Source organism: Pseudobacillus badius (assembly GCF_002189605.1).
In the GTDB taxonomy this organism is placed as follows: domain Bacteria; phylum Bacillota; class Bacilli; order Bacillales; family Domibacillaceae; genus Pseudobacillus; species Pseudobacillus badius.
This window is the reverse complement of record NZ_MWMM01000001.1, coordinates 1-115,343: the sequence shown is the minus strand read 5'-3', so window position 1 is coordinate 115,343 and position 115,343 is coordinate 1. Positions and strand designations below refer to the sequence as shown.

Genomic DNA, 115,343 nt, shown 5'->3' with positions numbered 1-115,343 from the left:
CCCTTAAAACCTAGACCATTATCTAAACTGCCTCGGGAGTGTCAAGCGCTGTCCGACTATTTTTCTAACTATCTCCTATTCTGTTTTCTATAGGGAGAAACAGAAGGGCTATGAGAATTCCCCCTCTTTAGTTTGTAATTTTCAATCTTATTCAATCCGCATCACAAAATCTAATGATGCTTCTTTGTGGCCTCCTTTATCTACAAGCCGCGTAAGAAGAGACGAACGAACACCGTTTGCTACATCTGTATCCAGCCATTCATCCCCTTCAAAGAATACCTGCGTAATAAGAGGTTCATGGCCTTCCTTCTCAAATTTCATATGCAAATGCGCCGGACGGTAAGGATGATAGCCAGCTGCCTTCACAAATTCCCCCGTCGGCCCATTTGTCGGAATTTGATATGGAACCGGCACAATCGAATGGACCTCGAAACGTCCATTTTCATCTGTATAGAAATGCCCTCTTAAATTATAGTCAGGTGCGTCCGAATCAAAATTAGAATAAAACCCATCCGCATCATCCTGCCACCACTCCACTCTTGTCTGCGGAAGCGGCTGGCCGTTTACCGAGCTGACAGTTCCGCGAAATACCAGTTTCTCTCCTTTCTCGTCCGGTCTCTGCGGGAGGACAAATGGCTGCTCTTTTAACAGCGGGGTTCCCTCTGCAAAATAAGGGCCTAGAAGAGAAGGCTCTGTTCCCGGAAGACCTTTGTATTTTGCTTCTAAAACATACGTTTCTATGAATACGTCCAAAAACAGGGGAACTTCTCCGCTTGTGCCTAAACGATTGGCCCACTTTACGAAATTGGTGTATTCTTCATGATTGATTTGCTGCTCGTCTAAAAAATTTTTCATGTGCTTAACAAAACTTGCATATATTTCTGTTACTCGTTTATTTTTCATGATAGATTCGATCATAAGAATTGCCCCTTTTCAAATTAATTTTTTGCTTGTAAATAATGTAAGGTCCCTTTATGCTACTTTGAATTTAAACACTTGCAAATAACTCTCTTCCGAGTAACTCATTTGCCAGATGCTCCTTCTGCTGGTGTAGTAAGTTTCTAATTCTAGTAGAAGAGACTGTTTGCCCGTTTGCACACTTAACTAGAGGGTGAATAAACGTATGAAAGCGAGCAGCAAGATCTTCCGTTGTTCCCCGTTTCCCCTTTCCAAATTGAAAATTAGGTCCCACCCATATTTCTTTTGGAGATAAAGCTTCCAATTCCTTTAGAAAGTCTCCTGCACTCTTTGCCAAATAATCCTTATCAAATCTCGCCACAATAACATAATCGATACCCAGCTTCTTTAAAAAATGCACTTTTTCCTCTACGCTCGTTAAAACCATTTGATTTTGAAAAAAGGCTCTCGGCGGAGGATCAAAAGTGTAAACTACTGAAGAAATGTTACATTGGCGTGCACGACGTACCGCTTTCTTAATGAGTGACTGGTGTCCAATATGAATGCCATCAAATGCGCCAATCGTTACGATAGACTGTTTCAAATGTAAACTGTTGTTTTTGATTACTTCCATAGAAGCCCCTCCATGTCTTCACTCTCCTGACCACATACCCATTTCTCCTCCAATAGAGCAAGTGCATTTTATATTAAACAAGCCTCTTGTGAGATTATTTAATGCAAGCTTCCATCTCATTTGTTTTGACTTGTCATTTTGAAAAATAGCTGACATCATCGGGATTAATCCATGTCTTATTCTTCCAGCCATCTAAGTCGTAATCATTCATGCATTCCTCAACAAACTTTTCCATCATCTCTGCCTCTCCATTGCCATTAGCAACGACAAGGTTCTCAAGACGAATATTTTCGTGATTGCCGGAATAGTTTCTTTCATATAACTCATGTCGGCCTCCATACTCTGTTCCTACTACGTCCCAGAGCAATTTAATTAACTTGATTTTATTTACCGCATCAACATCGTTTGAACCTCTATACAGCTTATCGATAATTGGACGGAGTTCCGGGTTCTTGAAATCTCGTATGCTTGAAGGTTGAACAATTAAGCTTCCTGCCACCACATTTTCAATAACTTCTTTAATTTTCGGCCACCCTTCCGACATGAAGACACGATAAGCAAGACCATAGTTTAAGTTAGGCAAAACTGTGCCGTTCTTCCCCTCATTCGGGTTCATTGCCATCGCATCGCTTAGTGCCCAGAACATATTCTTCCAAGCTATGACTTCTCCAACATTGGCTTGTACGCCACGAAATTGATCGGTTCCATTTACCTTGACTGCCTTAATCAATAAGCCGGCGATAAAGTCTAACTTTACTGCCAGCCTTGTGAGGCCATGGAACGTAAACCGATGCAAAAAACCGCTCTCTGCAAAGAAGTTATTAATCTTTTCTACATCTTTATAAATTAAAATGTTTTCCCACGGTATTAAGGCATTCTCAAATACAAGAACGGCATCATTTTCATCAAAACGGCTGCTGAGTGGGTAATCAAACGGACTCCCCATAACTGCAGCATTCATTTCATAGGAAGTCCGGCATATCAATTTGACACCCGGCGTATCCATTGACGCAACAAAGCACAGAGCCATATTTTCATCCTTAATCGGCGCTGCTCCATAATGAGCGACAAAGTTATAATTTGTTAGAGCAGATCCAGTAGCAACCATTTTTGCACCGCTCACAATGACGCCTTCTTCCGTTTCTCCTACGGCTTTAATGAAAATATCTTTTACTGCTTCTAATGGCTTATTGCGATCCACGGGCGGATTAATAATTGCATGGTTGAAAAACAAATTCTTCTCTTGCGCTTCTTTGTACCACCTTCTCGCATTATCAGCATAAGGAGCGTAATAATCAGGATCAGCACCAAGAGTTGCTAAGAAAGAAGCTTTGTAGTCTGGAGACCTCCCCATTTGCCCATAGGATAACTTTGCCCATTCAGCAATCGCATTTCGTGAGGCTAGCAGATCTTCTGCTGTTTTATCAAACTGGAAAAATTTTTGCGTATATCCGCCATTGCCGGTATCTGTTTCTACCGTTAAAACGTTTTTTGTTTTTTCATCATGCAAAGCATCATAAAGACGTGCGATTGAACGGGCTGAATTGCGGAAAGCAGGATGAGTCGTTACATCTGTTACCTTCTCACCATGGATCCACACCTCGCGTCCATCTCTTAAACTTTCCAAGTACTCTGCTCCTGTTAAAGGTCTATTGCCTGTAGCCGTTGATTGTGCGTTCATTTCTATTCCTCCTTATTTTCCCCTCCATTTTTAAAGCGCTTTCATGTTGTAACTAAATTATGCAGATTATTTTGAATAATTTGAACTGCAAAAATATAGGGTGTATTGGTGTCTTTATTTCAGTTTTTGTGGTTTGAATTTCAAAGAGATGTTTAAGACATAAATTATTTATGTTAACTCTTGTCTATCCAAGACAAAAAGATCGCCTATTCAATCCCGAAGAACGAATAGGCGATCTTTTTATATTTTTAATACAGTAAAAGCATCATCTCCTTCTATCACCCGTAAAGCAAAATAAATCTGTACAGCTAATTGACAGTTGAAACGTCCGATTCCTGTCTTTAAGTTAGATCGACAAAGCGACTCGATCTTTTCCATCCGATAACGCAATCCCGCAATGGATAAATGTAAATCGTCAGCTGTTTGCTGAAGGTTGCCGTTATGTTCCAAATAAGATTTTAACGTAATAACTAAATTTCCCTGACTTAGTTCATCATGCTCAATTAAATCTCCAATTGTCCTTCTACAAAACTCAATCAACTCCTGCTGATTACTGCCTTTTAAGAACATAATAACCGGTTCCAATTCTTCAAAGCAGGAAATCCTGCTGTCTGTCGGATAAGCGATCTCCAAAAAGTCACATATCTGGCAAGCATCTTCATAACTTTTTGATAGGTTTTTTAAATGATCGACTTTGCGCCCAGTTCCTATATACATCTTTATATACTTAAATTCTTTTTGAATGGCAGACTGCAACTTTGCTGAAAACCTTTCTATTTTTGAATAGTCTTCTTCTAACAACACAAAGGTAATATATTGATCTTTCAAAAACACCTCCATCTCTGGATACAGCAAGCAAATATAATGGAGGATCCCTTTCCGTTTTGAATCAGTGTCAACTTTCACTGTAAGAATGCGGCTTGAGTGGTGGGGGTTAAGGTTAAAAATATGTGTATACCTTTGAAGAGTGTGTTCGTCATAGTTATTGTTTAAAATTTCTTCAAAAAAATCTTCTTTTTTTCTCCAGAGAGCTTTCGTTAATTTATGCTGATGAAACATTTGTATTGAGAAAACTGTAAGTGCCCGTTCGGTTATCATTCGCTCCTTTTGCGAAAGTTCTTCATTGCCAATAACAACTAAGCGGCCGAGATTTTCATTATGAGCGCGGATAGAGAATGTATCAATCTGCTTTAGCTTCTTCTTACGCCCTCCCTTATCCTTTATCCAGTTTTGATAAGCCTCTTCATCCTCTGAACACACAAAAGCGCATTCCAACTTTTCAAAATAATAATCGATCACAATGCTTTTTTGCAGCGTGTCGGCAAGAAAGTGAATGGTATCTTTGATACTCTTATCTGCCAGCAGCATGTCCGTTAATTGCTTTTGAACTTGCTCTGAATGGATAATATTTTCATTTAACTGTTGAACTTCTTTATAAGCGCGATCTAGCTCTGATAATAGCGATTCCGCTTTATAATACCGCAAATCTTGCTGATGGCGCTTATCCTGTTCATCAACTGTTTTCGCCACAAAACGGCAGTGCGAATCCCCCTTTCCTTGGCATTGCTCTTCAATAACCAATACCTCTCTTCCGAAAGTTTTCGTTAAATAACCACTTGCATAACCAATAAGCGTCCAGCAAATCGGATCCTCACTATAGCCATAATGATTAACATGTTCCACGGCTTCAAAGGAGTTTTTCCAAAACCCTGTAAAACAAAGACCTTCCTCGTTCAGTTCAATTACGTCCTGTTCGACTGTAACTATTCCTTCTAATGTGTGTAAATAAGGACCTGCCAATATAAGCTCCTGCTTTGAATCCCAATTAAACATTTTTTCAATTGTTTCTCCATCTCTATATCCCCAAGCCCATCCATATCTCATTAAAAATCCCTTTGCCCGCTCCATCCCTAAGGTATTGACTAAATCCCTGCGCAGAATCCCCAATGCTTCCACAGGCACTAGAGCCATTCTTCTATCACTAAATTTAATCTCTCCAGTACGGGGATTTACATCAATTAAATTGTCAAAAAGCAACTGATAAGATTTCATTTCTCCCCACCCTTAGATCAAAAATGTTTACGCTTACAATAATCTATATTTAAAATATTAGCAATATTCAATCCTTTTACAAACCATAAAAAAGTGCAGGCTAAAGCTGTTTTTATATACTTTTTTACGGTTGTATAAAAAGCCTTCATGAGAATAACCGCTTCTATATGTTTTTATAAAGGTTAACCTTTAGTTTTATTGATATACTTTAGGGAGGTTGATCTTTTTACAGTTTTCTCTTTTTGTTAAGTAACAATAAAGTTGTTAAAAAACATCAGTCATGCTATTTAACAATTGGGCCAGATTGTGGAGGAAAATTGCTTCAAACGGGGTGTTGATAAAAATTACAATGCTATCCATCTTTAAATATCAAAAATCTCGCCAATTCATAATCGATTGACGAGATTTTATATTTTTCTTAAAATCCCATTGCGTAGAACACCTTTGTCATATTCATTTATCCTGGCAATGATATTAAGGTATAATCACATCTGTTTCAATCAATCGAGGATGAATACTTTTCGCTTTTTCATATGTTTCAGCAGAGTTAACTGAGTATACATGCAGTTTTAAGCCTGCTTTTTTAATTTCTTTGGCAGTTTCTTTATCTACATTGTTAATTGATGTTGAGTAAATGGCGTTATCATACTGTTTTAATTCTTCAATATCAGCATCTACATTCTTCAATGCATTTCCAAGGAATGTCACAGTTGCTTCTGGGTACCATTCGTTAAATTGATTTCGAATATCATCATTACTTAGTACAAAGAATGAATGATTCAATACTTTGGCTTCCTCAGCTTCTTCCATAATGCTGTCTACGAATTCCTTATCACCCCAGTCGCCTTTTGAACCATCAAAATTAATACCAATATTGTATTTATGAGCTTCCTCTAACACTTCCTCAAGTGTTGGTACTTTATAATCTGTTACATTTCCTTCTTTATCTTCAATATCAAAACTTTGAATTTCTTCTAATGTTAAATCTTTTACCTCTCCAGAGCCTGTCGTAGTGCGGTCAACTGTTTTATCATGCATTAATATGTATTGGCCGTCCTTGGTTTTTTGGACATCAATTTCAACAAAGCCATACCCTAATAGTCCAGCCTGAGTTATCGCTTCTAATGTGTTCTCAGGAGCCGCCACTTGTGCACCACGATGAGCACTTAACTCCGTTTTGCTGCTTTGTAACCAGTTATCATTCGGGGCTGCACTTGCAGCACCTCCAAACAAAGATGTTGCCAACATAAACGGCACAGTCAACGACAAGATTCTTTTCTTTTTCACTGTTCTCCACTTCCCATTCTTTAATATTTGGTGCGCTTTCACAATACATAAACAGTGTAAATAGCACATTAATTTTTTATTACGTTTAAGATAATTTTGTGTTTTCTGTCGTTCACTTAAAAAACACTTGTTGATTATGTGTTTCAATCTGCCATTGACCTGTATAGTGAAAAGACTCTCTATTCACGAGTACATAAGCGATTTATCGGGTTATTGTTAAACGGCAATTGTAAACCTTCCCCTATTAAAATATTTGTTACAAGCAGCCTGACCAGCAAATACCAGCGAATTGTGAAGCAGCACATGTGAAGAAGTTCTGAAGCGAATATTATCTGTATGTTGCGCGACAACTGAGTAACGTTCCATAAGTCGATATCGAAAATTCTTTAAACCAATGATGCTTAAGTGAATTAAATGAGAGAAATCATCGTTTATCTGCATGTTCAATTTGTTCTAAAATTTCTCTGTATACTTTTGCATAAGGCTTTTTATATTGTTCAGGATTTTGCATTTCTACATCAATAATTTAATTCAGATTTGATATTCATTTAAATATTTAGGATCACATTCCGTAACCGAATAATAAAGAATCACCTATTACAAACAATAACCGATTAAGTTTAGAATTTTAAAATTTCCCGACTAGTTTATACTGTTTTAAATAGCAAAAAGCCATCTGTTCATTCCAAAGAGCAGATGGCTTTTTGCTTTACATATTCTTTATTAAAGGTGAAATTCAGTTTAGGGACTTAGCCCATTGTATAGATTTAAAAAGGTACACTATTCAATTAACGGATAATAGAAACATCATCCCTGTGCAGCATTTTTTCTAAAATCAACCCACTGCACACCTTCACGGTTTTCCATACGGATTCCTCTCCATCCCTGTGCAAGCAATTTCTGCTGTCCGGCTGTGTCATCCATACGGAGAGTTGTAAATTCCCAGTTTTCTTTGCTGTTATCCTTGTCTAGTTCCTTGACGAAGATATAGCGCAGACGATTGCCGTATTTTTCTTTCAGTGCAGCAATCTCCATTCCTTGGGCAAATTTATCCTTCAAGCTCGGAATGTTAAAGGGGGCTACTGTACAACAAACATACTTGTATTGTTTGTCAAGAAGCTCTAATTCTTTCATGATCCATTGGGCAAGCGTCTTTTGCAGGCCATTTCCGCGATAATCCGGATGTACATTTGAAATTTCCTGATAGATTACATTCAATAATTCCTCTTCTGTTAAACCGATATCGCGGCCTAAATGGCCATCCTCGTCGACGGGAGGCTCCATGAGCGCCCGGAAAGCGATCAGCTGATCGTCTGCAAATGCGCCGATTACCAATCCTTTGCCTTCTAGAATGTATTGAAATTGTTCACGGGAAAGCGGCTCTAATACTGCCTTGTTTTCCAATGTTTCTGTCACGAACTGCTGCAATGCCAAAATATCGTCCAGCTGAGCAAGGGACAACGGCACAATACGGACGGATTGACCGCTGCTATTTAATGTTCCTTCATAAATTACTTTCATCACAGTTCCTCCTTTATTATCGGATAGTTGCTTCAAAAACCGTTAAATCAGCCAACGTATGTTCATCCACATCCACACCAAGTCCCGGCTTGTCAGTTAAGCGGATAAACGGTACATCATACGCCAAATTCCCAACATCTTTTGAGAACTTTAACGGCCCTGTTAATTCTACGCTGGTAATGACTTTTTTCGCGAAAGCGACATGAAAGCCGGCAGCAGAGCCGATGGATGACTCGACCATGGAACCAACCTGGCATTCAAGTCCGGCCATTTCTGCTTGATGAGCAAGCTTTACAGCAGGGTAAATGCCTCCGCATTTCATCAATTTGATATTCACTTTATCAGCAGCCTTTTTCTCGATTACTTCACGCATTTCGCGAGGACCTTTTAGTCCTTCATCCACCATTAAAGGGATGTCTGTCTTGGACCGGATAAAGGCCATCCCATTCATATCATCCGCTAATACAGGCTGCTCCAGCCAGTCGAGGTTTGCTTCCTGAAGAGCGCGAATGGCCGTTAACGTTGTAGCGCTGTTTACCCAGCCTTGATTCACATCTACGCGAATAGCAATCTCCTCTCCTACTCGCGCTCTGACCGCTTTAATGCGCTCAACATCTCTTTTTACATCCTTGCCCACCTTCATTTTAAATGATTGATATCCCTGTTCGACCATAGCAGCCGCCTCTTCAGCCATATGCTCCGGCTCTCCAATGCTTAACACGTGCGTGATCGGAAACTCGTTGTGATAGCGCCCTCCGATTAACTGATAAACCGGCTGTCCCAGCTTTTTACCTAAAATATCGAAGCAAGCAATGTCAATGGCGGCCTTAGCAGCTGGCGCTCCATAAACAGTTTTGTTCATGATATCATGCAGCTTCTCCAACTCGAGCGGGTTTTTGCCAATAACAGCAGGAGCCAATGTATTTTTTAATGTATAAAACGCTCCTTCCCAAGTTTCGCCTGTTACATGTTCATCGGCGACGCTTTCTCCGTAGCCCGTAATTCCCTCGTCCGTTTCAACCTTTACAATGATGGAAGGCATGTAGTCGTATGTGTGATAACTGACGATAAATGGCGTGTGTAAAGGGAAATGAGCTGCGTATAAGTGAATAGCTGTAATTTTCATAAAATGTTCTTCCTTTCAGTTTACAATAGATTTTTATATTTGGTATAGTTATCGTTAAATAGACGCTAAATAACTAAAGTTTTACATTTCATATAGGAGCTGGAATGATGACAATAAAAATTGCAGTAGTTGGTTCAGCGGATTTTATCCGCACTATTTTATCAGTTGTTCCTCAGATCGGCGAGCTGGAAATCGAGCCGTATATCTATGAACGGCCGGAGGAAGCTGCCGAGCTTATCAAGTACTTGAAGCCTTGCGATGCTGTATTTTTTTCCGGGGCCCTGCCCTACTATTTTTCCAAAGATCTACACGAATCACTGCCTATCCCTTCCCATTATCTGGAGCAGGATGAAACAGCCGTTGCTACATCGCTTCTTGCTGTCATTTCTCAAAAAAACATTTCATTAGAACGGATCTCCATTGATTTAACCGAATATGTCTTTATTAAGAATGTTCTTGCGGATATTGGCGTGAAGCGTGAACCTATTCATGTCATTGATTATGCAGATAGGCTGCCCAATAAATTTGATATAAACGATATTGTTCATTTTCATTACTCCCGCTTTCAGTCCGGAAAAATCGACCTGGCACTTACAAGCATCCATGCTGTATACAACCGGCTCCGTGAGCTCGGCGTTCCAGCCCAGCGGATGGTTGATCCAATCAAATCATTGGTGCGAGGCCTGCAGGATACGAAAGCGCAGGCAGAGCTTGTAAAAAGCCACTCAGCGACTATTGCGGCCGGCTATATTTCCTTAAAGAAGCCGGAAGAAGCACAAACACTGCATTTGGAGGCTTTTGCCCGGGAGATGAATGCGTCTATTCAACAATCGGCAGAGGCTGCTTTTTCATTGTACAGCACCCGCGGCGATATTGAAATCGTGATGAATAGCGATGCGTTTCACGAATTTCTGCTCAAATGGCAAGAACCGGTCGCCGTGGGCTTTGGGTATGGATTTACCGCGGCCGAAGCCAGCCAAAATGCCAAAATTGCGCGCAGCTTTGCCCTCCAGCATGATCATGAAAGCTGCGGGTATATTTTAACAGAAGAGAAGGAATTGCTCGGACCGTTTCCGAAAGAAAAGAAAACGCAGCGATTAAAAAACGATCACCCTGAGCTGCTTCGGATAGCAAAAGAAACCAAAATGAGCCCGGCAAACTTATCAAAGATCATCCAATTTAGCAAATCACGGCAATCGGTGCAATTTACAGCTGCTGATCTTTCAGCCTACCTCCAGGTTACCCGCCGTTCAACCGAACGGATCTTAAAAAAACTTGTCGATCACGGATTTGCAAAAGTCGTTGGCGAAGAAATGACTTATCAGCAAGGCCGGCCCCGCTCCATTTATGAATTAAATATGCCGATTTACTAATGAAGGAAAAGAAAAGTTCATTTCTATGAGCTTTTCTTTTCCTTTGCTTTTTATTGGTTAACTGTAGCTTCCTCTTGCTGTTCTAACGCCAACTTCTCCTCTGAAGTCAGCTTTGTGATGGAAAAACCTGTTAAAGCGTAAATGATGGAAAGGATCGGAACAACAAAGTTCAGCACCGCATAAGGAGCATATTCAAATGTATGGACTCCCAATGTTCCTAGTATAAACACTCCGCACGTATTCCACGGAATAAATACAGAGGTTAATGTTCCTCCATCTTCAAGAGCTCGGGAAAGGTTTTTCGAATGCAGCCCTTGTTCCTGATAGGCTTTTGCATACATTCTTGAAGGAATAACAATAGAAATATATTGTTCCGAGCAAGTTGCGTTTGTCGCAAAACAAGAAACAACCGTTGATACTACAAGGGTTTTTGCTGTTTTGGCCAGCTTTAGAATTTGTTTGACAATAGCTTCAAGCATGCCTGTGTTCTCTAAAACCCCGCCGAACGTCATGGCCACAATCGTCATCGAGACAGTATACATCATCGACTCCAAGCCGCCGCGGTTAAACAGGTTATCTACCATCTCGTTCCCGGAATCAATGACGAAGCCGCTTTGCAGCGCTTGTACTGCTTCCGCAAAAGAGCCGCCTTGAATAAATACTTGAGAAGCAAAACCAAGGGCAATCCCGATAATAAGCGCAGGAATGGCAGGCACCTTTTTAGCTACTAATACGATAACAAGAAGCGGAATCAACAGTAAAAAAGGCGAAATAACGAAATTATCCTGCAGCGCTCCCATCGTTTGTTCAATATCTGCTGTATCCAGCCCATTTTTTCCGAAATCTTTGCCTAAAAAGGCGTAGACGCCCAAAGCAATGAGCAGCCCGGGAACAGTCGTGTAAAACATATGGCGGATATGCACAAATAAATCTGTATTCGTTAAACCGGCCGCCAGGTTTGTCGTGTCTGAAAGCGGTGACATTTTATCGCCGAAATAGGCTCCTGAAATAACAGCTCCCGCAATCATTGGCGCGGGAATTCCCATGCTGAGGCCGATTCCCATGCCGGCAACACCAATCGTTCCCATTGTCGACCACGAGCTTCCGATCGCCAGGGAGACAATCGCACAAATTAAAGTAATAGATACTAAGAATAATGAAGGCGTAATAATTTTTAAGCCATAATAAATCATTGTGGCGACGATGCCTCCGCCAATCCAGGCGCCAATTGTTAAGCCGACCAGTATAATAATTACAACAGCCGGCAGCGCCAGGCGGATTCCTTTGTACATTGCGTCTTCAATTTCTGACCATTTAAATCCTGAACGCCAGGCCACAAGCGCTGCTGTTGTTGTGCCGACAATCAGCGGAATGTGCGGTCCTTGTTCCAAACCTACTACAGTTATACCCATGACAATGATCATTACAACCAGCGGGATAATAGCTACCCAAAAAGACATCTCTTTTTTCATTTTCTTCCCTCTATTCGTCATTTTTTGGAAAAATTTCAATTGTCGCATAATAGACGCTAATAGGGTAATAATAACTTCTCGATGGCTGTACGTCAATTTGAATTTTTATTTTTTTGTAAAAACTTTTTCTTATTTAACTCTTTTTAATGTTTCTGCTAAAATTCGCGCGCCCACCGGCAAGACCGTTCGATCAAATGTCATCTGCGGATGATGCAGGCCGGGAACTAAGCCAACGCCCGCTCCAATCATTGTTGCCTTCACCTCAGGATGCTTGGTTGTATAAAAATGAAAATCATCGCTTCCCGAAATAACAATCGGTGAAGCAGCCGCCTGGTCTCCTGCCACATGCCGGATCGCTTCTTCTGCAACAGCCGCAGCTTCAAGCGACACTTCGGCTCCTGGCGTATAATCGTACCATTCAAATTCAATGTCAATGTCATAAAGGTTTTTTAATCCTTCTATGCCTTCTGTGATGCGATCTTTAAGAACTTGCAAGACTGAATTTTTCTGCGCGCGCACATCCATGGCAAACTCAACGCTTCCTGGAATAATATTAGCATTCTCCCCGCCAGCCATAATTTTTGTTAATTTCGCCGAATAGCTTTCAAATGGCGACAAGTAAATGGATTTAATAAATTGATGAAGGGCTACCACAACATCAATGGCATTTTTTCCTTGATGAGGCCTTGCCCCGTGAGCATCAACCCCAAGGATTTTTCCCTCCAGAAAAATGCCGGCTCCATGATAAATCGCCGGTGAAAATTGGCCAAGCGGAAGCTCTTCGAGTGGACGCACGTGGACACCAAACAGGTGGGTGACTCCCTCCATTGCTCCCCGTTCAATCATCGCTACTGAGCCATTTCCTTTTTCTTCAGCAGGCTGGAAAATAAAGCGCACCTTTTTGTTTAATGGTTCATTTCGCAAATGGAGCAAAGCGCCGAGGACCATCGCCATATGGGCATCATGCCCGCATGAATGATTGGCCCGGAACACACCATCTACCTCTTGCCACAATGCATCCATATCCGCACGAACCGCTACTGCTGTCTCCCCTTCTCCAATTTCGGCAATAACGCCTGTTACATCTGGAAAACGGCGGTACGGCACATCCAGCTCGTCCAAAATCTCCGCTATTTTTTCGGTCGTTCCCTTCTCTTGCCAGCTCACTTCAGGGTGCTCATGGAAATAGTTAAACCATTCCATCATTTTGTCTTCAATGTTCATGCTTCTCTCTCCTTTTTCTATCCATCGCTTCGAAATAGTTCAGTGAGCAGCTATGCTAGCATTCCTGATATTTGCTTTCACCTTCCTATTTATCTAAATATTATCATTTTTTTAATTAGGTATCTGTACTTGCTTTTAAATTTTTTTGTCATGCGGCCGATGAACGGTTACTAGCTGACAAACTACCTATGACCCGTCATCGTCTTTAAATAAGCCAGCCGCCGCGTTTATACACGAACGCGACGGCGGCTGATCTGTTGATTAATTATCCACGATATTAATATTGTAGTGCTCCAGCCAGCCATTTATTTGAACAAGATGCGCGATAAGCTGAGGGCCTGTCATAAGCTGGCCAAACCAAGGTGCCTTAAAGGAGGAGCCGTTAGAATCAATAATATCTGCGACTTTTGTTTTTGACAGTATTTCAAGAATAGGAGAGCAGGGTTTATTAATGATGTCCGTCAACTGTTTCGTGACGCGTGCGGTGTATTCTGGGTGATAGGTTTTCGGATAAGGGCTTTTTTTCCGGTAAAGTACATCATGGGGCAAAACACCTTCTAAAGCGAGGCGCAACACCCCTTTCTCCCTTCCGTTCAGCATTTTCATGTCCCACGGGATATTCCAGGCGTACTCTACAAGCCGGTGATCAGCGAATGGAACGCGAACCTCTAAGCTTGCCCCCATACTCATGCGGTCTTTGCGCTCAAGGAGTGTCGTCATAAACCATGTCATGTTCAAATAAAACATTTCCCGGCGGCGGGCCTCCAACGGACTTTCCCCATCTAATCGGGGCGTTTCCTGAACAGTCTCTTCGTACCGGTCTCTTACATATCGCTTAAGATCGAGCCGTTTCTGCCAATGCGGAAGCAGCAGCCGCTGCCTTTCTTCCTGGGATTTCATCCATGGAAAGCTGTCATCATTCAACAGCTCCTCTCTATAAAACCACGGATAGCCTCCAAAGATTTCGTCGGCGCATTCGCCAGATAGAGCAACGGTAAAGTTCGGTTTGATCTGTTCACAAAACCATAACAAAGAAGAATCCACATCCGCCATTCCCGGCAAATCTCTTACCTTCACAGCATCCGTTAAATAATCAGCCAGCTGATCATTTTGAATAACAGCAGCATGGTGAACTGTTCCTAAATGCTGCTGAATTTTTTCAATCCACGGTCTATCTTCATCCGGCTGAAATGTGCTTGATTGGAAGTACTGTCGGTTATGAATGTAATCAATAGAATACGTATGAAGCGGACCATGGCCTTCTTCTCTAAAAAAGTCGGCGGCAAACTGGCTGATCGCGCTTGAATCCACTCCTCCTGATAAAAACGTACAAACCGGCACATCAGCTGTCAGTTGCCGCCGGACCGCATCCTCCATAAGAAACCTGACTTGTTCTGCCGTTTCCTTTAATGATTGGTTATGTTCTTTGCTAACGACATTCCAATATCTCCAAATCTTCAGCCCGTTTCGGCAGTAGCTGAGTGCATGGGCGGGCCTCAATTCTTTTATGCCGCGGAAAATTCCGTGACCCGGCGTGTGGGATGGGCCTAACCCAAACACCTCCTGAAGCCCTTCTCTTCCTATCTCACTTTTGACAGCCGGATGGGACAGGATCGCTTTCAATTCTGAGCCGAATACCAGCGAGCCGCCCCCTTCCTTATAAAAGAGCGGCTTTACGCCTACACGATCCCTTGCCATAAAAAGCCGCTCCTTGTTCTCATCCCAGACAGCAAATGCAAAAATGCCATTTAAATGATCAACGCATTTTTCGCCCCATTCTATATAAGCTGTCAGCAATACTTCCGTGTCAGAATGAGAACGAAAAGCATGCCCTGCCTTTACTAATTCTTGGCGAAGCTCTTCAGTATTGTACAGCTCTCCGTTATAGACGATGGTGTAATGGTGTTTGTTGACTGTCTTTTTCATCGGCTGGATTCCGCCAGCAGGATCGACTACAATGAGCCGAGTGTGTCCAAATGACACATGCCGGCTGCTCCAAATATTCGAAGCATCCGGACCGCGCTTCGCCAGCGTCTGTGTCATTTTTTCCACGATGAACGCCTGAGTTGTCAAATCCTGATGCCAATTAACCCACCCTGTTATTCCACACACTCGCTATCACTCTTTCCTGTTAGATTTTCGGGGCCGCTCCGGCCTTTTTATGCATCAGCAGAACAACAATGTCCTTTAATATTGTGTGATATACTGCTCGCGCTCCCATGGGTGAACTTGCGTGCGGAATAAATCCCATTCAATCACCTTGGCTTCAATAAAATGTTCGCATAAGTGCGGACCTAGAGCCTGAGTCATTACCTCGTCTTTCTGGAAATTCTTGATCGCCTGAGCAAGAGTCGGCGGCAAATCCACAATGTTGCTTTCTTCCCGCTCTTTTTTAGACATCGCATAAATATTTTGATCCACCGCAGCAGGCGGCGTTAATTGATTTTTGATGCCATCTAGTCCGGCTGCCAGCTGCACAGCCATGGCTAAATAGGGATTGGCCGAAGGATCAACACTGCGCACCTCCACACGTGTGCTAAGCCCCCGTGAAGCCGGAATGCGGATCAGCGGGCTCCTGTTCCTGGCAGACCAGGCTACATAACAAGGAGCTTCATATCCTGGAACTAATCTTTTATAAGAATTGACTGTCGGATTGGTGATCGCCGTGAAATTAGGAGCATGCTTCAAAATGCCGGCGACAAACTGTCGAGCTGTATCACTTAGTTCAAGGTCACCCTCTTTGTCATAAAAAACATTTTCGCCGTCTCTGAACAAAGATAAGTTGCAATGCATGCCGGAGCCGTTTACTCCGTACAGAGGCTTCGGCATAAATGTCGCATGCAAGCCATGCTTGCGGGCAATCGTCTTTACGACTAATTTAAACGTCTGAATGTCATCACACGCCTTCACAGCATCTGTATATTTAAAATCAATCTCATGCTGGCCGGGTGCTACTTCATGGTGGGAAGCTTCAATTTCAAATCCCATCTCTTCTAATTCCAGCACAATATCGCGCCGGCAGTTCTCCCCCAAATCTGTAGGAGCAAGATCAAAATAACCGCCGCTGTCATTTAATTCGAGAGTTACTCCTCCTTTCTCATCTAGTTTGAATAAAAAGAATTCAGGCTCAGGCCCGACATTAAAATCAGTAAACCCCATCGCCTTCATTTCATTTAATATCCGCTTTAAATTGCTGCGGGGATCTCCCTCAAAAGGTGTTCCATCCGGATGATAAATATCACAGATCAATCTGGCAACTTTCCCTTTTTCAGCTGTCCAAGGAAATATAACAAACGTATCCAGGTCAGGATATAAATACATATCCGACTCTTCAATGCGGACAAAGCCTTCAATGGAAGAGCCATCAAACATCATTTTGTTGCTTAATGCTTTCTCCAATTGAGAAGAAGGAATTTCTACATTTTTGATCGTTCCTAAAATATCCGTGAATTGCAGCCGGATGAATGTCACATTCTCTTCTTGAACTAATTTAGAAATCTCTTCTCGGCTAAATTTCACCATATCCTTCTCCCCTTATATTCATTTTTCATCTATAAAAGTACTGTCTCTCCCATGAAACAATCAGGATTCTCACGCTGAAAACATCTCCGCTTCTTTACTATTATTATTTAACATGCGATGATATTTTGTTCGTTTTCAGTCTTCTGCAGAAAAAATCCATCCCAACACCCCATGCTCAGTTATGAACAAGCTTTCTGAAAAAACTGATGCAAAAGGCAAACCACCATTCCCGTGGTGTTTGCCGATATTTATTATATGTACGCGAAATAAATCCGAATAATATATTGTTCAGATTTATTTCATCTATTTTTGATATCGCTTTAGAAGCTACAATAAAAAATAACCTATTTTTATAAACAGAAAGATTGATTTTCTGATAATCTAGCTTAAAAAAGGGAATAAGAGTAAAAAACAAGAAGGAGTGAACGATGATGAGGAAAAATAAAATCATTCAAAAAGCCAAGAAAACAGTCAACCACGCAGCTGATTATGTAAAAGAAAAAGCGAAGGAACTAGCCAATCCGCCTTCCACTTCGGTTCCTAAGCTGGAAAGGTACATTGAAGGCCATCCTGAAACGAATGTGATTGAACAAACTTGGCTTGGGATCAAATTTCAGTTTTACTATTTAGAAGAAGTTGAAGCTTCCTATTATATGGAAAGAAAAGGCCCCTATCTTTTACAGCTGGATGTCTATGATAATGAGGGAAAAGAACTTATCGCTTACCGTTCTTATAAAGACCGGCGCAAGCTGCGTGACACCATGCCCTCCCTTTCGCAAATCCTCCGCTCTAAGCACAGCAAAAAAGCCGGCTCATTTGCATAATGAGCCGGCCTTTTTACCGTTACAAGAAAACAGGTTTTGCTGTTTTGCCAGTGATTTATGCGGATGCCGGTGAATAAACTGCTTCCTTCTTGCAGCAGTAGCCTTTCACTTTGAATCCGTATTTCTTCAATTGCCGGATGCTTAAATTACGAAGCACTTTGTCTGAGACAATCACAATCACTTCTTTGTCGGCAATTTCGTTATGCTGTCTTGCTAAGTACGGCAATGGAATGTGAATCGCCGACGAAACCGGATTGCGGTTTGCTTCGTGAAAATCACGGACATCCACCAATTGAACATCTTCGTTTTGATTGCATTGAATTTCTTCTGCTCCGACAACCGGAACATAACGTTTATAAAGTACAGGCAGCATCAGCAATAGAATTATGCCCACTAGAAACACGATCAGTCCCTCCAACTCAAATCACGCGTATATTTTAACACATAAAGAAATGAAGGAGCATCAATAATACCCCTGTATGTATAGTAAACCAAACGAAACCGCGAGTCAAGATTTTCCGCTTGATCCTGCGGCAAGACTATAGAATGGTTATAAAATAAAATCCCAGCATAAAAATCAGTATACTGACCGCAATAGTGACAACGGCCATTACAACTGATGACGAACGAAAGGACGCTTCGTTAATCTCCTTTCGTTTAATGAAATAACTAAACGATCCCATCATCAAAATAGCCAGACCGGTTGCTAAGGAAAAAATCATCATCAGCAGCGAAATTTCATCGGTAAGCTTGCTCACCTTTGATCCGTAATTAAAATGCAGCGTGACTGCCAGAAAACCAATTCCCACAACAGCAAGACCCGTGCGCAGCCAGGCAAGAAAAGTACGTTCATTCGCTAAATGCTGCTGAATGTATTTTGACTCATCAGCCTTTTGTCCTTTCATGATCGCCTCTCTCCGTTCTTGCGTGTAATTTTAATATCCTCCCCCCTCATTTTACATATCAAGAAACAGTATGCAACTTCTCTGCCTGCTCTTCTGACAAATTCGCACAAAAAAAGCTTTTCGAACGCGGGCTGCCGCCCATTCGTCGAAAAGCTTTCTTATAGTGATTACACGGGAATCCCTGTTTCCTCTTTAACATAGGCAGCTATCACATCGACAGACAGTTGCAGATTATTCGTTAACAAACTGTTTTTTATATACGACAGCTTATTGCCTTCAACAGCATAGGACTGAATGTTTAAAATACTGTCAATATAAAGAATCCCTTTATGGGTAATCATCGGTATTGTAATTTTATCGCCGCCATTTTCTACTGGAGCTGATGGAATAGCATCCATTCCATTAAGCATTCCTTCCCTTGTCAGCTGTTCCATAATCGATGGATAGGAGGGCATCCCCTCAGTCATCATTCGATGCAACTCAGCAATATCGTTTGGATCGTTCCCCAGATAATATTGAACATAATAAGCAAGGGTGACTTGTTCTCTTTCGGTTAATGTTTCCATTTTCCATTTCCTCCTTTGTTCTTGTTGTTATATTTCGACAGAAAAGAGGAACATTCCTGCAAATCCCAAATAGCTTTTATACAGCCTAAATTCGAATGAAGAAAAGGGAAAAAGCTTTTTCAGTAAACCTTTTTAATGACAGACAACCCGCTTCAGACAAGGATTTGCCTCGGTTTTCTTATCCGCCTGTCGTTTGCTGCTCCTTCGGAATCGCCAGTTTTTCCCCTGCCGCTTGCTTATGCAATTGTGTCGAAAAAATGAAACTTAGCAACAATAACACACTGCAAAGCACCAAGGAAGAACGAATCCCGCCAGCATGGTCAACAAGCCACCCGCCAAGCCCAGGGCCAAGCAGCTGCCCGGCAGCGAAGTATACAGTTACATAGCCTAGGGCCACAGGAGCATACGACGGATGAATTTGCTCTGTCGATAGTGCCTGAATAAGCAGCAGCATTCCAACAACCGTGATCCCCCACAAAAGCTGGCTGGCCATAAATCCTGCATATACTGGAAAAACAACCGGGAGAGCCATGGCAGACGCTCCGATAAAGAGAGCAGTAAGCAGCGACTTCTTCCGGCCGACCCGATCTGAAATCGTCCCCCATAGCGGACCGCTGAAAATGGACAGTAAACCGCCAGCCGCCATAATTTGTCCGGCTTCATAACGATTAATGTCCGATTCCAGCATAAAGCTGAATAAAAAGCTTTGTGGAATTAAATAAGCAAAGCCAATCAATCCATAAATAAGGGCCACGAGCAGCACCCTTTTATGAACGTACACTTCGCGAAACAGGGATTCTTCTGCTTGTGTATTTTTGCGGGCAGGGATCGGCGGATCGCGCAACACGATTTGAGCAGCAAGGGCAGATAACAAAGAAAGAAGGCCGTATACAGCCCAGAGATAGCGCCAGCCGCTCATCGAAAACCATGCGGTGAAGAACGGAATCATTGCACTGGAAATTAAAGTCCCTAGCCCTAATCCGCTGCCAAGAAAGCCGATCATCATGCCCCGCTGCCGCGGGAACCAGCCGACGACAATATTCACAAGCGGGGTATAAGTAAAAGCCGTCCCAATGCCAAGAATCGCCATTCCGAGCATGCAAGAGAAAAAACTTTGAACGAACGACAGATAAAATAAACCGGCGGCGACGAGCAGCGTTCCAATCACGACTAGACGCTTTGATCCCCACTTTGCAGCCATAATTCCCGCAAAAAGAACAAGTCCCAGATACCCGATTGACGTGATTGTTCCCAGCATTCCTGCCTGTTCATATGTAAGGGTCAACTCCTCCTTCATAAAAGGCATTAAAATTCCGTAAGACATTCGTCCAAATCCTAGTGTGCTGATGGTTACCATGACACACGTTAACGCATATTTCCACATCTGCTGCTCTCGTTCCATCCCCATCCCCCTTTACAGCTGCTCCCCTTTATTTTCTCAGGCATCCCAACAAGCAACACGGCCTGCCTTGCTCATAATAAGAAATAATCTCCCTTTTTAACTTCTATTACAGTACTCTTCATCAGTGTATCATAATAATTTACTGAATTGTCAAATAATTATAGATGATTTTATTAGATCAGAAAAGGCTGCGCCGGAAAATCCAACGCAGCCCTCTCCATTTATTGAAGTGCACGCAAGCAGTCTTTTAATGTTTGCGTAATAAACTGAAAATCTTCTTCGGTAATGCTTAACGGCGGAGCCAGCTGCAATATGTTATTATAACCAGCTACTGTGTCCCCGTTTTTCCCGACAATCAATTTCTTCTTCTTGCATAGCCCAATTACTTTATTGACTAGCTCCACACTTGCCGGTTTCTTTGTTTGCTTATTCTCTACTAATTCTATTCCGATTAAGAGGCCTTTCCCTCTAATATCTCCAATAAACGGCAAATCCTTGACCTCTTCCAATTCTTTAAGCATCCGTTCTCCAAGAACACGGGAACGCTCAATTAATTTTTCATTTTCATAGATTTCCATATTTTTCAGCGCTAGCGCACAAGCAGCCGGATTGCCGCCGAATGTATTGACATGACGAAGGCGGTCATATTGCCCGTCGCCGCAATATGCTTCATAAATCTCTCTTTTGACAGCAGTAGCAGACAGCGGCAAATAGGCACTTGTAATTCCTTTTGCCATTGTAATAATGTCAGGCTTTACATCATAATGCATAAATCCAAATGGCTTTCCTGTCCGCCCGAACCCGCAAATCACTTCATCGCAAATCAGCAGCGCTCCATGCTTTTCACAGATTTCCTTTACTTTTTTCATGTAATTTTGCGGCGGAATAAGACAGCCTCCGCCCGTGATGATCGGTTCCATAATCATGGCGGCTACTGTCTCGCTCAATTCCCATGTCATCACCCGATCCACTTCTTCTGCACTTTCCAGCGTCTGTTCATCCTCTGGACGGCGATAGAGATCCGGCGGATTTACATGGATAAATCCGGGTGCGAGCGGCTCATATTTATATTTTCTTTCTGCCTGCCCGGTCGCTGACAACGCCCCCATTGAGTTGCCATGATACGCACGGTAGCGGGAAATAAACTTATACCGGCTATGGCCTCCTTTTTGCTGGTGATATTGCCGGGCAATCTTAAATGCCGTCTCATTTGCTTCCGAACCGCTGTTCGAGAAAAAGATGACATACTCGCCGCCCAGCCATTCATTCAATTTTTCAGCCAGCTTAATAGCAGGAACATGGCTTTGGGCCAGCGGAAAATAAGGCATTTCCAACAATTGCTCATAAGCAGCTTCTGCCAGCTCTTTTCTTCCATAACCAGTATTCACACACCACAGTCCAGATAAGCCATCCAGGTACTTATTTCCATCTATATCAGTTACCCAGGCGCCTTCTGCTTTTTGGACAATCAGGTTCGCCGGAGCGGGAGCCGATCCTCTCATTGCATGCCAGACAAAACGTTCATCCTTCTTTTGCAAATCCTGTTCCTTGTGTGTTACTTGCATGTTTATTTCCCTCCTTTTTACTATTCTCTTAATAACGGGCAGTCATCATCTTTTTACGCGTATAAAACTCTACTCCGTCTTTGCCGTTCGCATGAAGATCACCATAGAAGGAGTTTTTATAACCGGAAAACGGGAAAAATGCCATCGGAGCCGGCACGCCCAGATTAATGCCCAGCATGCCCGCATCGATTTCTTCGCGGAATTCGCGGATGGCCTTGGCGCTATCTGTATACAGACAAGCCCCATTCGCAAATTCCGATTCATTCGTAATCGCAATTGCTTCCTGGAGGCTGTCAGCACGCACAATGGAAAGTACAGGCGCAAAAATCTCATCCTGCCAGATTTTCATGTTCGTCTTTACATGATCAAAAATTGTCGGGCCGACAAAATACCCTTTCTCTCCTTGGCCTTCTTTTCTGCCATCACGAACGAGTACTGCCCCTTGCTGTTCACCGCTATCAATATAACCGATCGTCCGTTCTTTATGTGCTTCACGGATCACCGGTCCGAGAAATACATCTTTATCCATGCCATTGCCCATTTTGAGGGCATCGGCTTTTTGTTTAAGAAGGCTGACGAGTTTGTCGCCAATATCCCCAACCGCCACCACAACGGAAGCAGCCATGCATCTCTCACCCGCTGAACCGAAAGCAGCGCTCGTAATATTCGTGGCGGCATTTTCTAAATCCGCATCAGGCATAACGATAGAATGATTTTTCGCTCCGGCAAGTGCTTGCACACGCTTGCCGTTCGCTGCCGCTGTCTTATAAACGTATTCAGCTACCGGCTGAGAACCGACGAAGGAAATGGCCTTCACATCGTGATGCTCCAAAATTCCGTTCACCACATCATGCGCACCGTGAACAATATTCAACACTCCATTCGGAAGGCCAGCTTCCATAAATAATTCAGCTAAACGGTTAGCCAGCAAAGGAGTGCGTTCCGACGGTTTTAAAACAAAGGTATTTCCGCAGGCAATAGCGAGAGGAAACATCCAGCACGGCACCATCATCGGAAAGTTAAAAGGTGTAATACCGCCAACGACCCCAATCGGATAGCGATACATGCCTGATTCAATCCCGGCAGCAATATCCGGAAGCTGGCTGCCCATCATAAGGGTCGGAGCACCGGCAGCAAACTCGACACACTCAATGCCTCTCTGCACTTCTCCGTAAGCTTCGTTATAGCTTTTTCCGTTCTCCCGCGTAACGATCTCAGCCAGCTCTTCCCAATGCTTCACTAATAGCTGCTGGTAACGGAACAAGATGCGGGCGCGCTGTGGGACCGCCACCTTTTTCCATGTTTGAAACGCTTCTTTCGCAGCTGTGACCGCCTGTTCCACATCATCCTTAGTGGAAACCTTGAGTCTGGCAATTACTTCCCCAGTGGCCGGGTTAGGAACTTCTTCTATCTTCTGGCTGGATGACTCTGTCCATTGTCCATTAATAAAGTTTTTTACTGTTTTAACGTCTTTTGTCACTACCATCGCAAGCCCTCCTGGAATGTTTTAAACTCTCTTCATAGCCTTATTATAGATGTCACAGATAGCGCTTTCATTAGACAAAAGGTAAATTTATCTGAATATTCGTTCTACACTTTGTCTTGATTTAGGTATTACCGCTGCTGCCTGAAAGATATTCGTGAGCCGAAACGGCAAATTCAATGGCCTGCCGTTTCGGCGGCTCCATAAAATCCTCGCCTAGAAGCTCATATAGCTTTTCCAAACGGTGATAGAGGGTTTGTCTAACAATATACAGCCGTTCTGCTGTTTCTTTTTTCGAACCGTTGCATGCTAAATAGATTTTTAGCGTATTCATTAATTTAGCATGGTGAACCTCATCATATGATAAAACAGGCGCTAAATAATCCGAAACAAATTCATGGAGCATTTCTTGTTCATGAAGGGCATAAATCAGTCTGTATATATGTAAGTCTTCATAAAAATACTCCTGCATTCCCAATGGAATATTTTCCTTAATGGCCGCAGCTATTTTCGCTTTTTCATAACTGGATTGCACTTGTGTTAGTTTATCAACAATCGTTCCTGCACTAATTTTCACAGGTGCTGAGGAGTAATTTTCCATATCCCCTGCTTTTTTCATGGAACGGATTCCTGCGTGTATACGCTGCTTGCAGCTATCTTCTTTTCTTTGATCAAGGAGGATAAACACCATCTCATTTTTGCCGGCCGTTGCTAACAGGAAGAACCCCTGTTCCTGAAAAATAGAGCGCAGCAATACCTTTAAATAGGTGCTATTGGAACTTTCCTCATCGATTCCAGCGGTTTGCAGCAGGAAAACAACGGCGCGTTCCGGCTTTAAGCCCGGCTTAATCTCTTTAAGAAAGCGGGTAATTTGCTCCTCGGTCTGTTTGCCTTCAAGCCACTTTTGAATCCAATCTGCTTCTTTTGCCTTTCTCCGCTCTTCTATCCACAATTCTCGTAAAATCACTTGCGCAAGCGCCGTAGCGGTACGATCGAGAATAAGAGTTTCAAATTCAGTCACCTTTCCTGTTTCAAAGATGATCATCAGCTCTGCGAAGCTTTGGCTCCAAATATGAATAGGCTGCCGTGCTATGCTGCTTTTCTCTGACGTGCCCTTAATGACTCGATCTAAAAGGGCGCGTTCTTCTTTTGCCGGTTTATTTGAAACAATCTCGGGGTGCCCTTCTTTCGGAAGATACACAACGGGCAGTTGAATTTGCTTATGCATCATGTTAAGAATTTTCTCCCTCGGTCCGGCCTCTAGAAGCACTTGATTGATCCTCCGGGAATAGTCCTCTAAATCTGTAATCATTTGATATTGTTTTTTAATAATAAGGGTATGTACACCTTCGGTAATATCAACAAACCGCACTTCTTCGTGAAAAACGATAATTGGAAAATCATGCGTATCGGCAAGTCGAAGAATCTCAGCAGGAATTTCATCCATGTATTTTCCTAATTCAATACAGAGTCCAGCCGCCCGGCAATCAATCAGCTGCTGCACAAGCAGCCGGAGCGTTGCTTTTCCCGACTTCCAGCCCACTCCTGTGGAAAGAATCAATTCATCACCGTTCAGCAGATTGCTTACATCGGAAACTTCTATAACATGCACCCATTTAACCGCCCGGTGCCGGCCATTGTGTCCAGCTACCATCTTGGCCTGCTGAAAGTGATCCAGCTCTAAAATTTCCTGAACGGATAGCTTCATTTCATTCTTCACGTCGCTCCCCACGCCCCTTAAAGAATTGATTCTATTTTTATCCAGTTTAATATCAAAGCTGGCAATATTCAATTATATGAAAAACTTAAACAAACCCGGGAGAAGCCTTCCCGGGTTTCAGGCTATAGACAAGCTGACTCTCGGTGAAATGTACGCTTGCCTGCAGACGTCTTTGCGCCTTCCACTCCAATCAACAGGTGTATAAAGTTAGCGCAGCCGGATAACGAGGGTTAGTTGAAAATAAATAGCCCAAACGCCTGGGAGGAAGAAACTGCTTGCGGAAAGCCGTGCAGCAAAACCAGCCTTCCCCCAGAACCATTTAGCCCCGCCGATTCATTTCTCTTTTATTTACAGCTTGGTGAAAGAGAATCATCGACGGGTAGCCGTCTATCTTTTTCTCGACCGGCTGGAAAACTAACAAAAAATCAACATCCACTCATCTCAAAGCTGCCGGTCACTACCATGTAAATCTTTTTAATAAGCTATTTAACTCTCGAGCCACGTCTGCTAATTTATTTGCATCGCCTTTCACCTTTTCCATGGAATGGTTAGCTTGCTGGGCGGCAGCAGCCGTTTCTTCTATGCCTGCTGCAGATTCTTGAGAAATAGAGGCGATATTCTCAACAACCAGCTGAATAGTGGCAGATTCCCCATTGATCTGTGTGAGGTAGTCTGAAATGGCTGCAATCTGTTGGCCAAGAGCAGAAATCGCTTTTGTAATCTCCTCAAATGTCGCCCCGGTCATTTGAATTTGCTCCGCTTCTGCTTCTACTTTCTTGAAGCTATCTGTTAACGATGCTGTCACTTCTTTAGAACCTTGCTGAATATGGCTGACCGTCTGAGTAATGCCGCCAATAGAGTGAGTCACTTGTTCCGAAAGCTTACGCACTTCCCCTGCGACTACCGCAAATCCTTTTCCATGCTCTCCTGCCCTGGCCGCCTCAATGGCTGCATTCAGTGCTAGAAGGTTTGTTTGTTCAGCAATGTCATGAATCACCTGCACCATTGTCGAAATCTGCTTTGTTTGCTCGTCTAAATCTTTCACTTGATGCACCGATGCTTTGACAACCTCCTGAATTGCATGCATATCACGAACAGAGGTATCCATGAACGTTTTTCCTTTAACGGTTAAATCCAATACCTGCTTTGTGGTTGCTGCCATGTCCGCCCCATTCTGATGTGCATGTTGAATGTTCTTGGAAAATCCGCTCATCTTTTCTGCAAGCTCCGCCGATGAGTGCGCCTGTGTTTCCGCTCCTCCTGACAATTCCTGCATAGTCGCAGCAATCTGTCCACTCCCTTCGCTCATTTCACTGGAAATATATTCAAGGTCACGACTTTGCTCCGTAACAATATCAGCCGTAACTGAAATGCGTTCCACTACCTCTTGAAAATTGGAACGCATAGCTACTATAGCCTTCATTAATAAACCGATCTCGTCCTTTCTCCTGTTACCTTCAACGGCAGCGTTTAACTTACCTTTGGAAAACTCATCCATAAAATTAGCCGCTTTCTGAATAGGTTCAGCAATGGAGCGGCTGAAAAGAAAAGCAGCAGCCACAGCGCATAATAAGGTGAAGCCGCCGATCATTAATGCCAGCGTGATCATTTTCTGCTGCGCTTCAGCAATAACCGATAGATCCTGTACAATTTCGATCATGCCGATCACTTCAGTTTTAGTAGGATCAAACATTGGCAGGTAGGTATGAAGAAAATCGCCCTTTTTTATAGAAACTTCTTTCCCGGAAAGTACCTTGTCCGTAATCGATGTATCTGTTAATTGTTTTCCCGTATTTTCCTGTACAGATGAAAGAACCACTTCACCTGATGGATTATACAGTTGAATATCCCCCCCTTGCGCTGTCTCCTTTAACTGCTGAAGAAAATTGCTGTCAATTCCCATTTGCAATGTTCCAATGACTTCATGATTAAATATAATGGGCGCAAATGCCCGAACAGCCAGTCCGCTGTTCCCAAATTCAAACCCGGATACACTCTCTCCTTTTAAGGCTTTTTGCACAGCGGGAAGTTGGCTTTTATCATCTCCATGCTTTTCAAGGTTGTGCCCCCTTAGAAATACATTCCCCTTTTTGCTGCCGAACTCAAAAACACTCACGCTATGCTCTTTTTGGAGCCGCTCAAAAACAGGCTGGACTTTCGCAGCGAGCATGGCCCGGTTATTTGTTTTGAACGCTCTGGCTAACTCTTCATCTTGTCCATATCTTTTTGTCAAATCTAATAGCTCAGTTGAAGTCCGTTCCAGGCTTTTTACAACTGATTGTTTAGTTGATTGCTCGCTTTGCTGTGTAAACACTGAAAAAGCCCGGTTGGCATGAGACAATAAAACAAAGCTTAACAGCAGCAATGGAATAATAGAAACTGATAATAAAACAACAAACACTTTAGTCCTCAATGATGTCAACTTAAACAAAATGCTTCCTCCTTGCCCTTAAACAGGAACAATTTACTAATCCTTCAAATTGCTCACATTATAACTTATGATCTACTCTTTTTGCATATATAGGTCTTTTTATTTACAAAATCTTAATAAAAGAATGAAAAAAGAAGCCGCTGTTGGCGGCTCCTTGGCAGAGAATCATTCGTTTTTTCTTAAAAAACATTGTATATATTTTCGCACTCTTCACCTGTCGGCTGGTAGAAGCAATGAAGCTTGTAACGGGCTACGAGCGGCTGATCGTACCATGTCGGCGGACAATTTCCTTCCGGCCGAAAATACCATAAAGCATATTTCGACGGCCAAATCCTTTCCCCATTAACAGCCCTTCGAGCCAACCTTCTCTCGCTTTCCCGCGGCCGCTGGTAGAAGTATCCTTTTTGCACGGCCTCAAAGGCATGCGGCTGGTATACCATTTGCGGAATCGTACGCAATCCTTTAAAATCCGAGCAATTAGCCCTGATTCTATTGACGCCCACATTGCCAACCATAAGCATTCCTTGTGTTCCCTCGCCTTCCGCCTCTGCCCGCAGCAGCCTCGCCAGCAAATCAATATCAGACGCTCTATGTTTTACGACTGCCATGCCTTCACCTCCGCAGCATATCTCTTTTATTATATTCTGCACTCCCCAAATGATGAATCGCCCTCTTCAAAATAAGGCTTGGACAAGCCCTTATCCCAGGGAAGGGACGAACCAATTATCATTGAGGCAGCTAGACAAGAGATTTCCCGGGCAAGGTCCGCTGCAGCTGCGGACCTTGCTTTTCACCTCATTTTGTATCAGCTCCTGCACAGCTTTTTTTGCAGCATGCAGTCGGATCATGTGGACAGCTTAGACGCTGCTCCATTGTCCAAACCGGCTCTCAACTCTTTGACAACCTCTTTTCCGAAATGCCCCAGTGAGCCTTCGCTATAGGAGCGCATCACTTCTGGCGAAAGTGCTCTTAAGGCTCTCTCTGCATATTGAGGGTCCAGCCCCTGCTTCGCAAATTCCGTCTCTATTTCCACAGCTGTTTTCACCGCATAGTACGTAGCCAGCTTGTTAACCTTCATAACCGTCTCTTCGCTATCCCGCTTCATTTCTCCAAGGTCAAAAAATAGATTCTCCACTTGATCGGGGAGCAGCGATTCTGTAATAAACAGTCCTTCCCCCCGTTTAAGCAAATCAGCCGCATGTCCCATAAATTTCACTCCCCACACAGATAGCTGCGGAAATTCTTTTTTTATTTCTGTTGTATAAAGAGCTGTAGCCATATTGATGATTGCTGTCCCTGAGAATAAGCCATTCTCAGCGATCAAATCTCGCAAAAAAGGAATAACTTCTTTTGCTGGAAGAGCCAATACCAATAGATCCAAACCTGACATTTCCTTTTTGTTCAGCGTGTATCCGTTCGGGTAGTTTCCCACAAATTGGCGCGCCTTCAGCGTTTCAGGATGATATACGCCTATTTCCCGATTCTTTTCACACCAATGATGCATCATAGCTGTTCCTAACATTCCCATACCCGCCAGACCGATTTTCACCTTTTCCATGATTGCCCCAACCTTTTTCTTTATAATGGATTTCCTTATTATTTTGGCAAAAGCCGTGCTGCTGGTCTACTCTGCAAAAATCACTAGCAGCTACTGGCTTTCCAATCTTTCCAGCGCTTTTTCCTCTGCAGGGATTCTTATAAAAAGCAGCAGAAGAGCATTGGCAACGGAGAAAACCAGAGCCGTTCTCCATGCGCCAAATATAAGCGGAAGAGAGGCGATTTCAATTGCTACCACCACGTAGTTAGGATGGGGAATCCAGCGGTATGGTCCGCGTTTCACTTTAGAGGCTCCCGGCAGCACAAGGATTTTTGTATTCCAAAAGGGCCCCAGAGAAGCGAGAGACCATACACGGAGAAATTGAGCAATTAAAAAGCCGGCAAAAAACCATTGCCATCCCAGAGCCGGGTCCATTCCTATGTAGAATACTTCTGCCAGCAAGGAAACAAAGAATAGTACATGGAGCAAAACAATCCACTTATAGTGTTCCGCCCCAAACTCAATCGCTCCCTGCGCTCTCATCCGTTTTTCATTGGATCGAGCATAAACGACCTCTAGCAGCCGTTGAAGAACAACGAATGTAAATACAAGAAAGAAAAGGCTCACTTGTTGATTTCCCCCCACTCCATCCATACCATTTCCGAGCTGAAGCCCGGGCCCAAAGCTGTCAGCAGCCCCGTTTCTCCCAGGGACGGACCGTTCTCGATTACTTCCTTGAGCACGTATAAAACGGTAGGTGAAGACATATTGCCGCAGGAAGCTAGGACGTTCCGCGAAACAGCTGTTTTGTCATCTGAAAATCCCAGAGACTGTTCATAGGCATCCAGCACCTTTTTTCCCCCTGGATGAGCAACGAAATGATCAATGTCAGCAAGTTCCTTCCCAAGCTTATTCAGAAAAGAGAGTGCGTTAGGCTTTAGCCAGCTCTCTACAATGCTTGGAATATCTCTTGAAAATATAACGTGCAGCCCTTCGTCTTTAATTTCCCATCCCATTACATCCTCTGAATCAGGCATTAGCGTGGATTGGGTGTCTTTCGTAAAAAATCCCTTCCCTGTCACTTCTGCTGCTTCTCCTGTTACCAAGGCACAGGCTACTCCATCAGCAAATAAAGAGGTTCCGATCAGGTTGCTTTTCGACATATCATCGTGCTGAAAGGTGAGGCTGCACAGTTCAATGCAGAGTACAAGCACGTTAGCTTGAGGATAAGCAAGGCAATAGTCATGCGCCCGGCTAATTCCTGACGCGCCGCCCGCGCATCCCAATCCCCAAATCGGAATTCGTTTGGTATGAGCAGGAAAGTTCAATTGATTCATAATCCGGGCATCAATCGTTGGTGTAGCCATGCCTGAACTGGATACAAAGATAAAAGCATCAATGTCTTCTTTATCAACGCCTGCTCCCTGCAAACATTTCTCCACCGCCCGGCTTCCCAGCTGCACCGATTCCGCAATATATTTATTGTTTTTTTCCTCCAATCCCCTTTCTTCTTCAAACCAGGAAAGAGGGGCAGCAAAATAGCGCTTTTCAATTTGGCCGTTGCCAAATACCCGCAGCAGCCGCTCAATATCAGTATAATGCTTTCTAAATAAACTTCTGACTACCTTCACAACTTCTTGCTGATCAAAGCAATACGGCGGATTCTCAGTCACAACATTCCGGATAAACGGCATCTCTCTTCTCATCCCTTCTGACAACCAATGATTTTATCTGTATCTTTCCCTCTTTAATTGCCTCATACACCCTCCGCCCGCTCGTTTTTCATTTGCCGTTTTTCTCTTCTGATCCAAGGGTGTATCCTAACGATTTTTTTACGGTCGTTCAGTTCACCATTAAAGAAGGAGATTTCTCAAAGCTGCCGAATAGTATAGGTATCGTTTTGAAAGCGCTTATTTACATAGGAGGATGAGTACGTATGATAAAGACGGTAAATTTAAACGAAGTGCTCCGCGGGGAAAGTGCTCCGCCCGCGTGTGATACAACACTCGGTATAAAAGCATTGGAGGCTGGAGAAGGGTATGCGAAGGGGCAATGGATCATTGAGGACCGCCTACTGAATGGGAATGGCGTCATTATGGGAGGATTTGTCGCGGCAGCTGCCGATATTATGATGGCCTATGCTATTACTCCCTTATTAACCGAAGATCAAACATTTGCTTCCATTAATCTGCAAACAACCTTTCATCGTCCGACATTTACAGGCGAAGTAGACATAGAGGTAAAGGTGGAGAAGTTTGGCCGGACTGTTTCTTATCTGACGGCTGATTTAATGCAGAACGGCAAATTAACGGCAAGTGTCACCTCTTCTATTATGATCATGGCTAAAAAGTAATCATTTGCCGGCTTTAGTATATGAACCGCTATTCCGGATATAAGCAATAGCCCTTCCCCTCTGCGAGTGGAAAGGGCTATTTGTTTAATAAAAGAACGGATTACATCCGGTCGACATACACCGTTTTTACTTGCGTATAGAATTCGATGGCTGTTTTTCCCTGTTCACGTGAGCCGGTGCTGGATGCTTTACATCCGCCAAATGGGACTTGCGGTTCCGCTCCGGCTGTTTCGGAATTCACATGAACAATCCCCGCTTCAATGTCATCCACAAAACGGTTGGCCAGCGTGAGATTATTCGTACAAATCGCTGCACTTAAGCCATATTCTGTATCATTAGCCATATCAATTGCTTCTTCATAGCTATCGACTTTAAATAGTGCAATCACAGGACCAAAAATTTCCTCTTTGGCAATCCGGGCATCTTGAGGAACATTTTCAAAGATCGTCGGTTTCACATAAAATCCGTTCGCCAGTTCTTCCTCAGCTGGAATCTCACCGCCGCATAGCAGTGCTGCCTCTTCTTTTCCTGCTTCAATCATTGCCAGCACACCATCACGCTGTCCTTTTGAAACAGCCGGTCCCATGAATGTTTCCGCTTGGAGCGGGTCTCCGACTTTTAACTCTTTTGTACGCTCCACCAGCCGATCGCGGAAGGCTTCGTAAATTCCTTCTTCAACGATCACACGGCTCGTTGCTGTACATTTCTGGCCAGTAGATTTAAAAGCGCCGTTAATCGCAATGCTGACTGCCTTTTCAACATCTGCATCAGCAAGAACGATCAGCGGATTTTTTCCGCCCATCTCCAATTGCACTTTCTTTCCGTTCGCTGTTGCTTCTCTTTGGATTTGCAATCCGACTTGGTTAGAGCCGGTAAAGGAAATAGCTTTAATCCCCGGATTTTCCACAAGCTCATTGCCTACTACAGATCCTCTGCCGAATACACAGTTGACAACACCAGCTGGCATACCGGCTTCGTCAAAGGCTTTCATCACATGGTAAACGGATTTCGGCGTAAGATCCGCCGGTTTAATCACCACTGTATTTCCATAGATAAGGGCTGGGGCAAGCTTCCAAACCGGAATGGCAATCGGGAAATTCCACGGAGTAATCAGCCCGACCGGCCCGACCGGTACGCGATTTGTATACAAAAGCGTCTCCGGGTTTGCCGATGGAATCACATCACCGGTTGGCTGGAGCCCTTCCGCTGCATAATATTCCAAAATGCTGATTGCCCGCTGTGTCTCACCGATTGATTCTGCCAGCGTTTTTCCCTCTTCAAGCGCCAGATCCCGTCCTACTTCTTCTATATTTTCTTTTAAGAACGCTGCAGCTTTGCGAAGATAAGATGCACGCTCTTGAAAAGAGCTTTTTTTCCATGACAAAAACGCTTCCTTCGCAGCCGTTACCGCTTCTTGAACATCTGCTTTTGCACTGGAAGGAAACTCCCCAAGGTTCTCTCCGTTATGGGGACTAGTATTCTCTTTATACTCCCCTGTAGTTGGTTCTTTCCACTGTCCATTGATGTAATTTAAGTAACGCATCATTTCTCCTCCTCTAAAACAATAATCACTTATCCTGCTATATAAAACAGCAATTTGGCATATGTTCCTGTTCGTTTGCTATCTATACTTCACTCGCAAATGAGTGGCAGTTTTCCCCTGACTATGCCGAAAAGTGAGCGGAAGTGCGAATTCTTCATTTGGTAAAAGTGTCGTGAATAGTGGAACTTTTTTTAGTTTAGCATATTTTCAGTTAATAGAAACACGAAAATTTGACTTTGCTATAGAAACCTTCTCTTTAATGTAAAAAAAGAAAAATACGGATCTTCCTTCCCTTATATCCAAAAACCCCGGAATCAACTGGCTTCACGTAGTGAATTCCGGGGTTCATCAGATTTTTATAAATCAGCTTTATGCTTATTCTAGTTCAAGCTGCTTCTCCACAGCTGTCAGTGCCTTGTCTAAAATGTTAATCATCTTATGAATTTCCTCTTTCGTAATGACTAAAGGAGGAGCGAAAATAAGAGTATCTGCCCCTTCGTAAATAACCCCACGGTGAATAAGCCCGTTCTTCATGGACTCTTCTACGATTAGCGGGGAAATCGGTTTGTCAAACCTTTGAGCTGTCTGCTTGTTTTTTACTATTTCAATGGCACCCATCAATCCTAGTGCGCGTACTTCTCCTACAATGCTATGTTCTTGTTGCAGCCATTTAAAACCCTTGAGCATTTCCTCGCCCATCACTCTTGAATTCTCCACTAAGCTTTCCCGTTCTATAATATCTATATTCTTAAGAGCCACTGCACACGATACCGGGTGACCGCTATATGTGTAGCCATGCATAAACAGCCCTTCCGTCTTTTCAATTAAGTCCTGATGAATTTTCTCTGATAGGATCACTCCGCCCAATGGAGCGTATCCGCTGGTAATTCCCTTTGCCACACTCATAAGATCTGGAATTACACCAAATTGCTCGATCCCGAAATAGGTACCGGTTCTTCCAAAACCGGTAATCACTTCATCCGCAATAAATAAGATATCGTATTCATCACAAATTTCCCTTACCTCTTTAAAATAATTTTGAGGCGGGAGATGAACCCCTCCTGTTCCCTGTATAGGCTCAGAGATAAATGCAGCAATGGTTTCGGCTCCCTCCGATTCAATAAATGACCGCAAGGCCGCCCCCGTACTTTCCACATAGTAAAAATCAGGGGCTAATGAAGTAGTGAAATCACGGAAAGGCTTAAGTCCCGTTGCGCTTGTAGCTCCCATAGCAACCCCATGATAAGAACGTTTTCGGGAAATAATTTTTTTCTTTTCTGGTTTCCCTTTTATTTTCCAGTAGTGGCGAACCAGTTTAAAAGCCGTATCATTAGACTCTGAACCACCCGAAGTGAAAAAGATTGTGTTTAACCCTTCTGGAGTTAATTCAGCAATCTTTGCTGCCAGCCGAATCGCCGGCTCGTGGCTAAATGTTGCAAAACACGAACTAAAACCTAGCCGGGCCATTTGTTCCATAGCTGCTTTCCCCAGTTCTTCTCTCCCATGTCCAATATTGACATTCCAAAGTGAAGAAAGCCCATCAATGACTTTATTTCCATGTATATCTTTTAAATAAATTCCTTCTCCCTTGTCAAAAATAAAAGTTGCACCTTTTTCTTGCTGCTGCTTAATAGGGGAAGTCGGATGCAAAAAATGTTTCTTATCTAGCTCAATCAGCTCACTATATGTGCTTATCATCCCTTGTTCAACTGCTGCATTTGCTTTCTCCATTCTTTCTCCTCCTTTTAATATCTTCCAATTCTCATACTGCTGCTATCTGTACAGGAAACAGCAGCTGCCCATTTTTACTATTGCAAATTGTATGCCAATTCCATCAATAGCCCATTTGCAAGTATGACGGCCATCCCTGACAGATGATGTCACGGAAAATATAAAAAAGGTTGGGTCCGCCTCTTTGGCTGTCCCTATATGAAATAAAAAAGAGCAGCCTTTGGAAAGCCCGCGTCTTCTGGTTCTTTTCAAAATATCCTGGCTATTTTTTCGTCAACTGATACTTTTTTAGCCTTCTCATTAATAAAGATTGGCTAATTCCTAACTCCAATGCCGTTTTTCTAGTAGTATCATATTTTTCATACGCTTGTTCAATGATCTTACGCTCGATCTTCTCAAGTGTTTCTGTTAACGATTGCCCTTTTTCAGCTTCAAGAATGTTCGAGGGGAGTTCTTGCGGTTCATGAAAATGTGTTGATAACTGTTTAGAAGTAATTTCAGATGTCGGTGCGGTAATAACCACGCGTTCTAAGAGGTTTTCTAACTCTCGTATATTGCCAGGCCAATGATAGCTTTGCAGTATTCGAAAAGCTTCTGAAGATAGCTTGCATTGCCGGTCATAACGTTGGTTGAATTTATTCAAATTAAGCTGAAGCAAGTGAAAAATATCTTCTTGTCTTTCACGCAAAGAAGGGACTTTAATGGGCAAAACATTTAACCTGTAATATAAATCCGATCGGAAAGCACCTTCGCTCACTAGCAGCTGCAAGTTTCGATTGGTCGCAGCAACAATTCTGACATCAGCTATATAAGATTTTGTATCACCAATAGGGGTATATTTTTTTTGTTGCAAAAATTGCAAAAGCTTAGCCTGCAAATGAATTGGCAGTTCCCCAATTTCATCTAAAAATAACGTTCCGCCATCTGCCTGGGCAATTAAACCTTTTTTTCCGCCCTTGTCAGCTCCTGTGAAAGCTCCTTTTTTATAACCGAACAACTCAGACTCAATCAATGAGTCGGGCAGTGCGCCGCAGTTGATTTCTACCAGCGGCTTTTGACTGCGCTCACTTAATTGGTGGATTTTTCCTGCTATTTCACTTTTTCCTACCCCTGTTTCCCCAGTAATCAGAACAGTTGTATCGACCAGTGCTGCTTTGTCCATCAGGTTAATCATCGAAAGGGAAGCTTTGCTTTTTCCCACAAAGAATTCATTGGATTCTTCCTTCTTGCTTCTCCTTTTCATCTCCATGATTTCTTGGCTGTATTTTTTTAAAAGCACCTGCATTTCTTCTAGTTTGGAAGTAGTCCGCACAGTTCCTGTAATATCTCGGCTATGTGTGATGATTAGCTCAATCTCTCCCTCCTCGCTTTTAATAGGGTGTCCTGAAACCATGAATTGCCGTTTATTCTCAGTAGATTGCACCGTGCTTACCATTGTTTTTTCTTTTAATACCATGCTAGTGACGGAAGGATTAAAAATCCCCATTTTTTCCAAATCACTCGAACTCTTTCCGATGATTTCCTCCCTCGACCGGTTAATTAACTTTAGGCAAGATTGATTCACCCACAAAGCGACTCCCCGGCTGTCGGAAATTAGAATTCCATCAGAAATAGCATTTAAAATCTCTCCAAAATACTCCGGCAAATATAAATCTTTTTCTTTTAACACTCTCTTCCCCCCTTTTAGTAATGAAAAAGGACAAGCTTGCATTCACTAGCCAGTTTATCACGAATACTTGAAGCGATAAAGAATCAAAAGAATAAATATTCTAAATAATACAAATATTTCAATGGATATTTGAATCGAAATAAAATCAAAATTGAGTTGGCATCGATTCAAAGCTTGAAATTTAAACTTCAGAAAGGGAAAAAATTTACGGATCTCTTCTCTTTTTTCCCGAAAAAATGTCCTTAATGGTGGTATGAAATTTGCTTTATATCTGATGTAGGAGCGAAAGGGGGGAAAATATGCTATTAGTGTCGCTGCCAGATCCATTGCCCGAAAAAGAAAGGAGTTATCTTACTGCATTTGTTTATCCGATGAAAGTGTATTTCCAAGAAAAGTTTTTAAATGCTGCACACGAAATTCCCTTACACGAGATCCAAATTTGGTTGACATATGGCTCTGATATCACAAAAGAAGCACTTAACCAAATGCCTTCATTGAAATGGATACAAGTGTTTCAATCAGGAATTGAAAAAGTTCCTTTGGAAGAATTGAAAAAACGGGGAATTTTATTAACAAATATTAAAGGAATCCATGGCATACCAATGTCTGAGCATGCAATAAGCACCATTTTATATTTCGCTAAAAACCTTGAAAAATATGCCTTTAATAAGCAAAAACATCTATGGGATCGCTGCGGCCATGACGATGAAATATACGGAAAAACCATCTCTATCTTCGGGGCTGGCACGGTCGGTACAGCGATTGCAGAAAGATGTCGTGACTTTGGAATGCGTGTTATCGGAATAAATACGAGCGGTGAACCCAAGTCACCTTTCGATGAAATGTACGCTATGAAGGACAAAGAAACGGTATTAAAGACAAGTGATTTCGTCCTGTTATTGCTGCCGAGCATTCCTGAAACCTATCACTGTATCAGCAGGCATGAACTTTCTTTAATGAAAGAAAGCGCTTACTTAATCAATTTGGGACGGGGCTCCCTCATTAATAACCAGGATTTAATAAACAGTTTGAAAAGCGGTTCGATTAGAGGGGCTTCACTGGATGTATTTGAAGAAGAACCCCTTCCAGAAGACAGCCCGCTATGGGAGACTCCCCATCTTCTGATTACGCCTCACATGGCTGCTCGGACATGGCGGTATTACGAAAGAGCTTTGGAGAAGTTTGCTCTAAACTTCAACGCGTTTCAACAAGGCGAACAGCCCCCCTATATTATTAATTTGAATAAAGGCTACTGAAATAAAAACTTTATGGAGGCTAATGAATTATGAAAAAACCAGAAGTCATACTTGGCAGCCAGCAAAGAACCATTGAAGAAGAGCGGCAATATCGGAAGGAAAGGTTAGCGGCATCTTTTCGTTTATTCGCCAAATATGACTACGACATGGGTGTAGCAGGTCATATTACTGCTCGAGACCCCGAATACTCGGATCACTTTTGGGTAAATCCCTTTGCTATGGATTTTAGTCAAATCAAGGTATCCGACTTGGTACTAGCCAATCACCAAGGGAAAGTAATCCAAGGAAACAAGCCGATTAATAAAGCAGCTTTTGCTATTCATTCAAGAATTCATGAAGCACGCCCTGATGTAATAGCTGCCGCTCACTCTCATTCGATTTACGGAAAAAGCTTTTCATCACTAGGGAAGCTTCTTGACCCCATCACTCAAGATGCCTGTGCTTTTTATGAAGATCATGGCTTGTTTGATGACTATACAGGAGTGGTACTCGACCTCGAAGAAGGCGAAAGAATAGCAAGGGCTCTAAAAAACTATAAGGCTGTTATTCTTCGTAACCATGGGCTATTAACAGTCGGACGGTCTGTGGAAGAAGCGGCATGGTGGTTTATTTCTATGGAGCGCTCCTGCCAAGCTCAATTGCTAGCTGAATCTGCAGGGAAACCAATAAAAATCGATCACCAACAAGCACTTAAAACCAGAGGACAAGTTGGCACATTCCAAGCAAAGATCAATTTCGAACCGATGTGGGAACGTATCATAAAACAAGAGCCTGATCTATTAAATTAATGAAGAGGTGCTATTTATGAAAAGAAAAATGTTATTGCCAATCATATCGGGCCTGCTAGTAGTTTTCTTTGCTTTAGCTGGCTGTTCTTCAGGAAACTCAAGTGCTGATGGTGGTGGTGAAAATGGCAAGATAGAACTTAAATTAACTCATGCTGTACCGGAAGACCATGCCTCCCATTTAGCATTATTAGCATTCAAAGAGAAACTCGCTGAAAAATCAAACGGAAAAATTGATTTAAAAATCTTTCCTAATGGTCAGCTATATGCTTCGGACCGTGAGGCTGTTGAAGCAACGCAGCTAGGAAATGTAGATATGACGATGGTTGCCACCCCGACAATGGCTAGTTTCGAACCTGCCTTTATGGTATTTGATTTGCCGTTCCTTTTCGACAATAGAGACGAGGCGCACAAAGCTCTAGACGGTGAATTAGGAAAAAAATTGAACGAGCTGCTGCCTTCTCAAAAACTTGTTGGCCTTGGATATGGCGAAAATGGCTTTCGTCAATATTTAAATAACGTGCGCCCGATTCACAAGCCCTCCGATTTCAAAGGATTGAAATTTCGTGTAATTGAAAACAAATTGTATCAAGACGCCTTCGATGAAATGGGAGCAAACTCTTCCCCACTTGCTTTCGGTGAAACTTACTCCGCCCTTCAGCAAAATACATTTGATGGGATGGATAGCCCGGTTTCGTTAGTTTATGCAATGAAGTTTTATGAAGTACAAAAGTATTTAACTATTGGTGATCAAACCTATGCCCCTCTCATCACAGTCATCAATAAGGAAAAACTAGACTCGATGCCTGAAGATTTAAAAGAGATTCTACTCGCAGAAGCCCAAAAGATGTCTGTTCATCAGAGAGAGTTAGCTTACCAACAAGATACGGAACAATTGAAAAAGCTAAAAGAAGCGGGAATGGAAGTAAATAAACTATCTGACAAAGATAAGAAAAAGTTTAAAAGTCACCTTCAGCCTATCTACGATAAATACAGCGGCCAAATCGGAAAAGACTATCTGGATGCAGCAATGGCAGCTGCCAAAGAATAATTAAGTAAAGGGCCGAATAGGGGGAGCAATAAATGATCCGAAAAAGTTTACGGGATGCAAAAATTGAAGAATGGCTGCTCGTCGCCTCTTTATTATTGATCATTATTTTAGTATTTACACAAGTCGTTTTCAGATATTTAATTAGTTCTTCTCTTGGATGGAGCGAGGAACTCTCTAGATATGTATTAATTTGGATAGCCTGGATTAGTGCCGCCTATTCGGTTCGAACTCAAAAGCATATTCGGGTAGAACTGATAAAAAACATTTGCAATGAGCCTTTACGAAAAATCATTGAGCTCATTGCACTCATTCTTTGGTTCTTCTTCGCTCTATTTCTTGTTGCCAACGGAACTCAGCTCATCTTAAATATTCATGGAACCGGCCAAGTCAGCCCTTCTAATGGCATTCCAATGTGGATCGTTTATCTAGCCGTACCAATTGGAGGAAGTCTGATGGCATTAAGACTAATCCAGCAGGCGGTTTACATTTTCAAACCGCACCTGCACGAAGAGGAGGCGGAAAATTGACAACGATCGCATTATTTTTATCTCTGTTTTTGTTAATTGCTTTAAGCGTTCCGATCGGTATTGCGATCGGGCTATCTACTTTATTTACTGCCCTGTTTTTCACCGACAGCATTCCTGTCATGACCTTGACCCAAAAAGTCTTCACATCTCTTGACTCTTTTCCAATTATGGCTATTCCCTTTTTTATGATGGCCGGGATTTTAATGGGAAAAGGCGGTGTCTCCAAGAGACTGCTTGATTTTGCCGGCTCCTTGGTAGGGTTTGTAGCGGGTGGCCTGGCAATGGTAACTGTCCTTACCTGCATGTTCTTCTCAGCCATCTCTGGTTCGGGACCAGCCACCGTAGCAGCCATCGGTTCGTTTATGATCCCAGCAATGGAGCGGGAAAAATACGGCCGGGGATTTGCAGCGGCTATTACAGCTTCTGCCGGAGCAATCGGTGTCATTATTCCGCCGAGCATTCCCTTTGTTTTATACGGAGTCATTGGCGGAGTATCCATTGGAAGCTTGTTTCTTGCAGGAATCCTCCCTGGGATTATGATTGGCTTATCTTTGATGATCGCCTCTTATTTCATTATTAAACGAAAATCTGTAAAAAACGCAGAAAATACAGCCAGTCAATTTAACGTGCTTGACGAGACTTCTGTAACCATTGAACAAATGAATGTAAAAAGAATCAGCTTTAAGCATGTTCTTCAAACATTTTATGAGGCAAAGTGGGCTCTTCTGACCCCAGTTATCATCCTCGGAGGCATTTATGGAAGCATCTTTACCCCGACTGAATCGGCAGCTGTAGCCATTATGTATGGTTTAATCGTAGGCAAATTTATTCATAAAGAATTAAGCTGGAAAGATGTATATGATAGCGCCTTGGAAACCATCCAAGTTATCGGAGCGACATTATATATGATCGGCTTGTCTATCGCCTTCGCCTATGTGTTAAATATTGAACAAATTCCGCAGCAAATCGCTGATTTCATTTTAGGATTCTCCACGAACGTGTATGTTGTTTTATTGCTGATTATTTTATTTTTGCTCGTGGTAGGCGCTTTTTTAGATACGATTGCCGCATTAGTTATTTTAACCCCTATCTTGCTGCCGATTGTCACACAAATTGGCGTGGATCCCGTTCACTTTGGGGTTATTCTGGTGACAGCCCTTGCTATTGGGTTTATTACTCCGCCCGTGGGCGTCAATCTATTTGTCGCTTCTGCTATAGGAAACATTTCTATCGAAAAGATCGCTGTTGCGGCAATACCGTTATTTATTGTCATGCTGGCAATATTATTTTTATTAAGTTATGTTCCTTTTTTTTCCACTTACCTGCCGAGCTTGTCCACCTAACTCAAAAACAAAAATGCTTCACGAACGATGGAGGTTTTTCACATGATGACTCACCTGTACGCAGACACAGTATTTCATAACGGCTTCATTGCCTCAATGGACAGTAAGCAAAACACGTACGAGGCGATGGCGATAAAAGATGGCAAGATTCTCTCCCTTCATACAGATCTATTGATTAAAGAATATATTGGACCTGATACTAACGTAATTGATTTAGAGGGGAAAACTGTTCTCCCCGGCTTTATTGATGCTCATCAGCATATGTTTAATACAGGATTTAATTTATTGAATGTCAATTGTGATTTCTCTTCTGCCGCTGAACTCATTTATGCCATAAAAGAACGGGCAAATGAAATCGGTCCGGATGACTGGATTATCGGATGGGGCTACAACGAATCAAACTTCACACATGACGAACCAATTAATAAGCACTCTCTTGCGGGGATCAGCAATCCCGTGTTCATTTCAAGATACTGTTTGCATACTGCCGTCGTCAATGAACGAGCACTTCAACTAGCAAATATCTCTAAAGACTCGCAAGTTGAAGGAGGAATCATTGAAAAAGATGAATCTGGAGAATTAACTGGCGTTCTGAAAGAAAGAGCCATGGACCTAGTAAAGAACGCCATGCCATCCTATGATGAGGAATCTCTTAAAAAAATGCTTTTACGAGCAAACGAAGAGTATATTCGTTATGGCATCACTAGTGTACATGAAACAGGTCTTGGATTCTTTTCCGGCTCCATGAATGAATTTAAGGTGTTGCAGCAATTGCAGGCAGACAAGAAATTAAATGTCAGAATATACGCCATGATTCTTACGGATTTCTTTGATTATCTGAACGGAATGAAACTGCAGGGTAACTTCGGCAATGAATACTTGAAGATAGGGTCTGTTAAGCTGTTTTGTGATGGAACATTAGGGGGACAAACAGCCGCCTTATCACGCCCTTACTTAAACTCAGACAGCAACCAAGGCTTGTATATGTATTCTGATGATGAACTGGAGCGGAGAATTATAGATGCTCATGAAGCAGGATACCAGATTGCTGTTCATGCAATGGGAGATGCAGCCATCGAAAAAATCCTACTGCTGTTTGAAAAAGCCTTGAAAAAGCATCCAAGAAAAGATCACCGTCATCGCATTGAGCATGCTGCTGTAACAAGAGAAGATTTGATCCAAAAGATGAGTAACCTTTCTGTCATCCCTATCCCCCAATACGGGCTTATTTATGAAATGGGCGACATTTATATGAAAGTTTTAGATGAACCGGCTTATAACTATGTATTTGCCAGTAAAACCTTTTATGATAAAGGACTACAACCGGCAGGGAGCTCTGATAGCCCGGTGATTCATTTCTCACCTTTACATGGTATTTATTCAGCTATGAGCCGAAAAACAAAAAGCGATACAACTTATCTGCCAGAACAAAGGCTTAGCTTGCTGGAAGCAATTGAAACCTATACTGTATTCGCTGCTCGCGCTGCTTTTGACGAAAAAATAAAAGGAACCTTGGAAGTCGGAAAACTGGCTGACATGGTGGTTCTGCCTGCTAACTTTTTGCAGTTTAGTGCGGATCAAGTTCGAGATACCGAAGTAGATATGACTATTATTGGCGGTGATGTCGTTTTTCAGCATGAAAGGAGCTATCACCATGGTTGAAAAGACACTGTCTATAAATCTTTGCAGGCTTATGGAAACCATTCAAATGAGCGGCCAAATTGGCAGTCTGGATAAAGGAGGTCTTTGTCGTTTAGCTTTGACCGATGAAGACAAGCAAATGCGGGATTTGTTTGTTAAATGGCTAAAAGAGGCAGACTTGGCTGTACGATTTGATGATTTTGGCAACATTTATGGCAGAAAGGAAGGAACAAACCCTACAGCAGCTGCTATTCTTATTGGCTCCCATCTGGATACACAACCAGAGGGCGGCCGGTACGATGGCATATTAGGCGTATTATCCTCTCTTGAAGTACTACGTACATTGAATGAACAGCCTATTGACCTAGAGCGTCCCGTTGAGATCGTTTGTTTTACCAATGAGGAGGGCGCTCGATTCGAGCCCCCGATCATGGGTGCTGGCGGCCTGGCTGGCGTGTTTGAGAAATCATTTATTTTTAATTGTACAGATAAGGACAACAAAACCTTCGGAGAAGAATTGGAAAGAATCGGCTACAAAGGGTCTCAAAAAAATCGGATTGATGGCATTTTCAGCTTCATTGAGTTGCATATTGAACAAGGTCCCGTTCTCGAATGCGAAAATGTTGATATTGGAATAGTTACCGGCATACAAGGAATGAACTGGTTAGAAGCTAAAGTAATCGGCCAAGCTGACCATGCAGGGCCTACCCCCATGTCTATGAGAAGAGATGCTCTTGCTGCTGCCTCTAAAATGATCACAGAAATTCAACTGATTGTAACAGAACAAGACACAGAAGCTACCGCAACCGTCGGACGTTTATCATTAATCCCAAATTCGATCAATTGTGTTCCTGGAGAAGTAACATTCTCTATTGACATTAGACATTCAGATGACCGAATACGTAAACACTTGCATTCAGAGGTTCTGCAAAGAATCAGTACTATTGCGGTGATAGAGAATGTTCAAATTGAAGTGAAAGAAATTTGGGAAACAGATTCCAGTCATTTCTCAGAGGAGTTAATTGAATGTATTACAGAACAAGCGAGGCTTTTAGGTTACAGCACAAAGAAAATGATCAGCGGGGCTGGCCACGATGCTAAATACATAAACAAACTAGCAAATACAGCCATGATCTTTGTTCCCAGTGCTGGAGGGAAAAGCCATTGTCAAGAAGAGTTCACAGAGGAAACAGCTATTGAAAAAGGGGCAAATTTGCTACTACACATTGTACAAAAACTTGCTGGCGGGGATAAATAAGGAATCAAAAAATGAACCTCCTTAAAAGCCGCTTAGCCGGTCCATAAAAAAGCTAGCGAAAGATCTTTCCTCAATCTTACGCTAGCCTTTTCTTTTAGCCTCTCCCCTGCTATTGAACAGGTTCGTATCCTCTCTCTTCTCTCTTTCCCTTTACTTTATCGATCTTATCAATAAACATTTGAAACACTTTTTTCTTTTCTTCCAGATCCGTGATTTCTTCTTTCAGTTGATTGAACCTCTTCTCAAAAGGGGCATGATAGAGCTCGCGAATGCTGTGAATAATATCCTCATTGATCGTTGACTGGATAACCTGTTTCGTAATGCTGAATTTATAGGAATAAATTTGCAGTTCCCGCTTCACCTCTTCATATTGCTTATCTATATCGTTGAGCAGTTCATCGATTTCCTGTTTCCATTCATCCAGAGATTTTTTCACATGTTCCTCCATACTCAGACTCCTTTTATACGTCGTAGTAGCTCTTGATTTAATGACTATTTTTTATTGTATCAACTGAAGTTTTCGCCCCTATTTCTATGAAATTACATTGAAATGAAAAATAAGTAACAATCAAAGCATCTTCAAAACATTTACAGAAAAAGCGGAGTCACAAACAGAACGAGCTTTTATCGTTAATGATATACAAAGATGCATAGCCAAAAATCTCTCACCAAAAGCGGAACCGTTTAGCAGCAGCCTTTATTCGTCTTGACAATTCCAGTGCTTTCCATAGATGATATGATTATAGAAGAAACTGGTTTGTTTTTGTCTGATAGTTTAAATAGATAGGAGTTTAGACATTGAAAGCAATAAGATACACCTTCATTACAGCCGGAGTGCTGTTCTTGTTAACAACCGTAGCCGTTACCCCGTGGGCTGCAGCCGGCCTGCTTTTATTTCTTTATGGCTGCTACCAGCTGGCTAAGCAGCGAAACGGAAAACCGCATCTGCCAAAACCGCGCTGGATTGCAGCTTTTGGCATTCTGCTGTCCGTGATTCTCGCTTTCATTTTTGTTGAACCTGTGGAGGAAGCGACACAGAAACCGGTTGAAACCGAGGAGAAAACAGCGGATCACAAGCAAGAAAAGCTGACGAAGAAGGAAAAAGAGTTAGCGGAACGAGAACAGGCACTGGCGAAAAAAGAAAAAGAGCTAGCCGACAAGGAAAAGCTGAAAGAACAGAAGAAAGAAGCCGGCAAGGAAAAAGCACTCCCTGCCGACTCCCCCTCCTCAGGGCTGATTCCTGCTTCTGTGACAAGAGTAGTGGACGGGGATACGATCAAAATCACGCTCGATGACCGCCAGGAAACCGTTCGCCTGATTTTAGTCGATACACCTGAAACGAAGCACCCGCGCCTCGGCGTTCAGCCGTTCGGACAAGAAGCTTCGGCTTTCACGGAAGAGCATTTGTCGGGAAAAGAAATCAAGCTTGAACCGGGCATCCAGGAACGCGACCGTTATGGACGATTGCTTGCTTACGTGTATATTGACGGGCAAATGTTTAATCAGCTGCTGCTTGAACAAGGACTGGCGCGGGTAGCCGTCTATCCGCCAAACACTCAATACCTTGATGAAATGAAAGAAATCGAAGCTGCTGCCAAAGCGAAGAAAATCGGCATTTGGTCCATTGAAAATTACGCAGATGACGACGGTTATCATGCTAACGAAACGAAGCAGCAAGCACCGGCCGACAAACCCCAATCAGCGCCTCCTGCTCCGCAACCGGAACCAGCACAGCCGGCTGATTCTGAGTCTTACCAAAACTGTACGGAGCTCAGAAAAGTGCACCCGGACGGTGTGCCTGACAGCCACCCGGCGTATGAGTCCAAACACGATCGTGATAACGACCGGTGGGCTTGCGAAAGATAAATCATAAGAGCCTCTGCAAACAAGCTGCCCGTTTGTTCAGAGGCTCTTTTTGTTAGCTTAATCAGACGCCAATCGGACGAGTGCGCTTTTGTCCCAGTTTAATGTCAGCCTGTTCGCTGGCTGCTGTCTGTCCTTCGATTTCATGGAGAATGTCTTCAAGCGACGTGACCACTCCTTTATCGTCCTTATACATCACATGCTTAGGCTGAAAATGAACAGGGGAGTCTAAGCCAGCTGCCGCTGCCAGGCGAAACAGCCCTTCGCGGAGAGTGATTAAATAATTGGCGGTCCGGTACTTTTTCTCGTCGATCACGAGTGCTTTTTGCAAATCCGGATCAGTCGTGGCCACTCCTACCGGGCAAATATTCGATTGGCATTTCAACGTCTGAATACAGCCTACAGTAATCATAAAGCCGCGGGCGATGTTTACAAGATCGGCCCCCATTGCCAAAGCAATCGCAATCCGATCTGCGGTAAACAGTTTGCCGGAAGCGATAATTTTCACCCGGTCACGCACGCCATACTTCTTTAAGGTGGCTGCGAGAATCGGCAAGGCGGACTTAATCGGCAGTCCTACACTATCAATTAACTCCTGATAAGAAGCGCCTGTCCCGCCTTCTCCGCCGTCCACGGTGATAAAATCCGGACCTTTTCCTGTTTCCTTCATATATTTAGCCAGCTCCTCGGCGCTATCATTGCCGCCGATGACAATTTTCATTCCCACCGGTTTTCCTGTGTGCGCGCGGATTTTTTCAATAAATTCGCAGATAGATGGCACATCGGCAAACTCCCGAAAACGGTTAGGGCTGTCAATCGATTGGTACGGCTCCACTTTCCGTATGGCCGCAATCTCCGGTGTCACCTTTTCCGCATCAATGTGTCCTCCCCGTGTTTTTGCTCCTTGAGCCAGTTTGATTTCAAATGCTTTAATTTCAGGAATTTCACTTTTGCGCTTGAGCTCTTCCCAGTCGACTCCTCCTTGTTTGTCACGAATGCCGAATAAGCCCGGTCCGATCTGCATAATAATATCGACACCGCCTTTTAGATGATAAGGAGACAATCCCCCTTCTCCTGTATTCATCCATGCCCCTTTTGCCAGAGCCAGCCCTTCCGATAAGGCGGTAATGGCACGGTCACCCAGCGATCCGTAACTCATCGCTGACATCCCAATCTGCCCCTTAACCACAAAAGGATGTTCGAGAGCCGGCCCGATCACGACTGCCTCATCATCATGCAATAAATAGGCATTCGCTTCTTCATCCTCCCTTTTCTCCTCTCTTTGCATGAAAAGCGGGTCCTTTAACAAAATGTATTTTTTCGTTAAGACTTTCTCTTCTTTATCTACTTTTAATTCCTCATTTAACTTCGGAAACATATCGTTCCGAATAAAAAAGCCTTCTTCTTCAAAATTGCGCTTTGAACCAAATCCGATAACATCCCGGCTATATTTCGCACTTTTGACGATATGCTCGTAATCATCCCGTGAGAACGGCCGGCCTTCCGTATCACTATTAAACCAATACTGGCGCATCTCCGGACCAATCTTTTCGAAAAAATAACGGATTCTTCCAAGCAGCGGATAATTCCTTAAGATCGAATGGCTTTTCTGGTTTCTGTCAAAAGCCAGCATATATATTAGAAAAGCAATCAGTACGATAAGAATCATCGCGAGCAGCACAGAGCCCAGCACGATCAAAAAATCTGCCACGTTCATCTTTATCCCTCCAAATCGTTAGCTTTTATTTAGTTTTAAATTACTCTAACTTAAGAAAATATATACAACCGTGTTTCCTGCGCTTTTTATTCATTTGTCCGTGCGCTTATCCGCCTGTGAAAATGGCCTGGCTGTATGGCAGGTTAAACCAAAATAAACATCCTCCATTCCTGAGTGCCTTAGGAATAGAGGATGCCTTTTCTTGGCATATATTGAATACACGTTAAAGCGCAGAGCTTGTAAACAAGATGCTGTACGCCTCTTTTTTGTAAATGAAAAATCTTTCATAATACTGCAACAGCGGCTTTACAGACAGCTCCTCTGCCTGTCACAGCTCCTCCGTTGTATCAATCCGTTCAGGGCAGGTATAAACATTAAATGACTGGTTGCGGATAAACCCTACTGTGGTGATCCCTAATTCTTCCGCTAACTGAAGAGCCAGTTCAGTGGGGGCCGACTTTGTCAGAACCATTTCGCAGCCGATTTTAGCGACTTTTGATAAAATCTCTGAAGATAGCCGGCCGCTGAAGACAAGCACTTTGTCTCTGATCGTAATTTCATTTCTTAAGCAGTATCCGTAAATTTTATCAAGAGCATTATGGCGCCCAATATCCATCCTGTTCAAAATCATCCCCTGCTTGTCGCATAGGGCTGCATTATGGACGCCTCCCGTTTCGCGAAAAAGGGCAGCTGATTCCTGCATTTCCGCCATCAGCCGAAAGCAATCTGCAGGGGTAAGGGTCACGTGAATACCCGTCATTTTTTTAGCGGTCAGAGCATCGTTGACAAAAACAAATCCTTGCCGGCTCATCCCGCAGCAAGAAGTGATATATCTCTTGCTTTGAAAGCGCTGCGAGTAAGGGTTCGCTTTATCTGTCTCCACATACACATAGCCTTCTTTTTCCTGCACCCTTATATCGGTAATGTCTTCACGGCGGCGGACGATGCCTTCTGAGGCCAAATAGCCGATCACCATATCTTCGATGTATTCCGGCGTGCAGACCATCGTCACAAACTCTTCGCCATTCACTTTGATGGTCACCGGATATTCAGTTACAATGCGATCCTCTATCTCTTCCGCCTGTCCATTTGCGAAGCGGAGAATGCTCCGTGTCACCTCTGTCTTGTTCATTTGCCCTCACCTTCTAAACAAATATTTTTATCGAAGACAAATACAGAAACAGCCATATCTTCCTCTACCTTAATATCAGAAAACAAATGAACGAGTTTGGCCCCCACGAGCTCCTCGAGTCCCTCTGGCGGATTCGAGGCATAGACTTCTTGAATCAACTTTGTCCTGGCCGCATGCACCATTTCTTTTCCTTCCGGTGTCTTGGCGATAAACTTTTCCGTCGGCGTCAAGTTGCCGTATAAAGTGGAAATAGCCATATTTTCCACAAATACGCTGTGAATCCGCTCCGGGCCTTTTCCCAGCAAATCCTTGCGCAGCTTGCGAATGATATCATTAAATTGATGGATTTTTTTAGACATATTATTGATCTCCCTGCTATCGCCTTTTTCATAAGCCCTATTCAATCCGAAAGCGAAACCGTACTCATGAATGAGCAGAAACAACAGGAATCGGCCCCCGGGTTGAACTTGGAAGTTTCTTTTGTTTAAAAATAGTACACCTTGTTTATTTCGAGTGCAAACACTATAATAACAAGGAAGGATTCAGATCATAAATCATTGTTCTGGCTCTTTCCTATTTTAACATTTAAATGGATTGGCTGTTTAGTAGGCACTGCTAAATAACTATTCCACCATGAACATATTATGCCTATAAACAAGGCATAGCTTCATGGTGGATTTTTTTATGCTCGTTTTTATTCACTCTGCCGATCAATCGGTTGAAGCTTTTTAAACGAATGGAAAAACAGCCAGTCCAATATCATTATGTAACCGAACTTTCATTTTAAAAAGGAGGCAGCCCATATGGTGACCATCACAATTAACGGAAAAGACTGCACAGCTTCTCCAGGCTCCACCATCTTGGAGATCCTAAACAAGGAAAAGATCCCTCATCCGCAAATTTGCTATGTCCCTGAAGTAGATCCCATTCAAACATGCGATACTTGCATCGTGGAAGCAGATGGAAAACTTGTCCGCTCCTGCTCAACGATTATACAGCCAGACATGAAGATTGAGCTTGCTTCTCCTGCTGCTAAAGAGGCGCAAACAGAGGCGATGGATAGAATCTTAGAAAATCATTTGCTCTATTGTACAGTTTGCGACAACAATAACGGCAACTGCAAGCTGCATAACACTGTCCAGCAGATGGAAATTGAACATCAAAAATATCCGTACAAGCCAAAAGCAGCTGCTTGTGAAGTCGATCTGTCCCATCCGTTCTACCGATATGATCCAAATCAATGCATTGCATGCGGACAATGTGTGGAGGTATGCCAAAACCTGCAAGTCAATGAAACCTTGTCCATTGATTGGGAGGCTGAACGGCCGCGCGTTCTTTGGGATAAAGGAAGTTCCATCAATGACTCTTCCTGCGTCAGCTGCGGACAATGTGTCACTATTTGTCCATGCAATGCGTTAATGGAAAAATCCATGCTCGGCGAAGCGGGATTTATGACCGGAATGAAAGAGGAAATCCTCACGCCGATGATTGATCTCGTTAAAACCGTTGAACCTGGGTATAGCGGCATCTTTGCTGTATCTGAAATTGAGGCGGCCATGCGGGATACGCGTACCCGAAAAACGAAGACCGTTTGCACTTTCTGCGGCGTTGGCTGCTCATTTGAGATCTGGACAAAAGGGCGCAAAATTCTTAAAGTCCAGCCGGTTTCTGAAGCACCAGTGAACGCGATTTCCACCTGTGTGAAAGGCAAGTTCGGCTGGGATTTCGTCAACTCTGACAAACGGCTGACTACTCCTTTAATCCGCAAAAACGGCGAATTTGTGGAAGCCACATGGGAAGAAGCATTAGAATTAGTCGCCAGCCGGCTCGGCACCATCCACCATGAACATGGCCCCGGTTCTATCGGTTTCATTTCTTCTTCGAAAATTACAAATGAAGAAAATTACCTGATCCAAAAACTGGCCCGCCAAGTATTTGAAACGAACGATGTAGACAACTGTTCCCGTTATTGCCAATCCCCTGCAACAGATGGGCTGTTCCGCACAGTCGGCATGGGCGGTGATGCCGGAACTATTAAGGATATCGCCAAAGCGGGGCTCGTCATTATTGTCGGCGCCAATCCGGCCGAAGGACATCCGGTGCTGGCGACGCGGGTAAAACGCGCCCATAAATTGCACGGCCAAAAGCTTATTGTCGCCGATGTGCGCAAACATGAAATGGCGGAACGCTCCGATATTTTTATGAGTCCGAAACAAGGAACCGACCAAGTATGGCTGATGGCTGTAACCAGCTATATGATTGATCAAGGCTGGCATGACCGGGCATTCATTGAAGAAAACGTTAATTTCTTTGATGAATATAAGAGGGTACTCGAAAAATATACCCTTGAATACGCTGAATCTGTTACGGGCATTCCTGCTGAAACACTCATCCGAGTAGCTGAAATGATTCGAGATGCAGATGGCACTTGTGTGCTTTGGGGAATGGGCGTTACACAAAATACAGGCGGGTCCGATACGTCAGCAGCCATTTCAAACTTGCTGCTCGCTACCGGCAATTACCGCCGGCCGGGCGCAGGCGCTTATCCGTTGCGAGGCCACAATAACGTTCAAGGAGCTTGCGATATGGGGACACTTCCCGGCTGGCTTCCGGGATATCAGCACATTACAGACGATGCAGCCCGCGAAAAATTTGAAGCAGCCTACGGGGTAAAAATCTCCGCGGTCCCCGGCCGAGACAATATCCAAATGCTTAAAGCGATTGAGGCCGGTACGATGAAGGCCATGTACGTTGTCGGCGAGGATATGGCCCTCGTTGATTCAAATGCGAATCACGTTCATGAGGTCTTATCCTCCCTTGACTTTTTTGTCGTTCAAGATATGTTCTTTTCACGCACTGCGCAATACGCGGATGTTATTTTGCCGGCATCTCCATCTTTAGAAAAAGAAGGAACATTTACAAACACAGAACGCCGGGTGCAGCGTTTATACCAGGTTCTTCCCTCCCTTGGACATTCCAAGCCGGATTGGTGGATTGTACAAGAAATTGCCAACCGCCTGGGTGCTGGATGGCAATACGGCGGTCCTGGCGATATATTTAATGAAATGACAAGCCTTTCCCCTCTTTTCAGTCAAGCAAGCTATGAACAATTAGAGGGCTGGAACAGTTTTCTTTGGGGAAGCTTCGATGGGGCAAGCACGCCTCTTCTCTATACAGACGGCTTTCACTTTCCAGACAAAAAAGCACGCTTTGCCTTATCCGACTGGGTGGCGCCCGCCGAGTTTCCAGAGGAGTATGACCTCCATATCAATAACGGCCGGATGCTTGAGCATTTCCATGAAGGCAACATGACAAACAAATCAACAGGAATCCAGTCAAAGGTGCCAGAAATTTTTGTTGAAGTGTCCCCGGAGCTTGCCAAGGAGCGCGGTATACAGGATGGGGCACTGGTGCGGCTTATTTCTCCTTTTGGAGCATTAAAGCTGCCGGTTTTAGTAACAAACCGCGTGAAAGCGAATGAACTGTTTCTGCCGATGAACTCGGTGGATAAAGAATCGGCCATTAACTTCTTAACTGGCCCTGCTGTTGACCAGCGCACAAACACCCCTGCCTACAAGCAGACAAAAGTAAGGATGGAAGTATTGACTTCCTGCGGAAAAACGCCGCTGCCCAAAACAAATCCCCGCAACAAAAAACGGCATCCTCAAAACGGCGTGGAAGTGCAGCGCAAATGGCAACGCCCCGGCTATGTTCACTTGACGACTAATTAATCGAAAGGAGAAAGTGCAATGGCAGAACCGATTACTTCAATCCGAAAAAAGGAAGAAACAAGTGAGGAAAGTGCCCAGCAAAAGCTGACGGATCTTCAAAGGCTGCTGGCAGATAACGAAGAGGCTTTAAATAGCATCTTTCATATGATCGGTGAATTGAATGACATGGGCGCTTTAGAAGCAGCCTCTTCTATCCTGCAGGCAAAAGAACAGGTTGCCGGCATTGCTCTTCATCAGGTGTCCAGGGAACCGGTCACCAATGTAATCAATCATTTCCTCAATGCAGCTGGCGCATTGGCAAACACTGATCCGGACATGATGAAAAAACTGGCAGGAAGTCTTACAGCCGGAATGGCAGAAGCAAATGAACATCTCCATAGCAGCAAGCCTGTCGGAATGATAGACCTTTTAAAAGTGCTTAAGGACCCGGATATTAATCGTGCTATCCGATTTGGTCTTCATTTTCTAAAAGGCATGGGAAAAGAATTGCAAGAGTAACAATCGATGGCTTGCCTGCCAATCATGATTGACAGCGAAAAAAGGACGACCTAAAAGACCATGAAAAATGACTTTTGGGTCGGCCTCTTTTTCTTCCCCAAACAGGCTGAGCTCCATTCCAATCAGCAGAGAAAAATCACGCCTTCTTCTCCGCCCTTTTAGAAAAAATCTTCCTTCATCCAATTCATGTCTGATTCCCTGATGGAAAAAACAATAAAAAGAGGAATTTTTAACAAAAGGGATAAATATATACATTAGAGATTTCGCAGGAGGAGTTATACATGGAGGAAGAGAATAAAATAGTCGATCTGCAAAACATTACTTGGACAAGAACAAAGAAAAACGTATTAAATGACGTCTCATGGCGTGTCGCGAAGGGAGAGCATTGGGCCGTTCTCGGATTAAATGGTTCCGGGAAAACCTCTCTTCTGAAAATCATTGCCGGTTACCAGTGGCCAACGACAGGAACGGTGTCCGTTTTAGGCCATTTATTTGGCCAAACGAACCTACCGGAACTGCGCAAAAGCATTGGCTGGGTAAGTTCTTCCATGGACGAAAGATTTCATACCCGCCCAAGCGACTCTGTTCTGGAGATAGTATTGAGCGGAAAGCATGCCTCCGTCGGCTTGTATGAGGAAATAAGCAGGGAGGATATCGAAAAAGCGAAGGGCCTTCTCCGCCAGCTGAGAATGGATGATTTAGCGGATCAAGCGTTCTTTTCTCTCTCTCAAGGAGAAAAAAAGAGAACGATGATTGCCCGTGCACTTATGCCTTCTCCAAAATTGCTGATTTTAGATGAGCCTTGCACGGGGCTGGATTTGTACTCTAAAGAAGAGCTGCTGTCTGCTATTGAAAACATGGGACGCTCTCCTGAAGGCCCCACCCTTTTGTATGTCACCCATCATATTGAAGAGCTTATGCCGGCTGTTACCCATGCCTTGCTGCTGAAACAAGGAAAGATTGTTGCTGCCGGTCCTAAGAAAACAGTTTTAACAGAAGAGCTGCTAAGTGAAACGTTTTGCCTTCCTGTCTCAGTAGAATGGGAAGATGAACGTCCCTGGATTCATATTAAGTCCAAAACATGCAACCAATAGATAGACTGAAAACATTTTTTCTATGAATCTGTTCCCATGGGATTCATAGAAAAAAATAAATTTGTAAGCGCTTAACTAAGCTTGATAGAAAGCAGAAATGGACAGAGGATTAAGCCGCAGGAACGAAAGAATGTCAAGTGCACGATCATTTCCATAGGGAGGGTCTGAATTGGAGAGAAAAGCTTACCGAGGAGTTAGTTACGGAGAAGCGAGAAAAGTCGTTTTGGAGCAAAAGTACGAGCGCAGCGAATTAAGGGCATTTACTAACGGAGCAGCCGCCCGCTCTTTATTCGGACAAGGCATTTACCTCATTAATGACCTCGGCTTGGCAGCGCAATACGCCTTTTGCCACGCTGAGGTGGAGGGCGATGAAACAGCCGTTGTTTTACATCAAAAAATCTGTTTTAACCGTCCTTTTATCCTCAATTACCAATTTAGCGAAGCCCGATTAAGAAAAGATGCCTTGCGCTGGAAATATGCCGGCAAGCACGCTCCCGATCCAGTACATCCTCCTGACTCGCTGGAGCTTTCCCGCCAGATCGGCAGCACGATCAAAGACTATCTGCTGGCCTTTTCCTATGACAGCATCATCTATCACGTGGATGATGAAATTATTTATTACGTTTTATATGACCAACAAAAACAAATCAGAGATATTGATGTAGAAATTGCCTTTAATATTAAAAAACCCTGCAAGGTAGAGCGGGTAGATTCTCTCCTTCTTTAACTGCCGTTCTCGGAAGGCAAACAAAGCAAGCGTTTCCTGTTCACCCACTGGCTTTTATCAAACAATCTACCGCCGCCCCTCTGTGAACTGCGTCTAAGCAGGCAATCCATAGAGGAGGCGGCGGGAAAACATGAAAAGCGCTGGTACAGTCTTCTACTATACTAAATTTTTTTGCTTAGCCATAATTAAATTGGAGAAATATTTGCGGGCATCCGCTGTCAGGATTTGCAGCTTTACTTGCGTTACCTTGCTTTTTCCATTCAAGTTTGAACGCTCAAAAGTGAGAAAGGCGCCGCTCAAGTTCTCCTCCACCTTCGTAATTTCATAGCCGCTTTTATACAGCTCATCAATTTTTTGTTTTTCCGCTAAAAACTCTTTATAAGATGACATGATATCCTCCTCCTAACCTGCCAATTATACAGTGGCTTGTTCTTGACCTTCCGTCCCTCTCGCCGCCTCTTGACCGTCAATAATCCAATCACGTCCTGCAGTAATCCCCAAGTACTTTTCATCACTTGGGTCCTCCAGCTCAGCCTGCTTATATTTTCGAAACCACCAATACTTCGACAATAGATAGTAACTAGCCGCCGAAAGAAGAAAACCAACGATAAAGGAGTAATTCGAAAAGATAAGAGAAGCGCCCCCTCCTATGGCCCAAGCCATCACGCCTGCCCAATTGACTCCTAAATAATAACTGTACTGGCCAGCTTGTTCATACAGATCAGGCACGTTCACTCTGCGTTTGCGAAGCAAATAATAATCAGCAAACAAAATGCCGACAATGGCTGACAATAGCCCTCCGCTGATGAGCAGAAAAGGCATTAGCGTATCAAAGAGGTTCCATGGCTGCGTCATCATTCCGATGACTCCAGCCAAAATCACTCCTGCATAAAAAGGCACTTTAGGACCGCCAATATTAGAAAAAACAGTTGCCGCCGGGACTAAATTGGCTGCCGTGTTAGTTGACCACTGGGCAAAAACAATCATTAACAGCAAGATTCCCAATATAAGCCCTCCGGCAGCTTCCTGCAGAGCCACGATAGGATCATAGTTTCCTACTGCGATATAGGCTACTCCGCCAATCGCTACCACAAAAGTTTGCGTCAGCGGCAACGCAATCATACTGCCTACCAGAGCCCCTTTATTTCTTTTAAACCAATTTTTCTCATATTTTGGAGCCTTGATGAACCTGGAAATCGAAGAAATATCGGCACATAAAGTCGACCAATAGCCCATATTTCCGAGCACCACTGTCAAGAAAGCCGCAAATAGAGCTGCTCCAGAAACCGGGTTTTCCATCCACGCCCATACACTCTTGCCGGCTGCGCTTGCCCGATCGGCTAACGTGTAGTACATCCAAATAGAAATTAGAATGATAGTCGGTGCGGCCAGGTTCGCAAATTTCTCGATCGCTTTAATGCCGATCGAGGTATTAATGACCTGCGCTGTAACAAATAAAAGCAAACAAATAAACCAATTATCAAATCCAGTGAGAATGTTCAGTATCCCGTTAATAGCTGCAGCGCCAAAATACGAATTGATACCGAACCAGATAGAAGCGGCTATTCCGCGAAGAAGAGAAGGAAAGTGTGTGCCTAATGTGCCAAAAGGCGCTCTTAAATAAACTGGAAAGGAAATGCCATGCTCGATGCCAATGTCCGCTATCAGGGTGATGAGAAAACCAATGACGAGACAGCCTACAAAAGAGGCCAGCAGCACCCAGGGCAAAGGCATCGCCTGTACCCCCGCCCCGCCGATCGCAAATGCTGCCAGAACCACTGCCATGCCTACCCACATTACCGAAAATCCAAACGTGCCAATTTTTCTGTCACGATGAGCAATAGGAAGAAGATCCGGAGACTTTAAATATTCACTCGTTCTTTTCATCACATATCTCCTCTATTTATTATCTGAGCTTCAGGAATAACAGTGATGCCAAATAATAAGAAAGCTTCCTTTCACTAACAAGGCAGCGTTCTGGAAAACACTCGCTCTTCAATCAAGCACAAGCCATTGATTAACGCACTTTCTCTGCCGGCTTCTCTTGGCTTCCAAAACGGGCGCGCTTTAAATATTGGCCTGAGCCCGGTTTTCCGACAAACTCTTTTTCGCGGATGACGAACTCGCCGCGTGATAAAACAGAGATGGGCTCTCCTGTCACTTTCATGCCTTCAAAGGCGCTGTAATCGACATTCATATGATGCGTTTCTGCCGAAATTACCCGCTCTTTATTAGGATCAAAGATAACAATATCCGCATCGCTGCCCACAGCAATCGTTCCTTTCCTTGGGAAAAGCCCAAACAGCTTGGCAATCCTTGTTGAAACAATGTCAACGAATTGGTTGATGGAGATCCGGCCTTTTTTCACTCCTTCTGAGAAAAAGAGGCTGAACCTGTCTTCAATGATCGGACCGCCATTTGGAATTTTAGTAAAATCCCCAACCCCCAGCTCTTTTTGGCCTTTAAAGTTGAAGGAGCACTGATCCGAGCCAAGCGTCTGCAGTTGGCCGTTCTTCAAAGCATTCCATAGCACTTCCTGATTCCATTTTTCGCGAAGAGGCGGAGACCAAACGTACTTGGCGCCTTCAAAATTTGGTTTCTCCAAATAGGACTGATCAAGCACAAGATACTGCGGACACGTTTCTCCCCAGACCTGATAGCCTTTCTTTCGCGCTTGATCAATTTTTTCTACTGCCTCTGCGCACGATACATGGACAACGTACAATTGTGAGCCGGCAACACCGGTCAACTGGGCAGCTCTTCCAGTCGCTTCTCCTTCTACCTCCGGCGGTCTCGTCAGCGCATGATAGATAGGGGCTGTGTTTCCTTCTTTCAGTGCTTTGTTCACCAAGAAATCAATAACATCTCCATTTTCAGCATGCACCATAACGAGCGCGCCATGTTCCTTTGCTGTCAATAATGTACGAAACAGTGTTTCATCATCAGCTTGGAATACATTTTTATAAGCCATGAATACCTTGAACGAAGTAATGCCCTCTTCCTCAATAATAAGAGGAATCTCTTCAAGCACCTGTTCATTGACTTCACTGATCATCAAGTGAAAACCATAGTCAATAACAGCTTTGCTTTTTGATTTCTCATGCCAGGTTTGAATGGCATTTTTCAAGGGTTCTCCTTTATTTGTTAAGCAAAAGTCGATAATGGACGTAGTTCCCCCGTAAGCGGCGGCAATCGTTCCTGTTTCAAAATCATCGCTGGTCACGGTTCCGCCAAATGGCATATCCAAATGCGTATGAGGATCGATGCCTCCAGGGAACACATACGCTCCCCGGGCATCAATCACTTCCTCTGCACCTGTGCCCAAATTCTTGCCAATCGCAGCTATTTTTCCGTCTTCAATCAACAGATCCGCTTCATACCTATCAGCGGCGGTAACAATTGTCCCGTTTGTTATTAATTTCTTCATTCCATCTTTCCTCCTCTTCTTTTATGAATGGCAGATTGGAAGCTTAATAGCTGCTTGGCGCTCATTCCAGGTCATCGGCTCCCCGTTTGGTATTTCTACCATATCGATCGCTCCGTCTACCGGACACACGATGGAACATAAATTACATCCGACACAATCTTCCTCGCGAACCTTCAAATAAGCAGCCCCGCTCTCCGCTGTCAGCATATCAATGCATTGGTGTGAGGTATCCTCGCAGGCAATATGGCATTTGTTGCAATTAATACAAACATCGTTGTTAATACGGGCTACAACCTTATAATTAAGGTCTAAATTTCCCCAATCAGAATACGTATGAACGGACTTTCCGATCAGGCCGTCAAGCGCCGCGATTCCCTTCCCGTCGAGATAATTGTTTAATCCGTCAATCATATCTTCAACGATGCTAAAGCCATGATGCATAGCCGCTGTACATACTTGAACGCACCCCGCCCCCATCAGCATGAATTCAACAGTATCCTGCCAATTCGATATGCCGCCTATTCCAGAAATAGGTACATTCAATTCCGGATGGCGCGCACACTCCGCCACCATGTTTAAAGCAATTGGCTTGACTGCCGGTCCGCAGTAACCGCCATGAGCACCTTTTCCGGCAACATTCGGAATCGTCTTCCAGGAGTCGATATCTACTCCCGCCAAGCTGTTGATCGTGTTAATCATACTAATCGCATCTGCTCCGCCTTGAACAGCAGCATAGGCTGTGGCGGTGATATCCGTAATATTCGGCGTGAGCTTAACAATCACAGGCACTTCCGCCGCTTCCTTTGCCCAATAGGTTTGCTTCTCTACCAGCTCCGGCACCTGACCGGAAGCCGCCCCCATTCCTCGTTCTGCCATGCCATGAGGACAGCCAAAGTTTAATTCAAAACCGTCTACCCCGACAGCTTGGACTTTCTTTACAATTTCATGCCATTTTTCCTGTTTCGGCTCCACCATCAAGGAAGCAATCACTGCATGATTCGGAAACCTTTTTTTCGTTTCATAAATTTCCTTTAGGTTCTCTTCAAGCGGGCGGTCTGTAATCAATTCAATGTTGTTGAATCCAGCTACCCGCTGGCCGTTAAAATGAGTGCCGGCAAACCGGGAAGATACATTCAAAATCGGCTCGCCCAAAGTTTTCCAAACAGCTCCTCCCCAGCCGGCTTCAAAGGCCCGCTGCACTTGATAGCCGGAGTTTGTCGGCGGAGCAGAAGCCAGCCAAAAAGGATTAGGAGATTGAATTCCCGCAAAGTTCACACGCAAGTCTGCCATCTAAATTCCCCCTGTCTTTTTTTATTGGTTTATACGCTTTCCAATGTAACCTTATCAGCAGTGAATTGCTGATGAATGGCATGAGCTGTCAGTTTCCCTTGCTGGGCGGCCGTTACAACCATAGCCTCTCCCTGGCCGTCTCCGAAAATAACATCGCCAGCCGCGTACACTTTCGGATTGGATGTTTGATGCGTCTTTGTATTGATCTTGACAATTCCGTTGTTATGCTCCAGTCCTAATTCTTCAATTAGGGATAAGTAGCGCGTCTGTCCAATAGCTTTCACTATGGCATCTGCCTCTATAATGAACTCTGACCCCGCGACAGGAACCGGGCGTCGGCGGCCGGATGCATCTGGTTCTCCAAGCTCCATGCGAACACATTCCAAGGCCTCCACTTTCCCTGATTTATCTGCAATAATTCTTTTCGGCTGGGTCAGCCATCTAAACTCTACTCCGTCTTGCTTGGCAAATTCATATTCAAATTCATAGGCAGTCATTTCTTTTTCCGTCCGGCGATAAATCATTTTCACATTCTCGGCCCCTAAACGGACGGAGCAGGTCGCCGCATCAATGGCTGTATTTCCTGCGCCAATAACGACTATCTTCTTGCCGATAAACTGCTGATCCAGAGGAGGAGTTTTTGTGCCTTCGACAAATTCAATAGCATCAAACACTCCTTCAGCTTCCTCGCCATCAATGCCCAGCATCGGTACCTTTGACATTCCTGCTGCCAAGATAACTGCATCAAAGTTCTCGATGAGTTCCCGCACCTGAATATCCTTGCCTACTTTTGTATCGGTTTGAATGTTTACGCCCAGCTTTTCAATCTGCTCTACTTCCCATAAAGAGATTTCCTGAGGAAGCCGGAATGAAACAATCCCGTAAGTATCTAATCCTCCCGCTTTTTCTTTTGCTTCAAAAATGGTCACCTCATACCCGAATCGAGCCAGTTCACGGGCTGCTGATAACCCGGCTGGACCGCCTCCGATGACGGCTACACGCTTTCCGTTTTTTTCGCCAGCCTTAAACAGCTGCTCGTTGTTGTGAATAGCCCAATTCGTCGCATGACGCTGTAAGTTCCCGATCATAATAGGCAAGGAAGCATGATTCAATACGCAAGCGCCTTCGCATAATTCTTCTGTCGGACACACGCGGGCACAGCTTGCCCCTACTGGATTAGCCTCCATAATGACACGGGCTGAGCCTTTTAAATTTCCGGAAGCGATTTTTTTTATAAAAGACGGGATATTAATGCCGGTAGGACAAGCTTTAATACAAGGCGCATCATAGCAGTAAAGACAGCGATTAGACTCTTCAACAGCTTCCTTTGGCGTTAAATCAGGCTCAATTTCCTGAAAATTCATCCGTAAGTTGTCCAACGAAATGGTTTTGTTCTTTACTCGGTTTAAATGCATGCCGATTACCCCCTCATTTAGTTCCAAGCGTCCTATGATATCCGACATTTTTATCTTTCTTATCCATGTCATATATCCCGCTTGCTCAAGATAAAATAATGACAACTGCTGCTTCGCCCCGTATCCCCATCCCCTCGATTGCAAGATTGCCATGAAGCATAAAAAACGAACAAAATATTCTTACTATTCCAAATATTATTGGAAATAATAGTATGATATCAAAACACTTTTGTCAACACATTAGATTGCATTTTCATTTTAAATATAATGCAATCAATATCTTTATATGACTATTACATTCAACTACTTTCCTGTCTTTTTTATTCAGCTTAATTTATTTGCCATATGAAAATAGTGTAAAATAGAAATATCTCTAGATTGTCCGGCACACTATGGAAGGAAGGCGGGAAAGTTTTTGAACAGAAAAGATTTAGAAGCCCTGCTGAAAAAAACGGAGGAAAAAATAAAAGAACAGCAGATGCTTCTCAAGGACTTATCTAAACGCTTAGAAGCGTTGGAAGAACAAGAAAAAGAACGAAAAAATTATATTTCCTCTAAAGAAATCATCGACTTGGTTTTCAGGAAAATCGGAAAAACACTTAATATGTCCACAATTAAAAGATGGGCTGATGAAGGGTACCTTGGAGAAGTGATTGATGAAAAAGAAAAATTTTGGGCTCTGCGCTCCAAACAAGGCAAAAAGCGATTTCTTTATCCAAAAGTCGACACGTTTCATTTTTTATATGAAAAAGGATATTTGCTTCCTGAATTTGATGTACTTGACCGTGTACTTGTAAAGGTCCCTTCTGACGAAGCTGTTATTGGCATTGTTATTGATGCCTATCTGCACAAGGGCCAGTTTTTCTATACGATTCAAAGGGAAGGGTCTTTTGAACAGTTGAACGATGTGAAGGAGAGCAATCTAGCAAACGCGGCAGAGGAGCTGATGAATCAATGAAAGCGAAGATAAAGCTAACAAACACTGTGCCAAATCAAGAAATCGCCCGGAAAATTAAACGGGCCAACCAAGCTATCAATAATGCTCTCGATATTTCCTTTGCAAAAGATTTGTCTGCGATCTTTTTTGAAGGCGAGATCATCGTCATCCCGGAAAAAGCTTGGTTTTCTGATAGCGTGATCCTCGAAGGACAGGCAAAAGAAACGGATAACGGCTATGAAATCCGGCCAAAAGATAAAGGAAAGACCATTAATCTTCATCTGGATGCTGAGTTAGTTGCTGAATTAAATGAAATCCGACAGCATGTCATGAGCAAAACTCAGCATGAGATTATCCTTGATTTATTTAAAAAAGGACTAGAGCAGTACAACAAAGAAAAACTTTAACAAAAATCTCTCATTGTTGGCTGCTCATCAGCCGCTAGGGCTGCTTCTGCCTTTACAGCAGCCCTCTCCAATATATTGCGGCTTTAAAAATAAAGTTTTGTAGAAAAGTGGCGATAATTCGCTCGTTTCAACTATTATATGCCTAATTCTATCATTTTCCTTGTAACCTTTTCGATTCTGGTATCCATATTGGTCCCGTCATACTTGGAAAGTTTCAGCTCGCTTACGATTTTTCCATCACGCATAAACATAACACGTTCTGTCCGTGCAGCAACTTTTGCGTCGTGAGTTACAAGCAGAACAGTTGTGCCTTCTTCATTGATTTCAGAAAATATATTCATAATCTCCTGTGCAGATTTCGAATTGAGTGCTCCGGTAGGCTCATCTCCAAAAATTATTTTCGGGTTGTTTATAAGGGCTCTGCATATCCCCGCCCGCTGCAGTTGGCCTCCTGATACCTGTGTAATATCGTGTTCTTCAAGCTCTCCAATGCCGACTCTTTTCATCAGCGCTCTTGCCTTATCAGAAATGCTTGCAACGTTTTTTCTGTTGTCACGCATCATAGGAAGAATGATATTGTCGATAATGTTTAAATTTTTCAGCATAATAGGTTGCTGAAAAACAAACCCCATTTTTGTTCTGCGCATATCTGAAAGCTCATTTTCTCCCATGGCGGATAAATCCCTGTCTCCAAATACGACCTTTCCGCTATTAACCTCATCCATTCCACTTAGTGCAAACATCAGCGTCGATTTTCCTGATCCCGATGGACCCATTATCGCAACGAATTCGCCTTCGTTTATTTCAATAGAAAGCTCATCGAGAACATTTCGCTGTTCCTCTCTCTCTCCGAAAGATTTTGTTATACGGTCACCGATAATAATCTTCTTCATTTGCTTACCCCTTTATATTTTCTGAAATTTTGATTTTTCCTGCTCCCGATGTGCCACCTATTGTTGCGATTAGTACCGCACATACCATCATCAGCGGACAAAGTAAATATGCCGAAAGTGGATTAACCGTAAACTTAAACGAATCCGCTCCAAACGAGGAGATGATCGCCCCCGCAAGTAATTCTCCGAGAGTATTTGCCAGAAGCGTGCCTAGAACAATTCCGATAATTAAAACGAATACTGATCGTGACATATACTGTATCCTGATATCTGATTTCGTAAAACCTAGGGCTTTCATTGCTGCAATGGAGGTTCTGTCCTTTGCAATAAGCAGTTTCATAAATAAAAGTGTAATTAATACTGTTATAATGAGCGACACGGCAACAGCTGCGTAGGATGCCGTTTCGACAGAACGTATGGTTGAGCCAAATGTCTGTGTCACAAATTCATCAACATTAGAAATTTTCGCATAACCAAATTTACTTGAGTATTCAGAAGTTTTATTATCGACCATAGATGTATCCGAAAGTTCAGCAATGATAATGCTCCACATAATATCTGCCGACTTATCGGTGAATACAGCCTTTGCAGTTTTACCGCCATTGGTAATATCAGAATAGATCCCGCTTACCGAAAAATCTTTCTCCTCTCCTTCAATCACCAATGTAATGCGCTCGCCTATCTTTTTATTCAATTCATCGGCGTTTATAGATGAGAGGGCAATTTCGTTTTCTTGAACGGGGGCTTTTCCCTCAGAATATGCTATAGGAAACGCAGAATGGTCGCCCAGTTCAACTTTTAGATTTTCCTCCGTTCCGTCTTCCATTTTTGCCTTGAATATTTTGGTTGTCAGAGCAGCATAATTGGAAATCGCACGGTCATTACTTATTTCCTTTAAAATTTCGTCAGTTTTTTCAGAGATATTTGGAGTCTGCTGTATGTCAATACGCATATCGTAATCACCGATACCCATATATTTTGTGAAGCTTTTTGAGGATATCGTGTTATACAAATTCTGTGGAACAATGATGATAAATGATGAAACGACCAATACAGCAAGCATTGTGGCGTAAAGCTTCTTTCTTGTGAGAACGTCTTTGATACCAAGAAAAATATTCGTGTTAAATAACCAATTCCTATTCAAACAAAAACGCTTTGCGCCTGAACTCTTTTCTTGTGAAGTACCAAAGCGAATGGCTTCCACAACGGATATTTTCCGAAAATGCTTTAACACGCCATTAACATAGAGAAGAATAGAGAATAATACCAGCAGTATGCCTATAATTCCGAAAAGAATTGCAAAGGAAGAATTTTCGGCTTCCCCCATATAAAGGCGGATATTCTCAAGCAGTATGCCTTTGAACAGAATCGAAAGCCCAAAACCGAGTACGCTCCCCACCGTAGCAATCGCTACATACTTTACGAGATAAATCCTTTTGATATCGGAAATGCGTAGCCCTATTGCTTTCATCACACCAATTTCATGGTAGTCATCTTCCATTTTCGAAAGGAGCGTAAAGCGAATGCAGATAAATGTGATGGCAACGACAAGTGCGCTTACAAAAAGTATAACGGCGATCATCATTCCATCTGAAAGTGCATTCATCATTTTGAAAAGCGTATATGTAACTGTTGGACCGTTTGCTTCTAGCTCTGCGGCAGCATAAGCAGTTTCAAATTCGCCAAGCGCAGACAAGTCTTTTAATCTGAACTCAATCAAATGTTCTATACTGCCTAGATTTTTCATTTTTTCGTAATCATTTTCACTGACAAGAAATCTCTTGGAAGCGGAGAGTGTAGAATTCATTTGCGAATCGCGAAGAAATCCCGCAACGACGAATTCCTGACCGCTTATTACCGCCTTGTCACCGACCTTTGTGATGTTGTCCCTCATATAGCTTATTGGAACATAAAGCTCACCTTCAGATACATTGATGATATTTCCATCAAGATCAAGAAGGTAATCGAATTGTTCACTCTGTGTGCTAAAACCGTTATCCTGAACACTATCCACTAATGAATTTTCGCCAAGTATAATTTCTGAGCCGTCTATGTTGAGGAATTCAATTACCTGAAATTCATCGACATTGCTATTCTGCTCTGCAAAAGATGTAAGCCGGGCATGATCAATTTCCCCCGAATGCATCTGTAGAAAATGGGGAGTTTTAGATTTTGTCATCAGAGTATCTAGTGCACCTGAAAGATTAATGGTTAGGATCGCCGCCAGCGAGACAAGCATAGCTGCGGCAGCGACAAATATCATAGTTACCAACGTAATCATTTTATTCTTTAAAATGTCATTGCCTATTATTCTGAAATACATAATTCACCTCTGTTTTCAAATTTGCCGATTTTACATAATGAAGAAGTGCTGAAATCACACCTTCCAGCATTCCCTCGATAACAATGAGAAAGAATCCTCTTTTGCCTGTGCAAAAATATCCCCCATTCATTACTCCGACTATCAAAGAAATTTTTTCGAGCTATTCATTGCTCATAAACATTTGTATAACGGACATAAGGCTCCCTTTTTCAACATCCAGTAGTCTTTCTACATTAAAAATAAACGCCTGAATGCGGGTAACACGATCCTCTTCTGTCATCTCAACCATATCATTATCAAAAATAGTATTTGCATATGTCACAACCATTTCCATGCATTCATACGGGTATGGTGTGCTGAATACGCCTTGTTCAATGCCCTCACAGATGATTTCCGCCAAAATAGGTGTAAGGCCGTTAATAATGACTTTCTGTATTTTCTGATGCATAAGCGCATTTTGAGGTCTATGAAGGTGTTCCATCATTTCCCCGCTACTTCCGCTGCTTAGATTCATTGACATGACAACACGGATAATACGATCGACTAAGGGGATCGTTTTGTCTGCAGCCACCTCTCTCGCTGCACCTAAAAGCCGGTCACTATAACGCTCAATCAGCGCATCCATAATATCCTCTTTTGATTTGAAATGATGATACAATGTGCCTCTCGCAATTCCTACCTTTTCGAGAATATCGTTTGTACTCGTACCGTCAAATCCCTTCTTCCCGAAAAGCTCATCTGCCACATCAAGAATTTCATTTTTGCGTACTTCTGCTTCTTTTCTCATTTTCTCCTCCTTTATAGACCGATTGCCTGTCGGTAAAATTGTAACATGCTGTATAAATCTGTCAAGTTTATTTTCTGGGATTCATTTATACTCATATTTAATAAAAAGAATGCTGCAGGAAGGGATTTAGTAACGACGAATTCAAACTCCAGCTTCGCACAGCAAAATTGGTTTACTCTTTTTTGGAATGTCCAATAACTCCCTCTATAATTAATGCTCAGTAACTATTGCGGCACCTAAATTTCTGAACATAGCCTAATGTTTTGCGCGAAATGTTGGGGAGACGCCTACTAGGGCCGATTCATATTTATCCAATAGCTCTACTAGGCGTCTCGTTCCTCAAGCGGCTCTCAGGAAATGATCAAACTTTATTCCAGGCCAACATAGGCGGATTTCCTCTCTATCTATTCTCCCCTCTTCCTCTTCATAAAATAATTTTAAAAGAAGGATTATTGTCTATCCCATAGAATCTTAAATCAATAGATATATATTTATTGATTGATAACTTTTTTCGCAAAAATATCTTAATCGGGGTGAGCAATTTGTATAAGCAGAAACTAGCTATTAATGGTGAACGGTTAAAAGACACACTGGAAAGCTTCGCAAATTTCGGCCGTACAAAGAACAACGGGGTGACCCGGCTGGCCTTGTCTGAAGAAGACCTCCATGCCAGAAATTACTTTCGTTCCTGCTGTGACGAATTGGGCATGCCTGTCCGTGTAGATGATATGGGCAATATGTATGCAACCTTGGCAGGTGTTGAAAACAAGCCGCCTATCGTTGTCGGCTCACATATGGATACGGTGAAAAAAGGCGGACGGTTTGATGGAATATTAGGCGTGGCAGCTGGTCTGGAGGTAGCCAGAACGTTAGTCGAACATAAAATTCAACCGCAAGTTCCCCTGACGATCGTTAACTTTACGAATGAAGAAGGCGCGCGGTTCGAACCTTCGATGATGGCGTCTGGTGTTTTGTCAGGAAAATTTGATAAGACGGTTATGATGAAAAAAGCAGATAAAGATGGAACTACTTTCGAAGAAGCTCTTCAGTCTATCGGCTATGCCGGCGACAGTAAAAATCGCTTAACAGAGGCTGCGGCTTTTCTCGAATTACACATTGAACAAGGACCGATTCTTGAACGGGAAGCTCTGACAATTGGTATCGTTGAATGCGTGCTTGGAATGGTATGCTATGAAATTGAAGTAAATGGGGAATCTGATCATGCCGGCACTACCCCTATGAATATGAGGAAAGATGCGCTTTTTGCTGCTAATGATCTGATTGCAGCCATCCGCCAGCAGCTCGCTTCACTGGACGAGGAGCTCGTCTTTACTATGGGCAGAATGAATGTTTTTCCGAATATCCACACGGTTATCCCGAACAAAGTTGTCTTTTCACTAGAGGCGAGACATAAAGATCCTGCAGTTATTAAGCAAGTAGAAAAGGTGATCCACAGTCTCCCTGCGCTCTCCGCAAAACAGAACTGCTCTGTAAAAACAGAAAAGCTGTGGGGCCGTGACACCGTTTGGTTTGATCAACATATTTGTCAGACTCTGGAGCAGTCTGCCCAATCCTTAGGCTATTCCTTTAAGCGCATGGTCAGCGGCGCCGGCCATGATGCCCAATTTATCGCCAGCTATATACCTTCTGCAATGATCTTCGTTCCGAGTATTAACGGAAAAAGCCATTCGGAGGACGAACTCACTACGTGGGAGGATTGTGAAAAGGGCGTTAACGTCTTATTGGAAACAGTCCTTGCTCTGCAATCACCCTCTTAATTGCTGCTGGATTACAAAAGCAGAATTTTGCTGAATGAATTCAGCAAAGTTCTGCTTTTTTCTGTTATACGGGAGAGAATATTTCCCGGGAAGTGATCATTCGACCAGCCTGACGCGAAATGGCTAGAAGACTCACCATTGTTCTCTAATCGGGCGGAGCGAAAAAGGATAAGTACACTCGACAGCAGAAGGTTCTTTTTCTAAACAACAAACTTGCGGATTAAGCTGTTCAGATCCTCAGCGAGCACGGACAGTTCCCTCGCCTTTCCGGCTACCCCCTCCATAGAGCTGCCTGTTTGAAGTATGGAAGCAGATGCTTGTTCAATTCCCGCCGCTGATTCTTCTGCAATCGAAGCAATGCTTTCAATAACTCCATTCATTTGCTCACTGTCGGCCGCTATATCCCCCAGGCTTTCCGACACCGTTTGAATTCTTATCGCCATATCGGATACAGAAGCTTCAATCTTAGCGAATGTCTCTCCTGTGTCTTGAATTTTCTCTATGCCGTTGCCTACCTCCGTATACCCTGTTTCTAAAGAAGCAGCGACCTCAGCTGACTCTTCTTGAATGCTGGTAACAATATCTGTAATATCTCCTACCGAAACAGCCGCTTGGACAGCCAGTTTCCGTACCTCATCTGCCACAACTGCAAACCCTTTTCCCTGCTCGCCAGCCCGGGCTGCTTCAATAGCGGCATTCAAAGCCAATAAATTTGTTTGCTCAGCAATGCCTTGGATCACAGCGACTAATACAGAAATCTCCTTCGTTTGTCCATCAAGTCCCTTTACTTTCCTGACGGCGTTCTGCATAATGACATCAATCTTATTCATCTGGCTTACAGAAGCAGTCATTAAGCAGCTTCCTTCAGAAGTTAACTGTAAAACTGCTTTTGAAGCGTCTTCAATGCACTTTCCATTGCTATTGGCTTCCCGAATCTTTTCCGCATAGCTGACCATCGATGTTGACAGCTCATTTGTCTCGTCTGCTTGAACTCCCGCTCCATGCGAAATTTGCTGCATCGCAGCTGCCGCTTGCCGGCTTCCCTCTCCCACTTCACTGGAGGTTTTCGTCAGCTCTTCACTTTGGCCGGATACATGCTCAGAGACAGCCGTCATTTTCCTGATCATCTCCTGTAAGCTTTCAAGCATTTTATTCATGGCACAGCTCAAGCCGGCGATTTCATCCCTTCCTTCATAAGTGCTTTTCTCAATAGTTAAGTCCCCTTCAGAAATACTAGCAGCCATTTCTATCACTCGGTTCAAACGGCTTCTCACTAGACGGTTGATCATGTAGACAGCAGTCAAACCAGCAATAATAGATAAAAGAATAGACGCCACTAATACTAGGATTGATTTATTTAAGCTGTTTGCAGCCTCTGCAGACGCCTCCTCTCTTTGCTTATGAATTGTGCTCTCCAGCTCCTCAAGCTTCCCGACCGTCTCGCTTCTTAAGGCTTGAGCTCTTTGCCTGGCAAGCAATATGTCCAATTGATCCCCGCGTTGGACAGCAGAAATCATTTTATCGTAAAAAAGCGTAGTCATTTCCTGATTATTTTTTTTAATCTGTTCAAAGAGTTCTGCTTCCTTATCTGTTTGCATAGTAGCTTGCAGCCTTTTCTCCAACGTGTGGAAGGCTGCTTTTCTTTCCTCGAACTCTCGAACAAACCGGTCATCCGAATGGTTAATATAGTCTGCGATGCGAATATCTTGCTCCTGAAATAAAGAAGCCATTTTAGTGATTTCAATAGACCTGTTCCCCTTTTGCTGGAGAGCGGCAACCGCTTTCTTAACATCCGACAGCTGGATATAAACAATAACTGCAGAAATACAAAAAAGAAAAATGACTCCTCCTAAAGCTAAGCCGTACTTTTTTCCGATATTCATGTTTCTAAACAGCTTTGCCAACAAGTTCTCCCCCTTCTTTTGCTCTTGCTGAAAGAGCCCTTTATTCAAAATCAAACAGCCGAAAAACAAATCTTTAGACCTGAATCCTTACTCCTATTTTATATAAAACAAACTATTCATTCAATTCTAATTATTACATCTAATTTCAGCCGTATGGAAGAATACCCCTTCATGGCTATACAAAAAAGGAGCTGGCCCAAAAGGTCATGAAACATGACTTTTTTTGGGTCGCCCCTTTTTTGTTGCATCTTCACTCTGCTCTTTTCGTAAACAGTAAAAAGGTAAATAATTCCACACTAACCTCCGGACTTCTCTTTCATGCGCTCCGTCACTTCCATAAACCACTCTTTCTGATTTAAATCGACTGTCAGCCTGGCTAAATCAAGAAGCTCCTCTGTTGTTAACTCATCATTCATTAATGTTAATTGATGATAACTGTACCTATGTTCTCCTGCCGGCTTTCCATTCCTAATGACAAACACCATGGCGCCATGATAACTTGCTTCTAATACAAAGCCGATTGCATTTCTGTTTTTGATTTTCACCCAAACTCCTGCTTTATACAAGTTAATGCCCCCATATCCCGCCTTCTGCGAGTTCGTTTTCCCGTCTACTTCCCGCGACATAATGAGCAGCACAAACAAAAACATAATGGATGGTCTAAATAACCAGGCTGATTGAAAATGCCGGCCCGCCAGCGAATACAGCAGAACATTTAGCAAACAGCCAGCTGCCAATCGAAGAAGGGCTGCCGCCAGCCTGGATTTATATTATTATATTCAGCTTGTGCTTTCGATGACAACCTGACTGTTACATTTTGCCGGGCAAATATTACAGGGGACGCAATTTTTAAAGCTTATGAGAGAAGCTCCTTTGTTTATGAACGCTTCTTCTTACTTTTGGTGAAAACTTTTCTCGTCGGCGGCCAAAAAAAGAATGGAGGTGCATTTGCACCTCCATTCAGTCAGTCAGCTATTAACTAGTTGCTTCAAGCGGATTTTTATTCTCATCTGCCGCCTGTTGATTTTTAGTTCCTCTTTTTTCCAGATTCTCAATCCGTTCAAGCTCCAAGGCTTTCGGAATAGAAATCCAGTAGCACAGGAGAATAGCCAGGATCGCCCCTAAGAACTTGCCAAGCATGACCGGGATAATGATCGTCGGCTGGAAATTCGCCGGAAAGGCCAGCTGATCGCCAATCATCCAGCCGCCGGAAATAGCATAAGCAATGGTTAATACTTTATCCTTTGCCGGCATATCCTGAATAATTTTGAAAAGAGCAAGCGGGTTAGCCGTAGCGGCAATTACACCGGCACTTCCGATGCTGCTTAAACCAAGAAGCTTGCCAAAGTACTGCAGCGGCTTGGCCAAATACTTTTGGATCGCATATACCATCGGAAAAGCCCCGGCAAGCATAATTCCGATATAACCGGCAATTTCAAGCCCTCTGAATTGATCCTTTTCATCTGCAATGATAGGGTCAAATCCCCAATGTCCGAATACGGCAGTGAATACACCTGTAAAATATTCAACAATTGTACAAGCTAAAACAAGTTTCATCGCCGTGCTCATAAACCAGCCGATTCCCATAAACCCTTTAATCATTAAATTAGGAAACATGCGTAAGCCGACAGCAATAAATATTCCTACCGCCGTTAAAGGAATTAAGTTAATCAGAATCGTGCCGATCGACATGGATAATTGATAAGCCGGTTCGGCTGTTGTGCTGATTGTATCGCGAATTTTTGTTTCTGTCAGCGCTAAGATACTTGTTGTAATAAATACGCTGATAGGCACTGTCAGTACACCTGACATCATTCCAAGAGCTAAATATTTATGGTCCCGCTTTTGCAGCATCGCGAGAGCCACCGGAATCGTAAAGATAATATGAGGCCCCATTATAATGCCGTTTACCGTGGCAATAATCCAGTTTTCACGATCACTGGCGAGTACATCGGCCAGCTGATAGCTGCCCATATCACTGGATATAAGTGTGGTTGCTGCCATCGCCGGATCTGCGCCGATGGCAGAAAAAAGCGGACCGAAGGCAAACTCGATAAATTTTGATAAATACGGAATAGACGCCAGCGTGGCGGCAATCGGAATGAAAATAGGACCAATTGTATGAATCCCTTGAATAAATTCCTTCCCCATTCCTTCTTCTTCATTACGGACAGCGGCAATGGCTCCAATAATCACAAAAGCCATGATTACATAAATGACATAAGTCCCCAGATGCTCCATAGACATCCTCCCTTTCCCCTTCAAAGTTGTTACGCATGAAGATGCATTCCTACGTAAATAAAAGAACAGATAAAAACGGCTTGTATACTGTTTGCAAATTCCATGCCACTTTTTCACAAAACAGACACAATTCTGCTATTATTTTCTTACTTTTCTTATTTTTCAGCTGATTCTCAACGCAAGAAAAGACAAAATAAGCGGGAGCGAAAAGAAACAGTCATACTTTTTTATGAAGAAATGCATTTTTTATTCATTTCTTCATATTTTCGGAAAGAATAGCACGCTAGCTTAAAAAAGAGAACGAACAAGAAGGCTGCCCAAATATCGGACAGCCTTCTTGTTTTAAATTTCTGTATTCCAATCTATTTTCTGCAGCGGACTATGACGAGAGGCGAATAATTTCCTGATAGTCGGCTTTTGTATCGATAAATATGGCGGGGACTTTTGCGGAAGGACACAATCTACAAATTGCACGCCAATAATGTAAGCCGTGGCATACTCTATCCAACTGGAATAGGAGGCTTGAGCGAGCCGGGCAGCCTTGATCATATATTCTTCTGCTTCATCCGGTTCCATATAGCCTAACTTCATGCCGTATCTGCTTAACAAAATACAATAGGCATAATCAAGCGCGGCGATATTTCGCGGAGACATCCGGCGAAGGTAGCGGTTAGTAAAATCCGCTCTTTTTCGAGATTCCTCTTTTTCATCGGGCATGGCTTCAATCGCTTCCCGGCGGCTTTCTTCCGGAATGATAGAGAGATAATTTTGCAACTGGGTGAATTCTTCTCTGCTTCCTGACTTCAGCAGATTGTCCAGCACGGGCTTCAACTGCTCCTCCTCGTGGATTTCCCATTGCTCTAACACTCCGCGCATTTTACTCATACTCATTTTAAACTGCTGGTTCACAGCAAAATAATAAGCAGATTTTCCGCTAAAGCACACAGAGGTCAGCGCATACAAATAACGCTCTTTTCTTCTTCGCTGTTTGAACTCTTCAAATGCCATATCATCCTCCCCCTTCTCAATAACGGGCTGCCCGCCAAGCCTTCCGTATCTCTCTAATAAATTTCCTGAAAATCCAAGCAAAAAACAACAACCATATACAACTCCAAAATCCAAAGAAGCTGGCGCTAATCTCCTCGACAAAGAAAGAGAAAACAATCACCAAGACAAACTCGAAAGGATTCAGATAAACCATTTCGGTAAACACGTGCCAGCTATAAGCCATCAATGCAAACAGAAACATCATCTTTATTTTTGGAAGGCGGCCTAGAAAGAGAAGGAGCTGTTTCCCTGCACCAGGTTTTTGCAGTTCCTTATTCAATTCACTAAGCGGCGGCCGTTCATTCGCTGGCAGCTCTTTGATCATGCGCACATGAATAGCTGCCAAATAGGTGACTGCCTCGCTGGCATTCGGTTCCATCTCCTGGATCCGCTTAAATATGTTTCTTGACTCCGCCAGCTGATTTTGTTCAAACAAGCTTTTTCCATAAATGCTGAGTGTATCGATATGGTCCGGCTTGGCATCAAGAATGATCTTGCATTGCTGTATCGCTTCCGGCAGCTGTTTTGATTCATAAAGAGTATAAGCAAGCATCATCCGTGCTTCTATATCATCCGGATTGATTTGCGTCGCCTGTCCGAGCGCTTCACTTGCACGCTCCAGCCGTCCCGTATGCAAATACACGCTTCCTTTCAGTCGCAAAAGCTCCGGGTCGCCTGTAAAAATCGCTTCTGCTTTATGAAGCCACTCTTCCGCCTGCTCCATCTCATTCACAATCAGGTGTTGCAAAGCACATTCCCTGCAGTAAAGATAGGCATCGAAATCTATGTTTTTCGCTCGCAGCAAGAACGAATAAGAGAGGCCCGGATAATAGGGTTTGACTTGATGCTGAAAATACTCGGAAAAGCGGTCCGATGCATAGTCCCAAAAAGGATGATCCTCGTCGAAAGCTTCCTGGCTCCATTGAAAATTGCTGTCGAGCAGCTGCCAGATGCTTTTTGGCAGGAACGGATAATCTTCCAAAAAAGCCAGCAGCCGCTCGCTTGCTTCCCTTTTCAGCTCGAAATTCCAAATAACATCTGAATCAAGAAGAGCCGTCCATGCCTCAATATCAATGCGTTCAGCGAAATTCTCATAAAGCTCTTCCACTCTGTTCATGAATTCATCGATTAATTTTTCGTTTCTGCGAAAAGGGTCCTGGTAGTCTCTCCAGTCAACAGGCGGAGGCATGGGGATATGGACGTCAGCCTCTGCATGGTTATCCATCTCCACGGCTGCTTCCGCTTGATCATTCCCCCCTATATCATATTCCTCTGCCTCGTCATAGCTGGCCGCCCATCTATTCCCTTCCTCTGCCCTCACGCCGGCTTCCATTGGTACAGACGCTCTTTTGACCGCTGTTTTCTGGTATTTAACAGCCCAATCGTAAGCTTCCCTTAGCCGTTGATATCCAGCCGGGTCCTCTTCTGGATGGTGAACTTTTAATTTCCGGGCATATGCTTTTTTTATAGCTGACAGCTCTTCCGTAGGTTCAATCTCCAATATATCCCACGCTGTCATTAATAATCAGTCCACCTTTCAAGCGAAGCCAGTTCTGCCTTGAATACCTGAGCCGCTTTTTTAATGGCTATTTCATCTTGTGAAGCCAGCACTCGCTCGAATTTTTCCAGTATGAAGGCTACCTCCTCGCGCTTATCTCCTAACGCTTCTTCATACAATCTTTCTCCCTTGGCAAGCAGCAGTCTATTTTCCGTTCTTTCCCGAGGATGAATTTTAATAGCTTTCAATTCTTCCATTCTCTGATTCATTTCCGCTTCTGACAGGGAACCAGGATTTTGCTCGATCATCATCGTCTGTTTTTCCCCTGTGCTGAGAATGGTTACCTCTACCTCTAACAAGCCGTTCAAATCATAAGTATAACGAACATCCACCGCCTGCTCTCCTGCCGGGGATACAGGAACTTTAACAAGCATTTCCCCCAGCTTCAAATTATTTTCTATGCGCCGGCTTTCCCCTTGATATACATCAATCAGGATGTCGCTTTGTTGATCGTGCATGGTATAGAAGCGCTCTACCTTGCTGACCGGAATCGGAGTGTTGCGCTCAATGATCGGCTTAAAATGCCCCTCATCAATTTGATGGTTTCCTAGCCGCTTGGCAATGCTCGTTCCAAGCGTATACGGGCAAACGTCCGTTAAAATCAGTTCCTGCAGAGCTTCATTTCTTTCCTTCAGCGCTACTTGCACAGCGGCTCCAATTCCAACCGCTTCGTCTGGATGAATCGTGGAAAAGGGCAAGCGGCCAAACATTTTGCTGACAACCGTTTTTATAATAGGCATTCTCGTTGCCCCGCCAATCAAAATAACAGCGTCAATTTCCTCTATGCGAAGAGACGCATCGCTTAATGCGCGTTCTACCGGCTGGCGCAGCCGTAAAATTAACGATCTGGCGAGCTTTTCAAATTCACTTCTGCTCACCTTCACTTCAAAATTCTCTTCCCCGTATGTAAATTGCATACTTCCTGTATGATTTCCCCCAAGCTCCCGCTTGCATAGCTCCGCTTGCTTCCACAAAGCAGAATGAGCATTTGCATCAAGTTCCTGCGGATCAATCTTCGCGGACTCCATAAAGTGAGAGAACAGCAGATTCGTAAAATCCTCGCCTCCTAGAAAGTTATCGCCAGCAATCGACTTTACTTCCATAATTCCTTCGAACAGCTCTAAAATAGATACATCGAAGGTGCCCCCGCCTAAGTCAAACACAAGAAACTTCGTATCGGACTCTTCTAAATGAAGACCGTAAGCGATAGCCGCCGCAGTTGGTTCACTGATCAGCCGTTCAACCTTTAACCCTGCAAGCTCAGCCGCCTTCTTAGTGGCCTTGCGCTGCCTGTCGTTGAAATACGCCGGCACACTGATCACTGCCTCTGTTACCTCCTCTCCAAGGCAGGCTTCTGCATCACTTTTCAAAGCTTTTAAAATAAAGGAAGAGAGTTCTTCCGGAGTAAATGTATAGGAGCCTACTGAATAAGTTTTTTCGCTTCCCATGTATCTTTTAAACGCCGAAACTGTCATATGCGGATGGGAGATTAAACGTTCTTTAGCAATTTGACCAGTTAAAATTTCGCCGTTATCGTCGACACTGACAATCGACGGAGTAAGATGTTCACCGAGAATGTTCGGTATAATAACTGGACGATCTTCCGACCAGTAAGCAACAATACTATTAGACGTGCCTAAATCAATACCAATGGTTGTCATCAAAATTCCCTCTTTTCAACAGTTCTTCCACTGTTCATTACCTTTTACAACATTTAGTATAAATATAAAAAACATCCTAATCAATAAGAACTGCTATTACATTTGCTTCGGTCAATAAAAGCTGCAGCCTCTTGCGCTTGTTTTTCAAATAAAAAAGCATGCCGCGGGGATCAGGCATGCTTTTTTCGTTTATTATTGATTCAGCCGGCTGATGAAGTCGTGCAGTTTATCAAGCGATGTTAAAGTTAAGTTGCATTTTTCACTATCCCGGCAAATATAATTCCCTCTTTTTTTGAAGGTTCCTTTGTCTGCTCCTTTGACTTCGGCGCTAAATAGGCCGATCTCTTCATAACCGTGGCAAATCGTGCAAATCCCTTTTTTGCCGGCATATTTAAATGTTCCTTGCACTCCGATCAGTTTTTGATGATGATTAGCAACTAAATACATTTTGCTTGACCCCTGGTCGTTCCAAGCCAGATAAGATATTTCCCGCAAATCCATTGATTCCAAATCCGGCAGCTTTAGCTTCTTAGCTTTCGGGAAGAGTTTTTTCAGAGTTTGTTCCGACAACTTGTTAAAAGGAATGACATAACGCTTTAGTCCATTCAGAAACTTTTCTCCCTGCTCTTTATTCTCCACCTCTGTCACCGGGCTAAGCAGCTGCCGTTGCTCTTCCGTTAAGCTGGTGAATGCCTCTATTACATTTTCTTCCGTCATTTCTTTTAATGCTTTTAATACCCCTTCATGCTGGGCAGCTGCATGCCCGTTCACAAGATTTTTCACTTGTCTTTTAATTAAATTATATTGATCATTTCTTATAAATGCTTCCATAGCTCTCACTCCTGTTCATTCTTCTTTCTACGTTATACGATCGGCCTGTTTTTTAAAAGGCAAAGAATGACTAGGAAACAAGTTTGCCATAAAAAGAGCTGGTCTTCATGGCGCGGTCGCTTCGTGCCATGAACCCGCCAGCCCTTTTTAAATAAAGACCCTTATCTATCAAAAGCAGGCGGAGAAAAATAGCTTCTTTTTCTCCGCCTGTTTTATTTAGAGACTTATCGGACAGCCCCGTCATGACATACATGATTTGACATACACAATTTTTTTGACGGTTTCCACCGACAGACAATAGTCGTCTGCTAACTGAGGAATCGTTTCACCATTCCGGAACGCCTTGCGGATCGCCGCATTACGCTCATCAATCAGCTGCCGTCCGCCGGAACGGGCTCCCCACTTTTCATATGAACTTTTTGGCTTGGGAATATAAATCGTTTCCCCTTGCACATACTTTTGGATTTCTGCAATTAAATTTTCTGGTAAAACAGCGGTTGCTTTTACATACTTCACTTTTGCCAGCTCCTTATTTTTTAAAAGTAAAATAAGGTGCAAAGCCAAAGGATAGGAAACACACTAGCAACACACTCAGGCGATGGCTTTCTCTCATCACCCCATGCAAAGTATCGCCTCTCCACCCTCGGGCTTTGCATGAGACGCTGCAAACTTTGGCAATCTGCTTGAAATCGCCATATCATCACCTCCCCGCTCTTTATTATACTTCCTCCGCGGAATAAAAATCCAGATTCCTAATGGCCTGCTCTCTCTTGAGCGCACTCCAGCCCGGTTGCGTGAAAACCATTTGACAAGAGAAGAAACCGGCGTAATGCCGGTCCTTCCATCTATCACTCAGGCAATAGTTTTTCTCGTACACGTAACATTGCGAGCTCTTTTTTCTAGTTAAAAGCTTACGTTCTTTGCATAAAACGAAAACCAGTGCACGCGGCAAGCGAAGCACTGGTTTAGATTATGGGTAGGGGCTGTTGATTTCCATTCCAGACGCTTCACTTTCCGCGGGGCGGGCGGTGAGCCTCCTCGGCGCCAAAGCGCCTGCGGGGTCTCTCCTGTCCCGCTGATCCCGCAGGAGTCTTCGCGTCTTCCATTGCAATCAACGAAGGACAAAGTTCGGGCAGCCCTATAGCCATAGCTGTTTGAAAATGAAATCATCAGCCGTCCTTTTTAGTTTGTTTGTGGGTAGGGGCTGTTGATTTCCATTCCAGACGCTTCGCTTTCCGCGGGGCGGGCGGTGAGCCTCCTCGGCGCCAAAGCGCCTGCGGGGTCTCTCCTGTACCGCTGATCCCGCAGGAGTCTTCGCGTCTTCCATTGCAATCAACGAAGGACAAAGTTCGGGCAGCGGTATAACGAAGCCTGTTTTAAAGTAAATAGAATATAGGGTGAACAATTACTGCACTTTTTTTCTCAGAAGAAGGAAGCCAGCCACTGACAGGCCGGCAGCTGTCACCCAGCGCTTAGTCCCTTTTCTTGGGCGCGGTTCTTCTTTTTCTTGGCCCAGCCCTTTAAAAAATGAAACTAAAAAGAGCAGCGCTTCTTTCCAATTCGTTTGTCCTAACAGTTGCAGGACGGAACGGTCGCCCTCGCTCCATTCCGCTGCTTCATCTAAACCCCCATTTAACCTTGCAATCACGGGACCAAGCTTTTCCACATTCAGCTGGCCGAGCATACCGATTAACAGCAAACCATTCTTCAGCGTTCTTGCTGCTCCCGGATTGTCTATCGCTTTAACAAGTATATCCATCACATGCTCACCTTGATCGAATAAACCAGCGGCTATATCGAAGCCGCCTTGTTTGTTCATCTTATCAAGGACAGTCAAAAAAGCACGCAAGGCATCCTTATGTTCAATTAACAGCGCCTCCACTTCTTCTAAGTCGAGACGGCGCTGTTCTTCTTCACTGATTTCCATGCGCCGTATATGCGTAATCGCCTTAGCCACGCTTAGCCACCCCTTTCTTGACAAGATCACCCGGGAATACATAGTCAGGACGAGCCCATTTGTCTTCCACCCGTACGCCGATTTGCGGATTAGGGTTGCCGCGGCGATGATTTATGCGCGGCAGCGGACTTTTCCCTGTGTGCTGTAAAATCTCCATTTTTGCCTTCACTTCTTTATAAGCAGGGGTATCTGTGTTCTTGTCGGCCCGGCTGCTCGTTAAATAGTTGATAGCCCCTTTTCCTGAGTCGTTCATCGGTAAATAGACTTCCTTCCCTTTTACACGGTCCGTAACCAGACAGGAAACTTTCACATTTCCGTAAGGAGAAGTCAGCCGAACGACCGTGCCATCCTCCAGACCGCGTGCTGCAGCGAGCTCCGGTGACACCTCCAAGAAAACAGTCGGTGTTTTCTCCGAAATACCCTTTGATTGGTAAGTTAGGTTTCCTTCATGGAAGTGCTCCAGAAGACGGCCGTTATTTACTTGAATATCATATTCTTCTTCATATTGAATAGGCTCTGTCCACTGAACAGGAAAAAGCTTGGCCTTCCCATCCGGAAAGGGAAACCCATCTTCAAAAAGGAGCGGTGAGTCTGTTCCATCAGGAGCTACCGGCCATTGCAGCGTATGATAACCTTCAAGCCGCTCATAGGTTACTCCGGCATAGAGAGGCATTAAACCAGCTGCTTCTGCCATGATCTCGCTCGGATGCCTATACGCCCAGCCGGCGCCGAGCCGATTGGCAATTTCCATAATGATTTGCCAATCCGGCTTTGATTCACCCAGCGGTTCAAATATTTGGTATAACCGCTGAATGCGGCGCTCTGTATTCGTAAATGTTCCTTCCTTTTCAAAAGAAGGAGCAGCCGGCAGCACCACATCTGCAAATTGGGCGGTTTTTGAGAAGAAAACATCTTGAACGACGAAAAAGTCCAGCTTTTCAAAAGCCTCATGCACATAGTTTAAGTTTGAATCAACCATGGCCATCTCTTCACCCTTAATATACATCACCTTTAAGTCTCCTGAGTGAATTCTTTCCACCATTTGATGGTTATTCAACCCCGGCTTGGCAGAAAGCCTTGCACCCCAGCCCTGCTCATACTTGGCACGTACTGTTTCGTCCTCCACTTTCTCATATCCGGGAAATCTCTCCGGCATGCTGCCAAAATCACTCGCCCCTTGCACATTGTTATGGCCGCGCAAAGGATAACTTCCTGCGCCCGGCTTTCCATAATTGCCGGTTATAAGCAATAAATTGGAGATGGCCGTGCTTGTATCGCTTCCGCCTAGATGCTGCGTTACGCCCATCGCCCAAAGTATACAAGTAGAAGAGGCTTGGTGAATAGCTTCAGCAATAGCGGTCACTTGTTCTTTCGGCACACCTGTTACCCTTTCGGCATACTCCAGCGTATAGGCGGCCAGGCTTTCCACATACTGATCAAAGCCATTCACCCGCTTGTTCACAAACTCTTTGTCCACCCAGCCTTGATCAACCATATACTTGGCCACTGCCGAAATCCAGACAAGATCGGTGCCTGCTTTGGGCTCAATGAATAAATCCGCCCGTTCAGCCATTTCATGCTTGCGCAAGTCGGAAACGATCAGTTTTTGCCCTTTGAGCTTGTGAGACCGTTTGACCCTCGTAGCAAGTACCGGATGTGATTCCGCCGTATTTGATCCGACAATTAACACAAGCCCAGCTTTCTCAATATCTTTGATGCTTCCGGAGTCGCCGCCGTAGCCGACTGTTCGGAACAGCCCCATCGTTGCCGGCGTCTGGCAGTAGCGTGAGCAGTTATCAATATTGTTTGTTCCGATCACAGCCCGGGCAAGCTTTTGCATTAAATAAGACTCTTCATTTGTACACTTAGAGGAACTGATAAATGCCAAGGAATCTGGCCCGTATATATTTTTGGCATCAGAAAATTTTCGCTGAATCAGACTGAGCGCTTCCTCCCATTCTGCTTCACGGAACGATTCTCCTTCCCTAATAAGCGGCTTCGTCAAGCGCTCTTCACTGTTGACAAAATCCCAGCCGAATTTGCCTTTTATACAGGTAGAGATGCCATTAGCCGGCGCTTCTGCTTGCGGCTCGACCTTTAAAATTTTCCGTCCTTTCGTCCAGACATCGAAGCTGCAGCCGACGCCGCAATATGTACAGACAGTTTTCGTTTTCTTCACGCGCGCTTCCCTCATTGCTGCCTCCATATCAGAAATAGGCATAATCCAGCTATAGCTTGTTTCCACATTTTTCGTAATTTCAATCATCGGCCGCAGCGTATCTTCCGGAAGGCCGGTTAAATAACCAGCTTCGCCGACCATTCCTTTTTCCATCATCGCATTGCAAGGACAAACGGTTGAACAGTGCCCGCATGACACACACGATGATTCGTTAATGCTGACGCCATGATCCCAAATGACACGCGGCTTCTTCAAGCTCCAATCGATGGAAAGCGTTTCGGTTACTTGGACATCCTGACAGGCCTCTACGCAACGGCCGCATAAAATGCACTGATCTGGATCATATCGGTAGAAAGGATTAGAATAATCTGCCTCATATGGCTTTGGCGTAAACGGCTCGCTCTGATGTTCGATTTTCATTTGTTTCACTGTGTTATGTACTTCACAGCGGCCGTTATTATAATCGCATACTGTACAGTACAGTTCATGATTATGCAAAATGCGGTTCATTGCTATGTTCTGTGCCTTCTTTGCATCTTGTGATTCCGTAGTAACCGTATCGCCATCCTGAACGACAGTAGAACATGAACGCACAAGCTCTCCATTTACTTGGACAATGCAAGTATCGCACGTTTCAATGGGGCCAAGCGACGGATGGTAGCATACACTCGGTATATCAACATCATATTCCTTGAGTGCCTGCATGATCGATATGTCTCCCGGCATCCTTCTGCGCTGGCCGTTGACGGTAATATGGACAAACTCTGTCATAGCAAAAACCCCCTCTTTTTTACTGATTGTGCTGCGTTCGGCCTTCTCCATACTGAAGAACAACTAGCCGCCAATGAAAAACGAACATTCTGTTTTTTCGCTAGTTTTAACAGTACCCCCTCCTATCAGCGGTAAACAAAAAACAGGGCCTATGTGAGTGACTGCTGCACGGGCTGACTTTCAGCTAGGGTCATTGTCAAAATCTTTATGACTTTAACAGCAAAAGCTATTAAACAAATAAATCGCCTCCCTAATTCTCCTAAGACAATTAGAAGAGCCTGCGAAAAAGTAATCCGGCTCCCTCTATCGGTCCTGTCCATCTATTCAAATAAGAAACTAAGTATTCCAAGTAGGAATATAGGTTTTAAACTCTTATAATAGGAAGTACATACTGAATTGAATCGCTTGACGTTTCCAATGAATACGTCTTGAATGAAAAGTAACGGCAAATAATTGATTTTATGAAGGAAGTGTGGAATGTGTCCAAGGATTTATTTATCAGAACCAGCCTTCAGAAACAGTGGCTCGAAACATTATCCAAACTGGAAGAAGACTTTAAAAGAGATTCACAGAAAAATGATAAAGAAGCAGCCTTTCCAAAAGAAAATGTGAAAGCTCTTGTGGAGGCGGGATATACAAAGCTGACCTTGCCCGTTGAATATGGAGGCGGCGGTATCCGTGTCACCGATATGGTTCTTTTTCAAGAAACGATCGCCAGCCTCGATAGCGTAACCGGGCTGGCGATCGGCTGGCATCAAGGCGTTGTCGGTGAGCTGTATGAGAAGAAGCTGTGGCAAGAAACGAAATTGGCTTCGTTTGCTGAGGAAATCTTGAGCGGGGCGTTAGTAAACAGAGCGGTCAGCGAAGCGCAAACCGGGAGCCCGACACGCGGCGGCCGCCCCGGAACAAACGCAGCGAAAAAAGGCGCGAAATGGGTGATTTCAGGGCAAAAGAACTTTACAACCATGTCACCTGTGCTCACTCATTTTCTCGTTTCAGCTTGGGTCGAAGAAAAACAAGGAATTGGTTTTTTCTTAATTGACAGAGAAGCTAAAGGATTATCGATTAAAGAAACTTGGGATGTGATCGCGATGAGAGGATCAGAAAGCCACGACCTTGTTCTTGATGAGGTAGAAGTAGACGAAGAGAATTTCGTCGAACTAAACAACGGTCCAAGAGGCGATAAGATCAATGGCTGGATTCTTCATATTCCGGCTTGTTATTTAGGCATCGCCCAGTCCGCCCGCGATTATGCGCTGAAGTTTGCTGTTGAACATTCTCCTAACAGCATTAGCGGCCCGATTAGCCAGCTGCCAAACGTGCAAAATTTGATAGGACAGATTGACTTGGAATTAATGAAGGCGCGTCACTTTCTTTATAGTGTGGCGGAAGCTTATGACGACTCGGAACGCCGCCCGCTGATAACGAATGAATTGGCAGCCGCCAAGCATATCGTCACCAATTCAGCCATTAAGATTGTTGATTTGTCGATGAGGTTAGCGGGCGCCAAAAGCCTGCAAATGTCGAATCCGCTGCAAAGATATTATCGGGATGTCAGGGCCGGGCTTCATAATCCGCCGATGGATGATATGACCATCTCCAAGCTGGCACAAACTGCTATTACACATTCAGAAACGAATTAATACAGCTTTTCTTTAGGCAGTGCGGGTCCGTGCTGTCTATTTTATTGTTTAGAGGCCCGGAAAGTCTATACAGGCAACAGATGATCTAACGATGGAACCAAATCTTTACCACAAAAACTTTGACATCCGCTTAAAAATAATGTAAATTACCATTTGGACGAACATTTTTTCATCAACAAAACTTTAATATTCGTTTTTAGGAGTGTTTAATATGGAAAATGTATTTGATTATGAAGATATTCAATTAATTCCGGCGAAATGTATAGTAAATAGCCGTTCTGAATGTGATACAACTGTTACTTTAGGCGGGCGCACATTCAAGCTGCCTGTCGTACCGGCAAATATGCAAACGATCATTGACGAAAGAATCGCCGTTTACTTGGCGGAAAACGGTTACTTTTATATTATGCACCGCTTTAAACCAGAGGAGCGCACGGACTTCATTAAAGACATGAAGGCACGCGGATTATTCGCCTCTATTAGTGTAGGTGTCAAAGAAGAAGAATACAGTTTTGTCGAACAGCTGGCAGAGGAGCAGCTGATCCCAGAATATATTACAATTGATATTGCTCACGGCCATTCCAATGCGGTAATCGAAATGATCCGCCATATTAAAAAACACTTGCCTGCCAGCTTCGTAATTGCAGGCAATGTCGGTACACCAGAAGCGGTAAGAGAATTAGAGCATGCTGGCGCAGATGCTACAAAAGTGGGTATTGGGCCAGGAAAAGTATGTATTACTAAAATTAAAACAGGATTTGGAACTGGCGGCTGGCAGTTAGCGGCGCTGCGCTGGTGCGCCAAAGCAGCAAGCAAGCCGATTATTGCGGACGGGGGCATCCGCACGCACGGCGACATCGCCAAATCTATTCGCTTCGGCGCGTCGATGGTGATGGTTGGCTCTTTGTTTGCCGGTCATGAAGAATCTCCAGGTGAACTTTTTGAAAAGGACGGAAAAGTCTATAAAGAGTATTTCGGCTCTGCGTCAGAATTCCAAAAAGGCGAAAGAAAAAATGTAGAAGGCAAGAAAATGTATGTCGAGTATAAAGGCTCTTTACAGGACACTCTGACTGAAATGGAACAAGATCTCCAGTCTTCTATCTCCTATGCAGGCGGCAACAAGCTTGAAGCTATCCGCAACGTTGATTATGTCGTTGTTAAAAACTCCATTTTTAATGGAGATAAAGTCTATTAAATGTAAAAATGGGCGCTCTTTCAGAGCGCCCATTTCAGACTGCAGACAAACTCAATGAAACTGGGAAGTTTGTCCGCAGTTTTTTTATTTTGCAGCTTGGGACTGTTGATGTCCATTACAGGCGCTGCGCTTACTGCTGTAATGGGCACTCTTTTATTTAGCCCTGCGCTGATATAAATATATGCTCACAAAGACGACAAATTCCGATGCCGGAATGGCCAGCCAAATGCCGTTCATGCCTAAAATCGGCGGCAGCACGAGCAAAAAGACAAGCATGACAACAATTTCCCTGGCTGCTGTTATCCATGTAGCCATCCGGACATTGCCGACTGATTGGTAGTAAGTCATCATCACAAAGTTGGTTCCTGTAAAAAGATAAGCAATAAAAAACAATTGTATCCCCGCAGCAGCAAGCGCTGTTACATCAGCCGGAAAATCGCCAAAGATGGAAACGATCGGCTGGGCAGCAGCTTGGCCAATCAGAAAACAAATAACTCCCGCCAATATAGCAGTCCAAGTCGCTTTTTGCATAGTTTCCCGCTTGCGGCCTTTATTGCCGGCTCCGTGATAATAGCTGATCAGCGGCTGAATGCCTGACCCCATCCCCAGAAACATCATCAGCATGACACTATGCACATAATTTAAAATGGAAAAAGCAGCTACACCATCTGTTCCAGACGTGCGCTCAAAGGCAAGATTATGGGAAATCGTAAAAACCGAAATCCCTATTTCCGAAAGAAAACTCGGGAAGCCGACGATAATAATTCCTAAAAACAGCTTCTTATCAAAAGAGAAACGCACGATTTTCAGGTTATTCGTTTGTCTGAAAAAATGGCTCGCCAGCACGATAATCGCTAGAAATGAGGCAATGATCGTAGCAAAAGCAGCACCTGCCACCCCGAAATCAAACACATATAAAAACACATAATCAAGTACGATATTCACTGTCGCTGCAACGACGAGCGCAGCCATGGAAAGATTGGGTGCCCCGTCATTGCGGACAAAGATACTAAAGGTATTTTCAACTGTAAATACGAAGCCGAACAGCAAAATAACGAGTAAGTAATCAGAAACAAATGGCAAGGTTTCCTCGTTGGCTCCCAGCGCGTATGCCAGAGGGTGGCGAAAGAAAAAAGCCAGCAGGCCGATTGCGAGAGTGAACAAGAAAATGGAAAAAAGAGCGTGGGTAAAAATCATGCGGGCATGGGCTGTTTTCTTCGCTCCCATAGCTATCGAATATTTGGTCGCAGCCCCGACGCCGATCCATAGGGAAAGAGCAACAAAAATGGTGTAAACCGGAGCGGCAATCCCTACGCCAGCCAACGCAACAGGACCGAGCCTGTTTCCCACCATAATGCCGTCAGCCACAATATTAACGGCCATCAAAAGCATGCCGATCATAGAAGGGATTAAATAGCGCAAAAAAATGCGTCCTACCGGCTGGCGGTCTAATTGCTCAAGTGCTGCTGATGTGGAACTCATGATGTCCTCCTCTCTTGTACATCCAGCTTCATGACCAATCCATGAACCAATCCGGCTTTGTCGATCTCGCCGTTTAATTTAAATCCAAACTTCTCATATACATGCTGTGCTCTCGCATTTTCAGGATAAACACTTAAATAAATCACATCACAATCATAGTGCTGCTGAATAGCAGCAAGCAATCCGGGGAGAAAACGGCTGGCATAGCCTTGACCTTGAAATTGCAGGTCAATCATAAATCGGTCCAGCCAAACGCGCCCTGTCGACTGATCACGGCCATACATAGCATATCCGACCAGCACATCCGCATCATATAAGCCGACAGATTTCCATTGCGGTTCAAATTTAGATTGTGCCAATGAAAACAAATTACTTTCAATAAATTCCTTCTGACTTTCATCGACCGATAAAGCAGCAATTGCTTTCCAATTATCAGCCGTTACCTCACGTATACGGAGGCCCATACTTCCATCTCGCTTTCAGAATAATATAAAACAAGAAAACTATTTTTGTTTTTTCAGTTTTTAAAAGGAGGAAAAAAACCGGACTAAACAGGCCGGATTCCTTATTTCATGTCCTTTTTCACAAGGCCAAATAACAAAATATCAACAATCGAATCTAATGCTTCGGTAACTGTAATGCTGTTTTCCAAGAAAAACTGCCGATCAAGCGTAGAATTGGTGGCATCAACAATTACCTTAATAAGAAAAGGCACATTTTGATCAACAATAAGCCCTTCGCGGATACCTTTTTCAATTAATTCACGCAGTGCATCCCACTGATTCAGCGCAGCATTGACTCTTTCCCATTGCTCGGGATACGTCTTTTTCATTTGCTCCAAAATTTTCCAGTCGTAAAATTCATGATATTTCGGGACAACAGTAATCGCCCCTTTTATTTTCTCGATGAGCGACAAGTTTGGATCGCTTACAATCCGCTCTGTTTTTTCATCAAATTCTACTAAGGTAGAGTCGATGATCGCATCCAAAATTTCCGCCTTTGAAGAAAAATTTTGGTATAACGTCCGCTTACTAATGCCTAGCCTTCTTGCCAGGTCATCCATCGTAAACTTCATTCCTTTATCATCAATCTCTTCTAAAAAAGCTTTCATAATCCGAGCTTTCATTTATCATCCTCCTGCAATGACTGAAACTAAAAAAACAAAAAAAGTTTCCACCGTTTAACTAAGTATATCTTGTTTTCTCCATCCTTTGCAAGCCGGCCGCCTGCAGAACAGAAAAGAAGCGCACTTCCAAAGCACGCTTCTTCCCCATTATTTCAGCGGCTGGCTGCCCGCACATTGTTCATCACAAAGCGGCTTGCCGGCACAGCCGGAATTCTGCCCATATCGTAGGTCAAATCCTGCTCCGGCACCTCATAGGCTATGTCTCTCGTTAAAAACTCCAAGCTTTCTTTCATTACAAGCACCGTTACCCATTCTCCCGCACAGCGATGTCCCATGTAGTGATCTCCCCCGCCCTGCGGGATAAAAGAAAACGGGCTCTCCTTCCAATCTTCAAAGCGCTCCGGCTGAAACGCATCAGGGTTTTCCCAAAGGTCCGGATGATGGTTCGTTCCGTAAATGTCGAGAATGACAAGCGTGCCTTTTTTGAATGGATACCCTCTCCATTCAAAGTCTTCTCTGACCCTTGCTCCTGTAAACGGACCAAACGGATAAAAGCGGCGCACCTCTTGGACGAACATCTGGCTGTAATTTTTTTCATCCTCTTTTACTTTCTCGCGCGCCTTAGGATAATCGTGCAGCGCCAATGCTCCAAAGGTAACAAAGCGGCCGATAGCGACGATCGGCCGCAGTATATTAATTAATTCTATAGCCGCCATGCGGTCGCTCAGCAACTTCCCATTTAATTCGCGGTGCCAGGCGATAATATAAGCGGCCGTATTTTCCGGCGGATGCAGTTTTTTAGCACGGATCTGCTTAATAATTTTTTCAATCCATTTTTCTGACCTGGTCCGCGCTCTCTTGCCTTCCCGATATCTTGATCCGACGGCAGCAAAAGTATCAATCATCAGGCCGAAATCGATCGCCCGCTGCTTGACCTCAGGCTCTGTCACCGGTACACCGGCCCACTCACATGCAATCCGGCACATGATTTCCTCCGCTTCATGCAGCAAGACAATTTCATCCCTTTGCTCCCACTCAGGAACTTTCTCCTGCCATTGCCGGCGGGTTATAGAAGCAAGTTCATCCAGCCGGCCCGGGGTCATCATCGAGAGAAACATCCGCTTGCGCTGCTTATGCTCCTCTCCGTCCAGTGTTTGAATCGCATTTTCTCCGAACAAGGTTTTTTGGACATGCTTTGGTGCAGCTCCCTTGCGTGTAAAAAGCTGTTCATCATAGAAAAGGGCAGCGGCTTCTTCTCCAGCTATACAAATCGCTTTCTGCCCGAGAATGCGTGTTTGAAAAATATCTGACTGCAGCTCACTTCGCCGTTCCGGTATAAATTGATAACCTTCCTCGAGCAGGGCGAGCGTGTGATCGAATCCTTTCTCTTTAGGAATCGGACGGCTGGATGCCATGCGAATCAACTCCTTTAACCTGTTTTATGTATGAGACAACGAACCCTATTCAAGCCTATGAACCAAAAAGCAACGGCTTAGGGATTATATTACCCTGTCCCCTTCCAAATAAAACGATTCTCCCATTAGCCATATAAAAAGAACTTAGAATGACATCATTCTGAACTCTTTCTGGTTTTTAAATGGTTTCCAAACGATCCGGTCGAAAGACAAACCTCTTTAAGTCGCTTGTCCAGGGCATTTCTCAAGATTCATGGCAGCGAAGATGGAATGGAAATCAACTGACCCATTCGCCCATAAAATAAAATAGACAAGCGCTGAAAAAGAAATTTTCAGCGCTTGTCTATTTTATAAATGCCGCCAAACATCCTAAAGGAACAGCTGTCTGTCGGGCTAGAGAGAGTCACTTGAAACGGCCCTTCTCCTTTTTCCTGAAGAATACTTGCCACTACTCCATCTGCAACCGGACTGCTGAACACGAAACGTCCGCCGTCAAATTCCAATGACTGGCACCTAGCTTGGAGTGCCTCATCAACAAACACCTCTCCTGCCTTAGCACCAAGCCAGTCCGCCCACTGTTCAGCCGTTTTCTCCAACTGATGGACAGCAAAGGTTACATGAGAGAATTCCGCCTTAGACGGATGCGGCTGAATAACCTGCCGTTCCGCCAAATCCTTCCTTCTCTCCTCGTCCTCTTCTTTCCATTGAATAATAAACGGCAGCTCCATTCCTCCATTCGGATCACCGATATAAAGAAGCTGCCATTCCACAAGGCTGCCATCCGGCCGCTTACGGCTAAATGCTTCGGGTCCATTTACGACCAGCCCTTTTTGGCAAAAGCGGCTTGCCGCTTCTTCCATATCTGTTGTTCGAAGCGCTACCCGAGAAAATCCTTCAGTAAATTGTTCCTTCACAACTGTTTCCAAAAAACTATGCTGAGGATGCTCCGTTTGTTGAACTAGCTCTTTATCGTACGTGCTTAACAGCTCAATATAGCTTAAATCAAAATAACTGACGGCATTATACGTTCCCCGGTTTTCATGGATGCCGCCTTCTGTGGCTGCCACCCCATGCTTCTGCAGACAAGCCATCGCCTTCTCAGGATTCTCCACAAAATGAACAACATGATCAAATGCAAAGCTCAATGTATTTCCTCCCTTTCCCAGCCATACCAGAATCAGATGGCGAAATAAAAAATCGCTCCATGTGGATTGGGCGATCAGTCCATATATCTTTTGACTTTGTTTATATAAAACAGCTAAACGAAGGGTCCCCTTTTCTTTTGTCGCGCCTTAGAAAACTATCCATCCATACGCGCTCTTTCTATTTATATATTTGCGATCCCATTAAGAACAGACAATTGGAGCATCGATCTTCAATGCCTGTACACGTCGTAATCACATCTTTTTTTTCCGAGGTCCGGCCAGTGTATGACAGCTCTTGGTTAACAAACTGATTGACGCAGGGACAATAGGCTGTCCAGCGCCTGAGTTTATCTTTTCCCATGGTTATCTCCCGCTTTCGCTTGTTGTCTCCTTTCCCCAATAAAATGTTTTAATACCCGGGCTTTTTTATTCTAAACCTTTTATCCTCTCTCCCTCTATATAAACAGTAAAATAATCCTTTTCCATATTCAAGCTTATCTTCATTTTCGCAGAAACTGTACACGCTGTTGATGGATTGGAAATCAACAGCTTCCATTCACAAGCAAAATAAAAAAGCTCCATACACCCGCTTTTCATTGAGGGTGTATGGAGCTTGAGACCACTAAATGTCTAGAAAACAACAAGGAGCTATAATCCGCCTTCAGCAGTTTATGCTGCCTTCTCTTTCTTTTGAATCCATATGGCAGTTACGGCAATAATCGCTAACAGCACAGCCTGAGGAGCGATGGTTTCCCATGTCGGGTAAAAACCGAGCCAGCTAATAATCGGCAGGCTTTGAATTTGTGTTGTGCCGATATGGCCGGTCAATTGCAAGGCATGAATGCTGACGCCAAGTATTTTGAACGCCAAGAAATAAATTAAAATAGTGGCGATCTTAAAGAAAGGACCCACAGCAATTTTTGCACTATATCGAATAAGCAAAAAGGCAAATACCGTTAAAATGACAAGAGCCAGCACAATGCCGGCAAGCAATTTGCCCGTGCTGATGGATGGCGCCATTCCCATATAAAAGATAATGGTTTCGGCTCCTTCTCTAAAGATCGACAGGAAGCTGACAAAAGCCATTGAAATGATGCTTCCTGTAGACAGGGCTGTGCCCATTTGCTTTTCAATGTACCGATTCCATGCTTTCATATTTGATTTTTGATGGAGCCAGACACCAACACCAATCATCATTACTACCGCAAGGATCCCGGTCACTCCCTCGATTGCTTCACGGTTCGCCCCTGCTGTAGCGGCAGAAAAAGCAATATTGATGAATATAGCTGCAACGATGCTCATCACCACGCCAGCCAAAGCACCGAGCCAAATCCATCTTTGATGCTGCGAAGCGTTTGCTTTGCGCAAGAAAGCGATCAGGGCTGCAACAACGAGCAGCGCCTCTAATCCTTCGCGAAGCATGATCAGGGCTGCGTCCCACATCGTATAATTCTTCTTCTCCTGCAACAGGTCAACTGCTTGTTTATATTCCTTAATTTTCTTCTGTTGTTCTTTCACCACATTGGCATCTGAAGACGAAAGCTTTCCGGCTATGACAGGAATATCACTTTCGAGCTTCGTATATAAACTGCCGTTTCTCGTGCGTACGTCTCCTTCAACAGACGGCCAAACGGTTAAAAACTCCTGAAGTACGGACACAGCCTCCTCCGGCTTGTTATCATCAATGGATTGATCGGCTTTTCCCAGCAAGTCAACTAATGTTTGCAAAGAGTAATTGTTGTTCTCCGCTTTCAGTTCCTTGCCGGCAGCAAAGCCAGTGACTGCGCTTTCGAGCTTATTGTAAATGCCCTTTATTTGGTCGAAATTTTTCTCATCCTGCAGCAGGGCGATGCGAAGAAAGCCCATTTGCGTTTCAATCTGTCCATAGTAGGGAATGCTCTGTTCACGCACGATGCTTTCCTTCCGGTTCCAGGCTGCCAGGAATGTTTGATATTGAGCATAAGCCGCTTCGCCATCTTCTTTTTCAATTGCGGTTTTTAAATCAGCAAGAATTGGCATAAAGGCGGTTTTCACCTCAAGCCGCTGCTGTTTTTCATCGACCGGATTTTGCTCTTTTTCAAATGCGATCAGCGCATGCGAAACCTCAGATAAAGCCTCAAGCATCGATTCTTTTTCATGTTTGCCTAACACTTTGTTTGCTTTTGATAATGCCTTGTCTACTTTTTCTGCTTCTTTGCTTTTACCTGGATCTACTTGTTTCCAGTCGTCGTTTAACTGGCCGATCAGTGTTTCAACAGCTTTCCAGTCTTCCGCTTTTGTTTTCATCATAGCATCGCCGACTGAGATAAATAACTCACCGTAATCTTCCTCGGCTTGTACGGCTGAAAGTTGCATAGGAGAAAGCAGGAACAACAGCAAACTACATAAAATAACAAGCTTTTTCATCTAACCCTCTCCTTAGCTAAACAACTCCGCTCCAAGATAGCTGCCTTTTTTCACACCCGGGAAGCAGGCAAATAGCGCACTGCCGCGATGGGTAATGTATTCGTTTAATTTATCGGTCCGCCCGAAACTGTTTTGGATATTAATAAATTGTTTCGGATGCTTTTGGAAAGACAGGAATAATAGACCCGCATCAAAAGCACCGGTATTTGGGTTAATGCCATCCGAATAAGAAAATGAGCGCCGAAGCATCCGGTCCTTCACCTGCTTTGCCAAATGGACATGGGAAGTAACCGGCACAACCGGTTGGCCGTTTTCCTTCCGGTCAAGCTCCATATCGTCAAATTCTCCAGTTTTTCCAAGCGGAGCCCCGCTGTCACGGTGACGTCCGAAGGTAGCCTCCTGCTCCGTCAAAGCTGTACGGTCCCACGTTTCCAAATGCATTTGAATGCGTCTTGCCACTAAGTACGTCCCGCCTGTCAGCCAGCTTTTTGATTCACCAGGCTGCACCCAGACTACTTCATTCATTGCTTTTGCATCATCCACGTTCGGGTTGCCGCTTCCATCTTTAAATGCAAACAAATTGCGCGGTGTTTGCTTCTTCTTCTTTTTCATTTCATAGGAATTAAATCCTGTTTGCGACCAGCGCATCGTGACCTTTCCTCTCGCCGCACGGACTAAGTTGCGGACCGCATGGAAAGCGACTTGGGGATCATCTGCACATGCCTGGATACAAATGTCACCGCCCACATAGTTCGGGTCCAGCTGATCTTTAGGAAAATGCGGAAGATCCGCGAGCTCTTTCGGCTTCATATGCTGCAGTCCAAGCTCTTTTTTCTCAAACAAGCTCGGTCCCACACCGAATGTCAATGTTAAATGAGAAGCGTCAAGCCCTGTTGCTTCGCCTGTATCTCCTGCCGGAAGCAGCTTATTTTCTGTGTAAGGCTCGACTACTTGTCCATTCATTAGGCGAACACTGTAATTTGTCCAGAGCTGAAACATTTCCTTTAGCTCTTTTTTAGACTTCGCCGTACAATTTAACGAGACAAAATAAACGTGTTCCGGACTCTTCGTTAAAATGCCCGGCTGGTGTTTGCCATAAAATTTGACTTTATTGGCAGCCGTTTGATCATCATCTATAAACGGGTTCGCGCCGAAAGCAGTTAATGCTCCCGTCAATCCTGAAGCACCGAGGATCACTCCGGCGCCCCCGATCCCTGCGATCTTTAAAACATCACGCCGCGACACTTCTTTTTGCAAGATGGATTTTTCTTCTTGATTGTTCATTTATTCTCACTCCACTACAATAGCCATTTGGCTTAGAGGTTCCCCTAAATGATCGACAGCTTCTGATAAGGCTTTAGTATCCTCTTTCGTTAATTTTTCAAATGATACAAATCCGCCTTTGCCATCTTCATGCTTGGCCAGCAATCCATTTAATGTCTTGAAGTTCTCTTCCAATGTTTTGACAAGCTGAGCATCTTTTTCTTGCAGCTTCGGTTTGAAAATCTCAAAGATTTTCTCTGCTCCTTCTACGTTTGCTTTAAAATCATATAAGTCTGTATGAGAATAGATTTCCTCTTCCCCTGTAATCTTCGATGTTGATACTTCGTTTAACAAATCAACCGCTCCGGTAATCATTAAATCAGGTGTCACTTCGACCGTTTCCACTTTCGCACGAAGTTCCTTTACGTCCTTCAGCAATTGATCGGCAACTTCCTCGTAGCCTTTCGTTGTGCCTTCTTCCCACAGGCCTTTCTCAATCTTATGGTAACCAGACCATTGCTCTTCTCCTTGGCCTTCTTCCTTGACGTCCGCCAAGCGGGCGTCAATGCGCGGATCAAGGTCACCAAAGCTTTCTGCAATCGGCTCTGAACGTTCAAAGTACATACGGGCCGGTGCATACAATTCCTTTGCTTTCTCGACATCTCCTGCTTTTACCGCTTCCACAAATGCCTCTGTCTCAACCACAAACTGGTCCAATTGATCTGAAGCGAATTGTTTATAACTTTTCACCTCTTTATCAAGCTTGTTCGTTTGCGCCTGCTCTGTGCTTTCACTTGCTTTTTTGCTTTCTGTATCTTGTGATGCGTTATCTCCGCATCCTACTAATAAACTACTGGATAACAATAAAAAACCTACGTTGCGAACGATCTGATTCATGAGTGAAACCCCTAACCTCTTAGTTTTGTATTCTACTGATTATTAATGATAATCATTGTCAATTATGTTGTCAACGTTGTTTTTAAATGAAATCGTTACCAATGAGCGAAATGGCTCATACTCATAAAAGAAGCCCTTAAAAGTTGAACTTTTAAGGGCTTCCTCTGTTTTATTTTTCAGTTAGGAAATACTTTTCAATATCATCGAGGAATAAATTCGCTGCCACAACGCCGCCCGCTGTGTTCCAGATCGCATCATCCACTTTATGGATATTGTTGTTTTTCACTACATTCAGGTTTTTGAATAGCGGATCTTCCACCCACTCTTCTTCCAGCTTCGGTGCTTCTCCTTTGCTTTCTGCCGGATCATAAGTGAAGTAGAATAAGATGTCGCCATCCATGGCCGGAATACGTTCTTTCGTTACATTCTTCTCAGCGAAATCCGGCTGGTCCTGCCCTTCTGGACGGGCAAATCCTAATTGATCTAAAATCACGCCAGAGAAAGTATCTTTATGATAAATCCGTACATCTCCAGGCATAAAGCGGACAATCGATACCTTTTGCTTAAGCTTGTCGCCAAGCAGGCCTTTTAATTCTTGAACGCGCTGATCGAAATCAGCAATTACTTGCTTTCCTTCTTCTTCTTTATTAACTGCTTGGGCATACAGCTTAAAGTTTTCTTTCCAGTCGCCGCGCAGTGTTTCCGAGAATACAGTCGGAGCAATGGCACTTAATTGCTCATAAATTTTCTCATGGCGCATTTTATTGCCAATGATCAAGTCAGGCTTTAGCGAAGCAATCGTTTCTACACTTGGCTCGCCTTCGTTCCCAACACTTTTAACACCTTTCATATCGCTTTTGATATGGCTGTACCAAGGGTCACCGGTCCATGATTGCACGGCACCTACAGGCTTCACGCCTAAAGCCAGCAACGCCTCTGTTCCTTCATTTGTCAAAATGACCACACGTTTAGGTTCTCCCTTTACTTCCGTTGTTCCCATGGCATTCTTCACATTGTAAGGCTTGCTTTCAGAAGCGGCTCCTTCATTGGAAGCATTGTTTTCTTTAGAAGTTTGTTTTTCTCCGCTTCCGCAGCCTGCCAGTGCAAAAACAACCATAAGCATAAGCGCGGCCAGCAGCGATGAAAAACGCTTTTTCTGAAAATATGTATGCATATAAATCCTCCTGTTTGATGAAAATGATTTTCATTTACATTCAAAATATTATTGGATGAACATTCTTTTGTCAATAAACAATTGAAAATGATTATCAAATTCATTGACACTGATTTATTCATCTCTTACACTTAAGGTTGACGGCATGACAGCACAGCTGGGACTGCTGCTGATGGTACATGGAACAAAAAGAAAGTGAAAGAGAGATTAACAGTTCTCTGGGTTTTCTTTTGGTTCTATCTACTTTCAGCAACAGCTAGAATGGGGCATCCCGCTGATGGAACAGCGCCTAAAGAAAATTGGAACATTGGGAGAGAAAAGATAGATGCTGCTCAAACACACGAAGGGAAAAGCCTTCGGATTGATTATAAGCATAGGTATATTACTTACTTGTATGGCCCTTAGCATCGTACTGGGCTACACAGATACAAACATTAAAACAGCGGTGGAGGCCTTTCAGCATTTTAACGGTTCAAACGAACATATTATTATCCAGGACGTCCGCCTTCCCCGCGCGCTCATTGCAGCGGCTGTAGGAAGCAGCCTCGCTATAGCAGGGGCACTTATGCAAGCGTTGATGAAGAACCCGCTGGCTTCTCCTGATATTCTCGGGATTAATGCAGGAGCTGGCTTCTTTATCGTCGTTGCATTAATGGTATTTTCCGTTAACTCCCTGCAGGCATTCACATGGATAGCATTTGCCGGCGCGGCATCGGCCGCTTTTATTGTTTATTTTTTCAGCGGAACAGGAGGCGGCGGACTTACGCCAATGAGATTGACGCTCGCTGGCGCAGCGATTGCCGCCCTCTTCTCTTCCTTGACTCAAGGGCTATTAGTGATGGATGAGGCGGCTCTTGATCAAGCTTTATTCTGGCTGGCAGGGTCGGTCCAAGGGAGAAAGCTGGACATCTTGCTTTCGGTTCTTCCTTATCTCGCCGCAGCCACCATCCTTGCTTTTCTAGCCGCGCCTAAAATTAACCTTTTAGCCATGGGGGAAGATGTGGCTAGAGGTCTTGGCCAGCAAACCGGCGCAGTCAAGCTGACTATTGCCGTGTCCTTTATCCTGCTGGCCGGCGGCTCTGTAGCTGTAGCCGGCCCTATCGGCTTTATCGGCATTATCATTCCTCATATCGTCCGTTCATTAGTAGGAAATGATTATCGCTGGATTTTGCCTTATTGCGGGGTGCTGGGAGGCACGCTTCTCCTGCTGGCTGATATCGGCGCCCGTTATGTCATTATGCCTGAGGAAGTTCCGGTCGGAGTCATGACAGCCTTTATCGGCACCCCTTTTTTCATTTACATTGCACGTAAAGGAGGACGGACCGCATGAAGAAATCCTTCCCCCTTCGCTTAGGAAAAGGAAGCATGTCCCTTCTTCTGGATCAAAGAGCTGTCTGGATAAATGCTATTTTTGTTTTTTTATTATTGATCACGTTTCTTGTAAGCACCGGAATGGGAGAACAGTTTCTTCAGCCTTGGCGTGTTTTAACTGTACTGTTCGGACAGGGAGACGACTTTGAACAACTGATCGTCCATTCCTTTCGCCTTCCGAGGATCCTGATTTCTGTGCTTGTCGGAATGAGCCTTGCGGCAGCTGGAGCCATCTTGCAAGCTGTGGTCCGCAATCCGCTGGCCTCCCCTGATATTATCGGAATTACCGGTGGAGCCTCTGTCGCTGTGGTGTTGTTTTTAACTCTTTTCACCGACAGAAGCAACGCCTTGACAGTGAGCATCCAATGGCTGCCGCTAAGTGCCTTTATCGGAGCAGCTATTGTCACCTTCCTGCTTTATCTGCTGGCATGGAAAGACGGTTTATCCCCAACGCGCCTTGTCTTAATCGGCGTCGGCTTGTGGGCGCTGATGAAGTCGCTGACTACTTTGTTTATGATCTTAGGTCCTATTCATCAGGCGAGTCAGGCAAATGTCTGGATTACGGGTTCTGTTTACGGATCGAGCTGGCAGAATGTCTGGGTTTTAGCACCCATTACGCTTACTCTCCTGCTCATTGTCCTGATCATGATCAGGCATGTCAATATTCAAGAGCTTGGAGAAGGCATCGCTGTCGGAGCAGGGGCAAACGTGCAAAAGCAACGTTTTCTTCTGCTGCTGATCAGCGCGGCATTAACCGGAAGCGCGGTAGCATTTGGAGGAGGCATCGGCTTTGTCGGATTAATGGCGCCGCATATCGCCAGGCGGCTCGTCGGCTCTTCCTTCGGTGCGCTGCTGCCTTTGTCTGCTGTCATCGGCGCGATTTTAGTACTGCTGGCCGATTCAATCGGGCGAACCTTTTTTCTTCCTGTTGAAGTGCCGGCAGGCGTATTTACGGCGGCCCTTGGCGCCCCTTACTTCATTTATCTTTTATACAGGCAGCGAAATGCTTAACAAAGGAGCGAAAAACATATGCCATCATTAGAAACGAAGTCGCTAACCTTGTCCTATGGAGAAACGATTATTATTGATGAACTGGATCTGCAAATTCCCAAAGGAGAAATTACCGTTTTTATTGGCAGCAACGGCTGTGGGAAATCCACGCTTCTTCGTTCGCTGGCCCGCTTATTAAAACCGCAATCCGGTTCCATTTTCATTGAGGAGGAAATGATAGCCAGCCTGCCGACAAAAGAGATTGCCAAGCGGCTGGCTATTTTGCCTCAAGGCCCTGTAGCCCCTGAAGGACTGACGGTGCTGCAACTTGTCAAACAAGGACGGTATCCTTACCAAAAATGGTATCGGCAATGGTCTGAAGAAGATGAAAAGGTCATCAACAAAGCCCTGCAAGCAACAGGCATGGAACATCTGGCTGATCGTTCAGTTGATTCTCTCTCAGGGGGTCAAAGGCAGCGCGCTTGGATTGCGATGACCCTGGCGCAGGATACAGATATCATTTTGCTTGATGAACCAACTACGTATCTAGATATGACTCACCAAATTGAAATCCTTGATCTTCTATTTGAACTGAATGAACAAGAAGGACGCACCATTGTGATGGTTCTTCATGATTTAAATTTAGCCTGCCGGTACGCCCATCACCTTGTGGCGGTGAAAGACAAAGCAGTCTATGCGCATGGCAAGCCGGAGGAAGTGATGAATTCCGCCTTGGTAAAAGCCGTGTTCCATATGAATTGTGAAGTGACGGTCGATCCGTTGTTCGGCACACCGATGTGTATTCCCCACGGGAAAGGAAGATATGTGAAATCCGGGGTGAAGGCAAACCATGAACTCATTTACGGATGAAGAGCTCGCCGCTCTAGAAAAAAACTACCGTTTCACCTTGCGAACCAATCCTTCTCCGTTGTCCATTCAAGCAAAAAAGCTGCTGGATGATCAGCAGCTTGCTGCTTATTTGCTGCAAGTCAAAAAACAAACGAACGCGGCGAACCTGGCCGTAGCTGCTTCTCTTTTAAGCAAGAGATACAGCTTTGCCGTGCTGATTGCCCTCTATTCGATGAGCGCGTTCAATAAGCGGCTTGATTTTTCACTTGACAACGTATGTATTGAAACATTGGATGAAGCGGATACGCTATGGCTTCCAGTTTTCAAATTTCACAATCTGTCATCTAGTGAAGCGGACCATTCAAGCCGCGCTGAATGGAGAAAAGCTGTAGTCGAGCAAGTATTCCGTGATCATGTAGATGTCCTGTTCACCCGCCTCACAAGACACAGCAAATTATCGAAATTAATTATGTGGGAGAACTTGTATACTTACATTTGCTGGATGTACCGAAGCCTACTGGAAAACCCGCAATGGAGTGACCGCCATGGCGCTATTGCCGAGGATTTCCGTTATATTGTATCAGAGGGAAAAGGAGAATTATTCGGCACCTTCCACAAAAATCCCTTTTTAAGATACAGCCCTTCTCCCTCTAGTGAACAAGCTGGACAAAAGCGCCAAACCTGCTGCCTTTCTTATTTAGCCGGAGCAAAAGGAACACGCTGCACAATTTGTCCGATTGCTTGCATCCCAAAGCAGACATGAACAATAAAAACCGGTTCTCTCTTGGGAACCGGTTTTTCAGACTGCAGACAAACTCAAGGAAAATTGAAGTTGGTCTGCAGTCTTTTTATTTTGCTTATAGATGATGGCTGTTGATGTCCATTCCAGGCTGCTTCGCTTTCCGCGGGGCGGGCGGTGAGCCTCCTCGCCGCCAAAGCGCCTGCGGGGTCTCACCTGTCCCGCTGATCCCGCAGGAGTCTGCGCGCCTTCCATTCTAATCAATAGGTTGGACAAAGCCAGGACAATTGTACGAAACGCTTAAGGTGAAGAAGAGGCGTTTGAAACACCATCCACTCTAATGGAACTAAGTAGATAGGCTCTCTCTAGACAAGCCTGTGCCAGGGGATCATCTGGTTCATCGCATGGAGCATACGTTGGATATGGTGGATACGGGCGATGCTTACTTTTTCTGCCATGAATCTCAAGAAAATGGCCAACTGGACTTGGGAAGACCCCAAAATGGTCTAAATAACGGACTCAGCGAGGTCTATCCTTCTCTCGAACGCCTTTAAAACCAATGAAAAATCAAAAAGGAGTTCGGAATGAGACCATTCCGAACTCCTTTTGTCGACAAGCTGAAAAATCGGCTCTCTCTTGAGAACCGGTTTTTATTGTTTTTCGCCGAACTTCAGGAACATGGTTTCATCTTCAATCAAATGGCAAACTGCACATTGCACTCTTCGTTCAGGACCGTTATAGACCGCATGGAAAGGGCCAGGATGATCCGATCCTTCAAATCGTTCCATCACTTCTCCTGTTTGCGGATCTAATCTGACGGCATAAGCGACCTGATCGACAATATTGAATCTTGAGCGGTTTGTCTTACAGCTTGGACAGCAATATCGCGTACTCATAAGAACCCCCTATGTATCATGATACCCATTAGGTTATCCGCAAGCCACGCTCATTATTCACCTGTCTGTTCGTGCTTTTATTGCATTCAAGCTAGTTAAAAATTCATTTTTGATTGGCCGCCGTCCACATTCAGACTCGCCCCCACAATCCAGGAGGCTTTATCGGAAGCAAGAAAAGCAACAACGTGGGCTACTTCCTCAGGCGTGCCGAAGCGACCCGCTGGAATGTCGTTTTTCACAAACTCTTTGATCCGTTCCGGGTTTTCTTCAAGCCGTCTCTTCCAATTTCCCGTTTCGTGTAAAATGCTTCCCGGCGCCACGCTGTTGACGCGAATCCCTTCCGAAATCACTTCATCTGCAAAAGCTTTCGTGAAACTGATCAAAGCTGACTTTGCATTGTTATATGTTACCTTTCCTCCGCTTTCTCTTCCATAGACTGACGTAATATTTATGATCGCTCCGCTTTTTTCTTTCTTCATATGATGAGCTGCCAGCTTGCTTACATGCACAGCAGAAAAATAATTCAGCTCCATCGCTTGATAAAATAGCTCCAGCTCTGTATCCATCGCTTTGCCGCCATTGCTGCCGCCGGCATTGTTAACCAGTACATCGATCGTCCCCTTTTGTTCAATAAAAGCCGCCACCAGCTTTTCCCGTTCTTCCGCATGTGAGAGATCGGCCTGAAACACAGATACCCGTCCCCCAAGCTCTTTCTGCGTTTGTTCCAGTGCTTCCATGCTGCGGGCGGCAATCGCAACATGGGCTCCCTCCTGGACGAAAGCCTCGGCAATGGCTTTGCCGATCCCTTTTGAACCGCCCGTAATCAGTACGTTTTTTCCATTCAGCTGCAAATCCATAAGATCCTCTCCTCTTCTTTTGCCAAAAGACAGTTATGTACATTCATTATAGCGGTTCGCGGCAAACAATTTAAAACTTACGCTCGTCCGCCGCTAGCGTGCGCTATACTTTGAAGCAGGTGCAGCGAAAAGAGCGTGTACACGAACAAATCTCTATAACTTTTAGAAATATTTTCTCGCAAATGATAGGAAGTGTCCTTTCCCTTCGTATTAATTAGTGAAAATGTATGAGAAAGGCGGTAACTAAATGGATGAAACGATTATCGTTAAACAGATTGTCCGCAAAAAAGAGATCGGCCTGGAATTGCTGATTGATCATTATGCCGGGCTTATTACCTCAATCGTCCGCAGACACTTGGGGAGCTTGCGGATGTATGAGGAAGAATGTGTAAATGACGTCCTCTTATCTATTTGGAAGAACATCGGAAGCTTCAATCACAAGCAAAACTCCTTCAAAAATTGGGTGGGCGCCATCGCTAAATATAAAGCGATTGATTATAAACGGAAATATATGAAGGACCGCCAAACGATCAGCTTATCGGACACAGAGCCTCCCTCTTCCGCAGATTCTGCCCTGTTGCAGCAAGAACTGCAAGAAGAGATCGACGAATTGCTGAGCCACTTAAATGAAAAAGACCGGGAGCTATTTAAGAAATATTATTTAGAAGACATCCAGCTGGACGAGATTGCCCATCGCACACACACCACAAAAGATAACTTGTACAACAGGCTGTCAAGAGGACGAAAAAAGCTAAAAGAAATTATTAGATAAGGCGGTGCATACAATGAAACATCCTTATGAATTATTTAATCAAATCGACAGTAAAACAGAGGAATATGAAGAAATTGAATTGAGCGCAGCGGAAAAAAACAAACTAAAGCAGGAAATGCGGGCCAGCATCAAGCCCCGCAAAAAGAAAAACCGGAAATTTTTAATCGCAGCCGCTTTTGTTCTGGCTGCAGCCAGTCCGGTTATGCTCACCAATGATCACGTATGGGCTTCTCTGTCAAAAGCGGGAAAACAAATCGAATTATTTTTTAACAAGCCAGAAAATGAATTTACGGGCTACAAGCAAACGGTCGATCAAACAGCTGCAGATAAGAACATCCATGTGACACTCAATGAGCTGATGCTGGATGACGGCCAAGTTTTGCTCAGTTTAAATATAAAAGCAGACAATGGGGACCAACAGAAATCAGTCATGCCAGGGCAGATGCAAGTAACAATAGGGGACTTCACCTTTGCCAACTCCTCTTACAGTGTGCAGCCGGCAAACGAAAAAACAGAAGATGGCAGCTCGAATTACCTTTATTCCTTTGATATCGATCATATCGACACAGACGGAGACGGCCTAATGGACGAGCCTTTCCAAATTCTTGATCATATTGATCCACAAAAAGACTATCCCGTGTCCATCCAATTCAATACCATGGAATACGAAAAAGCCGGCGGTGCCCATTCTGGCAAATACTCCGATTCTTTCGGCTCCATCAAAGGCAACTGGGCCTTCCAAACAACCATTAATGGGAATAATATCCAATCAAACACAGCGGTGTACCGTATAGATAAGAAGATCCATATCCATGAAAAAGACTTGAAGGGTGTGCTGAAAATCGAAGAAATCCGTGTATCTCCTGTGTCCGTTAAAATCCGCCATACCTTTGAATATACGAAAGGTTCAAGCGAAAGCCACCAAGTTAATCTGGTTGTAAAAGACGAAAAAGGGCGTACCTTGACTGGAAGCGGAACAGGCAGCGGGACAGACAGCCTATCAGAAATGAATGAGGAGCTGGAATTGACCTCTGATCTTGAGAAGCTCATCATTACTCCAAGCATCTTTGATAATCAAAAAAATAGTAAAAAGCTTCTAAAAGATCAGTCGTTCGAGGTCAAGGTGACAAAATAAATTACATTTCAAAGCAGGCAGTGCGTGACACTGCCTGCTTTTTCTCTTCCTAACATAATCTGCACAAATAATGAGAAGCGAACAAGGAGATACTAATTGTTAATTTCGCCGAACAGCAAGAAGGCCGGAATACCCGGCGGATAAAAAATACAACTTGAGGTGCAGGCATGCAAAAAAAAGGATTGATCGGGCTGTCCGTTTTGTTTTTAGGTGTGGCTGCTGTTGCCGTATTCAGCTTTTACGGACAGCAGGAAGAACCTGCGGCGCGCTCTGATGAAGATAGACAAGTGCGGCAAATGCAAGTGCGCAACTTGCAGCAAAGCCGCCCCCATATTTTAAAGGTCAACATGATCGGAGAAAATGAAAAGCTGAAAAGAAAGCTGAACAATGATCCCTCCATTAAACTCGTTCATCATAACGAGCAGGACAAGAGCCATTATTATAATAACGAAGTCATTGTGGATTTTAATGTGATCCCAACTGCAGCTGATATCGAAAAAATGAGCCGCGATATTGATGGCGAATTGACGGAAAAGCTGGATTCTGCTTATATTTTCAAATCCAACAGCCAACCGCCGGCTAAGCTGGTCGAGTATTTTCAGCGCCATCCTTATGTTGCCTATGCAGAGCCCCACTATATCTACCTGCCAAACGAAGTGAACGATACGTATTACCAAAATTATCAGTGGAATTTACCGGCTATTCGGACTGAAGGAGGCTGGGGAGTTACCCGCGGCTCGAAAAAAGTGAAGATTGCTGTTGTTGACAGCGGTGTTGACTTGAACCATCCGGATCTTTCCCATCGTCTGGAAAAAGGCTATAATGCCCTCGCTCCGAAAGAACCGCCCGCTGATGACAATGGCCACGGCACCCATGTCGCCGGCATTATCGCCTCCGTTCCCAACAACGGAGAAGGTGTAGCAGGAATTACATGGCACAACCCGATTATCCCGGTAAAGGTCCTGAACGCAGAAGGGATGGGCGGCTCCTTTGATGTCGCTAAAGGCATTCGCTGGGCAGCCGATCACGGCGCTGATGTCATTAATTTAAGTCTTGGAAATTACCAGCCCTCAGCTGTTATGGAAGAGGCCATCCACTATGCAATGAACAAAGATGTCGTTGTCGTTTCTGCCGCCGGCAATGATAACTCCAGCCAGCCGAGTTTTCCAGCAGCTTATCCGGGTGTACTGGCAGTGGCAGCTGTAGACTCAGAAGGCAAGCGCGCCCCCTTCTCTAATTATGGAGATTATATCGATATCGCTGCACCCGGTGTTCACATTGCCAGCACCTTTTCCCACGGACAATATGCGAGCCTGTCGGGCACATCCATGGCCGCTCCGCATGTGAGCGCCTTGGCCGGACTGATCCGTTCGATTGATCCGGATCTAAAAAACACTCAAATAATGGATATTATGACGCAAACGACGCAGCGAGGAGCAGCAGCCCTTCCTGATATCTATTACGGGAACGGAGTCATTGATAACGACAGCGCGTTGCGGGCAGCGTATAAAGAAAAATATCCATTCGGAAAAGACAACAGATGGCTGAACAAATTTTTTGGACAATAGAAAAGCTTGCAATAGGCACAGCAAAATGAAATACGCCGGCTTTGCCGGCGTATTCTCCTGGTTAGTGCCCTCCCACACCTAGTCTTTTTCGTTCTCCAGGTTTCGTTCCATTGTGGTACATACTTCATAAAAACCGAGTTTCTCGTAAAGCTGCTTCGCCCGGTTGCCGGCAAACACATTTAACTGCACTTTTCGATAATCTTTTGCTTTCAATTGCCGGAAAGCCTCTGTGCAGAGCTTCTCCGCTACTCCCCGGCTGCGGTAGGGCGGAAGCACATAGAGCTCTTGGATAAACCCTGCTGCTTCATCGATATAAAAATCACGCATCTCTCCTATAGCAATCCACCCTTGAATGACGGGTCCTTCCACATAAAGAAGATAATATCCGCCTCCTTGCAAAAATGAAGCCGCCAGCTGAAAAGCCTTTTCCCAGCTCGGCTGTACATATCCTACTGACGCTTCCTTCCATACATGCAAGGAATGCTGCAAAATTCTTTGCGTCTCTGCAAATGTGGCTTTTCTAATGGCCATTTGTCCTCGTCACTCCCCTGTGAACCAACCAGCCGGTTATTTCGGCTTCTCTTTAAACAGCTGGGCTATGAGCTTGTTACCTGTTGATAAATTTAGCAATCATCGGGCTTACCTGGCCATATATGCTGTTCAATTGCCGGGCCGTAGCGGTAATCTTCCCTATATCATAATTGCCTTCCTGATCCCGGAAATAAGATAACAAACTGGCATTTTGCGGATAGGACTGCCCCCGTGCCGGCCGGCGTCCCCGAACAGGCGGATAAGGTCCGCGAGGTTGTCTCGGTCCGAAAAGCATAAGCGCTGCACCTCCTTTGTACGCCTTATTCCATCCTATTCATTTCGTCCCATTCGGAAAGGGTGCGTACCCCAGATTGAAAAAATTTAAGACATTGAGCCTCTTCACAAAAAACAGGCTGCCGCAATGGCAGGTCCCGCTTTAGGTTTGACTTCTTCGTGATGGCAAGGATAGTCGGCTTTTTCCGCGCATGCCTGCCAAACAGGAAGGGGCATCACCTGTTGATGCTATACATTGTGCTCTTCCAATCGGATCCCCTGACTTTGGACCACTCCATTGATTGGAATGGAAAGCAACAGCCTCGTCTACAAGAAAATAAAAGGACGGCTGATGTTTCATTCAGCAGCTTGATGACCATATAAGTATTTCATTTTCAAATAGATATGGTTATATGACTGCCCTCTTTTATACATCCTGTTGATGGAAATGGAAGGCGCGAAGACTCCTGCGGGATCAGCGGGACAGGCGAGACCCCGCAGGCGCTTTTGGCGCCGAGGAGGCTCGCCGCCCGCCCCGCGGAAAGCGAAGCAGCCTGGAATGGAAAGCAACAGCCTCATCCACAAGAAGAATAAAAAAGAGGCTGCCTTAATGGCAGCCTGATATGCTTATTTATGAATCCATACAGCTCCAGCCGAATTATCTTTCGCTTCGCCGATCACTTCAAATTTCAAGCCGTGATTCGGCACATTGCGGCCAGCATCAGGAATCATTGTGTTCATATACTTTCTGACGTCATCAAATTTAGTAACCCCATTTAACCCTTTGTAAACGTAAAGCCCACGCGTCGGCGAGTCGACTACCCAAGCCGGTGCTTTATCTAGACTGAATGCAGCATCCGCCACTTGGTAGCGCGTGCTTTGATTAATCGTTGGTTTTCCGTTTAGCGTACCCATGATAGCTTCAGGATGGGAATCAACCACACCAAGGAAGCCTTCGCCAGGATGGATGCCCACCCAGTTATCCATATAGCTTTCATCGCCGTACCAAACAACTAACCCTGTATTGTATGCCACTCCGCGGGAATGCTTCAGCGCTTTGTCGGAGCCGGAGTAGTTTCTCCACTCAAGATAATAATAGTTGTCCTTCTGGAAGGTTCCATTGGAAATCTCAAAGCCGTCCGCTGTGAATTTTGGTGTGCCTTCTGCATCATCCTCAAACACGACATTGCCATCAACCGTCAGCTGTGCATTATCGAGAGCAAATCCGTCAAGAGAAAGTCCGCCATCTGTTACATACTCAAACACAAGCTTCACTTTTTTGCCGGCAAATGCGCTCAAGTCATAGGACTTGTCCACCCATTGGCCTTTAGATGATTCAGCACGGGTATCTCCATCTGTATCCTCGTCGCCGATCGTATCGATGGTCACCTCCTGGCCATCATTCGTCACAGCCTTGACACGCAAAAAGTCGTATTCAAATTCAATATCGTAATAGGCTTTGTAATCGAATACAGCTGTTTTGGCAGCCGTTAAATCGAATTCCGGCGACGTTAACGTGGTACGCAGGTCATCGCCTTTCGTGCTGTAGTAATATTTTTCCCCAAACTTTGGCGCAATGCCTTTGACTGTTTTTTGCGGCAAATTCACCTTCACTACTCCTGGGTTTTTCGACTTTGTTACGCTTTGGTCAATGAAGAACGCCAAGCCGTTCTTATCGATATCCCGGGAATCAATTTCAGTGATATTCGCCCAGTTTCCGCCCATGGTCTTCTGGAAAAACTCTTTGTTTTGAGGAGAAAAGCTCGTTGGCTCTGTGCCGGCGATCTTTCCGTTCCAGCTGCCGCCGCTCATGATGGACCAGGAAGCAACGGGTTCGCCATGTCCTGTATATTGCGTATCGTACTCATCCGGCAGGCCTAAATCATGGCCGAACTCATGGGCAAACACTCCGCCTGCTCCGTCTTCCGGCTGAATAGTATAATCAAATGCCGCCATATTGCCGCCCCAATAATCAACTTTTGCCTTCGATCCTTGTACGGGATACACGCCGTCAAGCGTCCAGCGATGCGACCAGATGGCATCATCGCCAAGCTCTCCTCCGCCAGCTTCCTGCCCGGTTCCGGCATGAATAATCATTAAGTGGTCAACCAGACCGTCCGGCTCATTTTGATTGCCGTCGCCATCAAGATCATATTGATCAAATTGATCATATTCCGATAAATCCATGCCTGAAGCAACTGCCGCATTCAACGCATCTTTGACGAGATCCCGAGGCCCTTTAGGCGCCATATTGTCATGTCCGCCATTCGGATTGTCATCTCCGTACTCTTTTGCAGTGCCAGGAAGGGTTAGCCAGTCGGAAACTGTTCCGTCCACGGTGTAGCTTCCCCCTGATTGTTCTTCGTAGAACTGCTTAAACGTTTTGACTTTATCGCCATTAAATAAAGTAAACTCCTTATCTCCGAACATTAACTTTTCGTAATGCTCTTTATTGAAATCGTCCGCATACATATAGCCCTCTTCTTGCACTACATTATTATGCTTAAAATCGCTGAATTCGGTTAACAGAACCAATACTTTATCTTCGCGCACGCCTCCATTGTAGTTTTCTTGTTTAGCAGGCTGGACCTTGACCGCGCCATTTGGCTTGCCTTTCTTAAAGTTCTCATGCCCTTTATCCAGCTGCTTAGAGAGCTTGTCCTTTTGCTTAGTTAGGAAATCTTTCGCTTTTTTATCAAATTGCTCATGCTGCTTAGTTGCGTATTTGTTGTTTGCACCAGGCTGCTTTTCCCCTTGCTTTTGCTTAATATATTCTTTTACCGCCTTATGCGCGTCTGCCGGAGAAGCATTTTTCGCCAGCAGTCCCCGTTCTTTTAAATGCTTCGCCAGCCTGTCCTCATTCACGATATTTAAGTCGATATCCGGCGATTCCATCATCGCTGCCTCCGCAGAAGCCGGAGAAATGTTAGCGCTTACAAAACCTCCTGTAAATATCGCTGATGCCGCAATCGTGCTTGCCGCCAAACTAGAAAGAAACTTTGAATTCCACCTCTGCTTGACCATCCTCATCCCCCTAGTAAATTATTATTTTGATATCCGAAACAATTTGATTATATAACTGAAGAACAAATGGTGTAAATATTCAAATAACTATTTTGGCGAAAAATGATAAAATAGGCATAGAATATTCTGGATATTTAAAAATTTAATAGGTAATATGACTTTTATTTACACGCCAAAAAAGCAAGCAGGAATCTGCCGCCTGTTTGAAAAAAGCCGATTTATTTTTTCAGGCCGTAACATAAGAAGAACCTCTCCTGCTAAATAGAACACAATTGACTATCCATTTTTAAAGCTATACACTCAGAATATACCATTAAATTACTTTTGTGTTTAATTTAAACAACTAAACGAGCAATCTTTATCTATGAAAACTAGATTGGGAGGTTGATTATGCCGCTGACCCGTCATCAAAACGCGGAAGAAAAGCAAATAGACTGCATGCTCATAAAGGCAGGGAGGTTATGAATAACAAACGTATGATATGGACCGTTTCCTTGCTCATCCTGTTATTAGGCTGGAGCGGATATTCTTATACCCGGCCGGCAATCCTGATAGCGGAAAGCTCTACTGGCAGCTGGGAAGCCTCCTACACTCCCGTTTCCTTCCCTAATCCTAAAAGCCTTTGGGAAGGAAAGGTCCAATGGAAGGGGCATAAAAAAATTGAGGTGAACCTTGTAGAATTTAAGGAAAATCAGACCGTGCGCACTTCTATTGACTTCCGCTCTGCTGTTCATCCCGGGGACACGCTGGAATTTGCGTCTCTAGGAATGGAGCCATCGAATAAAACGCACACCCTCTTTATTCAATGGAATGACGGAGAGAACAGCCAGGAGGATTTATTGAGCTTTGAAAAGAAAAAGAGGTGGTTTATTTTCCCGTTCTAGCAGCGGATTCACATGATGGGGAAGGACTCCCTCCTTTCGTCAGATAGACGATTACGCGTAAGAAAGGGGCTGCTATTCCCCTTCCAGCGTCTGGCGGAGCGACGAAAAAGAACCGGGCCTCTCAAAGGGAGAGGCTCTTTACACATTTGCGATCCAAGTAAGATAACAAGTGAGGCAAACAAGGCTAGATGGACTGTATCTTCTTTCTTTACAGCGATATGGGCACTGAGTTTACCAGCGATGATCATTCCGTGAGTTCCCTTCTTCCAAGCAAAGCTGCGGGAACAGTAGTGGCTTCTATCAGGCCCATGCAGAAATTATCCATAAGGCTCCCCGTTACCTTCAAACAGACCATCCAGTGCCCGGTGGAGGCTCTCTGTTACTGGATCAGCAGCAGCATCCCTTCTTCATGGCGAGCCGCTTCCGCAAAATAGCGAACAAGCTCTTCGTAGTTGTCCAATAAGTAGGCCTTATCTGCTTCCGTCCATTCACTGTACATCGGATAAATCTCCGCTTCATTGAACGCCTTGGCATCGAACCGGGCCGACAAGCTGCTGGCTGAAATACTGTTCAATGTATCAGCAATCTCTTTGACGCCAGCGGCAGACAAGTAACGGCAAGGTCCCATGCCGAGATCTTCACCTAACGGTTTTCCGCCTAAGATGGCATCACCGGCTAAAGAATCCGCCGCCCCGAGCTCCCCTTCCCCTGTTAAAAGAAAATAAATACCATGCCAAGCCTTGTCGATATCTACCTCTCTCTCACTCACCTCTTCTGTTTCATAAAGAAAGATCTCCACTGCCTCGGGCTGAGCGATCAAATGCTCCAGCTGTTCAGTGGAAATCCGATGATAACTTGCAATCATGCCCATGTCGGATGCCCTCCCTCTTTCATTATTCGCGCCATTCTCCCTAGGAAAATCTTACGCTACACATTCGTTACAATATGAAATTCACTTTCCTCTATATTTAATAGTTTTTCAGTTAATCCTTCCATAAAACCCTTCTCGCAGATCAACACTACATTAAATGCTGTCGGGGGATCAGGAAAATCATCATAGGCCCTCCCGCTTTTCCATTCCTGAATCGCGTCATTTAATATCTCTAAACAAATAGAAAGATCCTCCTCTTGTTCCTTAAGCAAATCCTCGCTATTCCTGATAACTAACAAAAACCCCTTCTTTTCAGGAAACCAGCTCAAATCATTGATGCATTCATCAAGGCTATCCCAATTATCTGAAAAATAAAAAGGAAGTTCTAGCTGTGTTTTCCATTCATTAAACAGGCTTCTTTTGTTTATGCACCGGCTTGCATCCATTTCAATGACATTCAACTCTTTTTGCCATTCCTTTGCATGCAGTAAGCTATCAAACTCGGCACTGAACTCTTTTGGTATCATATGAAATCTGGAAGACGGAGGCGAAAAAAATTCTAACAAAGTCAACGGAATCTCTCCTTTGAGTTATTTTCTTATATCCGTTTTTATCTTTCTCCATTTTCTGGCTTGGACTCTAAATAGTCAAGTACAGTCCTTTCTGCCCTGCCTTTTGATTTCAACGAAATCAAAAGGCAGGGCAGGGAATGAGTTTAAAGAACATTGGTTCATTTAACAATCTACTCAACATCAGCTATTTTCTTTCCCTTGATGATGAAAGTAAAAAAGATACTGAAATGGTATCTGTATATGAATGCTCAACTATCAATGTTAGTATGAGCATGTAGAACAAATAGAAAATTTTTGAGTGAACAAATCTTTCTTTTCGGTGGTGTTATCTTGAAAAAAGACCTAGTGAAAGTGATATTGGCTTTTGGCATTGGCGCGATTTTAGTGTTATTAGTTCCTTTGCTCTTTAATTATTTTCTATAAAGCGAACTGCTTTATGAAAGAAAATTATATAGCGCCTGTGGGTGAGGGCTGCACAAATTTAAACTATAGACTTCGAACAAACCAACGAGAGTAGCTGTTGTCTTTCTGGCTTCATTTCTAAGGCTTACTGTCGCACTCTACATATAAAAACACAATTTGCTTAAATTTATTACATATTTTAATAGATATATAGGTCTACCGCGAATTCCGCACCTATATCGCTTGCAAAATTGATAAAGCTGCTGTCTAGAGCAATAGCAGGCTTTTCATTTTCTTCGACGTTAATAACAACAAGGAATAAGTACTCTAAATCATAGGTTGTTTTTAGCTTTTTTAAAATATTTTTCTTCTTTTGAAGAATACTTATGAGCTTACTTAATTGGCACATAATATCAAAAGAGTGTTCGTAGTCAGTGTGAATCCACCAGTTCGTATCTTTTCTTTCCATATGTGCATTGGCGTTTTTCTCCCCTTTTACCCAATACCCTTGAGGCTCAATGCCTAGTCTCTGTGTAACAATATCCGGGTCAAAAGTGTCGCCGATTATCACAAACTCAGCATTAACATTTGTCGCCATTATGATGTGCTCCTTTTGCTTAATGTGTGAACCCGTCCTTGGCCTTGAAGTTAAGAAAGGAGACAGCCCAGTCCCCCTTCCTAATAATTAGCGTTAAACATTTACTATTGGTCATCTAGTAAAGCTTTGGACAAATGAACTACCGCAGCATGTTCGTCGACCTCACATATAATATTCGGAGTAAAACCTGCTGTGGACAAAATTCATCCGTCATTTTCTGGAATGGATTCCCTTGCTTTATACAACTAAAAGGATCATCAGCTGCCTCACTTAAGTCTATATTGGTCCGATTAGCGAACCGGTGTGTATGAGGAACAACCCTAATGCCTTTTCAGACTCATCCTTAAATTGATGGCCAGCCAATCTTATTTTTTCATTTAGCCTGGAAATTATATAATTACATATTACGTCAACTGTTAGATCGGTAACAATACTTTCAATTTTTTTCTCACTTAAAGAATCCATGAAAAAGTTAAAATTTACTCTGTAACTGTCTAGCGCCTTACTTGTACGACCTTCAGCCATTTTACCTTCCAAAAACCTTTTAAATAGTTGATTCAATGAATACTTCTCTTGTACAGCTGCACGTTCATTTTTCACTCGTTTTCCTCGTCCTTTAGCCATAAAAAACTCCCCTTCCCATTTGATCAATTGAAAAGGAACCGTTTTAAACTGCAAAAACGCCACCACTATCCTTTATGAAAGTCCTCGTATCATCCCAACAATAAAAACGCTAGAAGCAGTAATATAACTGCATGCTAGCGTAGGTATGATTCCGATTGGGTTCGAACCAGCGACCTCTACCTTGACAAGATAGCGCTCTCCCAGCTGAACTAAGGAATCGTAATGTTTAATGCACAACTATTCTATTAGCCAATTGGGCACATGCTCGTGATCAATCTGTGACCAAAATTTTCTCTTCTTAAGCCAATTGTATAAAGTTTTCCTTTAAATTGATTTTACAAATAAAAAAGAGCCACAACTCCTAACAAGTTTTGGCTCTTTTCTAGATTGTCAAACAAGCACAATATAAGCCTGTTTAATTTACACCTAAATTAGCGTCCCCTTATTTAATTGATACTCATATATATTGAATAAAAACATTATCTCACTGTTTTAGCGAAATTAATATCCGCTTGTTAACTTTGCAACCTCTATAGTACATATCATGGTATTTGCTTCTAGTCTCAGCTAAACCGCTAACGTTATACGACTACTGTGAACCAAAAGGACTGAGAAATCGCACGATAATAAAAAAGTTCGTTTAAAGCCGTTTTTTCTATAGTAACTGGAACTCCATTTTGGCATCTTTTAATTCTCTTAGTACAGCGTACTCAATTTCTTCTACTGAATTTTGATATGATAAATAAGCTATTCCATCTATATCGGATGGTTTTTCAACGGTTGATTTAAGAATACAACATACATTTGAGCGTCCAAGTTTACCATAGAAAAAACCCAACTCAAATATTACATTTTGTCTTGCTCTAAATTTGTAGCCAAGAGATTCTAAGGGAGCATCTTCATATAAAGCTCCAATATCATCTGGTGTAAGTAAAACAACAGCATATTTAACATCAGAGTATTTTTCAAACTTTTCCATCAGAGTTAAACCACTGTTTACATTTCTATTCAGAACCACAGGCTCTAGACCTACCCTACTTAGAATGCCTTCTATTTCTAATAAGGATGTTTTATCTCTTCCGTGAACTATAAAAACTTTTTTCCCATTTTGTTGAACCTTGACCTCTTTATTATTTCTAACTCCTTGCACTTTGTCATCAATAATATGAGGCAACATATCTTCAAGTATACTTATATGCGTCAAAAGAGAATCATATCCAATATCATTTATTGTTTTTCCTGTATTTGAAAAATGAAAATTCTCAAATTCAAAATTAGGAAGCCCCAAGCTTCCCGAGCAGATATTCAAGTTGGCGACATACTTCTCAAAGGCATCTGAATATCTCCACTCCTTATTATATTGTTTAATATCTCTGATAACTTTTTTTAGTCGAAATATGTCATTATTTATTGAAGGTTTCATTGGGTTACGCTCCTGTTTAACGTGATAAAATTATTATACATCATTTTCCTAAAGGAGTTATAATTTGGATAAAAAAAGAGAAAAGATAGTGAGAGGCTTAATAAAAGACTTAAGGGATTTGGACTTGAACTTTAATTCTTATTTAGACGATTCTGGATATGCCGATTTAATGGATAGCATTATAGAAGGTAAAATAAGAGCATTGAAATATTATCTTAACTACTTAAATATGACTATAGTCTCAAAGGAAATTGATAATATTACATTTGAAAGTGGTAAAGCAGTTATTAATTTAGAAATACTAAGAAACTTCATTTTAAATGAAGTGGAGTTAGAATTAGTGTTCCAACAAGAAACTAAATAGCTAGCTACTCCTTTTCAACACAAGCAAACTCAAAATATTCTAAGCACTACTCTCCATATTTTCCTTTCACACAAAATAATTTTTTACGTATTCTAAATTTCACTATAATGCTGAACATGTAGTAATAACATTTGAAAAACATTATTTTAAAGATATTATTGATAGTATTTTGGATTTGAGTCAATAATTTGGACACAAAAAAGTTAAGTCTTAGGCTGTTCTTCTAATTTGATCCTCAATGGCTTGAGGTGTTTGATAGCCAATACTGCTGTGAATTCTCTTTCGGTTATACCAGCCTTCTATAAAC

96 protein-coding genes and 1 tRNA gene are annotated in these 115,343 nt (G+C 43.8%); 29 read left to right on the top strand and 68 right to left on the bottom strand.

The window, feature by feature from the left end:
- Positions 1–147: 147 nt before the first annotated feature.
- The 7 genes from B1A98_RS00510 to B1A98_RS00480 form a co-directional block, all read right to left on the bottom strand.
- Positions 148–918, bottom strand: a complete 771-nt coding sequence (locus B1A98_RS00510; protein WP_082821663.1) for a dioxygenase family protein — start codon at positions 916–918, stop codon at positions 148–150.
- Between the two features lie 70 nt (positions 919–988).
- Positions 989–1,531: an FAD synthetase family protein gene (locus tag B1A98_RS00505; RefSeq protein ID WP_063384219.1), complete on the bottom strand. Its 543-nt coding sequence runs from the start codon at positions 1,529–1,531 to the stop codon at positions 989–991.
- 133 nt (positions 1,532–1,664) lie between these two features.
- Positions 1,665–3,212, bottom strand: a complete 1,548-nt coding sequence (locus tag B1A98_RS00500) for a 4-hydroxyphenylacetate 3-hydroxylase family protein (protein WP_063384220.1) — start codon at positions 3,210–3,212, stop codon at positions 1,665–1,667.
- 240 nt (positions 3,213–3,452) lie between these two features.
- Positions 3,453–5,264, bottom strand: a complete 1,812-nt coding sequence (locus B1A98_RS00495) for a XylR N-terminal domain-containing protein (protein ID WP_063384221.1) — start codon at positions 5,262–5,264, stop codon at positions 3,453–3,455.
- A 474-nt stretch (positions 5,265–5,738) separates the two neighbouring features.
- Entirely contained in the window at positions 5,739–6,551 is an 813-nt protein-coding gene (locus tag B1A98_RS00490; RefSeq protein WP_158286003.1) for a glycerophosphodiester phosphodiesterase, read from the bottom strand.
- An 807-nt stretch (positions 6,552–7,358) separates the two neighbouring features.
- A complete protein-coding gene (locus B1A98_RS00485; RefSeq protein ID WP_063384222.1) occupies positions 7,359–8,072 on the bottom strand; it encodes a GNAT family N-acetyltransferase in 714 nt (237 codons plus the stop codon).
- Positions 8,073–8,088: 16 nt separating this feature from the next.
- Positions 8,089–9,198, bottom strand: coding sequence for a mandelate racemase/muconate lactonizing enzyme family protein (locus B1A98_RS00480; RefSeq protein WP_063384223.1), 1,110 nt, complete (start codon positions 9,196–9,198; stop codon positions 8,089–8,091).
- Between the two features lie 107 nt (positions 9,199–9,305).
- Here B1A98_RS00480 and B1A98_RS00475 point away from each other — a divergent pair, with 107 nt between their 5' ends.
- Positions 9,306–10,571 carry a hypothetical protein gene (locus B1A98_RS00475; RefSeq protein ID WP_063384224.1) on the top strand — a complete coding sequence of 422 codons (1,266 nt, stop codon included), beginning with the start codon at positions 9,306–9,308 and terminating at the stop codon, positions 10,569–10,571.
- Positions 10,572–10,621: 50 nt separating this feature from the next.
- Here the strand turns inward: B1A98_RS00475 and nhaC are convergent, their stop codons facing one another.
- From nhaC to glnA, 4 genes are all read right to left on the bottom strand, one after another.
- Positions 10,622–12,043: a Na+/H+ antiporter NhaC gene (gene nhaC / locus B1A98_RS00470; RefSeq protein WP_063384225.1), complete on the bottom strand. Its 1,422-nt coding sequence runs from the start codon at positions 12,041–12,043 to the stop codon at positions 10,622–10,624.
- 129 nt (positions 12,044–12,172) lie between these two features.
- Complete coding sequence (locus B1A98_RS00465; protein WP_063384226.1) at positions 12,173–13,267, bottom strand: amidohydrolase; 1,095 nt, start codon at positions 13,265–13,267, stop codon at positions 12,173–12,175.
- 261 nt (positions 13,268–13,528) lie between these two features.
- The gene (gene asnB / locus B1A98_RS00460; protein WP_063384227.1) at positions 13,529–15,379 is read right to left on the bottom strand and encodes an asparagine synthase (glutamine-hydrolyzing); all 1,851 of its coding nucleotides are present in this window, start codon (positions 15,377–15,379) and stop codon (positions 13,529–13,531) included.
- A 75-nt stretch (positions 15,380–15,454) separates the two neighbouring features.
- Positions 15,455–16,789: a type I glutamate--ammonia ligase gene (glnA, locus tag B1A98_RS00455; protein WP_041113033.1), complete on the bottom strand. Its 1,335-nt coding sequence runs from the start codon at positions 16,787–16,789 to the stop codon at positions 15,455–15,457.
- Between the two features lie 428 nt (positions 16,790–17,217).
- On the opposite strand from glnA, the gene B1A98_RS00450 reads away from it, so the two are divergent.
- On the top strand, positions 17,218–17,613 hold the full coding sequence (locus B1A98_RS00450; RefSeq protein ID WP_125474335.1) for a hypothetical protein: 396 nt from the start codon (positions 17,218–17,220) through the stop codon (positions 17,611–17,613).
- Positions 17,614–17,668: 55 nt separating this feature from the next.
- Here B1A98_RS00450 and B1A98_RS00445 read toward each other — a convergent pair whose 3' ends face one another.
- The 12 genes from B1A98_RS00445 to B1A98_RS00390 all read right to left on the bottom strand — a co-directional run bounded on the left by B1A98_RS00445 (position 17,669) and on the right by B1A98_RS00390 (position 30,916).
- Positions 17,669–18,016 (bottom strand): rhodanese-like domain-containing protein, encoded by a 348-nt coding sequence (locus tag B1A98_RS00445; protein ID WP_223662996.1) that lies wholly within the window; start codon positions 18,014–18,016, stop codon positions 17,669–17,671.
- A 136-nt stretch (positions 18,017–18,152) separates the two neighbouring features.
- Positions 18,153–18,518, bottom strand: a complete 366-nt coding sequence (locus B1A98_RS00440; protein WP_063384229.1) for a YidH family protein — start codon at positions 18,516–18,518, stop codon at positions 18,153–18,155.
- Between the two features lie 167 nt (positions 18,519–18,685).
- The gene (locus B1A98_RS00435; RefSeq protein ID WP_041099451.1) at positions 18,686–19,084 is read right to left on the bottom strand and encodes a hypothetical protein; all 399 of its coding nucleotides are present in this window, start codon (positions 19,082–19,084) and stop codon (positions 18,686–18,688) included.
- 178 nt (positions 19,085–19,262) lie between these two features.
- Positions 19,263–20,486, bottom strand: coding sequence for an MFS transporter (locus B1A98_RS00430; RefSeq protein WP_063384230.1), 1,224 nt, complete (start codon positions 20,484–20,486; stop codon positions 19,263–19,265).
- A 221-nt stretch (positions 20,487–20,707) separates the two neighbouring features.
- Positions 20,708–22,051: an aspartate aminotransferase family protein gene (locus B1A98_RS00425; RefSeq protein WP_063384231.1), complete on the bottom strand. Its 1,344-nt coding sequence runs from the start codon at positions 22,049–22,051 to the stop codon at positions 20,708–20,710.
- Between the two features lie 28 nt (positions 22,052–22,079).
- Positions 22,080–23,537 (bottom strand): CoA-acylating methylmalonate-semialdehyde dehydrogenase, encoded by a 1,458-nt coding sequence (locus tag B1A98_RS00420; RefSeq protein WP_063384232.1) that lies wholly within the window; start codon positions 23,535–23,537, stop codon positions 22,080–22,082.
- 121 nt (positions 23,538–23,658) lie between these two features.
- Complete coding sequence (locus B1A98_RS00415) at positions 23,659–25,254, bottom strand: PucR family transcriptional regulator (RefSeq protein ID WP_125474336.1); 1,596 nt, start codon at positions 25,252–25,254, stop codon at positions 23,659–23,661.
- Between the two features lie 457 nt (positions 25,255–25,711).
- Positions 25,712–27,685, bottom strand: a complete 1,974-nt coding sequence (locus tag B1A98_RS00410) for a methyl-accepting chemotaxis protein (RefSeq protein WP_082821667.1) — start codon at positions 27,683–27,685, stop codon at positions 25,712–25,714.
- Positions 27,686–27,864: 179 nt separating this feature from the next.
- Positions 27,865–28,293, bottom strand: a complete 429-nt coding sequence (locus B1A98_RS00405; protein WP_041099443.1) for a cell wall hydrolase — start codon at positions 28,291–28,293, stop codon at positions 27,865–27,867.
- Between the two features lie 236 nt (positions 28,294–28,529).
- Positions 28,530–29,243, bottom strand: coding sequence for an NAD(P)-binding domain-containing protein (locus tag B1A98_RS00400; protein ID WP_223662989.1), 714 nt, complete (start codon positions 29,241–29,243; stop codon positions 28,530–28,532).
- A gap of 90 nt (positions 29,244–29,333) precedes the next feature.
- Positions 29,334–29,849: an isoprenylcysteine carboxyl methyltransferase family protein gene (locus tag B1A98_RS00395; protein ID WP_063384233.1), complete on the bottom strand. Its 516-nt coding sequence runs from the start codon at positions 29,847–29,849 to the stop codon at positions 29,334–29,336.
- Complete coding sequence (locus B1A98_RS00390) at positions 29,846–30,916, bottom strand: type III polyketide synthase (RefSeq protein WP_063384234.1); 1,071 nt, start codon at positions 30,914–30,916, stop codon at positions 29,846–29,848. The genes B1A98_RS00395 and B1A98_RS00390 overlap by 4 nt, the downstream gene beginning before the upstream one ends.
- A gap of 242 nt (positions 30,917–31,158) precedes the next feature.
- Between B1A98_RS00390 and B1A98_RS00385 the strand changes: the two genes are divergently transcribed.
- A complete protein-coding gene (locus tag B1A98_RS00385) occupies positions 31,159–31,575 on the top strand; it encodes a PaaI family thioesterase (RefSeq protein WP_063384235.1) in 417 nt (138 codons plus the stop codon).
- A gap of 100 nt (positions 31,576–31,675) precedes the next feature.
- Here the strand turns inward: B1A98_RS00385 and B1A98_RS00380 are convergent, their stop codons facing one another.
- The 3 genes from B1A98_RS00380 to B1A98_RS00370 form a co-directional block, all read right to left on the bottom strand.
- The gene (locus B1A98_RS00380) at positions 31,676–33,118 is read right to left on the bottom strand and encodes an aldehyde dehydrogenase family protein (RefSeq protein ID WP_063384236.1); all 1,443 of its coding nucleotides are present in this window, start codon (positions 33,116–33,118) and stop codon (positions 31,676–31,678) included.
- A 375-nt stretch (positions 33,119–33,493) separates the two neighbouring features.
- Entirely contained in the window at positions 33,494–34,849 is a 1,356-nt protein-coding gene (locus B1A98_RS00375; protein ID WP_223662987.1) for an aminotransferase family protein, read from the bottom strand.
- A 262-nt stretch (positions 34,850–35,111) separates the two neighbouring features.
- On the bottom strand, positions 35,112–36,518 hold the full coding sequence (locus B1A98_RS00370; protein WP_063384237.1) for a sigma-54 interaction domain-containing protein: 1,407 nt from the start codon (positions 36,516–36,518) through the stop codon (positions 35,112–35,114).
- A gap of 299 nt (positions 36,519–36,817) precedes the next feature.
- Between B1A98_RS00370 and B1A98_RS00365 the strand changes: the two genes are divergently transcribed.
- Genes B1A98_RS00365 through B1A98_RS00335 form a run of 7 tightly spaced genes read left to right on the top strand, consistent with a single transcriptional unit; the run spans position 36,818 to position 44,379 of the window.
- Positions 36,818–37,774: a D-2-hydroxyacid dehydrogenase gene (locus B1A98_RS00365; RefSeq protein ID WP_063384238.1), complete on the top strand. Its 957-nt coding sequence runs from the start codon at positions 36,818–36,820 to the stop codon at positions 37,772–37,774.
- A gap of 29 nt (positions 37,775–37,803) precedes the next feature.
- Positions 37,804–38,562: a class II aldolase/adducin family protein gene (locus B1A98_RS00360; RefSeq protein WP_063384239.1), complete on the top strand. Its 759-nt coding sequence runs from the start codon at positions 37,804–37,806 to the stop codon at positions 38,560–38,562.
- Between the two features lie 16 nt (positions 38,563–38,578).
- On the top strand, positions 38,579–39,610 hold the full coding sequence (locus B1A98_RS00355; RefSeq protein WP_063384240.1) for a DctP family TRAP transporter solute-binding subunit: 1,032 nt from the start codon (positions 38,579–38,581) through the stop codon (positions 39,608–39,610).
- A 32-nt stretch (positions 39,611–39,642) separates the two neighbouring features.
- On the top strand, positions 39,643–40,137 hold the full coding sequence (locus tag B1A98_RS00350) for a TRAP transporter small permease (RefSeq protein ID WP_063384241.1): 495 nt from the start codon (positions 39,643–39,645) through the stop codon (positions 40,135–40,137).
- Positions 40,134–41,480 carry a TRAP transporter large permease gene (locus B1A98_RS00345; RefSeq protein ID WP_063384242.1) on the top strand — a complete coding sequence of 449 codons (1,347 nt, stop codon included), beginning with the start codon at positions 40,134–40,136 and terminating at the stop codon, positions 41,478–41,480. Before B1A98_RS00350 ends, B1A98_RS00345 begins: the two co-directional genes overlap by 4 nt.
- Positions 41,481–41,522: 42 nt before the next feature.
- Positions 41,523–43,142, top strand: coding sequence for an amidohydrolase (locus B1A98_RS00340; RefSeq protein ID WP_158286002.1), 1,620 nt, complete (start codon positions 41,523–41,525; stop codon positions 43,140–43,142).
- The gene (locus B1A98_RS00335; RefSeq protein WP_063384243.1) at positions 43,135–44,379 is read left to right on the top strand and encodes a Zn-dependent hydrolase; all 1,245 of its coding nucleotides are present in this window, start codon (positions 43,135–43,137) and stop codon (positions 44,377–44,379) included. The genes B1A98_RS00340 and B1A98_RS00335 overlap by 8 nt, the downstream gene beginning before the upstream one ends.
- A 109-nt stretch (positions 44,380–44,488) precedes the next feature.
- On the opposite strand, the gene B1A98_RS00330 is transcribed toward B1A98_RS00335, so the two are convergent.
- Positions 44,489–44,827 carry a hypothetical protein gene (locus B1A98_RS00330; RefSeq protein WP_063384244.1) on the bottom strand — a complete coding sequence of 113 codons (339 nt, stop codon included), beginning with the start codon at positions 44,825–44,827 and terminating at the stop codon, positions 44,489–44,491.
- A gap of 350 nt (positions 44,828–45,177) precedes the next feature.
- Here B1A98_RS00330 and B1A98_RS00325 point away from each other — a divergent pair, with 350 nt between their 5' ends.
- Positions 45,178–46,245 carry a thermonuclease family protein gene (locus B1A98_RS00325; protein WP_082821670.1) on the top strand — a complete coding sequence of 356 codons (1,068 nt, stop codon included), beginning with the start codon at positions 45,178–45,180 and terminating at the stop codon, positions 46,243–46,245.
- Positions 46,246–46,306: 61 nt separating this feature from the next.
- Here B1A98_RS00325 and B1A98_RS00320 read toward each other — a convergent pair whose 3' ends face one another.
- The 3 genes from B1A98_RS00320 to B1A98_RS00310 all read right to left on the bottom strand — a co-directional run bounded on the left by B1A98_RS00320 (position 46,307) and on the right by B1A98_RS00310 (position 49,450).
- The gene (locus B1A98_RS00320) at positions 46,307–47,959 is read right to left on the bottom strand and encodes an FMN-binding glutamate synthase family protein (protein WP_063384245.1); all 1,653 of its coding nucleotides are present in this window, start codon (positions 47,957–47,959) and stop codon (positions 46,307–46,309) included.
- Positions 47,960–48,287: 328 nt separating this feature from the next.
- Positions 48,288–49,091, bottom strand: coding sequence for a formate dehydrogenase accessory sulfurtransferase FdhD (gene fdhD / locus B1A98_RS00315; RefSeq protein ID WP_063384246.1), 804 nt, complete (start codon positions 49,089–49,091; stop codon positions 48,288–48,290).
- Positions 49,088–49,450, bottom strand: coding sequence for a Na-translocating system protein MpsC family protein (locus B1A98_RS00310; RefSeq protein WP_063384307.1), 363 nt, complete (start codon positions 49,448–49,450; stop codon positions 49,088–49,090). Before B1A98_RS00310 ends, fdhD begins: the two co-directional genes overlap by 4 nt.
- A gap of 444 nt (positions 49,451–49,894) precedes the next feature.
- Between B1A98_RS00310 and fdhF (B1A98_RS00305) the strand changes: the two genes are divergently transcribed.
- The 4 genes from fdhF (B1A98_RS00305) (at position 49,895) to B1A98_RS00285 (ending at position 55,141) form a co-directional block, all read left to right on the top strand.
- Positions 49,895–52,822 (top strand): formate dehydrogenase subunit alpha, encoded by a 2,928-nt coding sequence (fdhF, locus tag B1A98_RS00305; RefSeq protein WP_063384247.1) that lies wholly within the window; start codon positions 49,895–49,897, stop codon positions 52,820–52,822.
- An 18-nt stretch (positions 52,823–52,840) separates the two neighbouring features.
- Positions 52,841–53,320, top strand: a complete 480-nt coding sequence (locus tag B1A98_RS00300; protein ID WP_063384248.1) for a helical membrane plugin domain-containing protein — start codon at positions 52,841–52,843, stop codon at positions 53,318–53,320.
- Positions 53,321–53,601: 281 nt separating this feature from the next.
- Complete coding sequence (locus B1A98_RS00290) at positions 53,602–54,414, top strand: ABC transporter ATP-binding protein (RefSeq protein WP_063384249.1); 813 nt, start codon at positions 53,602–53,604, stop codon at positions 54,412–54,414.
- A 169-nt stretch (positions 54,415–54,583) separates the two neighbouring features.
- A complete protein-coding gene (locus B1A98_RS00285) occupies positions 54,584–55,141 on the top strand; it encodes a hypothetical protein (protein ID WP_063384250.1) in 558 nt (185 codons plus the stop codon).
- 156 nt (positions 55,142–55,297) lie between these two features.
- Here the strand turns inward: B1A98_RS00285 and B1A98_RS00280 are convergent, their stop codons facing one another.
- The 5 genes from B1A98_RS00280 to B1A98_RS00260 all read right to left on the bottom strand — a co-directional run bounded on the left by B1A98_RS00280 (position 55,298) and on the right by B1A98_RS00260 (position 61,273).
- Positions 55,298–55,531, bottom strand: coding sequence for a hypothetical protein (locus tag B1A98_RS00280; RefSeq protein ID WP_041099414.1), 234 nt, complete (start codon positions 55,529–55,531; stop codon positions 55,298–55,300).
- 24 nt (positions 55,532–55,555) lie between these two features.
- Positions 55,556–57,028 carry an NCS1 family transporter gene (locus B1A98_RS00275; RefSeq protein ID WP_063384251.1) on the bottom strand — a complete coding sequence of 491 codons (1,473 nt, stop codon included), beginning with the start codon at positions 57,026–57,028 and terminating at the stop codon, positions 55,556–55,558.
- Between the two features lie 130 nt (positions 57,029–57,158).
- The gene (gene hydA, locus B1A98_RS00270; RefSeq protein ID WP_063384252.1) at positions 57,159–58,568 is read right to left on the bottom strand and encodes a dihydropyrimidinase; all 1,410 of its coding nucleotides are present in this window, start codon (positions 58,566–58,568) and stop codon (positions 57,159–57,161) included.
- Positions 58,569–58,589: 21 nt separating this feature from the next.
- Positions 58,590–59,858, bottom strand: coding sequence for an NAD-dependent dihydropyrimidine dehydrogenase subunit PreA (gene preA / locus B1A98_RS00265; RefSeq protein ID WP_041099408.1), 1,269 nt, complete (start codon positions 59,856–59,858; stop codon positions 58,590–58,592).
- Positions 59,859–59,887: 29 nt separating this feature from the next.
- Complete coding sequence (locus B1A98_RS00260; RefSeq protein WP_063384253.1) at positions 59,888–61,273, bottom strand: NAD(P)-dependent oxidoreductase; 1,386 nt, start codon at positions 61,271–61,273, stop codon at positions 59,888–59,890.
- A gap of 415 nt (positions 61,274–61,688) precedes the next feature.
- On the opposite strand from B1A98_RS00260, the gene B1A98_RS00255 reads away from it, so the two are divergent.
- Both B1A98_RS00255 and B1A98_RS00250 read left to right on the top strand, forming a co-directional pair.
- On the top strand, positions 61,689–62,231 hold the full coding sequence (locus B1A98_RS00255; protein WP_082821671.1) for a hypothetical protein: 543 nt from the start codon (positions 61,689–61,691) through the stop codon (positions 62,229–62,231).
- The gene (locus tag B1A98_RS00250) at positions 62,228–62,617 is read left to right on the top strand and encodes a hypothetical protein (RefSeq protein WP_063384254.1); all 390 of its coding nucleotides are present in this window, start codon (positions 62,228–62,230) and stop codon (positions 62,615–62,617) included. Before B1A98_RS00255 ends, B1A98_RS00250 begins: the two co-directional genes overlap by 4 nt.
- A 134-nt stretch (positions 62,618–62,751) precedes the next feature.
- On the opposite strand, the gene B1A98_RS00245 is transcribed toward B1A98_RS00250, so the two are convergent.
- From B1A98_RS00245 to B1A98_RS00235, 3 genes are all read right to left on the bottom strand, one after another.
- Positions 62,752–63,510: an ABC transporter ATP-binding protein gene (locus B1A98_RS00245; RefSeq protein WP_063384255.1), complete on the bottom strand. Its 759-nt coding sequence runs from the start codon at positions 63,508–63,510 to the stop codon at positions 62,752–62,754.
- A 4-nt stretch (positions 63,511–63,514) separates the two neighbouring features.
- The gene (locus tag B1A98_RS00240) at positions 63,515–65,833 is read right to left on the bottom strand and encodes an ABC transporter permease (RefSeq protein WP_063384256.1); all 2,319 of its coding nucleotides are present in this window, start codon (positions 65,831–65,833) and stop codon (positions 63,515–63,517) included.
- Positions 65,834–65,993: 160 nt separating this feature from the next.
- Entirely contained in the window at positions 65,994–66,620 is a 627-nt protein-coding gene (locus B1A98_RS00235) for a TetR/AcrR family transcriptional regulator (protein ID WP_063384257.1), read from the bottom strand.
- Between the two features lie 542 nt (positions 66,621–67,162).
- Here B1A98_RS00235 and B1A98_RS00230 point away from each other — a divergent pair.
- Positions 67,163–68,398 (top strand): Zn-dependent hydrolase, encoded by a 1,236-nt coding sequence (locus B1A98_RS00230; protein ID WP_063384309.1) that lies wholly within the window; start codon positions 67,163–67,165, stop codon positions 68,396–68,398.
- 200 nt (positions 68,399–68,598) lie between these two features.
- On the opposite strand, the gene B1A98_RS00225 is transcribed toward B1A98_RS00230, so the two are convergent.
- The 10 genes from B1A98_RS00225 to fdhF (B1A98_RS00170) form a co-directional block, all read right to left on the bottom strand.
- Entirely contained in the window at positions 68,599–70,302 is a 1,704-nt protein-coding gene (locus B1A98_RS00225) for a methyl-accepting chemotaxis protein (protein ID WP_063384310.1), read from the bottom strand.
- A gap of 296 nt (positions 70,303–70,598) precedes the next feature.
- On the bottom strand, positions 70,599–71,024 hold the full coding sequence (locus tag B1A98_RS00220; RefSeq protein ID WP_125474337.1) for a hypothetical protein: 426 nt from the start codon (positions 71,022–71,024) through the stop codon (positions 70,599–70,601).
- A 253-nt stretch (positions 71,025–71,277) separates the two neighbouring features.
- Positions 71,278–72,543 carry an ethanolamine utilization protein EutH gene (locus tag B1A98_RS00215; RefSeq protein WP_063384259.1) on the bottom strand — a complete coding sequence of 422 codons (1,266 nt, stop codon included), beginning with the start codon at positions 72,541–72,543 and terminating at the stop codon, positions 71,278–71,280.
- A gap of 342 nt (positions 72,544–72,885) precedes the next feature.
- Positions 72,886–73,551, bottom strand: coding sequence for a DUF1266 domain-containing protein (locus tag B1A98_RS00210; RefSeq protein ID WP_063384260.1), 666 nt, complete (start codon positions 73,549–73,551; stop codon positions 72,886–72,888).
- Positions 73,552–73,567: 16 nt separating this feature from the next.
- On the bottom strand, positions 73,568–75,109 hold the full coding sequence (locus B1A98_RS00205; protein WP_063384261.1) for a J domain-containing protein: 1,542 nt from the start codon (positions 75,107–75,109) through the stop codon (positions 73,568–73,570).
- A complete protein-coding gene (locus B1A98_RS00200) occupies positions 75,109–76,809 on the bottom strand; it encodes a molecular chaperone HscC (RefSeq protein ID WP_063384262.1) in 1,701 nt (566 codons plus the stop codon). Before B1A98_RS00200 ends, B1A98_RS00205 begins: the two co-directional genes overlap by 1 nt.
- Before the next feature lie 192 nt (positions 76,810–77,001).
- Complete coding sequence (locus B1A98_RS00195; protein WP_063384263.1) at positions 77,002–77,640, bottom strand: FusB/FusC family EF-G-binding protein; 639 nt, start codon at positions 77,638–77,640, stop codon at positions 77,002–77,004.
- Between the two features lie 240 nt (positions 77,641–77,880).
- Positions 77,881–78,156: a CD3324 family protein gene (locus tag B1A98_RS00185; protein ID WP_041099380.1), complete on the bottom strand. Its 276-nt coding sequence runs from the start codon at positions 78,154–78,156 to the stop codon at positions 77,881–77,883.
- An 889-nt stretch (positions 78,157–79,045) separates the two neighbouring features.
- Complete coding sequence (locus B1A98_RS00175; protein ID WP_063384266.1) at positions 79,046–79,597, bottom strand: DUF1641 domain-containing protein; 552 nt, start codon at positions 79,595–79,597, stop codon at positions 79,046–79,048.
- Positions 79,590–82,547: a formate dehydrogenase subunit alpha gene (gene fdhF / locus B1A98_RS00170; protein WP_063384267.1), complete on the bottom strand. Its 2,958-nt coding sequence runs from the start codon at positions 82,545–82,547 to the stop codon at positions 79,590–79,592. The genes B1A98_RS00175 and fdhF (B1A98_RS00170) overlap by 8 nt, the downstream gene beginning before the upstream one ends.
- Positions 82,548–83,008: 461 nt before the next feature.
- Here fdhF (B1A98_RS00170) and B1A98_RS00165 point away from each other — a divergent pair, with 461 nt between their 5' ends.
- A complete protein-coding gene (locus B1A98_RS00165) occupies positions 83,009–84,190 on the top strand; it encodes an acyl-CoA dehydrogenase family protein (protein ID WP_041113019.1) in 1,182 nt (393 codons plus the stop codon).
- Positions 84,191–84,401: 211 nt separating this feature from the next.
- Positions 84,402–85,385, top strand: a complete 984-nt coding sequence (gene guaC / locus B1A98_RS00160; RefSeq protein ID WP_041099367.1) for a GMP reductase — start codon at positions 84,402–84,404, stop codon at positions 85,383–85,385.
- Between the two features lie 153 nt (positions 85,386–85,538).
- Here guaC and B1A98_RS00155 read toward each other — a convergent pair whose 3' ends face one another.
- From B1A98_RS00155 to B1A98_RS00115, 9 genes are all read right to left on the bottom strand, one after another.
- Positions 85,539–86,867 carry an MATE family efflux transporter gene (locus tag B1A98_RS00155; RefSeq protein ID WP_041099363.1) on the bottom strand — a complete coding sequence of 443 codons (1,329 nt, stop codon included), beginning with the start codon at positions 86,865–86,867 and terminating at the stop codon, positions 85,539–85,541.
- The gene (locus B1A98_RS00150) at positions 86,864–87,331 is read right to left on the bottom strand and encodes a GNAT family N-acetyltransferase (protein WP_041113018.1); all 468 of its coding nucleotides are present in this window, start codon (positions 87,329–87,331) and stop codon (positions 86,864–86,866) included. Before B1A98_RS00150 ends, B1A98_RS00155 begins: the two co-directional genes overlap by 4 nt.
- 101 nt (positions 87,332–87,432) lie before the next feature.
- Complete coding sequence (locus tag B1A98_RS00145; RefSeq protein WP_041113017.1) at positions 87,433–87,993, bottom strand: TetR/AcrR family transcriptional regulator; 561 nt, start codon at positions 87,991–87,993, stop codon at positions 87,433–87,435.
- A 152-nt stretch (positions 87,994–88,145) separates the two neighbouring features.
- Complete coding sequence (locus tag B1A98_RS00140; RefSeq protein ID WP_063384268.1) at positions 88,146–89,408, bottom strand: CYP152 family fatty-acid peroxygenase CypC; 1,263 nt, start codon at positions 89,406–89,408, stop codon at positions 88,146–88,148.
- 332 nt (positions 89,409–89,740) lie between these two features.
- On the bottom strand, positions 89,741–90,553 hold the full coding sequence (locus B1A98_RS00135; protein WP_063384269.1) for a VOC family protein: 813 nt from the start codon (positions 90,551–90,553) through the stop codon (positions 89,741–89,743).
- A 669-nt stretch (positions 90,554–91,222) separates the two neighbouring features.
- Positions 91,223–92,959: an FTR1 family iron permease gene (locus B1A98_RS00130; protein ID WP_063384270.1), complete on the bottom strand. Its 1,737-nt coding sequence runs from the start codon at positions 92,957–92,959 to the stop codon at positions 91,223–91,225.
- A gap of 12 nt (positions 92,960–92,971) precedes the next feature.
- Positions 92,972–94,243, bottom strand: coding sequence for an iron uptake transporter deferrochelatase/peroxidase subunit (gene efeB / locus B1A98_RS00125; RefSeq protein ID WP_041099350.1), 1,272 nt, complete (start codon positions 94,241–94,243; stop codon positions 92,972–92,974).
- A 6-nt stretch (positions 94,244–94,249) separates the two neighbouring features.
- Positions 94,250–95,119 (bottom strand): iron uptake system protein EfeO, encoded by an 870-nt coding sequence (gene efeO, locus B1A98_RS00120; protein WP_063384271.1) that lies wholly within the window; start codon positions 95,117–95,119, stop codon positions 94,250–94,252.
- 169 nt (positions 95,120–95,288) lie between these two features.
- Entirely contained in the window at positions 95,289–96,293 is a 1,005-nt protein-coding gene (locus B1A98_RS00115; RefSeq protein ID WP_063384272.1) for an ABC transporter substrate-binding protein, read from the bottom strand.
- A gap of 325 nt (positions 96,294–96,618) precedes the next feature.
- On the opposite strand from B1A98_RS00115, the gene B1A98_RS00110 reads away from it, so the two are divergent.
- From B1A98_RS00110 to B1A98_RS00095, 4 genes are read left to right on the top strand one after another with little or no spacing between them, the layout of a single operon-like run.
- Entirely contained in the window at positions 96,619–97,623 is a 1,005-nt protein-coding gene (locus tag B1A98_RS00110) for a FecCD family ABC transporter permease (protein WP_063384273.1), read from the top strand.
- Positions 97,620–98,675 carry a FecCD family ABC transporter permease gene (locus tag B1A98_RS00105; RefSeq protein WP_063384274.1) on the top strand — a complete coding sequence of 352 codons (1,056 nt, stop codon included), beginning with the start codon at positions 97,620–97,622 and terminating at the stop codon, positions 98,673–98,675. The genes B1A98_RS00110 and B1A98_RS00105 overlap by 4 nt, the downstream gene beginning before the upstream one ends.
- An 18-nt stretch (positions 98,676–98,693) precedes the next feature.
- Positions 98,694–99,524 (top strand): ABC transporter ATP-binding protein, encoded by an 831-nt coding sequence (locus tag B1A98_RS00100; protein WP_063384275.1) that lies wholly within the window; start codon positions 98,694–98,696, stop codon positions 99,522–99,524.
- Positions 99,505–100,266 carry an IucA/IucC family C-terminal-domain containing protein gene (locus B1A98_RS00095; protein ID WP_063384276.1) on the top strand — a complete coding sequence of 254 codons (762 nt, stop codon included), beginning with the start codon at positions 99,505–99,507 and terminating at the stop codon, positions 100,264–100,266. The genes B1A98_RS00100 and B1A98_RS00095 overlap by 20 nt, the downstream gene beginning before the upstream one ends.
- 626 nt (positions 100,267–100,892) lie before the next feature.
- Here B1A98_RS00095 and B1A98_RS00085 read toward each other — a convergent pair.
- Together B1A98_RS00085 and B1A98_RS00080 are read right to left on the bottom strand one after the other, a co-directional pair.
- A complete protein-coding gene (locus B1A98_RS00085; protein ID WP_041099336.1) occupies positions 100,893–101,138 on the bottom strand; it encodes a hypothetical protein in 246 nt (81 codons plus the stop codon).
- A 95-nt stretch (positions 101,139–101,233) separates the two neighbouring features.
- On the bottom strand, positions 101,234–101,995 hold the full coding sequence (locus tag B1A98_RS00080; RefSeq protein WP_063384277.1) for an SDR family NAD(P)-dependent oxidoreductase: 762 nt from the start codon (positions 101,993–101,995) through the stop codon (positions 101,234–101,236).
- A 247-nt stretch (positions 101,996–102,242) separates the two neighbouring features.
- Here B1A98_RS00080 and B1A98_RS00075 point away from each other — a divergent pair, with 247 nt between their 5' ends.
- From B1A98_RS00075 to B1A98_RS00065, 3 genes are all read left to right on the top strand, one after another.
- Complete coding sequence (locus B1A98_RS00075) at positions 102,243–102,767, top strand: sigma-70 family RNA polymerase sigma factor (protein ID WP_041099331.1); 525 nt, start codon at positions 102,243–102,245, stop codon at positions 102,765–102,767.
- Positions 102,768–102,780: 13 nt separating this feature from the next.
- The gene (locus B1A98_RS00070; RefSeq protein WP_063384278.1) at positions 102,781–103,902 is read left to right on the top strand and encodes a DUF4179 domain-containing protein; all 1,122 of its coding nucleotides are present in this window, start codon (positions 102,781–102,783) and stop codon (positions 103,900–103,902) included.
- Positions 103,903–104,069: 167 nt separating this feature from the next.
- Positions 104,070–105,470, top strand: a complete 1,401-nt coding sequence (locus B1A98_RS00065) for a S8 family peptidase (RefSeq protein WP_063384279.1) — start codon at positions 104,070–104,072, stop codon at positions 105,468–105,470.
- Between the two features lie 78 nt (positions 105,471–105,548).
- Here the strand turns inward: B1A98_RS00065 and B1A98_RS00060 are convergent, their stop codons facing one another.
- The 3 genes from B1A98_RS00060 to B1A98_RS00050 all read right to left on the bottom strand — a co-directional run bounded on the left by B1A98_RS00060 (position 105,549) and on the right by B1A98_RS00050 (position 109,298).
- On the bottom strand, positions 105,549–106,001 hold the full coding sequence (locus B1A98_RS00060; protein WP_063384280.1) for a GNAT family N-acetyltransferase: 453 nt from the start codon (positions 105,999–106,001) through the stop codon (positions 105,549–105,551).
- Positions 106,002–106,077: 76 nt separating this feature from the next.
- A complete protein-coding gene (locus tag B1A98_RS00055; RefSeq protein ID WP_063384281.1) occupies positions 106,078–106,296 on the bottom strand; it encodes a YppG family protein in 219 nt (72 codons plus the stop codon).
- 605 nt (positions 106,297–106,901) lie between these two features.
- Positions 106,902–109,298, bottom strand: a complete 2,397-nt coding sequence (locus B1A98_RS00050; protein ID WP_063384283.1) for an immune inhibitor A domain-containing protein — start codon at positions 109,296–109,298, stop codon at positions 106,902–106,904.
- A gap of 461 nt (positions 109,299–109,759) precedes the next feature.
- Between B1A98_RS00050 and B1A98_RS00045 the strand changes: the two genes are divergently transcribed.
- Entirely contained in the window at positions 109,760–110,182 is a 423-nt protein-coding gene (locus B1A98_RS00045; RefSeq protein ID WP_125474339.1) for a hypothetical protein, read from the top strand.
- 379 nt (positions 110,183–110,561) lie between these two features.
- Here B1A98_RS00045 and B1A98_RS00035 read toward each other — a convergent pair whose 3' ends face one another.
- From B1A98_RS00035 to B1A98_RS00010, 6 genes are all read right to left on the bottom strand, one after another.
- Entirely contained in the window at positions 110,562–111,053 is a 492-nt protein-coding gene (locus B1A98_RS00035; protein ID WP_063384286.1) for a YfbM family protein, read from the bottom strand.
- 56 nt (positions 111,054–111,109) lie between these two features.
- On the bottom strand, positions 111,110–111,625 hold the full coding sequence (locus B1A98_RS00030; protein WP_063384287.1) for a barstar family protein: 516 nt from the start codon (positions 111,623–111,625) through the stop codon (positions 111,110–111,112).
- A 601-nt stretch (positions 111,626–112,226) separates the two neighbouring features.
- A complete protein-coding gene (locus B1A98_RS00025; protein WP_063384288.1) occupies positions 112,227–112,625 on the bottom strand; it encodes a DUF4279 domain-containing protein in 399 nt (132 codons plus the stop codon).
- A 276-nt stretch (positions 112,626–112,901) separates the two neighbouring features.
- Positions 112,902–113,249, bottom strand: coding sequence for a hypothetical protein (locus tag B1A98_RS00020; protein WP_063384289.1), 348 nt, complete (start codon positions 113,247–113,249; stop codon positions 112,902–112,904).
- A 146-nt stretch (positions 113,250–113,395) separates the two neighbouring features.
- Positions 113,396–113,468, bottom strand: a tRNA-Asp gene (locus B1A98_RS00015).
- 436 nt (positions 113,469–113,904) lie between these two features.
- Entirely contained in the window at positions 113,905–114,672 is a 768-nt protein-coding gene (locus tag B1A98_RS00010) for a TIR domain-containing protein (protein ID WP_240492434.1), read from the bottom strand.
- Between the two features lie 64 nt (positions 114,673–114,736).
- Between B1A98_RS00010 and B1A98_RS00005 the strand changes: the two genes are divergently transcribed.
- Positions 114,737–115,036, top strand: a complete 300-nt coding sequence (locus B1A98_RS00005) for a hypothetical protein (protein ID WP_063384290.1) — start codon at positions 114,737–114,739, stop codon at positions 115,034–115,036.
- Positions 115,037–115,343 lie beyond the last annotated feature (307 nt).

Bases quoted from the DNA above. Each gene is read 5' to 3' on its own strand.
- B1A98_RS00510 (WP_082821663.1), bottom strand. From the start codon at position 918: ATGATCGAATCTATCATGAAAAATAAACGAGTAACAGAAATATATGCA.
- B1A98_RS00505 (WP_063384219.1), bottom strand. From the start codon at position 1,531: ATGGAAGTAATCAAAAACAACAGTTTACATTTGAAACAGTCTATCGTA.
- B1A98_RS00500 (WP_063384220.1), bottom strand. From the start codon at position 3,212: ATGAACGCACAATCAACGGCTACAGGCAATAGACCTTTAACAGGAGCA.
- B1A98_RS00495 (WP_063384221.1), bottom strand. From the start codon at position 5,264: ATGAAATCTTATCAGTTGCTTTTTGACAATTTAATTGATGTAAATCCC.
- B1A98_RS00485 (WP_063384222.1), bottom strand. From the start codon at position 8,072: ATGAAAGTAATTTATGAAGGAACATTAAATAGCAGCGGTCAATCCGTC.
- B1A98_RS00480 (WP_063384223.1), bottom strand. From the start codon at position 9,198: ATGAAAATTACAGCTATTCACTTATACGCAGCTCATTTCCCTTTACAC.
- B1A98_RS00475 (WP_063384224.1), top strand. From the start codon at position 9,306: ATGACAATAAAAATTGCAGTAGTTGGTTCAGCGGATTTTATCCGCACT.
- nhaC (WP_063384225.1), bottom strand. From the start codon at position 12,043: ATGAAAAAAGAGATGTCTTTTTGGGTAGCTATTATCCCGCTGGTTGTA.
- B1A98_RS00465 (WP_063384226.1), bottom strand. From the start codon at position 13,267: ATGAACATTGAAGACAAAATGATGGAATGGTTTAACTATTTCCATGAG.
- glnA (WP_041113033.1), bottom strand. From the start codon at position 16,789: ATGGTGAAATTTAGCCGAGAAGAGATTTCTAAATTAGTTCAAGAAGAG.
- B1A98_RS00450 (WP_125474335.1), top strand. From the start codon at position 17,218: ATGATGAGGAAAAATAAAATCATTCAAAAAGCCAAGAAAACAGTCAAC.
- B1A98_RS00440 (WP_063384229.1), bottom strand. From the start codon at position 18,518: ATGAAAGGACAAAAGGCTGATGAGTCAAAATACATTCAGCAGCATTTA.
- B1A98_RS00435 (WP_041099451.1), bottom strand. From the start codon at position 19,084: ATGGAAACATTAACCGAAAGAGAACAAGTCACCCTTGCTTATTATGTT.
- B1A98_RS00430 (WP_063384230.1), bottom strand. From the start codon at position 20,486: ATGGAACGAGAGCAGCAGATGTGGAAATATGCGTTAACGTGTGTCATG.
- B1A98_RS00425 (WP_063384231.1), bottom strand. From the start codon at position 22,051: ATGCAAGTAACACACAAGGAACAGGATTTGCAAAAGAAGGATGAACGT.
- B1A98_RS00420 (WP_063384232.1), bottom strand. From the start codon at position 23,537: ATGGTAGTGACAAAAGACGTTAAAACAGTAAAAAACTTTATTAATGGA.
- B1A98_RS00405 (WP_041099443.1), bottom strand. From the start codon at position 28,293: ATGGCAGTCGTAAAACATAGAGCGTCTGATATTGATTTGCTGGCGAGG.
- B1A98_RS00400 (WP_223662989.1), bottom strand. From the start codon at position 29,243: ATGGAAAAGGTGAAAATCGGTCTGGCGGGTATGGGAATGTTAGGAACA.
- B1A98_RS00390 (WP_063384234.1), bottom strand. From the start codon at position 30,916: ATGCCGTTTATCCGGAATGTTGTGACTGAGAATCCGCCGTATTGCTTT.
- B1A98_RS00385 (WP_063384235.1), top strand. From the start codon at position 31,159: ATGATAAAGACGGTAAATTTAAACGAAGTGCTCCGCGGGGAAAGTGCT.
- B1A98_RS00380 (WP_063384236.1), bottom strand. From the start codon at position 33,118: ATGCGTTACTTAAATTACATCAATGGACAGTGGAAAGAACCAACTACA.
- B1A98_RS00375 (WP_223662987.1), bottom strand. From the start codon at position 34,849: ATGGAGAAAGCAAATGCAGCAGTTGAACAAGGGATGATAAGCACATAT.
- B1A98_RS00365 (WP_063384238.1), top strand. From the start codon at position 36,818: ATGCTATTAGTGTCGCTGCCAGATCCATTGCCCGAAAAAGAAAGGAGT.
- B1A98_RS00360 (WP_063384239.1), top strand. From the start codon at position 37,804: ATGAAAAAACCAGAAGTCATACTTGGCAGCCAGCAAAGAACCATTGAA.
- B1A98_RS00355 (WP_063384240.1), top strand. From the start codon at position 38,579: ATGAAAAGAAAAATGTTATTGCCAATCATATCGGGCCTGCTAGTAGTT.
- B1A98_RS00350 (WP_063384241.1), top strand. From the start codon at position 39,643: ATGATCCGAAAAAGTTTACGGGATGCAAAAATTGAAGAATGGCTGCTC.
- B1A98_RS00340 (WP_158286002.1), top strand. From the start codon at position 41,523: ATGATGACTCACCTGTACGCAGACACAGTATTTCATAACGGCTTCATT.
- B1A98_RS00335 (WP_063384243.1), top strand. From the start codon at position 43,135: ATGGTTGAAAAGACACTGTCTATAAATCTTTGCAGGCTTATGGAAACC.
- B1A98_RS00330 (WP_063384244.1), bottom strand. From the start codon at position 44,827: ATGGAGGAACATGTGAAAAAATCTCTGGATGAATGGAAACAGGAAATC.
- B1A98_RS00320 (WP_063384245.1), bottom strand. From the start codon at position 47,959: ATGAACGTGGCAGATTTTTTGATCGTGCTGGGCTCTGTGCTGCTCGCG.
- fdhD (WP_063384246.1), bottom strand. From the start codon at position 49,091: ATGAACAAGACAGAGGTGACACGGAGCATTCTCCGCTTCGCAAATGGA.
- B1A98_RS00310 (WP_063384307.1), bottom strand. From the start codon at position 49,450: ATGTCTAAAAAAATCCATCAATTTAATGATATCATTCGCAAGCTGCGC.
- fdhF (WP_063384247.1), top strand. From the start codon at position 49,895: ATGGTGACCATCACAATTAACGGAAAAGACTGCACAGCTTCTCCAGGC.
- B1A98_RS00300 (WP_063384248.1), top strand. From the start codon at position 52,841: ATGGCAGAACCGATTACTTCAATCCGAAAAAAGGAAGAAACAAGTGAG.
- B1A98_RS00290 (WP_063384249.1), top strand. From the start codon at position 53,602: ATGGAGGAAGAGAATAAAATAGTCGATCTGCAAAACATTACTTGGACA.
- B1A98_RS00280 (WP_041099414.1), bottom strand. From the start codon at position 55,531: ATGTCATCTTATAAAGAGTTTTTAGCGGAAAAACAAAAAATTGATGAG.
- B1A98_RS00275 (WP_063384251.1), bottom strand. From the start codon at position 57,028: ATGAAAAGAACGAGTGAATATTTAAAGTCTCCGGATCTTCTTCCTATT.
- hydA (WP_063384252.1), bottom strand. From the start codon at position 58,568: ATGAAGAAATTAATAACAAACGGGACAATTGTTACCGCCGCTGATAGG.
- preA (WP_041099408.1), bottom strand. From the start codon at position 59,858: ATGGCAGACTTGCGTGTGAACTTTGCGGGAATTCAATCTCCTAATCCT.
- B1A98_RS00260 (WP_063384253.1), bottom strand. From the start codon at position 61,273: ATGCATTTAAACCGAGTAAAGAACAAAACCATTTCGTTGGACAACTTA.
- B1A98_RS00250 (WP_063384254.1), top strand. From the start codon at position 62,228: ATGAAAGCGAAGATAAAGCTAACAAACACTGTGCCAAATCAAGAAATC.
- B1A98_RS00245 (WP_063384255.1), bottom strand. From the start codon at position 63,510: ATGAAGAAGATTATTATCGGTGACCGTATAACAAAATCTTTCGGAGAG.
- B1A98_RS00240 (WP_063384256.1), bottom strand. From the start codon at position 65,833: ATGTATTTCAGAATAATAGGCAATGACATTTTAAAGAATAAAATGATT.
- B1A98_RS00235 (WP_063384257.1), bottom strand. From the start codon at position 66,620: ATGAGAAAAGAAGCAGAAGTACGCAAAAATGAAATTCTTGATGTGGCA.
- B1A98_RS00215 (WP_063384259.1), bottom strand. From the start codon at position 72,543: ATGGAGCATCTGGGGACTTATGTCATTTATGTAATCATGGCTTTTGTG.
- B1A98_RS00210 (WP_063384260.1), bottom strand. From the start codon at position 73,551: ATGGCATTTGAAGAGTTCAAACAGCGAAGAAGAAAAGAGCGTTATTTG.
- B1A98_RS00205 (WP_063384261.1), bottom strand. From the start codon at position 75,109: ATGACAGCGTGGGATATATTGGAGATTGAACCTACGGAAGAGCTGTCA.
- B1A98_RS00200 (WP_063384262.1), bottom strand. From the start codon at position 76,809: ATGACAACCATTGGTATTGATTTAGGCACGTCTAATAGTATTGTTGCT.
- B1A98_RS00195 (WP_063384263.1), bottom strand. From the start codon at position 77,640: ATGGAAGCATTTATAAGAAATGATCAATATAATTTAATTAAAAGACAA.
- fdhF (WP_063384267.1), bottom strand. From the start codon at position 82,547: ATGACAGAGTTTGTCCATATTACCGTCAACGGCCAGCGCAGAAGGATG.
- B1A98_RS00165 (WP_041113019.1), top strand. From the start codon at position 83,009: ATGAAGGAAGTGTGGAATGTGTCCAAGGATTTATTTATCAGAACCAGC.
- guaC (WP_041099367.1), top strand. From the start codon at position 84,402: ATGGAAAATGTATTTGATTATGAAGATATTCAATTAATTCCGGCGAAA.
- B1A98_RS00155 (WP_041099363.1), bottom strand. From the start codon at position 86,867: ATGAGTTCCACATCAGCAGCACTTGAGCAATTAGACCGCCAGCCGGTA.
- B1A98_RS00150 (WP_041113018.1), bottom strand. From the start codon at position 87,331: ATGGGCCTCCGTATACGTGAGGTAACGGCTGATAATTGGAAAGCAATT.
- B1A98_RS00145 (WP_041113017.1), bottom strand. From the start codon at position 87,993: ATGAAAGCTCGGATTATGAAAGCTTTTTTAGAAGAGATTGATGATAAA.
- B1A98_RS00140 (WP_063384268.1), bottom strand. From the start codon at position 89,408: ATGGCATCCAGCCGTCCGATTCCTAAAGAGAAAGGATTCGATCACACG.
- B1A98_RS00130 (WP_063384270.1), bottom strand. From the start codon at position 92,959: ATGAAAAAGCTTGTTATTTTATGTAGTTTGCTGTTGTTCCTGCTTTCT.
- efeB (WP_041099350.1), bottom strand. From the start codon at position 94,243: ATGAACAATCAAGAAGAAAAATCCATCTTGCAAAAAGAAGTGTCGCGG.
- efeO (WP_063384271.1), bottom strand. From the start codon at position 95,119: ATGAATCAGATCGTTCGCAACGTAGGTTTTTTATTGTTATCCAGTAGT.
- B1A98_RS00115 (WP_063384272.1), bottom strand. From the start codon at position 96,293: ATGCATACATATTTTCAGAAAAAGCGTTTTTCATCGCTGCTGGCCGCG.
- B1A98_RS00110 (WP_063384273.1), top strand. From the start codon at position 96,619: ATGCTGCTCAAACACACGAAGGGAAAAGCCTTCGGATTGATTATAAGC.
- B1A98_RS00105 (WP_063384274.1), top strand. From the start codon at position 97,620: ATGAAGAAATCCTTCCCCCTTCGCTTAGGAAAAGGAAGCATGTCCCTT.
- B1A98_RS00100 (WP_063384275.1), top strand. From the start codon at position 98,694: ATGCCATCATTAGAAACGAAGTCGCTAACCTTGTCCTATGGAGAAACG.
- B1A98_RS00095 (WP_063384276.1), top strand. From the start codon at position 99,505: ATGAACTCATTTACGGATGAAGAGCTCGCCGCTCTAGAAAAAAACTAC.
- B1A98_RS00085 (WP_041099336.1), bottom strand. From the start codon at position 101,138: ATGAGTACGCGATATTGCTGTCCAAGCTGTAAGACAAACCGCTCAAGA.
- B1A98_RS00080 (WP_063384277.1), bottom strand. From the start codon at position 101,995: ATGGATTTGCAGCTGAATGGAAAAAACGTACTGATTACGGGCGGTTCA.
- B1A98_RS00075 (WP_041099331.1), top strand. From the start codon at position 102,243: ATGGATGAAACGATTATCGTTAAACAGATTGTCCGCAAAAAAGAGATC.
- B1A98_RS00070 (WP_063384278.1), top strand. From the start codon at position 102,781: ATGAAACATCCTTATGAATTATTTAATCAAATCGACAGTAAAACAGAG.
- B1A98_RS00065 (WP_063384279.1), top strand. From the start codon at position 104,070: ATGCAAAAAAAAGGATTGATCGGGCTGTCCGTTTTGTTTTTAGGTGTG.
- B1A98_RS00060 (WP_063384280.1), bottom strand. From the start codon at position 106,001: ATGGCCATTAGAAAAGCCACATTTGCAGAGACGCAAAGAATTTTGCAG.
- B1A98_RS00055 (WP_063384281.1), bottom strand. From the start codon at position 106,296: ATGCTTTTCGGACCGAGACAACCTCGCGGACCTTATCCGCCTGTTCGG.
- B1A98_RS00050 (WP_063384283.1), bottom strand. From the start codon at position 109,298: ATGGTCAAGCAGAGGTGGAATTCAAAGTTTCTTTCTAGTTTGGCGGCA.
- B1A98_RS00045 (WP_125474339.1), top strand. From the start codon at position 109,760: ATGAATAACAAACGTATGATATGGACCGTTTCCTTGCTCATCCTGTTA.
- B1A98_RS00035 (WP_063384286.1), bottom strand. From the start codon at position 111,053: ATGGGCATGATTGCAAGTTATCATCGGATTTCCACTGAACAGCTGGAG.
- B1A98_RS00025 (WP_063384288.1), bottom strand. From the start codon at position 112,625: ATGGCGACAAATGTTAATGCTGAGTTTGTGATAATCGGCGACACTTTT.
- B1A98_RS00020 (WP_063384289.1), bottom strand. From the start codon at position 113,249: ATGGCTAAAGGACGAGGAAAACGAGTGAAAAATGAACGTGCAGCTGTA.
- B1A98_RS00010 (WP_240492434.1), bottom strand. From the start codon at position 114,672: ATGAAACCTTCAATAAATAATGACATATTTCGACTAAAAAAAGTTATC.